The 111,311-nt window shown below is 60.8% G+C and carries 106 protein-coding genes (2 of these 106 only partly in view); 62 read left to right on the top strand and 44 right to left on the bottom strand.

Annotated elements, in window-relative coordinates:
• Together amn and ACKLNA_RS24300 are read left to right on the top strand one after the other, a co-directional pair.
• Positions 1 to 1,054: the 3' portion of an AMP nucleosidase gene (gene amn / locus ACKLNA_RS24305; protein ID WP_162130486.1), read on the top strand. It extends 446 nt beyond the left edge of the window; 1,054 of the gene's 1,500 nt are visible here — the last part of the coding sequence; the start codon falls outside the window, past its left edge; it ends in the stop codon at positions 1,052 to 1,054.
• Positions 1,055 to 1,126: 72 nt separating this feature from the next.
• Entirely contained in the window at positions 1,127 to 1,762 is a 636-nt protein-coding gene (locus ACKLNA_RS24300) for a pseudouridine synthase (RefSeq protein WP_085712264.1), read from the top strand.
• Here the strand turns inward: ACKLNA_RS24300 and ACKLNA_RS24295 are convergent.
• Together ACKLNA_RS24295 and ACKLNA_RS24290 are read right to left on the bottom strand one after the other, a co-directional pair.
• Positions 1,757 to 1,966, bottom strand: a complete 210-nt coding sequence (locus ACKLNA_RS24295) for a DUF2788 domain-containing protein (protein ID WP_003228500.1) — start codon at positions 1,964 to 1,966, stop codon at positions 1,757 to 1,759. The two genes, ACKLNA_RS24300 and ACKLNA_RS24295, sit on opposite strands and share 6 nt — an antisense overlap.
• Before the next feature lie 106 nt (positions 1,967 to 2,072).
• A complete protein-coding gene (locus ACKLNA_RS24290) occupies positions 2,073 to 2,552 on the bottom strand; it encodes an Lrp/AsnC family transcriptional regulator (RefSeq protein ID WP_007909658.1) in 480 nt (159 codons plus the stop codon).
• Positions 2,553 to 3,008: 456 nt separating this feature from the next.
• On the opposite strand from ACKLNA_RS24290, the gene ACKLNA_RS24285 reads away from it, so the two are divergent.
• Complete coding sequence (locus ACKLNA_RS24285; protein WP_408987332.1) at positions 3,009 to 4,043, top strand: DUF6515 family protein; 1,035 nt, start codon at positions 3,009 to 3,011, stop codon at positions 4,041 to 4,043.
• Here the strand turns inward: ACKLNA_RS24285 and ACKLNA_RS24280 are convergent.
• Together ACKLNA_RS24280 and ACKLNA_RS24275 are read right to left on the bottom strand one after the other, a co-directional pair.
• Entirely contained in the window at positions 4,037 to 4,933 is an 897-nt protein-coding gene (locus ACKLNA_RS24280) for a cation diffusion facilitator family transporter (protein WP_408987331.1), read from the bottom strand. The two genes, ACKLNA_RS24285 and ACKLNA_RS24280, sit on opposite strands and share 7 nt — an antisense overlap.
• A 15-nt stretch (positions 4,934 to 4,948) precedes the next feature.
• Positions 4,949 to 5,368, bottom strand: coding sequence for a polyribonucleotide nucleotidyltransferase (locus ACKLNA_RS24275; protein WP_192552408.1), 420 nt, complete (start codon positions 5,366 to 5,368; stop codon positions 4,949 to 4,951).
• A gap of 108 nt (positions 5,369 to 5,476) precedes the next feature.
• Here ACKLNA_RS24275 and hrpB point away from each other — a divergent pair, with 108 nt between their 5' ends.
• Positions 5,477 to 7,996 (top strand): ATP-dependent helicase HrpB, encoded by a 2,520-nt coding sequence (gene hrpB / locus ACKLNA_RS24270; protein ID WP_408987330.1) that lies wholly within the window; start codon positions 5,477 to 5,479, stop codon positions 7,994 to 7,996.
• A gap of 3 nt (positions 7,997 to 7,999) precedes the next feature.
• On the opposite strand, the gene ACKLNA_RS24265 is transcribed toward hrpB, so the two are convergent.
• The gene (locus ACKLNA_RS24265; protein ID WP_007958716.1) at positions 8,000 to 8,914 is read right to left on the bottom strand and encodes a LysR family transcriptional regulator; all 915 of its coding nucleotides are present in this window, start codon (positions 8,912 to 8,914) and stop codon (positions 8,000 to 8,002) included.
• Between the two features lie 238 nt (positions 8,915 to 9,152).
• On the opposite strand from ACKLNA_RS24265, the gene ACKLNA_RS24260 reads away from it, so the two are divergent.
• From ACKLNA_RS24260 to ACKLNA_RS24240, 5 genes are all read left to right on the top strand, one after another.
• Entirely contained in the window at positions 9,153 to 10,646 is a 1,494-nt protein-coding gene (locus ACKLNA_RS24260; protein WP_408987329.1) for an aldehyde dehydrogenase, read from the top strand.
• Positions 10,647 to 10,678: 32 nt separating this feature from the next.
• Complete coding sequence (locus ACKLNA_RS24255; RefSeq protein WP_408987328.1) at positions 10,679 to 12,049, top strand: aspartate aminotransferase family protein; 1,371 nt, start codon at positions 10,679 to 10,681, stop codon at positions 12,047 to 12,049.
• A gap of 297 nt (positions 12,050 to 12,346) precedes the next feature.
• On the top strand, positions 12,347 to 13,324 hold the full coding sequence (locus ACKLNA_RS24250; protein WP_085712255.1) for an ABC transporter substrate-binding protein: 978 nt from the start codon (positions 12,347 to 12,349) through the stop codon (positions 13,322 to 13,324).
• Positions 13,325 to 13,334: 10 nt separating this feature from the next.
• On the top strand, positions 13,335 to 14,138 hold the full coding sequence (locus ACKLNA_RS24245) for an ABC transporter permease (protein WP_119430100.1): 804 nt from the start codon (positions 13,335 to 13,337) through the stop codon (positions 14,136 to 14,138).
• Positions 14,126 to 14,962: an ABC transporter ATP-binding protein gene (locus tag ACKLNA_RS24240; protein WP_085697584.1), complete on the top strand. Its 837-nt coding sequence runs from the start codon at positions 14,126 to 14,128 to the stop codon at positions 14,960 to 14,962. Before ACKLNA_RS24245 ends, ACKLNA_RS24240 begins: the two co-directional genes overlap by 13 nt.
• 2 nt (positions 14,963 to 14,964) lie before the next feature.
• Here the strand turns inward: ACKLNA_RS24240 and ACKLNA_RS24235 are convergent, their stop codons facing one another.
• Both ACKLNA_RS24235 and ACKLNA_RS24230 read right to left on the bottom strand, forming a co-directional pair.
• On the bottom strand, positions 14,965 to 16,041 hold the full coding sequence (locus ACKLNA_RS24235) for an endonuclease/exonuclease/phosphatase family protein (protein WP_408987327.1): 1,077 nt from the start codon (positions 16,039 to 16,041) through the stop codon (positions 14,965 to 14,967).
• A 73-nt stretch (positions 16,042 to 16,114) separates the two neighbouring features.
• The gene (locus ACKLNA_RS24230; protein ID WP_248740488.1) at positions 16,115 to 16,789 is read right to left on the bottom strand and encodes a YciC family protein; all 675 of its coding nucleotides are present in this window, start codon (positions 16,787 to 16,789) and stop codon (positions 16,115 to 16,117) included.
• Between the two features lie 178 nt (positions 16,790 to 16,967).
• On the opposite strand from ACKLNA_RS24230, the gene ACKLNA_RS24225 reads away from it, so the two are divergent.
• The 3 genes from ACKLNA_RS24225 to ACKLNA_RS24215 all read left to right on the top strand — a co-directional run bounded on the left by ACKLNA_RS24225 (position 16,968) and on the right by ACKLNA_RS24215 (position 18,977).
• A complete protein-coding gene (locus ACKLNA_RS24225; RefSeq protein ID WP_408987326.1) occupies positions 16,968 to 17,726 on the top strand; it encodes a DUF2076 domain-containing protein in 759 nt (252 codons plus the stop codon).
• A 137-nt stretch (positions 17,727 to 17,863) separates the two neighbouring features.
• On the top strand, positions 17,864 to 18,343 hold the full coding sequence (locus ACKLNA_RS24220) for an NYN domain-containing protein (protein ID WP_007958730.1): 480 nt from the start codon (positions 17,864 to 17,866) through the stop codon (positions 18,341 to 18,343).
• Between the two features lie 22 nt (positions 18,344 to 18,365).
• Complete coding sequence (locus ACKLNA_RS24215) at positions 18,366 to 18,977, top strand: PolC-type DNA polymerase III (RefSeq protein WP_408987325.1); 612 nt, start codon at positions 18,366 to 18,368, stop codon at positions 18,975 to 18,977.
• Between the two features lie 16 nt (positions 18,978 to 18,993).
• Here ACKLNA_RS24215 and ACKLNA_RS24210 read toward each other — a convergent pair whose 3' ends face one another.
• Together ACKLNA_RS24210 and ACKLNA_RS24205 are read right to left on the bottom strand one after the other, a co-directional pair.
• A complete protein-coding gene (locus ACKLNA_RS24210; protein WP_408987324.1) occupies positions 18,994 to 21,930 on the bottom strand; it encodes a P-loop NTPase fold protein in 2,937 nt (978 codons plus the stop codon).
• A 146-nt stretch (positions 21,931 to 22,076) separates the two neighbouring features.
• A complete protein-coding gene (locus ACKLNA_RS24205; RefSeq protein WP_408987323.1) occupies positions 22,077 to 22,529 on the bottom strand; it encodes an Lrp/AsnC family transcriptional regulator in 453 nt (150 codons plus the stop codon).
• A gap of 163 nt (positions 22,530 to 22,692) precedes the next feature.
• Here ACKLNA_RS24205 and yedA point away from each other — a divergent pair, with 163 nt between their 5' ends.
• Both yedA and ACKLNA_RS24195 read left to right on the top strand, forming a co-directional pair.
• Positions 22,693 to 23,643, top strand: coding sequence for a drug/metabolite exporter YedA (gene yedA, locus ACKLNA_RS24200; RefSeq protein ID WP_408987322.1), 951 nt, complete (start codon positions 22,693 to 22,695; stop codon positions 23,641 to 23,643).
• 53 nt (positions 23,644 to 23,696) lie between these two features.
• A complete protein-coding gene (locus ACKLNA_RS24195) occupies positions 23,697 to 25,037 on the top strand; it encodes a DEAD/DEAH box helicase (protein WP_085712245.1) in 1,341 nt (446 codons plus the stop codon).
• A gap of 38 nt (positions 25,038 to 25,075) precedes the next feature.
• Here ACKLNA_RS24195 and ACKLNA_RS24190 read toward each other — a convergent pair whose 3' ends face one another.
• Entirely contained in the window at positions 25,076 to 26,317 is a 1,242-nt protein-coding gene (locus tag ACKLNA_RS24190; protein WP_408987321.1) for a TIGR03862 family flavoprotein, read from the bottom strand.
• 175 nt (positions 26,318 to 26,492) lie between these two features.
• The gene (locus ACKLNA_RS24185) at positions 26,493 to 27,413 is read right to left on the bottom strand and encodes a histone deacetylase (protein ID WP_408987320.1); all 921 of its coding nucleotides are present in this window, start codon (positions 27,411 to 27,413) and stop codon (positions 26,493 to 26,495) included.
• Between the two features lie 83 nt (positions 27,414 to 27,496).
• Between ACKLNA_RS24185 and ACKLNA_RS24180 the strand changes: the two genes are divergently transcribed.
• The 3 genes from ACKLNA_RS24180 (at position 27,497) to ACKLNA_RS24170 (ending at position 29,631) form a co-directional block, all read left to right on the top strand.
• A complete protein-coding gene (locus tag ACKLNA_RS24180; RefSeq protein ID WP_085712242.1) occupies positions 27,497 to 28,066 on the top strand; it encodes a GNAT family N-acetyltransferase in 570 nt (189 codons plus the stop codon).
• A gap of 105 nt (positions 28,067 to 28,171) precedes the next feature.
• On the top strand, positions 28,172 to 29,041 hold the full coding sequence (gene tesB, locus ACKLNA_RS24175; RefSeq protein ID WP_085712241.1) for an acyl-CoA thioesterase II: 870 nt from the start codon (positions 28,172 to 28,174) through the stop codon (positions 29,039 to 29,041).
• Positions 29,038 to 29,631 (top strand): HAD family hydrolase, encoded by a 594-nt coding sequence (locus tag ACKLNA_RS24170; RefSeq protein WP_408987319.1) that lies wholly within the window; start codon positions 29,038 to 29,040, stop codon positions 29,629 to 29,631. Before tesB ends, ACKLNA_RS24170 begins: the two co-directional genes overlap by 4 nt.
• 29 nt (positions 29,632 to 29,660) lie before the next feature.
• Here the strand turns inward: ACKLNA_RS24170 and ACKLNA_RS24165 are convergent, their stop codons facing one another.
• From ACKLNA_RS24165 to ACKLNA_RS24155, 3 genes are all read right to left on the bottom strand, one after another.
• Positions 29,661 to 30,614, bottom strand: a complete 954-nt coding sequence (locus ACKLNA_RS24165) for an alpha/beta hydrolase (RefSeq protein WP_408987318.1) — start codon at positions 30,612 to 30,614, stop codon at positions 29,661 to 29,663.
• On the bottom strand, positions 30,615 to 31,502 hold the full coding sequence (locus tag ACKLNA_RS24160) for a neutral zinc metallopeptidase (RefSeq protein ID WP_408987317.1): 888 nt from the start codon (positions 31,500 to 31,502) through the stop codon (positions 30,615 to 30,617).
• A gap of 182 nt (positions 31,503 to 31,684) precedes the next feature.
• Positions 31,685 to 32,518 (bottom strand): aldo/keto reductase, encoded by an 834-nt coding sequence (locus ACKLNA_RS24155; RefSeq protein ID WP_408987316.1) that lies wholly within the window; start codon positions 32,516 to 32,518, stop codon positions 31,685 to 31,687.
• A gap of 176 nt (positions 32,519 to 32,694) precedes the next feature.
• On the opposite strand from ACKLNA_RS24155, the gene ACKLNA_RS24150 reads away from it, so the two are divergent.
• Positions 32,695 to 33,471: an IclR family transcriptional regulator gene (locus tag ACKLNA_RS24150; protein WP_408987315.1), complete on the top strand. Its 777-nt coding sequence runs from the start codon at positions 32,695 to 32,697 to the stop codon at positions 33,469 to 33,471.
• Positions 33,472 to 33,616: 145 nt separating this feature from the next.
• Positions 33,617 to 34,495, top strand: a complete 879-nt coding sequence (locus tag ACKLNA_RS24145) for a DMT family transporter (RefSeq protein ID WP_408987314.1) — start codon at positions 33,617 to 33,619, stop codon at positions 34,493 to 34,495.
• 42 nt (positions 34,496 to 34,537) lie between these two features.
• On the opposite strand, the gene ACKLNA_RS24140 is transcribed toward ACKLNA_RS24145, so the two are convergent.
• On the bottom strand, positions 34,538 to 35,875 hold the full coding sequence (locus tag ACKLNA_RS24140) for an MFS transporter (protein WP_114885678.1): 1,338 nt from the start codon (positions 35,873 to 35,875) through the stop codon (positions 34,538 to 34,540).
• A gap of 272 nt (positions 35,876 to 36,147) precedes the next feature.
• Here ACKLNA_RS24140 and quiC point away from each other — a divergent pair, with 272 nt between their 5' ends.
• The gene (gene quiC / locus ACKLNA_RS24135; protein ID WP_408987313.1) at positions 36,148 to 38,049 is read left to right on the top strand and encodes a 3-dehydroshikimate dehydratase QuiC; all 1,902 of its coding nucleotides are present in this window, start codon (positions 36,148 to 36,150) and stop codon (positions 38,047 to 38,049) included.
• A gap of 102 nt (positions 38,050 to 38,151) precedes the next feature.
• The gene (locus ACKLNA_RS24130; protein ID WP_114885674.1) at positions 38,152 to 38,829 is read left to right on the top strand and encodes a TetR family transcriptional regulator; all 678 of its coding nucleotides are present in this window, start codon (positions 38,152 to 38,154) and stop codon (positions 38,827 to 38,829) included.
• Positions 38,830 to 38,862: 33 nt separating this feature from the next.
• Here ACKLNA_RS24130 and ACKLNA_RS24125 read toward each other — a convergent pair whose 3' ends face one another.
• The 3 genes from ACKLNA_RS24125 to ACKLNA_RS24115 all read right to left on the bottom strand — a co-directional run bounded on the left by ACKLNA_RS24125 (position 38,863) and on the right by ACKLNA_RS24115 (position 41,206).
• The gene (locus ACKLNA_RS24125) at positions 38,863 to 39,717 is read right to left on the bottom strand and encodes a shikimate dehydrogenase (protein ID WP_408987312.1); all 855 of its coding nucleotides are present in this window, start codon (positions 39,715 to 39,717) and stop codon (positions 38,863 to 38,865) included.
• Positions 39,718 to 39,722: 5 nt separating this feature from the next.
• Positions 39,723 to 40,163 (bottom strand): type II 3-dehydroquinate dehydratase, encoded by a 441-nt coding sequence (aroQ, locus tag ACKLNA_RS24120; protein ID WP_011336043.1) that lies wholly within the window; start codon positions 40,161 to 40,163, stop codon positions 39,723 to 39,725.
• A gap of 131 nt (positions 40,164 to 40,294) precedes the next feature.
• A complete protein-coding gene (locus ACKLNA_RS24115; protein ID WP_408987311.1) occupies positions 40,295 to 41,206 on the bottom strand; it encodes a LysR substrate-binding domain-containing protein in 912 nt (303 codons plus the stop codon).
• Between the two features lie 203 nt (positions 41,207 to 41,409).
• On the opposite strand from ACKLNA_RS24115, the gene ACKLNA_RS24110 reads away from it, so the two are divergent.
• Both ACKLNA_RS24110 and ACKLNA_RS24105 read left to right on the top strand, forming a co-directional pair.
• Positions 41,410 to 41,838 carry a DUF4160 domain-containing protein gene (locus ACKLNA_RS24110; RefSeq protein ID WP_408987310.1) on the top strand — a complete coding sequence of 143 codons (429 nt, stop codon included), beginning with the start codon at positions 41,410 to 41,412 and terminating at the stop codon, positions 41,836 to 41,838.
• Positions 41,835 to 42,281, top strand: coding sequence for a hypothetical protein (locus tag ACKLNA_RS24105; protein WP_408987309.1), 447 nt, complete (start codon positions 41,835 to 41,837; stop codon positions 42,279 to 42,281). Before ACKLNA_RS24110 ends, ACKLNA_RS24105 begins: the two co-directional genes overlap by 4 nt.
• 55 nt (positions 42,282 to 42,336) lie before the next feature.
• On the opposite strand, the gene trmA is transcribed toward ACKLNA_RS24105, so the two are convergent.
• A complete protein-coding gene (gene trmA / locus ACKLNA_RS24100; protein WP_085712227.1) occupies positions 42,337 to 43,416 on the bottom strand; it encodes a tRNA (uridine(54)-C5)-methyltransferase TrmA in 1,080 nt (359 codons plus the stop codon).
• Positions 43,413 to 44,708, bottom strand: coding sequence for an NCS2 family permease (locus ACKLNA_RS24095; protein WP_064599583.1), 1,296 nt, complete (start codon positions 44,706 to 44,708; stop codon positions 43,413 to 43,415). The genes trmA and ACKLNA_RS24095 overlap by 4 nt, the downstream gene beginning before the upstream one ends.
• 220 nt (positions 44,709 to 44,928) lie before the next feature.
• Between ACKLNA_RS24095 and ACKLNA_RS24090 the strand changes: the two genes are divergently transcribed.
• Together ACKLNA_RS24090 and ACKLNA_RS24085 are read left to right on the top strand one after the other, a co-directional pair.
• On the top strand, positions 44,929 to 45,378 hold the full coding sequence (locus ACKLNA_RS24090; RefSeq protein WP_408987308.1) for a DUF4879 domain-containing protein: 450 nt from the start codon (positions 44,929 to 44,931) through the stop codon (positions 45,376 to 45,378).
• A gap of 66 nt (positions 45,379 to 45,444) precedes the next feature.
• Positions 45,445 to 45,996 (top strand): DJ-1 family glyoxalase III, encoded by a 552-nt coding sequence (locus ACKLNA_RS24085; RefSeq protein WP_408987307.1) that lies wholly within the window; start codon positions 45,445 to 45,447, stop codon positions 45,994 to 45,996.
• 5 nt (positions 45,997 to 46,001) lie between these two features.
• Here ACKLNA_RS24085 and ACKLNA_RS24080 read toward each other — a convergent pair whose 3' ends face one another.
• The gene (locus ACKLNA_RS24080; RefSeq protein ID WP_408987306.1) at positions 46,002 to 47,240 is read right to left on the bottom strand and encodes an MFS transporter; all 1,239 of its coding nucleotides are present in this window, start codon (positions 47,238 to 47,240) and stop codon (positions 46,002 to 46,004) included.
• A 400-nt stretch (positions 47,241 to 47,640) separates the two neighbouring features.
• Here ACKLNA_RS24080 and ACKLNA_RS24075 point away from each other — a divergent pair, with 400 nt between their 5' ends.
• From ACKLNA_RS24075 to ACKLNA_RS24065, 3 genes are read left to right on the top strand one after another with little or no spacing between them, the layout of a single operon-like run.
• Positions 47,641 to 49,077 (top strand): cytochrome ubiquinol oxidase subunit I, encoded by a 1,437-nt coding sequence (locus tag ACKLNA_RS24075; protein ID WP_085712222.1) that lies wholly within the window; start codon positions 47,641 to 47,643, stop codon positions 49,075 to 49,077.
• Between the two features lie 3 nt (positions 49,078 to 49,080).
• Entirely contained in the window at positions 49,081 to 50,088 is a 1,008-nt protein-coding gene (gene cydB, locus ACKLNA_RS24070) for a cytochrome d ubiquinol oxidase subunit II (protein WP_408987305.1), read from the top strand.
• A gap of 57 nt (positions 50,089 to 50,145) precedes the next feature.
• On the top strand, positions 50,146 to 50,313 hold the full coding sequence (locus ACKLNA_RS24065; RefSeq protein ID WP_134828172.1) for a DUF2474 domain-containing protein: 168 nt from the start codon (positions 50,146 to 50,148) through the stop codon (positions 50,311 to 50,313).
• Positions 50,314 to 50,382: 69 nt separating this feature from the next.
• Here ACKLNA_RS24065 and ACKLNA_RS24060 read toward each other — a convergent pair whose 3' ends face one another.
• Together ACKLNA_RS24060 and ACKLNA_RS24055 are read right to left on the bottom strand one after the other, a co-directional pair.
• Complete coding sequence (locus ACKLNA_RS24060) at positions 50,383 to 51,507, bottom strand: methyltransferase (RefSeq protein ID WP_408987304.1); 1,125 nt, start codon at positions 51,505 to 51,507, stop codon at positions 50,383 to 50,385.
• Between the two features lie 164 nt (positions 51,508 to 51,671).
• Positions 51,672 to 52,385 (bottom strand): autoinducer binding domain-containing protein, encoded by a 714-nt coding sequence (locus tag ACKLNA_RS24055; protein ID WP_408987303.1) that lies wholly within the window; start codon positions 52,383 to 52,385, stop codon positions 51,672 to 51,674.
• 321 nt (positions 52,386 to 52,706) lie between these two features.
• Here ACKLNA_RS24055 and ACKLNA_RS24050 point away from each other — a divergent pair, with 321 nt between their 5' ends.
• Complete coding sequence (locus ACKLNA_RS24050) at positions 52,707 to 53,483, top strand: ferredoxin--NADP reductase (protein ID WP_408987302.1); 777 nt, start codon at positions 52,707 to 52,709, stop codon at positions 53,481 to 53,483.
• Positions 53,484 to 53,515: 32 nt separating this feature from the next.
• Here ACKLNA_RS24050 and mscL read toward each other — a convergent pair whose 3' ends face one another.
• Positions 53,516 to 53,929, bottom strand: a complete 414-nt coding sequence (mscL, locus tag ACKLNA_RS24045) for a large-conductance mechanosensitive channel protein MscL (protein ID WP_119430125.1) — start codon at positions 53,927 to 53,929, stop codon at positions 53,516 to 53,518.
• Positions 53,930 to 54,213: 284 nt separating this feature from the next.
• Between mscL and katB the strand changes: the two genes are divergently transcribed.
• Together katB and radA are read left to right on the top strand one after the other, a co-directional pair.
• Positions 54,214 to 55,755, top strand: coding sequence for a catalase KatB (gene katB / locus ACKLNA_RS24040; RefSeq protein ID WP_408987301.1), 1,542 nt, complete (start codon positions 54,214 to 54,216; stop codon positions 55,753 to 55,755).
• 143 nt (positions 55,756 to 55,898) lie between these two features.
• Entirely contained in the window at positions 55,899 to 57,266 is a 1,368-nt protein-coding gene (radA, locus tag ACKLNA_RS24035) for a DNA repair protein RadA (protein WP_114885656.1), read from the top strand.
• Here the strand turns inward: radA and ACKLNA_RS24030 are convergent, their stop codons facing one another.
• Positions 57,267 to 57,635 carry a PilZ domain-containing protein gene (locus ACKLNA_RS24030; RefSeq protein WP_248743707.1) on the bottom strand — a complete coding sequence of 123 codons (369 nt, stop codon included), beginning with the start codon at positions 57,633 to 57,635 and terminating at the stop codon, positions 57,267 to 57,269. It lies immediately after the preceding gene.
• 159 nt (positions 57,636 to 57,794) lie between these two features.
• On the opposite strand from ACKLNA_RS24030, the gene ACKLNA_RS24025 reads away from it, so the two are divergent.
• From ACKLNA_RS24025 to yjiA, 3 genes are all read left to right on the top strand, one after another.
• Entirely contained in the window at positions 57,795 to 59,861 is a 2,067-nt protein-coding gene (locus ACKLNA_RS24025; RefSeq protein ID WP_408987300.1) for a carbon starvation CstA family protein, read from the top strand.
• A 15-nt stretch (positions 59,862 to 59,876) separates the two neighbouring features.
• Positions 59,877 to 60,074 (top strand): YbdD/YjiX family protein, encoded by a 198-nt coding sequence (locus ACKLNA_RS24020; RefSeq protein ID WP_003228401.1) that lies wholly within the window; start codon positions 59,877 to 59,879, stop codon positions 60,072 to 60,074.
• An 89-nt stretch (positions 60,075 to 60,163) separates the two neighbouring features.
• Entirely contained in the window at positions 60,164 to 61,135 is a 972-nt protein-coding gene (gene yjiA / locus ACKLNA_RS24015) for a GTPase (RefSeq protein ID WP_408987299.1), read from the top strand.
• 13 nt (positions 61,136 to 61,148) lie between these two features.
• On the opposite strand, the gene ACKLNA_RS24010 is transcribed toward yjiA, so the two are convergent.
• The 5 genes from ACKLNA_RS24010 to morA all read right to left on the bottom strand — a co-directional run bounded on the left by ACKLNA_RS24010 (position 61,149) and on the right by morA (position 69,554).
• On the bottom strand, positions 61,149 to 61,844 hold the full coding sequence (locus tag ACKLNA_RS24010; RefSeq protein ID WP_408987298.1) for a GntR family transcriptional regulator: 696 nt from the start codon (positions 61,842 to 61,844) through the stop codon (positions 61,149 to 61,151).
• A 24-nt stretch (positions 61,845 to 61,868) separates the two neighbouring features.
• Entirely contained in the window at positions 61,869 to 62,573 is a 705-nt protein-coding gene (locus tag ACKLNA_RS24005) for a FadR/GntR family transcriptional regulator (protein ID WP_085712210.1), read from the bottom strand.
• A gap of 49 nt (positions 62,574 to 62,622) precedes the next feature.
• Positions 62,623 to 63,936 (bottom strand): C4-dicarboxylate transporter DctA, encoded by a 1,314-nt coding sequence (locus ACKLNA_RS24000; protein ID WP_085732867.1) that lies wholly within the window; start codon positions 63,934 to 63,936, stop codon positions 62,623 to 62,625.
• Positions 63,937 to 64,212: 276 nt separating this feature from the next.
• Entirely contained in the window at positions 64,213 to 65,466 is a 1,254-nt protein-coding gene (gene glyA, locus ACKLNA_RS23995) for a serine hydroxymethyltransferase (protein ID WP_085655048.1), read from the bottom strand.
• Between the two features lie 239 nt (positions 65,467 to 65,705).
• Positions 65,706 to 69,554 carry a cyclic di-GMP receptor MorA gene (morA, locus tag ACKLNA_RS23990; protein WP_248743711.1) on the bottom strand — a complete coding sequence of 1,283 codons (3,849 nt, stop codon included), beginning with the start codon at positions 69,552 to 69,554 and terminating at the stop codon, positions 65,706 to 65,708.
• 276 nt (positions 69,555 to 69,830) lie between these two features.
• Here morA and ettA point away from each other — a divergent pair, with 276 nt between their 5' ends.
• Together ettA and gdhA are read left to right on the top strand one after the other, a co-directional pair.
• Positions 69,831 to 71,495, top strand: coding sequence for an energy-dependent translational throttle protein EttA (gene ettA / locus ACKLNA_RS23985; protein WP_007950976.1), 1,665 nt, complete (start codon positions 69,831 to 69,833; stop codon positions 71,493 to 71,495).
• 194 nt (positions 71,496 to 71,689) lie between these two features.
• Positions 71,690 to 73,027, top strand: coding sequence for an NADP-specific glutamate dehydrogenase (gene gdhA, locus ACKLNA_RS23980; protein WP_305835577.1), 1,338 nt, complete (start codon positions 71,690 to 71,692; stop codon positions 73,025 to 73,027).
• Between the two features lie 10 nt (positions 73,028 to 73,037).
• On the opposite strand, the gene ACKLNA_RS23975 is transcribed toward gdhA, so the two are convergent.
• From ACKLNA_RS23975 to ACKLNA_RS23960, 4 genes are all read right to left on the bottom strand, one after another.
• Positions 73,038 to 73,532 (bottom strand): GreA/GreB family elongation factor, encoded by a 495-nt coding sequence (locus ACKLNA_RS23975; RefSeq protein WP_408987297.1) that lies wholly within the window; start codon positions 73,530 to 73,532, stop codon positions 73,038 to 73,040.
• 70 nt (positions 73,533 to 73,602) lie between these two features.
• A complete protein-coding gene (locus ACKLNA_RS23970; RefSeq protein WP_085712204.1) occupies positions 73,603 to 73,959 on the bottom strand; it encodes a hypothetical protein in 357 nt (118 codons plus the stop codon).
• An 84-nt stretch (positions 73,960 to 74,043) separates the two neighbouring features.
• Positions 74,044 to 75,897, bottom strand: a complete 1,854-nt coding sequence (locus tag ACKLNA_RS23965; RefSeq protein ID WP_408987296.1) for a DUF4105 domain-containing protein — start codon at positions 75,895 to 75,897, stop codon at positions 74,044 to 74,046.
• A gap of 94 nt (positions 75,898 to 75,991) precedes the next feature.
• Entirely contained in the window at positions 75,992 to 76,480 is a 489-nt protein-coding gene (locus tag ACKLNA_RS23960; RefSeq protein ID WP_007950971.1) for a DUF3015 domain-containing protein, read from the bottom strand.
• Between the two features lie 322 nt (positions 76,481 to 76,802).
• Between ACKLNA_RS23960 and ACKLNA_RS23955 the strand changes: the two genes are divergently transcribed.
• Positions 76,803 to 79,241 (top strand): Lon protease family protein, encoded by a 2,439-nt coding sequence (locus ACKLNA_RS23955; protein ID WP_119430135.1) that lies wholly within the window; start codon positions 76,803 to 76,805, stop codon positions 79,239 to 79,241.
• A 244-nt stretch (positions 79,242 to 79,485) separates the two neighbouring features.
• The gene (locus ACKLNA_RS23950) at positions 79,486 to 79,815 is read left to right on the top strand and encodes a hypothetical protein (RefSeq protein ID WP_085712201.1); all 330 of its coding nucleotides are present in this window, start codon (positions 79,486 to 79,488) and stop codon (positions 79,813 to 79,815) included.
• Positions 79,816 to 79,821: 6 nt separating this feature from the next.
• Here ACKLNA_RS23950 and ACKLNA_RS23945 read toward each other — a convergent pair whose 3' ends face one another.
• Complete coding sequence (locus ACKLNA_RS23945; RefSeq protein ID WP_408987295.1) at positions 79,822 to 81,654, bottom strand: hypothetical protein; 1,833 nt, start codon at positions 81,652 to 81,654, stop codon at positions 79,822 to 79,824.
• A 162-nt stretch (positions 81,655 to 81,816) separates the two neighbouring features.
• On the opposite strand from ACKLNA_RS23945, the gene ACKLNA_RS23940 reads away from it, so the two are divergent.
• The 3 genes from ACKLNA_RS23940 to ACKLNA_RS23930 all read left to right on the top strand — a co-directional run bounded on the left by ACKLNA_RS23940 (position 81,817) and on the right by ACKLNA_RS23930 (position 83,490).
• Positions 81,817 to 82,305 (top strand): TIGR00645 family protein, encoded by a 489-nt coding sequence (locus tag ACKLNA_RS23940; RefSeq protein WP_065257512.1) that lies wholly within the window; start codon positions 81,817 to 81,819, stop codon positions 82,303 to 82,305.
• Positions 82,306 to 82,440: 135 nt separating this feature from the next.
• Complete coding sequence (locus ACKLNA_RS23935; RefSeq protein ID WP_114885633.1) at positions 82,441 to 82,746, top strand: DUF6482 family protein; 306 nt, start codon at positions 82,441 to 82,443, stop codon at positions 82,744 to 82,746.
• Between the two features lie 126 nt (positions 82,747 to 82,872).
• Positions 82,873 to 83,490 carry an FKBP-type peptidyl-prolyl cis-trans isomerase gene (locus tag ACKLNA_RS23930; RefSeq protein ID WP_085712198.1) on the top strand — a complete coding sequence of 206 codons (618 nt, stop codon included), beginning with the start codon at positions 82,873 to 82,875 and terminating at the stop codon, positions 83,488 to 83,490.
• A 49-nt stretch (positions 83,491 to 83,539) separates the two neighbouring features.
• On the opposite strand, the gene ACKLNA_RS23925 is transcribed toward ACKLNA_RS23930, so the two are convergent.
• The 3 genes from ACKLNA_RS23925 to ACKLNA_RS23915 form a co-directional block, all read right to left on the bottom strand.
• Complete coding sequence (locus tag ACKLNA_RS23925) at positions 83,540 to 83,797, bottom strand: hypothetical protein (protein WP_085712197.1); 258 nt, start codon at positions 83,795 to 83,797, stop codon at positions 83,540 to 83,542.
• A 207-nt stretch (positions 83,798 to 84,004) separates the two neighbouring features.
• Positions 84,005 to 84,346 (bottom strand): zinc ribbon domain-containing protein YjdM, encoded by a 342-nt coding sequence (locus ACKLNA_RS23920; protein ID WP_007950963.1) that lies wholly within the window; start codon positions 84,344 to 84,346, stop codon positions 84,005 to 84,007.
• A 125-nt stretch (positions 84,347 to 84,471) separates the two neighbouring features.
• A complete protein-coding gene (locus ACKLNA_RS23915) occupies positions 84,472 to 85,440 on the bottom strand; it encodes a polyprenyl synthetase family protein (protein WP_085712196.1) in 969 nt (322 codons plus the stop codon).
• A 241-nt stretch (positions 85,441 to 85,681) separates the two neighbouring features.
• On the opposite strand from ACKLNA_RS23915, the gene rplU reads away from it, so the two are divergent.
• The 5 genes from rplU to ACKLNA_RS23890 all read left to right on the top strand — a co-directional run bounded on the left by rplU (position 85,682) and on the right by ACKLNA_RS23890 (position 89,435).
• Positions 85,682 to 85,993 (top strand): 50S ribosomal protein L21, encoded by a 312-nt coding sequence (rplU, locus tag ACKLNA_RS23910; RefSeq protein WP_003228361.1) that lies wholly within the window; start codon positions 85,682 to 85,684, stop codon positions 85,991 to 85,993.
• 35 nt (positions 85,994 to 86,028) lie between these two features.
• The gene (gene rpmA, locus ACKLNA_RS23905; RefSeq protein ID WP_003228360.1) at positions 86,029 to 86,286 is read left to right on the top strand and encodes a 50S ribosomal protein L27; all 258 of its coding nucleotides are present in this window, start codon (positions 86,029 to 86,031) and stop codon (positions 86,284 to 86,286) included.
• A gap of 193 nt (positions 86,287 to 86,479) precedes the next feature.
• On the top strand, positions 86,480 to 87,703 hold the full coding sequence (gene cgtA, locus ACKLNA_RS23900) for an Obg family GTPase CgtA (RefSeq protein WP_085712195.1): 1,224 nt from the start codon (positions 86,480 to 86,482) through the stop codon (positions 87,701 to 87,703).
• A gap of 137 nt (positions 87,704 to 87,840) precedes the next feature.
• Positions 87,841 to 88,959 (top strand): glutamate 5-kinase, encoded by a 1,119-nt coding sequence (gene proB, locus ACKLNA_RS23895; RefSeq protein WP_408987388.1) that lies wholly within the window; start codon positions 87,841 to 87,843, stop codon positions 88,957 to 88,959.
• 11 nt (positions 88,960 to 88,970) lie between these two features.
• Positions 88,971 to 89,435, top strand: coding sequence for a CreA family protein (locus ACKLNA_RS23890; protein ID WP_408987294.1), 465 nt, complete (start codon positions 88,971 to 88,973; stop codon positions 89,433 to 89,435).
• A 115-nt stretch (positions 89,436 to 89,550) separates the two neighbouring features.
• On the opposite strand, the gene rpsT is transcribed toward ACKLNA_RS23890, so the two are convergent.
• On the bottom strand, positions 89,551 to 89,823 hold the full coding sequence (gene rpsT, locus ACKLNA_RS23885) for a 30S ribosomal protein S20 (RefSeq protein WP_003228351.1): 273 nt from the start codon (positions 89,821 to 89,823) through the stop codon (positions 89,551 to 89,553).
• A gap of 252 nt (positions 89,824 to 90,075) precedes the next feature.
• Between rpsT and murJ the strand changes: the two genes are divergently transcribed.
• The 6 genes from murJ (at position 90,076) to ispH (ending at position 97,496) form a co-directional block, all read left to right on the top strand.
• Positions 90,076 to 91,614: a murein biosynthesis integral membrane protein MurJ gene (gene murJ, locus ACKLNA_RS23880; RefSeq protein WP_408987293.1), complete on the top strand. Its 1,539-nt coding sequence runs from the start codon at positions 90,076 to 90,078 to the stop codon at positions 91,612 to 91,614.
• A gap of 129 nt (positions 91,615 to 91,743) precedes the next feature.
• Positions 91,744 to 92,682: a bifunctional riboflavin kinase/FAD synthetase gene (ribF, locus tag ACKLNA_RS23875; protein WP_007959537.1), complete on the top strand. Its 939-nt coding sequence runs from the start codon at positions 91,744 to 91,746 to the stop codon at positions 92,680 to 92,682.
• A gap of 13 nt (positions 92,683 to 92,695) precedes the next feature.
• Complete coding sequence (ileS, locus tag ACKLNA_RS23870) at positions 92,696 to 95,527, top strand: isoleucine--tRNA ligase (RefSeq protein WP_408987292.1); 2,832 nt, start codon at positions 92,696 to 92,698, stop codon at positions 95,525 to 95,527.
• Positions 95,520 to 96,032, top strand: coding sequence for a signal peptidase II (gene lspA / locus ACKLNA_RS23865; RefSeq protein WP_085732853.1), 513 nt, complete (start codon positions 95,520 to 95,522; stop codon positions 96,030 to 96,032). The genes ileS and lspA overlap by 8 nt, the downstream gene beginning before the upstream one ends.
• 7 nt (positions 96,033 to 96,039) lie before the next feature.
• Positions 96,040 to 96,477, top strand: coding sequence for an FKBP-type peptidyl-prolyl cis-trans isomerase (gene fkpB / locus ACKLNA_RS23860; protein WP_170931652.1), 438 nt, complete (start codon positions 96,040 to 96,042; stop codon positions 96,475 to 96,477).
• A gap of 74 nt (positions 96,478 to 96,551) precedes the next feature.
• Complete coding sequence (gene ispH, locus ACKLNA_RS23855; protein WP_408987291.1) at positions 96,552 to 97,496, top strand: 4-hydroxy-3-methylbut-2-enyl diphosphate reductase; 945 nt, start codon at positions 96,552 to 96,554, stop codon at positions 97,494 to 97,496.
• Here the strand turns inward: ispH and ACKLNA_RS23850 are convergent.
• Positions 97,468 to 98,022 (bottom strand): GspH/FimT family pseudopilin, encoded by a 555-nt coding sequence (locus ACKLNA_RS23850; RefSeq protein ID WP_408987290.1) that lies wholly within the window; start codon positions 98,020 to 98,022, stop codon positions 97,468 to 97,470. The two genes, ispH and ACKLNA_RS23850, sit on opposite strands and share 29 nt — an antisense overlap.
• Before the next feature lie 130 nt (positions 98,023 to 98,152).
• Between ACKLNA_RS23850 and ACKLNA_RS23845 the strand changes: the two genes are divergently transcribed.
• Genes ACKLNA_RS23845 through thiO form a run of 7 tightly spaced genes read left to right on the top strand, consistent with a single transcriptional unit; the run spans position 98,153 to position 104,925 of the window.
• Positions 98,153 to 98,626, top strand: coding sequence for a GspH/FimT family protein (locus ACKLNA_RS23845; protein ID WP_114885624.1), 474 nt, complete (start codon positions 98,153 to 98,155; stop codon positions 98,624 to 98,626).
• Positions 98,623 to 99,072 carry a type IV pilus modification protein PilV gene (gene pilV, locus ACKLNA_RS23840; protein ID WP_408987289.1) on the top strand — a complete coding sequence of 150 codons (450 nt, stop codon included), beginning with the start codon at positions 98,623 to 98,625 and terminating at the stop codon, positions 99,070 to 99,072. Before ACKLNA_RS23845 ends, pilV begins: the two co-directional genes overlap by 4 nt.
• Positions 99,069 to 99,782 (top strand): PilW family protein, encoded by a 714-nt coding sequence (locus ACKLNA_RS23835; protein WP_408987288.1) that lies wholly within the window; start codon positions 99,069 to 99,071, stop codon positions 99,780 to 99,782. Before pilV ends, ACKLNA_RS23835 begins: the two co-directional genes overlap by 4 nt.
• Before the next feature lie 10 nt (positions 99,783 to 99,792).
• Positions 99,793 to 100,272 (top strand): PilX N-terminal domain-containing pilus assembly protein, encoded by a 480-nt coding sequence (locus tag ACKLNA_RS23830; protein WP_408987287.1) that lies wholly within the window; start codon positions 99,793 to 99,795, stop codon positions 100,270 to 100,272.
• Complete coding sequence (locus ACKLNA_RS23825; RefSeq protein WP_408987286.1) at positions 100,259 to 103,351, top strand: pilus assembly protein; 3,093 nt, start codon at positions 100,259 to 100,261, stop codon at positions 103,349 to 103,351. The genes ACKLNA_RS23830 and ACKLNA_RS23825 overlap by 14 nt, the downstream gene beginning before the upstream one ends.
• 14 nt (positions 103,352 to 103,365) lie before the next feature.
• A complete protein-coding gene (locus tag ACKLNA_RS23820; protein WP_085712180.1) occupies positions 103,366 to 103,767 on the top strand; it encodes a type IV pilin protein in 402 nt (133 codons plus the stop codon).
• Positions 103,768 to 103,824: 57 nt separating this feature from the next.
• Positions 103,825 to 104,925 carry a glycine oxidase ThiO gene (gene thiO / locus ACKLNA_RS23815; protein WP_408987285.1) on the top strand — a complete coding sequence of 367 codons (1,101 nt, stop codon included), beginning with the start codon at positions 103,825 to 103,827 and terminating at the stop codon, positions 104,923 to 104,925.
• On the opposite strand, the gene ACKLNA_RS23810 is transcribed toward thiO, so the two are convergent.
• From ACKLNA_RS23810 to ACKLNA_RS23795, 4 genes are all read right to left on the bottom strand, one after another.
• Positions 104,922 to 106,268 carry a sigma-54-dependent transcriptional regulator gene (locus tag ACKLNA_RS23810; protein ID WP_408987284.1) on the bottom strand — a complete coding sequence of 449 codons (1,347 nt, stop codon included), beginning with the start codon at positions 106,266 to 106,268 and terminating at the stop codon, positions 104,922 to 104,924. The genes thiO and ACKLNA_RS23810 overlap by 4 nt on opposite strands.
• Entirely contained in the window at positions 106,265 to 107,854 is a 1,590-nt protein-coding gene (locus ACKLNA_RS23805) for a sensor histidine kinase (protein ID WP_408987283.1), read from the bottom strand. The genes ACKLNA_RS23810 and ACKLNA_RS23805 overlap by 4 nt, the downstream gene beginning before the upstream one ends.
• Positions 107,844 to 108,077: a PP0621 family protein gene (locus ACKLNA_RS23800; RefSeq protein WP_408987282.1), complete on the bottom strand. Its 234-nt coding sequence runs from the start codon at positions 108,075 to 108,077 to the stop codon at positions 107,844 to 107,846. Before ACKLNA_RS23800 ends, ACKLNA_RS23805 begins: the two co-directional genes overlap by 11 nt.
• 126 nt (positions 108,078 to 108,203) lie before the next feature.
• On the bottom strand, positions 108,204 to 109,226 hold the full coding sequence (locus ACKLNA_RS23795) for an outer membrane protein assembly factor BamD (protein WP_248743729.1): 1,023 nt from the start codon (positions 109,224 to 109,226) through the stop codon (positions 108,204 to 108,206).
• A 152-nt stretch (positions 109,227 to 109,378) separates the two neighbouring features.
• Here ACKLNA_RS23795 and rluD point away from each other — a divergent pair, with 152 nt between their 5' ends.
• The 3 genes from rluD to clpB form a co-directional block, all read left to right on the top strand.
• Positions 109,379 to 110,341: a 23S rRNA pseudouridine(1911/1915/1917) synthase RluD gene (gene rluD / locus ACKLNA_RS23790; RefSeq protein WP_408987281.1), complete on the top strand. Its 963-nt coding sequence runs from the start codon at positions 109,379 to 109,381 to the stop codon at positions 110,339 to 110,341.
• Positions 110,338 to 111,060, top strand: coding sequence for a peptidoglycan editing factor PgeF (gene pgeF / locus ACKLNA_RS23785; RefSeq protein WP_408987280.1), 723 nt, complete (start codon positions 110,338 to 110,340; stop codon positions 111,058 to 111,060). Before rluD ends, pgeF begins: the two co-directional genes overlap by 4 nt.
• A 130-nt stretch (positions 111,061 to 111,190) precedes the next feature.
• A protein-coding gene (gene clpB, locus ACKLNA_RS23780) for an ATP-dependent chaperone ClpB (protein ID WP_114885605.1) crosses the window boundary here: on the top strand, positions 111,191 to 111,311 show its start. 2,444 nt of this gene lie beyond the right edge of the window; the window shows 121 of its 2,565 coding nt (coding positions 1-121); it begins with the start codon at positions 111,191 to 111,193; its stop codon lies beyond the right edge, outside the window.

Genomic DNA, 111,311 nt, shown 5'->3' with positions numbered 1-111,311 from the left:
CACCGCCGCCGTGCTGGCGCGAGTATTCCCGAGCACCGACCTGTCCGCCGCCACCGATGGCATCGCCGACGGTCTCTACGACTGGGAAAACACCGATCCGCTGCCGCTGGCACTGTTCGATGCGGCCCGCGTCGACTTCTCGCTGCGTCGTCTGGTGCACTACACCGGCAGCGACTGGCGCCATGTGCAGCCGTGGATTCTGCTGACCAACTACCACCGTTATGTCGATCAGTTCATCGTCCATGGTCTCGAGCAATTGCGCCGCGACCCGCGTTTCGTGCGCATGGTGTTGCCGGGCAACGTGATCATCGAAAAGGGCATGGATCACGGCGAAGCCTCGGCCATTGCCGCCGGTGTGGTCTGGCACCGCTACCAGATGCCGGCCTATCACCTGATCGCCAGCGATGGCCACGGCGTGACCCTGGTGAACATCGGTGTCGGCCCGTCCAACGCCAAGAACATCACCGATCACCTGGCGGTGCTGCGTCCGCATTGCTGGCTGATGATCGGTCACTGCGGCGGCCTGCGTCAGTCGCAGACCATCGGCGACTACGTGCTGGCTCACGCTTACATGCGTCGCGACGGGATTCTGGACCGGGTGGTACCGCCGAACATTCCGATCCCGGCCTTGGCCGAAGTGCAACTGGCGCTGCAGCAAGCGGCGGCCAACATCACCGGCGAAAAAGGCGAAGAACTGAAAAAACGCCTGCGCACCGGCACCGTTTTGACCTACGACGACCGCAACTGGGAATTGCGCTGGGCCCAGGAGCGACCGCTGATCAACCTGTCCCGCGCCGTGGCGGTGGACATGGAAAGCGGCACCATAGCTGCCCAGGGCTATCGCCTGCGGGTGCCGTATGGCACGTTGCTGTGTGTTTCGGACAAACCGCTGCACAGTGAAATCAAGCTGCCGGGTTCGGCCAACGCGTTCTACGAGCGCGCGGTCAGCCAGCACTTGAAGATCGGTATCGAAGCGGTGGACCTGCTGCGCACCGAACTCAACTCGCTGCACTCGCGCAAACTGCGCAGCTTCGACGAGCCGCCGTTCCGCTAACGGTTTGTCGTGGTCATTTGGCGGTCGGGGCACTAGCATTGTCAGCCCTGATCGCTAAATGTCTTCTCTCTTATGTCCCGTCCCCCGCGTCCACCTTCCCGCCGCCCCGGCGCGAAGCCGTCCTCTTCAGCCCCGCGCCGTGTCGCCAAGGCGCCACCGGCCGAGCCGAAGCTGATTCTCTTCAACAAACCGTTCGATGTGCTGACGCAATTCAGCGACGGCGAAGGGCGGGCGACGCTCAAGGATTACATCGACGTTCCGGGCATCTACCCGGCCGGGCGGCTGGATCGTGACAGCGAAGGTTTGCTGTTGCTGACCAACGACGGCCAGTTGCAGGCACGGATCGCCGACCCCAAGCACAAGCTGGCGAAGACGTATTGGGTGCAGGTCGAAGGCGTGCCGACGGCCGAGCAGTTGCAGCGCCTGCGTGACGGTGTCGAATTGAATGACGGCATGACCCTGCCCGCCGAAGCGCGGCAACTGGATGAGCCCGAGCTGTGGCCACGCAATCCGCCGGTACGCTTTCGCGCAACGATTCCGACCACCTGGCTGGAACTGGTGATTCGCGAAGGTCGCAACCGCCAGGTGCGGCGGATGACGGCGGCGGTGGGGTTGCCGACGTTGCGGCTGGTGCGGGTCAGGATTGGTGACTGGACGATCGAAGGGCTCGATCAGGGCCAGTGGAAGGAAGTGCCGGCGCGCTTATAAGGCGCCGGATTCGATCAGGCCGATCACCACACTCTTGATGATGAACGCGGCCACGCCCAGGCCCAGCACGAAGAACAGAATGAACGAGCCGAAGCGCCCGGCCTTGGACTTCTTCGCCAGATCCCAGACGATGAACCCCATGAAAATGATCAGGATGCTGACCAGGCCAGTCATCATCCACTCTTCAAATACTGCTGGATCCATCGGGCATCTCCGGCGCTGTGCGGCTGAAAGGGCGGGCGGGAGTATACGCCAGCGGCGAGCGACGCAGCATTGACCTGCGTCGGTGTGCCGCAGTCATTCGTCGATTTCAGCTACGCAGATGAGTCAGCGGCAGTTCGGTGCTGTTGAGCACCTGATTCAGCACAAAACTCGAGCGCACGCTGGTCACGCCTTCGATGCGGGTCAGGTGCCCCAGCAGCAGCTTCTGATAGTGATCCATGTCCGGCACCACGACCTTCAGTTGATAGTCGGCATCCACGCCAGTCACCAGGCTGCATTCAAGCACCTGCGGCAAGGTGCGGATCGCCGCTTCGAAGTTCTCGAAACGCTCCGGCGTGTGCCGGTCCATGCCGATCAGCACGTAGGCGGTCAGGCTCAGGCCGAGCATCTTGCGGTCCAGCAGCGCCACCTGGCGCGAGATGTAGCCGTCGTCCTCCAGTTGCTTGACCCGGCGCGAGCACGGGGAGGGCGACAGACCGATGCGCTCGGCCAGTTCCTGGTTTGAGATGCGGGCGTCGCGCTGCAATTCCGCCAAAATGCTCAGGTCGTAACGGTCGAGTTTGCTCATCAATCGGTCCTTGGTTCTAACTATTGCGGCGGATTATCTATCCAGGGTTAAAAATTGCGCAAGTGGTGTTTAATTGAGCAATCTTCGCAATCATCTGTCGCGGCCTCAGGCCTATTCTTATCACCAGAATCACTGCTCGGTAACACAGTCCACTGCGGCCCGCCCAATCAGGCCCGCCGCGGCCGCCGCCCCCACCGGGGACGTGCCGGCCCCCGAGCTGCACACTGTCCAGAAGACGGCGTGAGGTGAGCCGACGTCAAAAGCGTCGAGCCAGGACGAAGTTCTCTAGAAGGGAGGCCGACGGGTCTCCCTTTTTTCTTGCCCGCGATTTGGCCTCGTTCGCTCAATAAATAAATGGCGTGACTGATAACCTGTTGCAGAACCCGGTGTGCAACTTCCCGGTCTTAGCTACAAGCCCTTCTTAATTTCAGGGTTCGGCCCGCAGTGAGGAATTTCATGAAGTCGCGTATCTGGCGTCTGGCCAGTGTAGGTTTGTTGTGTGTAAGTGTCTGTGCGCAGGTGCTGGCCGATGAGCCGCAGAATCGCGGTCCCGAGGGTGGCGGTCGCGAGCGGGAACATCAGGGCCACAACGAAGGCCGTGAAGGCAACAACCAGCCACGTCCACAAAACCAGCCGCAGCAGAATCAGCCGCGGCCGCAGAACAACGAGATCATTCGCGGCGACAACAGCCGCCAGTTCGAGCACAACGGTCAGAAGCACAACAATGGGCAGTGGCAGAACCAGAATCGCCCACCTGTTCAACCTGCGCCGGTTCATCAGCCGCCGCCACCGGTCAACAATCTGCCGATCCAGCCACGGCCCGACACTGTGCGCCAGACCCAGGAACCGCGTCAGGGCTACTACCGCGACGAGCGTCCGCAGAATGGCTACCACCAGAACTGGCAGACCGGCAACCGGCCCGATGACCATCGCTGGCCGGGACGTCCGGACGGGCATGGCAACGGTTGGGGCCCCGGCCCGCAATACCGACCGGGCCATGTGATCGACCGCTTCCCGGATCGTGACTTCCGCGTTCCGTATCGTGGCCAGGATTATTTCTTCTCCGGCGGCTACTGGTATCGCCCGCAAGGTCCCCGATATGTCGTGGTTCAGCCGCCACGGGGGATCCGCATCCAGTACCTGCCGGATTACGCCCGCGAAGTGTGGATCGGCGGTTCGCTGTTGTTCCTGGCGGCAGGCTCGTATTACGCCTATCAGGAAGCGACCCAGGATTACGTAGTGGTCGAGCCGCCGGTGCAGCAGCCTCCGCAACCGACCAGCAACGGTTATGACGTGGAAGCCTATCCGGCCAACGGCCAGTCGCCGGAGCAGGTCCAGCAGGACGGCTACCAGTGCTACCAATACGCCGTGCAGCAAAGCGGTTTCGATCCGCGCACCGCGACCTACCAGCCCGCACCCGAAGTGGTGCAGGCCTACCGTCAGGCCCAGGGCAATTGCCTGAGCAGTCGCGGATATCAGGTCAACTACTGAGTCCGGGCGGCTTTCACCACTTCCTGCGGGTCGGCGTGCACCAGCACTTCGGCCCGCGGGTAGGCAGCGTGGATCGCATCGGCGGCCTGATCGCTGATGCCGTGGGCGACTGACAGCGTCAGCTCCCCCGGCAATTCCAGGTGCAACTGCACGAACCAGTGATTGCCGGAAATCCGCGTGCGCAGATCATGGGCGCCCAGCACTCCCGGCACACCACAGGCCAGTTCGAGCATGTGCTGACTGACATCCACCGGCAGCTCTTCATCCATCAACACCGAAAAACTTTCCCGGGCGATCTGGATGGCGCTCCAGAGGATGTACACGGCAATCCCCAGACCGAACCACGCATCCAGTTGATGAAAGCCCAGACCTGCCAGGATCAGGGCGATCAGGATGCTGCCGTTGAGCAACATGTCCGAACGGTAATGCAGCGAGTCCGCCCGCACCGCGTTGGAGCCGGTCTGCTTGATCACCCGGTGCTGCAACATCAACAGCGCCGCCGTCAGCAGCAGGGAAAACACGATCACGCCGATGCTGATCCAGGGCGCGTTGAGCGGTTCCGGTTGCTGGATGCGCTCATAAGCCTGAAACGCGATCAGCACCGCGCTGCCACCAATGAACAGCGCCTGCGCCATGCCCGCCAGGGATTCGGCCTTGCCGTGGCCATAACGGTGATCGTCATCCGCCGGGCGCAGCGCGTAGTGCACCGCCAGCAGATTGAGCAACGAAGTGACGCCATCGAGGGCCGAGTCGGTGAGGCCGGCGAGCATGCTCACCGAACCGCTCAGCCACCAGGCGATGGCTTTGGCGATGATCAGCGTACAGGCCACCGCCACCGAGGCGCGGGTCGCCAGCCGCAGCAGGCGGGCGTGTTCGGGGCTGGAGGTCATGGGTGCGTCGATTCCTTATGCGGCAGGTTGCAGGCCGAACATCGCCAGTTGCTGGGTGCTGCCCTTGTGCTGGATCAGACGTGGGTCGTCCAGTGGCAGGTTGCGGCCCAGTTCTGTTTCGAGAATAGCCTGCAACTTGAGGTTATCGACCTGGCCGTCCGGGCCGATGGCTTGCTTGAGCTTGGCCGGATCGACCTGCGCCGTACGGCCCGGTTCGAAATAGATCGCGCCGGTGGTGAAGTCCACGGCAAACGCGATCACGCCGGGAAGGATATAGAACAACAGGCCCACGGCATCGAGCACGGCAATCGCCGGGTCGATCTTGCCGTCGATCTGGCCGCGCCGGTCGGGATAGAAAATCGAACCGCACGCAGTGATCTGAGTGAGCAGGGTGGCAACCAGAACACCGCCGATCAGGCGAAAAGGTAAGCGCATGGGAATCTCCTGAGTCATCTGTTAACGAAGCGTCATCGTGTGAAGTTAAGACCCTGACGAACGCCTGGCAGTTCGCCGTTATACTCGGCCCTCTGTTTTGGAGCCAGCATGATTTCTTTGCCGATCGATGACGTTTTACCCGCCCTGCGTGAAGCCCTCGCGACACGCCACGAAGCCGTGCTTGAAGCACCGCCCGGCGCCGGTAAAACCACCCGCGTGCCCTTGGCCTTGCTCAATGAAGCGTGGCTGAACGGGCAGACCATTCTCATGCTCGAACCCCGTCGGCTGGCCGCGCGCGCAGCAGCGGAACGGCTGGCCAGCGAGCTGGGCGAGAAGGTCGGTGAAACCGTCGGTTATCGCATCCGCCTCGACAGCAAGGTCGGCCCGAACACGCGCATCGAAGTGGTCACCGAAGGCATTCTCACCCGGCGTTTGCAGGACGACCCGGCGCTGGAGGGCGTGGGCCTGCTGATCTTCGACGAATTTCACGAACGCAGCCTCGACGCCGATCTGGCGCTGGCCCTCAGTCTGAACGGTCGCGAACTGTTTCGAGCTGAACAACCGCTGAAGATTCTGCTGATGTCCGCCACCCTCGAAGGCGAACGTCTGGCCGGTTTGCTCGACGATGCGCCGATCCTGCGCAGCGAAGGCCGGATGTTCCCGGTGACGATGCGCTGGGGCCGGCCGTTCCAGCCCGGCGAATACATCGATCAGCGCGTCACGCAAACGGTGCTCGAAGCCCTGCACGATGAAACCGGCAGCCTCTTGGTGTTCCTGCCGGGGCAAGCGGAAATCCGCCGTGTGCATCAGCAACTGGCGGACGCCATCGGTGAGCGCAGCGACGTGTTGCTCTGCCCGTTGCACGGCGAACTCGACCTGAACGCCCAACGCGCTGCCATCGATCCGGCCCCGGCGGGCCAGCGCAAAGTGGTGCTGGCCACCAACATCGCCGAGACCAGCCTGACCATCAACGGTGTGCGCGTGGTGATCGACGCTGGACTGGCGCGGGTGCCGCGTTTCGATCCGGGCAGCGGCATGACTCGCCTCGACACTCAACGGATCTCCAAAGCCAGCGCCACCCAGCGCGCGGGTCGGGCCGGGCGTCTGGAGCCGGGCGTGTGTTATCGCCTGTGGTCGCAGGATCAGCACGAACAACTCGCGGCCTATGGCAGTGCGGAAATTCTGTCGGCGGATCTTGCGGGCCTGGCCTTGCAACTCGGACGCTGGGGCGTAGCGCCGAGTGATCTGATCTGGCTGGACGTGCCGCCAGCGGCCGCTTATGCACAGGCTCAAGACTTGTTGCAACGCCTCGGTGCGCTGGACGGCGAAAGCCTCAACCGTCACGGTCAGGCCATGGCCGAATTGCCGGCGCACCCGCGCATCGCTCATTTGCTGTTGCGCGGTCAGGCGTTGGGGCTGGCGAACATGGCGTGCGATGTCGCCGCACTGCTCGGCGAGCGGGATATCTTGCGCGGCGCCGGGGCGGATCTGCACAGTCGTCTGGTGCTGCTATCCGGCGAAGAGCGTGCGGCGCGTGGTGCCCAGGGCGGCGTGCAGCGCGCCCGGCAACTGGCGCGGCAATATCGCGGTTATCTGCGTGGGCAGCCGACTGATCCGGTCAGCGATCCCGGTCACCCGCGCTGGCTCGGCGCTCTGCTGGCGCTGGCCTACCCGGATCGCGTCGCCCAGCAGCGGCGTGTCGGTGGTGCCGAATATCGTCTGGCCAATGGCCGAGCGGCGTTGTTCGCCGAAGCCGACAGCCTGATGAAGGAACCGTGGATCGTGATCGCCGACCTCGGCAGCCGCCAAGGTCAGCGTGAAGAACGGATCTATCTAGCGGCGGATTTCGATCCAGCGCTGTTCGACTCAGTGCTGGCCGAGCAGGTGCACAACGTCGATCAACTGGACTGGGACGAACGCGAAGGCGTGCTGCGCGCCGAGCGTCAGCGCAAGGTCGGCGAACTGATCCTCAGCCGCGAACCGCTGACCGGTCTCGACGAAAACGCCCGCAGTCAGGCACTGGTCAATCTGGTGCGGCGCAAAGGTCTGGAGCTGCTGCCGTGGACCCCGGAACTGCGCCAGTGGCAGGCGCGAGTCGCCTTATTGCGCCAGCTCGATCTGGACGCCAAGGGCGACAGCCAATGGCCGGATGTCAGCGACGCGACGCTGCTGAAAACCCTCGAAGACTGGCTGATGCCTTATCTGGGCAAGGTCTCGCGCCTCAGCCATTTCGCCAACCTCGACCTGTCGAGCATCGTCCGTAATCTGCTGCCGTGGCCGCTGCCACAGCAACTCGATGAACAGGCACCGCATCACTTGAGCGTGCCGTCAGGCTCGTCGATTCGCCTCGACTACAGCGAGCAGCCACCGATTCTCGCCGTGCGCTTGCAGGAGTTGTTCGGCCTGGCTGACACGCCGCGAATCGCCGGTGGCCGGCAAGTGGTCAAGCTGCACCTGCTGTCCCCCGCGCGGCGGCCGGTGCAGGTGACGCAGGATCTGGCCAACTTCTGGCGCAGCACCTATGCCGAGGTGAAGAAGGATTTGAAGGGGCGGTATCCGAAGCATTACTGGCCGGATGATCCGCTGGTGGCTGAAGCCACTGCCCGGGCCAAGCCACGCGGTACGTAAGGGTCAGCGGCTGGCCTTCGCAGTCAGCTGCTCCCGACAATAATCGGCAAACAACTGCGCCGGTTTGGTCAGTTGTCCGCGCTTGAGCCACGCCGCCACCAGGCCTGAGCCGGTGACGTCTTCGACGATGTCCACGCACACGACTTTTTTGCCGTCGTAGGTGCATTCCGAATGCGGGCGGGTGACCAGGATCGAGAAGCCGAAACCCTGGCCGACCATGCCGCGCACCATTTCGATCGACGGCGAGCTGAATTCGATGCGCGGCGACAGGCCGAGTTCTTCAAACAGGCTGACGAAGTAGGTGCGGCTCGGTTGCACGTCGAGCAGGATCATCGGCTCCAGACACAAGTCCCGCAGCGACACTTGCTTGAGCTGGGCGAAGCGGTGGTCCGCCGGCAGAAGTGCGTAAGGCCGTTGCGCCGGCATCAGCGGCTCGGTTTCGATGGTGGCGTCGAGGTCGTGCTTGTACAGGATCGCCAGGTCGAAAGTGCCCGAGGTCAGGCCTTGCACCAGTTCCTGTTGTTCGCCGTCGCGGATGCGGATCTTCACCCCCGGATACAGCGCCGAGAAGCCTGCAATCAGTTGCGGCAGGTACAGTGGCGCTACCGTTTCGAAACAGCCGATATCGATCTGCCCGGCCACCACGTCGTTGTCGGCGAGGGCGTTCTGTTCGAACTCCTTGGCCATGCGCAGCAGTTCCTGGGCCTTGCGGAAAAAGCGCGCGCCGCTCGGGGTCAGGGACACGCCCTGGGCGTGATGGCGGATCAGCAGTTGCACGCCGAAGCTGTCTTCCAGCCCCTTGATCGCCGTGGAAATCGCCGGTTGCGCGATGTACAGCTTGCGCGAGGCTTCGGCGACGCTGCCGCATTCGACGGTGGTGATGAAGTATTTCAACTGACGCAGGTTGTAAGCAGCCACGGTGAACCTCAAAGCGAACGGATTCCACATCCAAGCAATTTGTACGCCGCCGGCCTCCGTTCTGTCGGCGGTTTTTTTGTCCCTGAACAATAGCCCCATACGCGCGCGAGGGGGCCATCGGCTGGTTACCTTTTTTATTGTCTGCGAAGACATTTTTACTGGTTTTGGCTCGCGCCAGCCTGAGCGACTATCGACTGCAGCTGTTTATAAAAGAATAAAAGTCCAAGGAGCATCCACCGTGTTCGAACTTGCAGACTGGCAGCGCAAGGCCGCTGAAATGAGCTATCCGTACCAGGCCGTGATCGACGGCAAACTGCGTGCGGCGCAGTCGGGGCAGACCTTTGCTGCGATCAACCCGGCCACCGGCCAGCTGCTGGCCAACGTCGCCGCGTGCGGTGAAGAAGACGTCGACGCGGCGGTGAAGAATGCGCGGCAGGTGTTCGAGGCCGGCATCTGGGCCGGGCGTTCACCGACCGAGCGCAAGCAAGTGCTGCTGCGTCTGGCGGATCTGATTCTGGCCAATCGCGAAGAACTGGCGCTGCTCGATTCGCTGAACATGGGCAAACCGGTGATGGATGCTTACAACATCGACGTGCCGGGCGCCGCCGGGGTGTTCCGCTGGTACGCCGAAAGCCTCGACAAACTCTACGATCAGGTCGCACCGAGCGCCTCGAATGTGCTGGCAACCATCACCCGCGAAGCGCTGGGCGTGGTCGCCGCCGTGGTGCCGTGGAATTTCCCACTGGACATGGCCGCGTGGAAACTCGCGCCGGCGTTGGCGGCGGGCAATTCGGTCATTCTCAAACCCGCCGAGCAATCGCCGTTCTCTGCATTGCGTCTGGCCGAGCTGGCGCTGGAAGCCGGATTGCCGGCCGGCGTGCTGAACGTGCTGCCGGGGCTCGGCGAACAGGCCGGCAAAGCCTTGGGCCTGCACCCGGATGTCGATTGTCTGGTGTTCACCGGCTCGACCCAGGTCGGCAAATATTTCATGCAGTACTCCGCGCAGTCGAACCTCAAACAGGTGTGGCTGGAGTGCGGCGGCAAGAGCGCCAATCTGGTGTTCGCCGACTGCAAGGATCTGGACCTGGCGGCGCAGAAAGCCGCGTTCGGGATCTTCTTCAATCAGGGCGAAGTCTGCTCGGCCAACTCGCGGTTGCTGGTGGAGCGCTCGATTCATGACGAGTTCGTCGAGCGACTGAAGTCTCAGGCCGAACGCTGGCAGCCGGGCGATCCGCTGGACCCGGCAAGTGCCGCCGGGGCGATCGTCGACACCCGTCAGACCGAAAGCATCTTGCGCTTCATCCATCAGGCCGAACGCGAAGGCGCGACCCGCGTCTGCGGCGGGCGACAGCTGAGCTTTAACGGTTCGGACAACTTCATTCAGCCGACGATTTTCACCGACGTGCAGCCGCACATGACCCTGTTTCGCGAAGAAGTGTTCGGCCCGGTGCTGGCGGTGATTCCGTTCGATGATGAAGCCCACGCCTTGCAACTGGCCAACGACAGCGTCTACGGTCTGGCGGCGTCGCTGTGGACTGACGATTTGCACCGCGCCCATCGGGTGGCGCGGCAATTGCGAGCCGGTACGGTGTCGGTCAACAGCGTCGATGCGCTGGATGTGACCGTACCGTTCGGCGGTCGCAAGCAATCCGGTTTCGGTCGCGATCTGTCGCTGCACTCGTTCGACAAATACACCCAGTTGAAAACCACCTGGTTTCAACTGCGCTCATGACAGCCGCTCACAACAAGAAAGGAGATCCGGCGATGACCACCTCACGTGAAACCCGCGACTACCAGGCCGCCGATGCAGCGCACCACATTCATGCGTTCGTCGACCAGAAGGCCCTCAACGACGAAGGCCCACGGGTGATGGTGCGCGGCGAACGCCTGCACTTGTGGGACAACGACGGTCGGCGCTACCTCGACGGCATGTCCGGGCTGTGGTGCACCAACCTCGGTTACGGGCGCAAGGATCTGAACGCCGCCGCGAGCCGGCAACTGGAGCAGTTGCCGTACTACAACATGTTTTTCCACACCACCCACCCGCAGGTGATCGAGCTCTCCGAGCTGCTGTTCAGCCTGCTGCCGGGGCACTACAGCCATGCGATCTACACCAACTCCGGCTCCGAGGCCAACGAGGTGCTGATCCGTACCGTGCGCCGTTACTGGCAGGTGCTGGGCAAGCCCGAGAAGAAGATCATGATCGGCCGCTGGAACGGCTACCACGGTTCGACGCTCGCGGCGACGGCCCTCGGCGGCATGAAGTTCATGCACGAAATGGGCGGGATGATTCCCGACATCGCGCACATCGACGAGCCGTACTTCTTCGCCCACGAAGGCAACCTGACGCCGGCTGAATTTGGCATGCGGGCGGCGCAGCAACTGGAAGCGAAGATCCTCGAGCTGGGCGCCGACAAGGTCGCCGGCTTCATCGCCGAACCATTCCAGGGCGCGGGCGGGATGATCTTCCCGCCGGAAAGCTACTGGCCGGAAATCCAGCGCATCTGCCGCAAATACGACGTGCTGTTGTGTGCCGATGAAGTGATCGGCGGCTTCGGTCGCACCGGCGAATGGTTCGCCCACGAATACTTCGGTTTCGAGCCGGACACCCTGTCCATCGCCAAGGGTCTGACCTCCGGTTACATCCCGATGGGCGGCTTGATCCTGTCGAAGAAAATGGCTGACGTGCTGGTGGAGCAGGGCGGTGTGTTCGCTCACGGCCTGACCTATTCCGGGCACCCGGTGGCGGCGGCTGTGGCGATTGCCAACCTCAAGGCATTGCGCGATGAAGGCGTGGTGACGCGGGTCAAGGATGACATCGGCCCGTATCTGCAACAGTGCCTGCGCGAGGTGTTCGGCAATCACCCGCTGGTGGGCGACATTCAAGGCACGGGCATGGTCGCGGCGTTGCAACTGGCCGAGGACAAGGCCACCCGCAAGCGCTTCGCCAATGAGAACGACATGGCCTGGCGCTGCCGCACGATCGGTTTTGAGGAGGGGGTGATCATTCGCTCGACCCTGGGGCGGATGATCATGGCGCCGGCGTTGATTGCCAGTCGTGAAGAGATTGACGAGCTGGTGGGCAAGACCTTGAAAGCGGTTGATCGTACGGCGCAGGAATACGGCCGGCTCTGATCAAAACCCAGCATGAACCGCTAAAAACCGCAGCCTTTGGCTGCGGTTTTTTTGGCTTTGCACCCACCTCGGGCACCCCCGCCCGGCGCGCCCTTTCGCGGTGCGCACTACCCAGTTTTTTCATCGTTCGCGTCTAACTATTTCCTCGTTTTCCTGACGCCGGGCCTGGGTCAACATCGATTTCGCCAGCCAAGGCATTGCCCGCCAGAGTCCGACAGAGACCGCAGTGTGCAATCGCGAGACCCCGGCTGGCCGTACTGCCCATGACAACTAAATCAACAGCGTTGGGAGTGCTCCATGAACAAGTCCTTGTTTACCCGTCTTGCTTGTCCTCTGGCGATTTCCGCCCTTTCAGTCACCGCCGCCCAGGCCGGCACCTTGTCGATCGGCCACACCACGTGGGTCGGTTACGGCACCCTGTACCTGGCCCAGGATCTGGGCTACTTCAAGGAAAACGGCCTGACCGTCGAATTGCCGGTGGTCGAAGAAGCGTCGATGTACATGGCCGCCCAGGCGTCCGGGCAATTGTCCGGCTCGGCCTCGACCATCGACGAAGTGCTCAAGTACCGCCCGCAGTTCTGCTTCAAGGCCGTGGCTGCACTGGATGACAGCCATGGCGGCGACGGCGTGCTGGTCGGTAAAAACGTGAAGAGCCTGCAAGAACTCAAGGGCCAGGCCGTGGCCGTCAATGAAGGTTCGACCTCGCAGTTCTGGCTGTCGTACCTGCTGAAAAAGAACGGCATGCGCATGAGCGACATCACCGTGCAGAACATGACCGCCGACGATGCCGCCACCGCGTTCATCGCCGGTCGCGTGCCGGCCGCCGTGACCTGGGAGCCGCATCTGTCGATGGTGCGCGACAAGCAGCAAGGCAAAGTGCTGATCGACAGCAGCAGTACGCCGGGCGTGATCGTCGATGTGGTGGCGCTCAACTGCACGGTGATCGAGAAGCAGCCGGAAGACGTCAAGGCGCTGGTCGCCGGTCTCTACAAAGCGGTGCAGTACACCAAGGATCATCCACAGAAAGCCTATGAAATCATGGCCAAGGGCGTCGGCGGTTACCTGTCCGATCCGAAGGAACTGGCCGCCGCCGCGCAAGGCGTGCGCTTCTACGATCAGGCCATGAGCGAGAAGCTGCTGGGTAAACCGGGCGCGCCGGGTGACAGCGAGCCGCTGATCAAACTGGCCAACGAAACCGCCAGCGAATTGCAGGGCAAGCCCTACAACGTCAGCAACGACGATCTGGTCGATAACCGTTTCGTCAGCCCGCTCTAGGAGACTGGTCATGTTCAAGCGCAATTCATGGCTGAGCCGCTGCATCACGCCGAAAACCGGATTGCCGGTGCCGGTGGTGTGGAGCGCCAGCGGTCTGGCCTGGGTGTTGCTGGTCGGCCTGTGGGCCGGGTTGTCCTACGGCGGCATCGTGCCGGGGATGTTCCTGCCCACACCGGGCGCGGTGGTTGAAGCCGCCGTGCGCCTGAGCCGCGACGGCACCCTTGGCCAGCATGTCTGGGCCAGTGTTGAAGTGGTGATGGTCGGTTTCATTGTGTCGTCGCTGGTGGCGGTGCCGCTGGGCTTGCTGATGGGCAGCTTCCGCATCGTCCAGGCGTTCCTCGAGCCGATGGTCAATTTCATCCGTTACCTGCCGGTAACCTCGTTCGTGCCGCTGTTCATCCTGTGGATAGGTATCGGTCTGGAGCAGCGGGTGTCGGTGATCATTTTCGGCGTGTTCTTCCAGCAACTGGTGATGGTCGCGGACGTGTCCAAAGGCATCTCCAAGGACTTGATCAACGCCTCCTACACCCTCGGTTCCAACCGGCGTGACGCGGTGCTGCACGTGATCGCCCCGGCGTCGTTGCCCGGTGTGCTCGATACCTTGCGGGTGACCATGGGCTGGGCCTGGACCTATCTGGTGGTCGCCGAACTGGTCGCCGCTTCCAGTGGCCTCGGTTACTTGAGCCTCAAGGCCATGCGCGGCTTTCAGGTCGACGTGATTTTTCTCGCCATCGCGATCATCGGCCTGCTGGGCCTGGTCACCGATCAACTGTTCCGCTTCTTGCGTTTGAGGATTGCCGCATGGGCTCAGTAACCGCTGCCAACCGTCGTTTCATCGAGCCGGTCGCCGTACCGGCACACGCTGCGCCAAGGCTGCAGGTGGACAAGGTCAGCCTGCGTTACACCAAGCCCGGCGGCGGTACATTCACCGCGCTGGAAGAAGTGTCGTTCGAAGTGCCGGACCAGCAATTCGCGGTGCTGGTCGGGCCGTCGGGCTGTGGCAAGTCGAGCCTGCTGTACCTCACCGCCGGTCTGGCCGAGCCGACGTCCGGCGAGATCTACGTCGGCGGCCAGCAGGTGCAGGGCCCCGGCGCGGATCGCGGGATGGTGTTCCAGAGCTACACGCTGTTCCCGTGGCTGACGGTGCGGCAGAACGTCGAGTTCGGCCTCAAACGCCGGGGCATGCCGGCGGCCAAACGCAAGGAAATCGTCGATCACTATGTCCACGAAGTCGGCCTGTCCGGGTTCGCCGACAACTACGCCAAGCAGTTGTCCGGCGGCATGATGCAGCGGGTGGCGATTGCCCGGGCGCTGGCCAACGATCCACAGATCCTGCTGATGGACGAACCCTTCGGCGCCCTCGACAGCCAGACCCGCCTGCAAATGCAGCAGTTGTTATTGCGGGTGTGGGGCAACAGCAAGAAGACTGTGTTGTTCGTCACCCACGACATCGACGAAGCGATCCTGCTCGGCGACCGGGTGTATGTGATGGGCGCCAGGCCTGGGCGGATCAAGCAGATTCTCGATGTGCCGATCGAACGCCCACGCACCCTGGATATGGTGATGGAGCGCTCGTTCATCGACATGAAGCGGCAGATTTTCGGGCTGTTGCACGACGATCTTGAAGAGGCTCACTGAGATCAGTTGGGTGGCAGGAGGAACTTCGCAATCACCGGCAAATGATCGGAAATGCGCAACGTATCGTCCTGCCGCACCGTGGCTTCGACCCGTTTGATCTTCGGGCTGTAGAACAGGTAATCGACCGTGCGGTCCGGGCCGTTGAGGCCGGGGTCGTTGGGATAGTGGGTCAGCCACTTGGCGCGGTCGATGCCGCTGGCTTCGTTGTTGGTCGGGATCATCGGGTACTTGTCCCACAACAGGTGCAGCGCACTGTCCACGGAGTAGGGCGTGCGCTGTTCGACCGGCAGGCGCCGGTACTGGCCGAGCGGCAACAGATTGAAGTCGCCCCCGATCAGCCACGGCGTGCCGTGGCTTTCGTGTTTGTCGAGCACCTTGGCCACCGCCGTCACCTGCGCCTGCAAGGTTTCGTCCGGTTGCATGGCACGATCCAGATGGGTGTTGAACACCACCAGTTGTCCGCCATCGCTGAACGGCAGGGTGGTGGCGAGCAGGGCGTTTTTCGGCTGGAACTGGCGGCTGATGATATTCAGCGGCTGCACCGGCAATTGCAGGCGTTCGGCGTGTTCGATGCGGAAGCGGCTGAGGGTCGCGAGTTGCCGGCCGACGCTGCCGAAAATGTGCGGATCCGGGACGAAATCGGCCTTCCAGTCGAAGGCGTGGGCGCTGCACGGGTAGAGGTCGGTGAGGCGTTCCTGCAGCAGCTTGAGCTGGTTCTGATAGTCGCTGGCCTTGGCGCCATCATCCAGTTCCTGAATCAGCACCACATCGGGCTGCTCGTCGCGGATCACCCGGGCTACTTCGTCGAGGCTGAAGGCCATGTCTTCCGGGGTCGGGGCTTCGTCGTCGCCTTGCGCCAGGTCATTCCAGAACACGTAGCGCTTGCCGGCCAGGTATTGCACGTTCCAGGTCATGACCTTCAGCGCCTGGCCGGGCACCAGCGTCGGCGGTTGCCCGCTGCAACTGACCGGCAGGGTCTCCCGGGCGTCGGGGCGCCAGGTCAGGCTGAAAATCATCGCGCCGATCAGGGCGACGGCCAGCAGCATGCAAAGCAGGATGTAGCGCAGTAGACGGGTCATGGCTCGGCTTATAGCGATACGGAAGTGGTCCCGAGCATATACGAGACCCCCGCATCACCCAAGCGCAGAGCGGTCAGACTATCCCGTCACGTTTGTCGGGCAATTCGCTGATCAACATGAACAGGCGGAACAGCACCACGCTGGTGAACAGCTGCAGGAAGCTGTGGCCACTGTCGATCAAAATGGCGATCAGCGGATTCTGCGGATCGGGGTAGACCTGCAGGGTCAGGCCCTTGAGCAGCCACAACGGCCCCATCACACAGAGGATGCACACCAGAATCCGCAGGAAATGCCCACGGCTCAGGCGCAGGCTTTCCTTCATGGCCTGCAACGGGCCGTAGCCGCGTAGCACCAGCAGGTATTCACCGAAGGCCAGGGTGACCATCAGCCACAGGCCTGGCAGGAAATACAGGGACAGACCGAGCAAAATCAGCAAGGTGTTCAGCGCAGTGAGCACGGCAAAACGCGGCCACAGGCGCGCCGCCATCGCCAGCAAATCTAGGGTTTGCGGGGATTCGCCACGGGTGCGGGCGTCGAGAAACAGGATCAGCGCAGCGGTGTAAAGCGGGTAGACCAGCAGGCCGACGATCACGCTGATGGCCGAATAACCGTCCGGGTCGCTTGTGTGATCGACCACCTGTTGCAACGCGGCTTCGAAGATCACCAGCGGCAGGCACAGCTGGACGATCCGCGCCAGATTGCGTTTAAAGAAATACAGCGAGTCACGCAGCACATCGAAGGCATTCATCAGTCGGTATCGCAGGTCAAAAACAGTGGCTCACTTTAACCGATGATGTGCTGCCGGGCGCAAACGTAAACGTTCGGTAAAGACCATTGAAACATTCTGTCGCTGCCTCCATTACGTAGGTGCGCCTCCTCCACTGTGGACGAGGGCAACGTTATCCCCGGCAGTCTACGAGGTCGCCATGAACAGCGAAGAGCAAACCCTGATCGATGGACTGTTTTCCCGGCTGCAACAGGCCGAAACGGAGGCAGCCCCGCGTGACGCCCTGGCTGAAGCGCGGATCAAGGAACACCTGACGCGCCAGCCGGCCGCAGGCTATTTCATGACCCAGGCGATTCTGGTGCAGGAGGCCGCGATCAAGAGCCTCGACGAACAGAACAAACAACTGACTCAACAGGTTCAGCAACTGCAGGCCGAACTGCAATCGGCCAAGGCGCAAAGCGCCGCCCCGGCGTCGAGTGGCGGCGGTTTCCTGTCGAGCATCTTCGGTAGCAGCAGCCCGCGCCCGGCGCCGGCCCAGAGCGCCCCGGCCTCCACCGGCGGCTGGCGTGAACCGGCTCCGCAGCAGAACTTCGGTGCCCCTGCGCCACAACAGAACTTCGGCGCGCCACCACCGGGTTATGGCCAGCAGCAAGCGGCCCCGGCGGCCGGCAGCAGCTTCCTCGGCGGCGCCCTGAAAACCGCCGCCGGTGTGGCGGGCGGCGTGATGCTGGCACAAGGCATCAGCAGCCTGTTCCATCAAAACCAGCAGCCGCAGGAAATCGTTGAGGTGATCAAGGAAGAGCCGGCCCAGGTCAACGATCAGGGTAACAACGGTTGGGGCGATGACCAGCGCATGGCCAACAACGATTCCTGGGGCAACAACCAGGGTGGCTTCAGCGACACCGACTACAGCGATGACAACTCATCGTTCTTCGATGACGACGATTCCTTCGTCTGATTCACCATTCGTCCGGGGCGCCTGAGCGCCCCGGGCCGATTATTCGCGGAACCTTCCTTCGGGCTGGCATACTGAGCGCCTTTTTCGGGCCTGGTGCCTGATCCGGCTCATGCGCGTCAGCGCTCACAGGAACTCCGGTGAAAAAAATCGCAGTGTTCGCCGATGTGCAGAACCTCTACTACACCGTCCGCCAGGCCTACGGTTGCCACTTCAACTACGCGGCGCTGTGGGCGGATGTCAGCCAGCACGGGCAGATCGTCGAGGCCTACGCCTATGCGATCGACCGGGGCGACAGCAAGCAGCAGCAGTTCCAGCAGATCCTGCGCAACCTCGGTTTCACCGTGAAACTCAAACCCTACATCCAGCGCAGCGACGGCTCGGCCAAGGGCGACTGGGACGTGGGCATCACCCTCGACATCATGGACGCCGCCGATCACGTCGACGAAATCGTCCTGGCCTCCGGTGATGGCGACTTCGACATGCTGCTCGAACGCATCATCAACAAGCACGGCGTACAAGCGGTGGCCTACGGCGTTCCCGGCCTGACCGCCAACTCGTTGATCCGCGCCGCCAGCCGTTACGTGCCGATCGAAGGCGCACTTTTGCTGAAGAATTGATTTGAACGGAGTTGAACCCGGTTTGGAACGCATTGCAGTCATCGACTTTGAAACCACCGGCATCTCGCCGAGCAGCAGTTGCCGGGCCACGGAAATCGCCGTGGTCATGCTGGAAAACGGCCGCATCGTCGAGCGTTACCAGAGCCTGATGAACGCCGGCGTCCGCGTCCCGGCCTTCATCGAACAACTCACCGGCATCAGCAACGCCATGCTGCGCACTGCGCCTTCGGCCGAACAGGTGATGAACGAAGTCAACGAATTCGTCGGCTGCACGCCGCTGCTGGCGCACAACGCCGCATTCGACCAGAAGTTCTGGGACTTCGAACTGGGCCGGATCAAACGCACCCGCCTGCAAAATTTTGCCTGCTCGCTGCTGCTGGCCCGCCGCCTGATGCCGGCGGCGCCGAACCACAAGCTCGGTACGCTCACTACCTTCGCCCAACTTCCGCATACCGGTCAGGCGCACAGGGCGATGGCGGATGCGGAAATGGCGGCGAATTTGATGGTGCACTTGGCGGGTGAGCTGCGGGACAAACACGGTGTGAGCGAGTTGTCCCATGAATTGTTGTGTAAGTTACAGAAGGTGCCGGCTGCGAAGGTGGGTGACCATCTTCAGCGCTATAGGGTGCGGTAGCGCAGCGGAAGTTCGATTAGGTTACAGGGTTTCCCCTCCCGGTGATTTTCTCGGGCAGGAACAGGCTGTCCAGCGCGCGGAAGGCAAGTCGCAGATCGCTATGGAAGGTCGGTTGCGAGTAGGTCTTGTAGATCACCCTGTCTTTCTCTTCGGCCGCTTTGGCTTTTATGGCCTCATGGTTGTTTTTCCAATACTTTCCAAGCTGTTCATTGTCGAGGTTGTTTAAGAGAGCCGAGAGACCGGACTTATCCTCTGGATTGTTGATGTCTTGGAGCGTGTTGTTTGCGAAGTTCAATAGATATTCGGCGAAATGAAGTAGGCCGTCGGGGCTTTTCGGGTCGAAGCAAATCGAAAACAGATACTCCGAAAAGGCTTTGGAGATGCCATGTTTGTCTTCAAGGCCGTTTTCGTCGAAGCCCCCAAAATCTTCAATGTTTACGTTCCCAAGTTTGGATGTGATGGTGTCTTTTATTTCGTGCTTCTTGCGCTTGGCTTTTTCCTGCCAGGTTTGAGTGTCTTTTGAATCGGTGAGGATGTTTTTATAACGCCCGACGAGGGCGAGTGGGTCTATGGAGCCGATCTCGTCGAGTATGTTTCTGCCGCTTTCTATGTATTGTCGCTTGAACAGGCCGAATATGAACTGGCTAATCTCTCGGGCTTGGTCCTTCGTCTCTTCGACACGACCTGAGTACGAAGGCCTTTCATTGCCGTGCAACATAAGGGCTTGCCAAAGTCGTTCGCGTTTTAACTTGATTGTGCAGTAGTGTCTGAATGTCATCAGGTCATGCAGGCCCAAGGCACCGCGCTCTGGAGAGGCCAGCTTCGCGATGATCCCGATGCTTCCATTGTCGTCCCCATACACGAGTTTGATGATGGCGTACTCCGCCGGGGAAAGATGTGAAACGGAGCTTTTTTCCAGGCTAGTGATGTTTTCGTCTAGGAACTTCGCGATATACCGGACGGCGGTGCTGCGAAAATCATTGAGTTCATCAACGTTGAGCAGGGAGTGGTTGGGCAACGTATCGATCAGGTACTCAATGATCATAACGGCTTTGTCTGTCTCAAGAGCGCCGCTATGGCTTGTCACGATTCGCCAGAATTCATGTAGCCCTGACTCATTGTCCAAAGGCGGAAGCTTTGATATTTGATCGAGATAGGGCTTGATGGGGTCGGCCTCGAACAGTTCGTTTTTCTTGTTCAAGAGAAAATGATGGGATTCCCATGAAATAGGTTTGGAAAGCTTGGCGATGAGATGGAGGTGCTTTTCCAGAGGGCGGTACTTGTCCTGAAATACTGCCCTGGAGCGTTTCTCGGATTCTGGAAAATGGTCGGCGCTCTCTGGTGGTGCGTCGAACAGTCTGGATAGTAGGAACTCTATGTTCGGGGTCTCGGAAAGCTTCGCTTTGAAGGAGTCGTAAAACTTAGAGTTTTTCAGACTGTTGCCTTGTTGAATCCAGCTGAACGCGCCGGACTTTCCGCTGGTCTCGCTCTCATAGATCTTCCGGAATGTTGATGGCGAGTAGATGAGGATCAAGATCAGATGAACGAGGTCACGTTTGTTGAAGTCATTGTTGTGGAAGTCGACTTTGTCGATGTCCAGCAGTACCAATGTGTTGATGAGTCGCTTGATTTTTCGAATATCACCGATGAAAGGCGTGTACTGAGGAAAATCCTTGTCGTTGAACAGATTGATCAGCTCAAGGGATAGCAGTTTGAGTTCTTCAGCGCCGTCACTGGAAACGTTCAGTGTTTTGCTCAGTACGCTATCAAAATAGCGTGTCACAAAGGCCGTGAGGTCTTGGGCGCCGAGGAAGATACTTGTTTTGATGTTAATGAATTTTTCGAGGAATTCCTGGGTCTTTTCGGAGTCTGGGTTTTCCGGTGTGATGTTTATTTTTGAGGTGTCATAGCAGATAACGTAGCTGATGTTGGGAAGTCTGAAACTGCGTTTTATTGAAAACAAAATGCTTTTTGCCGATGACCAATGCATTCGGTCAAGATCGTCAACGATGACAATAATTCTGGTGTTGATATTGTTTAAGACATACTCCATTTCCTCAAGGGTAGAGTCGATCGAGTCATTGTTGAGAGAGAGTGTTGTTTTTATGTCAAGCAAAGAAGTTTTCTTCTTGTCCTTGACCAGATTTTCGTAACGCTTGAACAGCGGGCGTAACGACGGCGCGAAAACATGTTGTTGAATGGTGCTGATGAGATCGTCGACGAATTTCTCTGTGAGGTCTGTGCCGTCTTCGTAGCGCAAGGGCTCAAAGTGATGAACGATGATGCTTTGTCCCTCCTTCTTTTCCCAGTAGTTACAACAGAGCTTCACGAAACTCGACTTTCCCGCACCCCAAGGTGCATCGATGCCGAACACCAGACTTTCGGATGAGCCTCCATTGAGCACTCGCTCGGCAAAGATGTCGGCCTGCTCCTTTACGTTCAGCAAATCCTCTTCAGACTCCTCAATCACACGATCGCTGATGAAATAGGGGTGAGCTTCGCCTTTCTTGAACGTCTGAAGGAAGGCTCTGATCATTGCCATCCACGCGATGAGCACAGGAGAAGCAGACATGCAGGCGAGTTGAGAGAAATTCAGTTTTTCCAGGTGCTTTGCATAGAATTCGTTGCCGAACCCGTCGCTGCTGAACGAAAGGTAAAAACCGAGCAGCGTGACGAGCAGCAAGTCGAGCCGGCAGCTTTTGATCAGTTTGCACGATGTCTCGAGGGCGCCTCGGCTGGCGGCATAGATCAGACAAGAGGCGACGACAGTCAATGTCGCAAGCATGAGGATCCAGAAATTCAGCTGCAACGAAACGAGATGTTTGTTTAACAGAACCCCTATGATCCGACCGATGGCCCAGGCCTCGCCGGCGAGGATACCTGAGAGGAAGAACTGCAGGAGGGGGGTAATTTCGCTGGCACGCAGTCCCTTACTGTATTGCGAAAGGCGCATTCTCTTTCCTTGTGAATTGGCGGTCGTTGCGGGCCGTGAACCGAGTCGCTCCGCAGGGTAAAGGGCTGCATGTTATCCATGCCGTCACATTTACCCAAGCTGCGGACGGCCATTTGCGGGGCGGTCAGCAAAGTGGGCGCCTGCCGTTATAGATTGCTACCTTCGATATGCCCCAACGGCACCCGCTTCTCTATCGCACTCGACAACACGATCGACGTCTTGCTGAACCCGAATTTCGCCACCCGGTTGATCAAGTCCTCCAGCTCCGGCATCGAACCCACCGCGGCCTTCATGATCACGCACGGATCGCCCGTCACTCGAAAGCACTCGGTCAGTTGCGGAATTTTCACCAGTTCGTCGTAGACCTTTTGACTGCCGTTCTGGTGGAGGCGCAATTCGATCACGCACTGGATCGGCAAGCCGATTTTCGACAGGTCGATGTTCGCCTGATACCCGGTGATGACTCCGGCCGCCTCGAGTTTGGCCACGCGCTCGGCGACGGCGGGGGCGGAGAGGTTCACTTTGCGGGCGAGGTCGGCGTAGGACGCGCGACCGTTTTCGAGCAGGGCGCTGAGCAGCATGCGGTCGTATTTGTCCAAGGTCGGACTCCTGAAAATGCCAGACTTTCGAAATCGCGGTTTTGGCCGTCGATCTCCGTGTTTTCAAAAGTGTACCGGCGCTATAAACAGGTTTTGTAACTTATTTTTAGCGGTTGGCCTTTCTAGAATAACCAATCCCCTGAGTCTGACTTTCGAGCTGCCCATGTCTGCCTTGCGCCGTTTTTCCTTGCCATTGATCGCTGCGTTTTTTGCGTTGTACGTGATTTGGGGATCGACCTATCTGGTGATCCGTATCGGCGTCGAATACTGGCCGCCGCTGATGCTCGGCGGCGTGCGCTTCGTGATTGCCGGCACTCTGATGTACGCGTTCCTGCGCTGGCGCGGGGCACCGGCGCCGACCTGGGCGCAGTGGAAAGCGGCGGGGATCATCGGGATTCTGTTGCTCAGTTTCGGCAATGGCGCGGTGACGCTGGCCGAGCACAGCGGCGTGGCGTCGGGTGTTGCCGCGCTGGCGGTGGCGACGGTGCCGTTGTTCACTTTGCTCTGCGGTTATTTCTGGGGCGCACGTAATACGCGGCTGGAATGGGCCGGGGTGGCGATGGGGATTATCGGCATTGCGATGCTCAACATGGGGTCCAACCTGCAATCGAGTCCGCTGGGCGCGGCGTTGCTGATTTTCGCGGCGGCGAGCTGGGCGTTTGGTTCGGTGTGGAGCAAACACTTGCCGCTGCCTCAGGGCGCAATGGCCAGTGCCGTGGAGATGTTGGTTGGCGGCGTGGTGCTGTTGATCGGCAGCGCGGCCAGCGGTGAACACCTGCAAGCCATGCCGCCACTGGAAGGCTGGCTGGCGCTGGCGTACCTGATCTTCTTCGGCTCGATCATCGCCTTCAACGCTTACATGTACCTGTTGAAAAACGTTCGCCCAGCGGCGGCCACCAGTTATGCCTATGTGAACCCGGCGGTGGCGGTGTTGCTGGGGATCGTGTTTGTCGGCGAGACCATCGGCATCGAAGAGGCGCTGGCGATGCTGGTGATCATCGGCGCGGTGGTGCTGATCGGCCTGCCGCAGTGGCGCCGCCCTCGGCAGCCGCCGGTGGTCAGCGAGCCTGCCGCCGCAACGACGGCCATTCCGACGGAGCAGCGTGCGAATTAGGGTAAACTGCGCGCCATCGCACACGTGCACTGATTTTTTCCTACGGTACTCCCATGACTTTCGCCACCCTTGGCCTGATCGAACCCTTGCTGCGCTCCCTCGAGAAGCTCGGCTACCAGACCCCGACGCCGGTGCAGGCGCAGGCCATTCCGGCCGTGCTGGCCGGTCGCGACCTGATGGCCGCGGCCCAGACCGGCACCGGCAAGACCGCCGGTTTCGCTTTGCCGCTGCTGCAACTGCTGGCGATGGAAGGGCCGAAAGTCACCGCCAACTCGGTGCGTGCGCTGATTCTGGTGCCGACCCGCGAGCTGGCCGAGCAAGTCCACGAAGCCGTGCGCCAGTACGCCGAAAACCTGCCATTGCGCACTTACGCGGTGTACGGCGGCGTCAGCATCAACCCGCAGATGATGAAGCTGCGCGGCGGCGTCGATCTGCTGGTCGCGACGCCGGGCCGTCTGCTTGACCTGTTCCGCCAGAACGCGCTGAAGTTCAACCAGCTGCAAACCCTGGTGCTGGACGAAGCCGACCGCATGCTCGACCTGGGCTTTTCCGAGGAACTGGCGAACATTTACCGCGCGCTGCCGAAGAAACGTCAGACGCTGCTGTTCTCCGCAACCTTCTCCGATGACATCCGCCTGCTGGCCGGGCAGATGCTCAATGATCCGCAGAGCATCGAAGTCAGCCCGCGCAACGTCGCCGCCAACACCGTCAAGCAGTGGGTGGTGACGGTGGACAAGAAGCGCAAGCCGGAACTGTTCGTGCACCTGATGCGCAAGAACAAGTGGAAGCAGGTGCTGGTGTTTGCCAAGACCCGTAACGGTGTGGACGCGCTGGTCGAGAAGCTCCAGGGCCTGGGCGTGAACGCCGACGGCATCCACGGCGACAAGCCGCAGGCGACCCGTCAGCGGGCGCTGGACCGTTTCAAACTGAGCGAAGTGCAGATTCTCGTGGCCACCGATGTTGCTGCCCGTGGTCTGGATATCGAAGACCTGCCGCTGGTGGTCAACTTCGATCTGCCGATCGTCGCTGAGGATTACATTCACCGTATCGGCCGGACTGGCCGCGCGGGTTCGACCGGTGAGGCGATCTCGCTGGTGTGCGCTGATGAAGTGAACATGTTGTCGGCGATTGAAATGTTGACCCGCAGCACCTTGAAGCGCGAGGTTGAGCCGGACTTCGTGCCGGAGCATCGCGTGCCGGACACTGATGCCAGTGGTCAGGTGATCAAGAAGCCGAAGAAACCTAAGAAGCCGAAGGTTTCCGGTGGCGGCGGTGGCAAGCGCAATCTGGGCAAGTGGGTGGACAGCGGGGATACCCCGGCGCCGGAGGTGGCGATCAAGCCTGTGCGCAAGGTGCCGGTCTTCAATACCGGGCCGCGCAAGCGTAAGCCTTAAGCGTCAGATCGGATCGTTCCCGCGCAATGCGGGAACGATCAGTGGCGCTGTTTCAACCAATCCAGCATTCCAGCTCCCGCCGCCCGGCCACTGGCAAAACACCCCGTCAGCAAATACCCGCCAGTTGGCGCTTCCCAATCCAGCATTTCCCCCGCACAGAACACCCCCGGCAATGCCTTGAGCATCAATCGCTCATCCATCGCCTCGAACGTCACGCCACCGGCGCTGCTGATCGCTTCATCCAAAGGACGGGTTTTCACCAGCGTCAGCGGCAAGGCCTTGATCGCCCGGGCCAGCAGCGCGGGATCGGCAAAGGTAGCGGCATCAGTGAGTTCACGCAGCAACGCCGCTTTCACCCCATCAATCCCGACCTGACTGTGCAGATGCTTGGCCATCGAGCGTGAACCTCGTGGTTTGCTCAACGCCGCCTGCAATTTATCCACAGGTCGGCCGGGCAGCAGGTCGATGTGAACAGTCGCGGCGCCGTGCACATTGATCGCTTCGCGAATCGGCGCCGACAGGGCGTAGATCAGACTGCCCTCGATCCCGGTCGCGGTAATCACGCATTCACCCAGACGCGGAACATCGTCGTTCAAACCGATGGCGATATTTTTCAGCGGCGCGCCGGCGAATTTGCTGACCATTACTTCGCTCCAGGCCTGCACCTCGAAGCCGCAATTGCTTGGCTGCAACGGCGCCAGTCCTACACCGCGTTGCTCCAGCGGCAACATCCACGCGCCGTCGGAACCCAGCCGCGACCAGCTGCCGCCGCCGAGGGCCAGCAGGGTGGCGTCGGGGCTGAGGGTTTTCTCGCCTTCCGGGCTGTCGATGCGCAACGCGCCGATTTCATCCCAGCCGAGCCAGCGGTGGCGGGTGTGGATAACCACGCCGCTGTCCCGCAGGCGCTTGAGCCAGGCGCGCAGCAATGGCGCGGCTTTCATGTCGGTGGGGAACACCCGGCCGGAGCTGCCGATAAAGGTCTCGATGCCCAGTTTGTGAATCCACCGGCACAGTGCGTCGGCGTCGAATGCGCGCAGCAGCGGGGCGATGTTCGGGGCGCGCTCGGCGTAGCGCGAGAGGAACGCCGGGTAGGCTTCGGAGTGAGTGATGTTCATGCCGCCGACCCCGGCCAGCAGGAACTTGCGGCCCACCGAAGGCATGCCATCGTACAGATCGACGCGGACTCCGGCCTGGCTCAGCACTTCGGCGGCCATCAGGCCGGCGGGGCCACCGCCGATGATGGCGACGTGAGCGGGAAGGGCGGCGGAAGTCTGGGTCATGGCAGCGGCAATAGCGTGGCGGAATAAGCCGCGCATTCTAGCAGCAGCGGCCGGCGTCAGGCCTGATCAAAAAACAACCAGTGCGCTGCAGGCCATGTTTAGCGTGGGCTGTAGTCCCTTTCGCTCAGGTTATCCACAGGCCGTTCCACAGCCATTGTGGGTAACGCAGCACAACTCAATGACAACCGGATGACTGCCAGACGCGCTGCGCACTGTGATGCAGGATGCCGTGGCGACGGGCGAGGGCCTGGCGATCCTTGCTGTAGCCACCGCCGATTACGCCGACCACCGGAATATCGCGGCCCAGGCAATGGCGCATGACGCTTTCATCGCGGGCGGCAACGCCTTCGTCGGTCAGTTGCAGATAACCGAGGGCGTCGTCCTTGTGCACATCGACGCCGGCGTCGTACAGCACCAGATCCGGCTGATACAGCGGCAGCAGGTAGTTAAGCGCATCGTCGATCACTTTCAGGTAATCGGCGTCGCCCATGCCGTTGGGCAGCGGAATGTCCCAGTCGCTTTCGGCCTTGCGTGCAGGAAAGTTCTTTTCGCAGTGCAGGGAAACGGTGATCGCTTCCGGGGTGTTGTGCAGAATCCGTGCAGTGCCGTCGCCCTGATGCACGTCGCAATCGAAGATCAGCACCCGGTTCACCCGGCCGCTTTGCAGCAGGTAGTGGCTGATGATCGCCAGGTCATTGAAGATGCAGAACCCGGCGGGGTAGTCGTAGTGCGCGTGATGGGTGCCACCGGCCAAGTGACAGGCCAGACCATGTTCCAGCGCTTTCTCTGCCGCCAGAATCGAACCGCCGACCGCCCGCACCGTGCGCCGGGCCAGCGCTTCGTTCCACGGCAGACCCAGACGCCGCTGGTCCTCGCGGGACAACTCGCCACTCATGTAGCGTTCGATATAACCGCGGTCATGGGCCAGGGCGAGAATGTCGGCAGGGCACAGTTCAGGGCGCAGCAGGTCTTCGTCGCGGGTCAGGCCGCTGTCCACCAGGTGATCGCGCAGCAGGCGGAACTTGTCCATGGGAAAGCGGTGATCCGCCGGAAACTCGGGGCTGTAGTCTTCGTGGTAGATCAACGGCAATGGCATGGCGGACTATTCATAAAGGCTGTAGGAAAGAGTGCAAAGCCTACCAGCGATGTAGACTGGCGGCATGGAAACGGAGGGGCACGATGGAGCCGATACTGCAGCTGGAAAGCGCGCGACTGCTGATGCGTCAATGGCAGGACGCGGATTTGCCGGCATTTGCGGCGATGTGCGCCGATCCGCAGGTGATGCGCTATTTTCCCGGGCTGTTGAGCCGGCTGGAAAGTGCCGCAATGATCGGCCGTGTGCGCGGCCATTTCGCCGAACACGGCTTCGGCCTGTGGGCGCTGGAGCGCAAGGACACTGGCGAATTCATCGGTTTTACCGGGCTCGGCGTGGTCGGTTTCGAGGCGCCGTTCACTCCGGCGGTGGAAATCGGCTGGCGTCTGGCGAAGGAGCACTGGGGCCTGGGATATGCCAGCGAGGCGGCGTGGACCGCGCTGCGTTGCGGCTTTGACCGATTGGCGCTCAAAGAGATCGTGTCCTTCACGGCGCAGAGCAATCTGCCGTCGGAAAAGGTCATGCAGGCCATCGGCATGCATCACGACCCGGCCCATGATTTCGATCACCCGAAACTGGCTGTCGATCACCCGTTGCGTCGACATCTGTTGTACCGAATCACCAGGGAGCAATGGCTGCAGACCCTGCATGGCTAAGCCGACACGGACGTTTACAATGGCGCGATCATGGCTCGCGCCAGAACCTGAATTGGCCGCCGCAGCCGAGACTGCGCGGCATAGCGTTGTGTGAGGAGAGTCTGAATGAGCCAAGTGTTGGAAGATCTGGTGGATCTGCTGACCCTCGAACCGATCGAGGAAAACCTGTTCCGTGGTCGCAGTCAGGATCTGGGCTTTCGCCAGTTGTTCGGCGGCCAGGTACTCGGCCAGTCGCTGTCGGCGGCCAGTCAGACCGTTGAAGAGACGCGTCATGTGCATTCGATGCACGGCTACTTCTTGCGTCCGGGTGATGCCAAGTTGCCGGTGGTCTACTCGGTTGACCGCGTGCGTGACGGCGGTAGCTTCAGCACCCGTCGCGTGACCGCGATCCAGAAGGGCCACCCGATTTTCACCTGCAGCGCTTCGTTCCAGTACGACGAAGAAGGCTTCGAACACCAGAGCCAGATGCCGCAAGTGGTCGGTCCGGAAAACCTGCCTTCGGAGCTGGAACTGACCCAGCAACGCGCGCACCTGATCCCGGAACACATGCGTGAAAAGCTGCTGTGCCCGAAACCGATCGAAGTACGCCCGGTCACTGAAAAAGACCCGTACAACCCGCAACCGGCGGATCCGATCAAGTACGTGTGGTTCCGTGCCGACGGTGCATTGGCCGACATTCCGGCGCTGCATAAATACCTGCTGGCCTACGCCTCGGATTTCGGTCTGCTGACCACCTCGATGCTGCCCCATGGCAAATCGGTCTGGCAGAAAGACATGCAGGTCGCCAGCCTCGATCACGCGTTGTGGTTCCACAACGACCTGCGCGCCGATGACTGGTTGCTCTACGCCATGGACAGCCCGTGGGCCGGCAACTCTCGCGGTTTCTCCCGTGGCAGCGTGTTCAACCGCGCCGGGCAACTCGTAGCGTCGGTGACTCAGGAAGGCCTGATTCGTCATCGCAAGGACTGGGCATGAGTCTCGCGGACGTGCGGCACTGGGTGTTCGACATGGACGGCACCCTGACCGTCGCCGTGCATGATTTCGCGGCGATCCGCGTGGCGCTGTCGATCCCGCCGGAGGACGACATCCTCACGCACCTCGCGGCGTTGCCCGCCGAGGAAGCGGCGGCGAAACACGCTTGGCTGCTGGAGCATGAGCGGGATCTGGCGCTTGGCTCGACCCCGGCAGTCGGCGCGGTGGAACTGGTGCGCGAGCTGCACGCCCGGGGTTATCGGCTCGGCATCCTGACCCGTAATGCGCGGGAACTGGCCCATGTGACGCTGGAGGCCATCGGCCTGGCGGACTGCTTCGCGGTGGAGGATGTGCTGGGCCGCGATGAAGCACCGCCGAAACCGCACCCGGGCGGTTTGCTGAAATTGGCCGATGCCTGGCAAGTGCCGGCGAGCGAGATGGTGATGGTCGGTGATTACCGATTCGACCTCGATTGCGGCCGGGCCGCGGGGGCGCACACGGTGCTGGTGAACCTGCCGGATAATCCCTGGCCCGAGCTGACCGACTGGCATGCGAAGGATTGTGTAGAGTTGCGGCGAATGTTGTTCGCTTGAAAAAAAACGGGGGCTTTGGCCCCCGTTTTTTATTGGTCGAAGATTGCTTTCTGACCTTCCGGCGAGGTCAACATGCCGTCGCCGTTATGCCCGACGCCGGGCACTTCCACCAGCCGCTGATTCACCCCTTCCGGATGCCGACGCAGCAGATAGCTGAAAAACATCTTCCCACGCTCCAATCGATAAGCCCCTTGGGCTTCGGCGGCGCAGCTCTTGTCCAGCGCCGGGTGTTGCGGGTCGGTGTCCTGCTGGCCCAGCAGATAAATCACCTCGCGTTTGACGTAACTGCCTTCAAGCTGTGCGGGCGTTTGCCCACCGGAGTAAATCGGCGGATCCACCAGACCGTACTTCCAGCGATTGAAGCCCGGGCACTGCGCATGATCGAACGCCACCGGTCGTTGCTCGTTGAAGTAGGCGTAGGACGACGGGTTGGCCACCACATACCGCAAGCGAATGCCTTCAGCCTTGAGCGCCGGTTGTTCGCGGGCGAGCAGGGCATAGCGCTGCACCACCTGACCGCCGCCGGAGTGGCCGAAGATCACGATCTGCTTCACGTCCGGAAACTGCTTGCGATCACTCAGTCGACCAATGATCTCGTCGAGGGCGGCATAGGAGCTGAGTGGGTTTGGCCCTGTGGATAATCCGCCGCCCATCCACTCATTGCCCTTCCAGCGCAGCACGCTGGCGGGCAACGAGTAGAGGGCGACATCGCTTTCGTTGAGAAACTGGGGAGCGATCACCAGGGTATTGGCGGTTTGCCCGGCCAGTTCGGCGGCGCTCTCGCCACTCTTGCGATAGGTCTCGGCGTTGCGCAGCTTGCCATGAATGACGATCAGCACCCGCTCGATTTTCGCCGGCGCCGGGCCGATGCCCACCGCCATTTCGCCGGCCTGCAGTTGCAGGCGTCCGGGACTGATCGCGTCGACGCCGGCTGCTTGCGCGGTGCCACCGATGAACAGTAAAGCCAACAGCCATTTATGCATTTACAGGTTTTTCGCCGCAAAGGTATCGCACTGGCCGACCTGGCCCTGGGCGAATCCGGTTTTGAACCAGCGCACCCTTTGCGCCGACGTACCGTGGGTGAACGAGTCCGGCACCACACGGCCCTGACCCTGTTGTTGCAAGCGATCGTCACCGATGGCGTTTGCCGCGTTCAAGGCTTCTTCGATGTCGCCCGGCTCCAGCCAGTTCAGGCGTTTCTGCGCATGGTAGGCCCAGACACCGGCCAGGCAGTCGGCCTGCAGTTCCTGACGCACCAGCAAACCACCGTCACCTTGCATCTGCCGACCTTGCTGGCGGGCGGCCTGAATTTTCGCCGAGACACCCAGAAGCGTCTGTACATGGTGTCCGACTTCGTGAGCGATCACGTAGGCCTGGGCGAAGTCGCCGGCGGCCTTGAAGCGTTGGGCCATTTCCTGGAAGAACGCCATGTCCAGATAGACCTTCTGGTCTGCCGGGCAATAGAACGGGCCGGTGGCCGAGGTGGCCATGCCGCAGGCGGAGTTGACCCGGTTGCTGAACAGCACCAGGGTCGGATCCTTATATTGGCGGCCGGCCTGCTGGAAGATCGCGCCCCAGGTGTCTTCGGTGTCGCCGAGGATCGAGCGCACGAATTCGGCCTGTTCATCGTTGGCCGGCGGTGCCTGACGGGTTTGCGAAGCAGGGGCCGATTGCTCGGTCATCTGCCCGGTGAGCTGGCCGAGGATCTGCAACGGGTCCTGCCCGGTGATCCAGCCGATGCCGACGATCAGCAGAATCGCGCCGAGGCTCAGGCCCTTGCCGCCGCCGAAACGCATGCCGCCACCACCGCCTGCGTCATCACCACGGGCATCGACGACGTTGTCACTGCGTCGGCCTTTTCTCCATAGCATGCGGGAATCCTCTGGTTGAACCTGGTGATGAGTGTTGCTGGTGTGTGAGTGTGGCGCCAGTCCGGTCGTCCGTCCATTCGTACACAGGCAAACAGGCCCGATCTCGGGGGACGAGGTCGGGCCTGTAATTGACGAGCATGAGCGCCGGGAATTCAATCCGTCGGCGGATTTCTTTCGCCGGGTCAGCGGTCGAAGGCGTCCCACACCGGCGCGAAGTCCGGGCTGACCTGACGCTCGCGCTTCGACAACGCGGCAATCAGTGCGCGGTCGTCATCGTCCAGATCCACATTCAGTGAAGCGAGGTTGGCCAGTTGATTGGTCTTGCTGCTGGCCTTGGGAATCGCCGCGACATTGTCCTGATCCAGCAACCACTTCAGTGCGACCTGAGTCGGCAGCACGCCGTGTTTTTCGGCGATCTGTTGAATCTGCTCAACCTCAGAGACCTTGTTGCGTGCCAGCGGCGTGTAGGCCGTCAGTGCCAGGTCGTGTTGACGGGCGTAGTCGAGCAGGGCGTTTTGTCCGAGCAGGACGTGGTACTCGACCTGAATGGCTGACAGAGGAATGCCATAGTCCTCGACGACTTTGCGCAGCAACGGCAGCGGAAAATTCGCCACGCCGATGTTACGAGCCAGTCCTTGCTCCTTGAACGAGGCGAGGGTCTCGAGAGTGCGCGGCAAGTCCCAGTCGGTGGTCGGCCAATGGATCATGAACAGATCGATGTACTCGCTGCGCAACGCCTTGAGGCTGCGCTCCAGCGAGTGACGCATGGCATCCGGTTGCAACTGGTCCCACCAGACCTTGGTGGTCACGTGGATCTGCTCGCGGGGTGTCGGTGTATTCGCCAGTGCCTGTCCGACGGCGTCTTCGTTGTTGTAGGCCGCTGCCGTGTCGATGTGTCGGTAACCGAGTTCCAGTGCCTGCTCCACGGCGCGGGTGCATTCGTCGCCGAGCATCGGCCAGGTGCCGAGGCCGAGTTTCGGCAGGTTCAGTCCGTGTTGGTTGACGATGTGCTGCATGGTCGGCGCTTCCTGCATTGATGGGTTTCAGAATGGGATTCCGAAAACTAAACAACGCCGGCCTGCATCAGCAACTCGTCAGCCGAGAAAGGGGGCGATTATCGAGCGATCGGTTCCAGATTTCGCAATCAGTGATATGTATTTTAGAATCGGCAAAATTTCACTGGGATCGCACCATGGCCGGCAGTCAGATCGAACGGGTTTTCAGCGTGCTCGAAAGCCTTACCCACGAGCCGCGCGGACTGCCGCTGCAAACTCTCGCGGAACAAATCGAGATTCCGAAAAGTGCGACCCACCGCTTGCTCGCCGAATTGTCCCGGCTGGGTTATGTGCGGCAGAACCCGGAAACCCTGCGTTATCACTTGTCGACCAAATTGGTGGCGATGGGTTTTCGTTATTTGTCGAGTAGCGGTGCCGATATCGTGCAGCCGGTGCTTGATCGACTGGCGCAGGAAACCGGCGAACTGGTGCGGCTGGGCGTCACTGATGGCGAGCGCCAGACCTGGATCGCCAAGTCACAGGGCGCGCGCAGCGGTTTGCGCTACGACCCGGACATGGGCCGCGACGCACCGCTGTTCTACACCGCGTCCGGCCATGCGTGGCTGGCGAGCATGAGTGATGCCGAGGCCCTGTCGCTGGTTGAACGTCAGGCCGCCGAAATGCCGGCGGATATCGGACCGAATGCACCGCGAACCAACATTGAATTGCTCGAACATCTGCGGGTGGCGCGGGAACAGGGTTACGCCTGTGTTGAAGAAAGCTCGGCGGTGGGCACATCGGCCATTGCTGCCGTGGTGCGGCATCCTGCCGATGGCCGGGTGATTGGGGTGTTGAGCATTGCCGGGCCGAGTGCGCGGCTGCCGAGGGCGAGGTTGCACGAACTGGCGCCGCTGTTGTTGAGGTTTACCGAAGAGTTATCGGCGGCGAGCCTGGCTTCGGAGTTGTTCGTTTAGCCGTGCAACGGCAAGCGAGATCGGGTTGTCTGTAAAGCTGTGCGTTGATCGCACAGAATTTGGCTTGAAGGGTGTGAGAATTTGGAACCGGGTTCTAAATTATCGCTGGAGGCTCTTTCCTCATTTTGAATTCCAGAGATCGCCAATGACCGTCAGCACACCGCTTTCCGGCGTCAACCAACCCTTCAAGGGGATTTTGCTGATTGTCGTGGCGACGTTCCTGTTCTCCAGCCACGATGCGCTGTCGAAATACCTCTCGGGTTTTTATCCGATCGTCATGGTGGTGTGGGCGCGGTATCTGGTGCACACGCTGTTGATGGCGGGGATTTTCCTGCCGCAGTCCGGGTTGCGTGTGCTGCGCACCAAACGCCCGTTATGGCAATTGGCGCGGGCGTTGTGCCTGCTGGGCACCAGTCTGTTTTTCACTACGGCGCTGCTGTACATCCCGTTGGCCGAAGCCACTTCGGTCAACTTTCTCGCGCCGGTGCTTGTGACGGCGCTGTCGGTGCCGTTGCTCAAGGAGCGGGTGACGCGCGGCCAGTGGATCGCGGTGATCTGCGGGTTTGTCGGCGTGCTGATCATCGTCCATCCCGGTGGCGAATTGTTCACCCCGGCGATTCTGTTGCCGTTCTGCTCGGCGCTGTTTTTCTGCTTCTATCAACTGCTCACCCGCAAGCTCAGCGAGGTGGACAGCCCGACCACCAGCAACTTTTTCGCCGGGTTGTGCAACACGCTGGTGATGAGTGCGCTGGTGCCGTTCTTCTGGCAGGTGCCGAGCCTTGGGCACGCTTTTTTGATGTTGGCGCTGGGCACGTGCGGGATGACGGCACACCTATTTCTGACCCAGGCGTTCCGCCACGCGGCGCCGGCGTTGCTGGCGCCGTTCGGTTATTGCCAGATCGTTTTTGCGGGGCTTTTGGGCTGGTTGCTGTTCGCGCACACGCCGACCCTGATGACGGTGATCGGGATCGCGGTGATCTGTTGCAGCGGACTGGCGGCGGCGTGGCAGCAAAGCCGACGCTGAAGGCGTGACCGGCCTGAAATCAGGCCGGTCAGTGCAGGAAGGTTATTCGGTGACCGTAGGAATCTTGCGCGGTGCCATGAAGTACATCCAGGTCAGCGCAATGAAGTACATCGCCGGGATCAGGGTGAACAGCACGGTGTAGTTGTTGTTGGTGACGGTCAGGATATGGCCGACGATCTGGGTCATGAACATCCCGCCGATCGCCGCGCACATGCCGCCGAAACCGAACACCGTGCTCATCATGTGCTTGGGCGTGTAGTCCATCACCAGGCTCCAGATGTTGGCGGTCCAGGCCTGGTGCGCGCCGATGGCCAGGGAGATGGCGGCCACTGCGATCCACAGATTGGCGGAGCCGGCGGCCATGACCACGCCGATGATGCAGCAGGCGAACAGGAACATCGACAACAGCCGCGCCTTGATCGAGTTCATGCCGCGACCGATCAGGAACGAAGACAGAATCCCGCCGCCCACGCTGCCGAAGTCGGCGGTGACGTAAATGATGATCAGCGGAATGCCCATCTGGGTGACGTTGATGCCCAGGTTGTATTGCTGATTGAGAAACGGCGGCAGCCAGTACAGGTAGAACCAGAACACCGGTGCGGTCAGCGAGTAGGCGAGGGCGAAGGCCCAGGTGCCGCGCATGCGCAGGATTCGCGAGAACGGCACGCGGGCCTGTTCCGGTTCGACTTCTTTCTGGATGTAGTCCAGCTCCGACTGTTTCACGCTCGGGTGATCTTCCGGGTTGAAATACTTCAGGCCCCAGAACAGCAGCCAGATCCCGCCCAGTGCCGACATGCACAGGAACGCGGCCTGCCAACCCCACACATGCAGGATCAACGGCAGCAGCATCGGGGTGAACATCGCACCGACGTTGGTGCCGGCGTTGAAGATGCCGGTGGCCACTGCACGCTCGCCGGCCGGGAACCACAGGCGCGTGGTCTTCACGCAGGCCGGGTAGTTGGCCGCTTCGGTCAGACCGAGGATGAACCGGCAGACCATGAAGCCCACCGCCGAGGTCGCCAGGCCGTGGGCGCCGGTGGCCAGGCTCCAGAGCAGCACCGCGCAGAAGAACACGCGTTTCACGCCCACCCGGTCGATCAGCCGTCCTTGCAGCACGAAGCCGATGGCGTAGCCGACCTGAAACCAGAAGTTGATGTTGGCGTAGTCCATCGCCGTCCAGCTCATTTCCTTGGCGAGGATCGGCTGCATGACGCCGAGGGCGGCGCGGTCGATGTAATTCAGGGTGGTGGCAAAAAACACCAGTGCCAGCATGCCCCAACGGGTCTTGCCGACGGCCATGGCGCCGCGGATCTTGTCGCCGATGCCACCCGTGGCAGTGCTCATGGCAGGGGCCATGCGGGAAGTCTGTGAAGGAATCATGTGTTCCACCCGTTTTTGGATTTGTTATTTGGTGTGCTTTCTTGTGCACGCTGCGACCGGTGGTTCAGATCCGGACTCAAGGTGAAAGGGATGTTGGGCAGTGGGCGAAAAATCGTCAATTCGCCAAACCGGCATTGTGTTCGATAATCGCACGAAAAACTAACCGGGTAGTACAGTTTAAATTGCTCAAAGAAAAACCGGGACCAATAATTCGCTCACCTTATAAAAGCGGCGCAATCCCCGTAGCCGACGTCTCCACCGGGAGTTGAAACATGCAGCGATCCATTGCCACCGTTTCCTTGAGCGGAACCCTGCCGGAAAAGCTCGAAGCCATTGCCGCCGCCGGGTTCGACGGGGTGGAGATTTTCGAGAACGATCTTCTGTATTACGACGGCAGCCCCCGGGAAATCCGGCAGATGTGCGCCGACCTCGGGATTGCCATCACCCTGTTCCAGCCGTTCCGCGATTTCGAAGGCTGCCGCCGCGATCGGCTGGAGCGCAATCTGGAGCGGGCCGAACGCAAGTTCGATCTGATGCAGGAACTGGGCACCGACCTGGTGCTGGTCTGCAGCAATGCTTCTCCCGACAGTGTCGGCGATCAGCAGATTTTGATCGACGACCTGCGTCTGCTGGCCGAGCGCGCCGGTGCCCGAAGCTTGCGCATTGGTTACGAGGCTCTGGCCTGGGGCCGTCACGTCAATACTTATCAACAGGTCTGGGACATCGTGCGTCAGGCCGATCACCCAAGCCTCGGCGTGTTGCTCGACAGCTTTCACACCCTGTCGCTCAAGGGAGATCCATGGGCGATTGCCGAGATTCCCGGCGACAAGATCTTCTTCGTGCAAATGGCCGACGCGCCGATCCTGGCCATGGACGTGCTGGAGTGGAGCCGGCATTTCCGCTGCTTCCCGGGGCAGGGCGAATTCGATTTGCCGGGTTTCCTCGCGCCGATCATCCAGAGTGGCTACACCGGGCCGCTGTCGCTGGAAATCTTCAACGATGGCTTCCGTGCCGCGCCGCCTCGGGCCAATGCCGCCGACGGTTTGCGTTCGCTGCTGTATCTGGAGGAGAAAACCCGCCAGCGTCTGGAGCAGGAAATCCGCCCTGTGGATAACCGCGAAATCCTCTTCGAAACGCCGAAGGCCAGCGAGTACAACGGCGTCGAGTTTCTGGAGTTCGCCGTCGACGAAGCCCTCGGTGCCAAGCTGTCGAACTGGCTGGAGCGGCTGGGTTTCGTCAAGGCCGGGCAGCACCGTTCGAAAAGTGTAAGTCTGCTGCGGCAGGGCGATATCAACCTGATCCTCAACTCCGAGCCTTATTCGTTCGGCCACAGTTTCTTCGAGGCCCACGGCCCGTCGCTGTGTGCCACCGCCGTGCGAGTCAAGGACAGCGCCAGTGCGCTGGCCCGCGCCGTTGCCTATAAAGGTCAGCCGTATCGCGGACTGGTCGGCCCCAATGAACTGGAGCTGGCAGCAGTGCGTGCGCCGGATGGCAGCCTGATCTATCTGGTGGATGAAGAGGCGGATGTCTACGGCACCGACTTCAATCTGCTGCCGGGCGCGGTGACAAGTGGCGGGCTCAAACGCATCGATCACATGGCCATGGCGTTGCCGGCGGACAGCCTCGACAGTTGGGTGCTGTTCTACAAGAGCCTGCTGGATTTCGAGGCTGACGACGAAGTGGTGCTGCCCGATCCGTACGGTCTGGTGAAGAGTCGTGCGCTGCGCAGTCGCGACAGTTCGATCCGTCTGCCGCTGAACATTTCCGAGAACCGCAACACCGCGATCTCACACGCGCTGTCGAGTTATCGCGGTTCCGGGGTGCATCACATCGCGTTCGATTGCGACGACATCTTTGCGCAGGTCAGTCGTGCGAAAGAGGCGGGCGTGCCACTGCTGGATATTCCGCTCAACTATTACGATGACCTCGCGGCGCGTTTCGATTTCGATGACGAGTTCCTCAGCGAGCTGGCGTACTACAACGTGCTCTACGACCGCGATGCTCAGGGCGGCGAGTTGTTTCACGTCTACACCGAACCGTTCGAAGGGCGCTTCTTCTTCGAGATCATCCAGCGCAAGAACAGTTACGCCGGTTATGGCGCGGCCAACGTCGCGGTTCGACTGGCGGCGATGGCCAAAGCACGCAGTGGCGCTGTTCGCCAGGCGAAGTTGTAGGAAATTCGTAAACGCGGGATTAAACACGGGCCTCGCGGCTTCCTTCACTGTGCCGCGCGGCCCATAATCGCCAGCCTGTGCAGTGATGGCCGTGAGCCCGCAATGACAATGACTTCAGAACTTTCCGCAGCCCCCGTTTCATCAGCGGTAGAGCCGCGCAAGAGTCGCAAGAACAACCCGGAAAAAACCCGCGAGAACATCCTGCAGGAAGCGATCGTCGAGTTCGTCCAGCAGGGCCTGTCCGGTGCCCGCGTCGATGCGATTGCCGAGCGTATCCACACCTCCAAGCGCATGATCTATTACTACTTCGGCAGCAAGGAGCAGTTGTACGTCGAGGTACTGGAGAAGCTCTACGGCGATATCCGCAGCACCGAAAACCGTCTGCACCTGGCCGAGCTGCCACCGGTAGAGGCGATCCGCCGTCTGGTGGAATTCACCTTTGACCACCATGACCGCAACGTCGATTTCGTGCGCATCGTCTGCATCGAAAACATCCACAACGCCGAGTACGTGAAGCGTTCCGATGCGATCAAGGCGATGAACAATACGATTCTTGATTCGTTGGGTGAGATTCTGGCGCGGGGCGCTGCTGAAGGCCTGTTCCGGGCCGGGCTCGATGCGCTGGATGTGCATCTGCTGATCAGTTCGTTCTGCTTCTATCGCGTGTCGAACCGCCACACCTTTGGTGAGATCTTTCAGATCGACCTGCCGGACGAAACCATCAAACAGCGTCATCGCGAGATGATTTGCGAATCGGTGCTGCGCTACCTGCAGGCCTGACCGGCGTCGAGGGGGCGCTGCCCCCTCACGGTTTTATCCTTTCATGCTTTGAAAGTGCGCCAGCATTCGTTGCGCATCCGGCGCCACGCCGCTGAACAGTTCAAACGCTTTCACCGCCTGAAACACCGCCATGATGCCACCATCCAGGGTTCGGCAACCCAGGGCGCGGGCGTTGCGCAGCAGTTCGGTTTCCAGCGGGAAATACACGATCTCCGCCACCCACAGCTCCGCCCGCAGCAATGCTGCCGGCACGGGCATGCCCGGCAGTTTGGCCATGCCCATCGGCGTGGTGTTTACCAGCCCGTCAGCGTGGCTCAGCGTGCTAGTCAGATCGTGTCCGGCCAAGGCCCGACCAGCGCCGAAATGCTGGTTGAGGTTGTTGGCCAGGCTTTCGGCCCGCTCGAAATCCACATCAAAAATGCTCAGTTGCTGTACGTCTTCGCTCAACAAGGCGTGAGCTACCGCTGCACCGGCGCCACCGGCACCCATCTGGACTACACGCTCGCGGGCGACGTCTGGCAGGCCGCGACGAAAACCTTCGGCGAAACCCAGGCAATCGGTGTTGTGGCCGACGCGTATGCCGTCTTTCAACACCACCGTGTTCACGGCGCCGATGCCCCGCGCTTCGGGAGATAACTCATCGAGCAACGGGATGATTGCCTGCTTGCACGGGAAAGTGATGTTCAGCCCGGTGTAGTTCATGCGCTCGGCGGCCAGCAGCAGGTCGGGCAGGGCGTTGCTGTCCAGTTGCAGTTGATCGAGATCGATCAGTCGATACAGGTAACGCAGGCCCTGTTCATCACCTTCATGTTCATGCAGCGCCGGAGTGCGGGAGGCCTGAATGCCGGCGCCGATCAGCCCGGCGAGTATCACGTTGTTGCGGTTCATGCGGATCACCCCTTCAACCGCTGGCTGAAATGCTCCAGGGCCAGCCGATAGCCGTGGCTGCCGAAGCCACACATCACGGCGGTGGCGATGGCCGAGACGAATGAGTGATGACGGAATGGCTCACGGGCGTGGACGTTGGACAGGTGGACTTCGATCACCGGCAATTCGCTGGCGACCAGGGCATCGCGGATCGCTACCGAGGTGTGTGTCCAGGCAGCCGGGTTGATGACGATGCCGGCGCAGCGCTGGCGGGCGCCGTGAATCCAGTCGAGCAACTCGCCTTCGTGGTTGGTCTGGCGAAACTCCACGGCCAGGCCGAATTCTTCGGCGGCGCGCCCGCACAAGGCAGAGATGTCGGCCAGGGTTTCGTGACCGTAGGTCGCCGGTTCACGGGTGCCGAGCAGGTTCAGGTTCGGGCCGTTGAGCACCAGAACGATAGGGGGCATGAGGGCAAACTCCACTTATTGTTTTTGGCTTGGGCCGAGGGTTTCGACCTGTGGAGTTAAATTGTACTAGATGGTTACTTTAATCAATTGATCAACGGTCGCTGCGCCGTTTTGTGTTCGGTCATCGGACATTAACGCGGCAATTGCTCGACCAGAAAATCGATGAAGGCCCTGACGCGCAGTGGCATATGGCGATTCTGCGGGTACAGCAGAGTGAACGGTCGCGAGCGCCCGCTGTAGGGTTTGAGCACTTCCACCAGCGAGCCGTCGGCCAGTTCTTTTTCGACGATGAAGCGATACGTCTGGAACAACCCGGCGCCGTGTCTGGCCAGGGTCACGCCACCGAGCACGTCATCGGAACAGCAGAAATTACCCTCGCCGAGGACTTCCCTTGGCGCGTCCTCTTCGTAAAACAGCCAGGTAATCCGCCGCCCGCTGCTGGGCAATTCGTACTGGATGCACTCGTGCTGTTCGAGGTCTTCGAGGGTCTGCGGCGAGCCGGCGCGTTTCAGGTAATCGGGGCTGGCGACCATCACCAGCGCCGCATCTTCCAGGTGTCGGGCGATCAGACCCGAATCGGGAATCGCCCGCACGCGGATCGCCATGTCGTAACCCTCGCCGACGAAGTCGATGTTGCGATTGCTGATGTGCATCTCGACCTTCACTTGCGGAAAGCGCGCGCGAAAGGCCGGCAGCAGCGGCAGGATCCGGTGATGGGCGTAAGTTGTAGGAATACTGATACGCAGGGTGCCGGACGGTTCCTGCTGCTGGCCCATGACTTCCCGTTGCGCCTCCACCAGTTGCGCCAGTGCCTGACGGCATTCTTCGTAATAGCGCCGGCCGCTGTCGGTCAGTTTCACGCTGCGGGTAGTGCGCGCGAACAACCGCACACCCAGGCGTTCCTCCATGCGCGAAACCGAGCGACTCACCGCCGCCGGCGTCACCGAAGCCGCCTGCGCCGCAGCGGTGAAACTGCCGCATTCGGCCGCCAGACAAAACAACTCGATGCTGCCCAGCTGAAGATCGTCGAAGTGTCGCTGCATGATTGATTACACCGGGGAATGAGTCTTCGTATGTAGCAAATGCGCGGCCTCTGCGAAAGAACTGCTTACCATTTTGCCCGCGGCTTTTGCGGCTCCCGCACTAGTCTCGAAAGGTAACGGCCACAGCAGGCGTTGGCACCGGTGGTCGGATTTGCCAGGGAATGGCAAATGTTGAAACTCTTAAACCTAACGGATGGGTTAGCATGAAGGTATGCAGTTACAAAGGGCTGTCTGTGGTGATCATGTTGCGTGACGAACATTGTCCGCCTCATGCGCACGTAGATTCAGGTGCATGGAGTGCCCGCTTCAAATTCAGCTTCTGGCACAACGGCGTGGAGTTATGGGATGTAGTGCCCCTGTCGCGACGGCCACCGATTGCATTGCTTGAGGGGCTGCGTCAGTCGCTGCGTGAAACGGATCATCTGCGGCGGGCCCGCCGAATCTGGTGGTCTCGTTTGCAGACGGCGTGTCTCGATAACCAATGGTGGGACGGGGACTCGAACGAAGTGGCCGTCATGCGTGAAGTCACCGGTGCGACTTTCAGAATCGGATCGGCGTATTACGAACCAGAAGAAAACAAAACCCTGCTGGCCCTGGTCGGTGCTCGGGAAGGTGTGGAGATCGAACTATGAAAACAGTCAAAGCCGGCTTGCACGCGGATCGCCCCGTCACGGAAAAACGTCTGGACGAGGCCGTCGACCGTGGCGGCGTGCGTCGTCGCAGCAGCCTGCAAGCCGTGTCGGTGGTCTTTCAGAAACCGTGTCTGGTGATTCACTTCGAGGACGACAGCGGCGTGCTGCTGCCGGTGAATCTCTACCGCGAATTCGATGATTTCGAACCGGAAGACTTCACCGGATTGAACATCGGCTTTGCCGGTACCGCGCTGTGCCATGACGGCAAGGACCTGCAGGTTTCTATCGCCGGCATGATCTCGGCCAGCCAGCCATTGATGGCCATGGCAGCCTCGGTGATCGCTTCCCGAAATGGCCGCCAGAGCAGCACCGCGAAAGCTGAAGCCGCACGGGCCAACGGCAGGAAGGGCGGGCGCCCGCGCAAAGTCGATCCCGTGCCATGAACAGGCACAAAAAAGCCGTCGGTCAGGACGGCTTTCTTGTTTCTGGCACCTGCGATCAACGTCGGGTCAACAGCACGCCGGATTCCATGTGGTGGGTCCACGGGAACTGGTCGAACAACGCGCAGCGGGTGATGCGGTGCGTGTCGTGCAGTTGGGCGATGTTGGCCGCCAGGGTCTCCGGGTTGCAGGAGATGTACAGGATGTTGTCGAAGCGACGGGTCAGCTCGCAGGTGTCCGGGTCCATGCCGGCCCGTGGCGGATCGACGAACACGCTGCCGAACTCGTAGCTCTTCAGGTCGATGCCGTGCAGGCGACGGAACGGGCGAACTTCGTTCAGGGCTTCGGTCAGCTCTTCGGCGGACAGGCGCACCAGGGTGACGTTATCCACAGCGTTTTCGGCCAGGTTGCTCAACGCGGCGTTGACCGAGGTCTTGCTGATTTCGGTGGCCAGCACTTTGCGCACGCGGGTCGCCAGCGGCAGGGTGAAGTTGCCGTTGCCGCAGTACAGCTCCAGCAGATCGTCGCTGCGATCGCCCAGTGCTTCATATGCCCAGTTGAGCATCTTCTGGTTCACGGTGCCGTTGGGCTGAGTGAACGCGCCTTCCGGTTGGCGATAGCTGAAGGTGCGACCGCCGACTTCCAGCTTCTCGACCACGTAATCAAGGCCGAGCACTTCACGCTTGCCCTTGGAGCGACCGATGATGCTGACGCCCAGGTCCGCCGACAGCTTGGTGGCCGCCGCGTGCCAGTGCTCGTCCAGCGGGCGGTGATAGCACAGGGTGATCATCGCGTCGCCGGCCAGGGTGGTCAGAAACTCCACCTGAAACAGCTTGTGGCTCAGCGCCGCACTGGCCTGCCAGGCCGCCTTCAATTGCGGCATCAACTGGTTGATGCGCAGGCTGGCGATCGGGAACTCTTCGATCAGGATCGGCGTGCGTTTGTCATCCTGCGAGAACATCGCGTAATGCCGCTCACCACCTTCGCGCCACAGGCGGAATTCGGCGCGCAGGCGGAAGTTCTGCAAAGGCGAGTCGAACACCGTTGGCTCCGGTGCGTCGAACGGGGCCAGCAGATCACGCAGGCGCGTGACCTTGTCTTCGAGTTGTGCGGCGTAGGCCTGGGAATCGAAAGTCATGCGTTGAACCAACCCAGCTTGATCACGAACAGAATCGACAGGATCACCAGCGCCGGGTTCAGCTCACGGGCGCGGCCGGACAGCAGTTTGATCGCAGTCCAGGCGATGAAGCCGAAGGCGATACCGTTGGCGATGGAATAGGTGAAAGGCATCGCCAGGGCGGTGACCACGACCGGCGCGGCAACGGTGATGTCTTCCCAGTCTATTTCCGCCAGGCCCGAAGTCATCAGCACGGCGACGAACAGCAGGGCAGGCGCGGTGGCGAAGGCCGGCACGCTGGCAGCCAGTGGCGAGAAGAACAGCGCCAGCAGGAACAGGATCGCGACGACGATAGCGGTCAGGCCGGTGCGGCCGCCGGCACTCACGCCTGCAGCGGATTCGATGTAGCTGGTGGTGGTCGAGGTGCCCAGCAGCGAGCCGGCCATTGCCGCCGTACTGTCGGCGATCAGCGCACGACCCATTTTCGGCATGTGGCCGTCCTTGCCCATCAGGCCGGCGCGCTTGGCGACGCCGATCAGGGTGCCGGAGTTGTCGAACAGATCGACGAACAGGAAGGCGAAGATCACGCTGACCAGACCGATGTCCAGTGCGCCCTTGATATCCAGTTGCAGGAAGGTCGGGGCCAGCGAAGGTGGCATCGAGGTCACGCCGCCGAACGGGGTGAAGCCCATCACGATCGAGACGATGGTCACCGCGAGAATGCCGATCAGCACCGCGCCGCGCACTTTCAGGGCTTCAAGGGCAACGATCAGGGCAAAACCGAGGGTGGCGAGGATCGGAGCCGGTTGCTTCAGGTCACCGAGGCCGACCATGGTCGCCGGGTTGCTGACCACGATACCGGCGTTGTGCAGGGCGATCAGCGCCAGGAACAGGCCGATACCGGCGGCAATCGCCGAACGCAGCGGCAGCGGAATGCTGTTGATGATCCATTCACGGATGCGGAAGATCGACAGCAGGAAGAAGCACACGGCCGAGATGAACACCGCGCCCAGCGCCACTTGCCAGGTGTGGCCCATATGCAGCACGACGGTGTAGGTGAAGAAGGCGTTCAGGCCCATGCCCGGCGCGAGGGCGATCGGGTAGTTAGCGATCAGGCCCATCACCGTGGAGCCGATGGCAGCCGCAAGGCACGTGGCGACAAACACCGCGCCTTTGTCCATGCCGGTCTCGCCGAGGATGCTCGGGTTGACGAACAGAATGTAGGCCATGGCCAGGAAGGTCGTGACGCCCGCCAGAATCTCGGTCCGCACGTTGGTGTTGTGTGCCTTGAGTTGAAACAGCCTTTCCAGCATGTCTGCTCCCCGTGGCGCGCGTGGCGCCGTGAATGTATCGACCTCAACAGCAAAGCACAGACCGTCGCAAGCGCCTGGAAAATTGTGGTGGGCCGGAAAAAGCCGCGCATCATACCAGCAGCGTGAGGAATATGGCGGATGTTGGGCTCGATCGTCGGCGAAGTTTTGTGTCGCGGCCAAACCCGCCATACTGCGCGCTGATTTTTGGGGAATGGATCGCATGAACAAGCATTGGATGAAGGCTGGCGGATTGATCGTACTGTTGCTGGCCGGGGCTCCCGCAGCGCTCGCGGCATCGGCGGCGCCACTGAGCGAAGTGAAAGTCATCAAGGTGCAGTCAGCGTCTTGCGGGCTCGAAGACATTACCGATGGTCAGGTGCAGACCCGTTGCGATCACAGCGGCCCGGGCATCAAGGTCTATGTGCTGGAAATCGGCTACGGCCAGAGCCAGCCCCAGGCTGCACTGGACGGCTTTGAAGTAAACGGCACGCGAAGCCCGGTATGCGCCTTTGATAACGGCAATCTGACCGAGTGCACGCCCGGCAGCAAAACCGTCGGCTCTCTCTATACCTTCGATCTGGCCGGTCGGCAGGAGGGCACTTTCACGTTCAGCAATACCTCGATCAACGCTCCGCGCAACACCATGTCGACCCAGCTTTACATCAAGTAACGGCTGCCGCGAACAGGGCAGGGCAAAGCTGACTACGCTTTAAAGATCACCCAGCGGATGGCGCCCATGACCTTTAGAGCCCTGATTACCTTCGCCGAGGGCATCGATGATCTGCAAAGCGTGACCTTGATCGACGTGCTGCGTCGGGCCGGTATCGAAGTGATGGCGGCCAGCATCGAGGGACGGCGCATGCTGACCTGCGCCCGAGGCACTCGACTGACCGCCGACGGCATGCTCATTGATGTGCTGGCCCAGACCTTCGACCTGATCGTCCTGCCCGGCGGAGCGGTCGGCGCACAACACCTTGCCGCGCACCAGCCTCTACAACAATTGCTCAAAGACCAGGCCAGCGCTGGACGCCTGTTCGCCGCCATTGCCGAATCCCCGGCGGTCGCCCTGCAAAGCTTCGGTGTATTACGCCAACGCCGCATGACCTGCCTGCCCACAACCAGCCATCAATTGTCCGGTTGCACCTTTGTTGATCAACCGGTGGTGGTCGACGGCAATTGCATCACCGCCCAGGGTTCCGGCGCCGCGCTGGCATTTGCCTTGACGCTGGTCGAGCAACTGGCGGGCAAGGCCGCCAGATCGAAGGTAGCGGGAGAGTTGCTGGCCTGAGAGGGTCAGGCCTTCACCTCTTCCACCGGCACATGCATCCGGTCGCGGTTGGCCAGGGTCGGGAACAGTTTGATCCACGTCCCGGTCACCACCAGCGTACCGATCCCGCCCATCACCACCGCCGGCACGGTGCCGAACCAGTGGGCGGTGAGGCCGGATTCGAATTCACCCAACTGGTTCGAGGCGCCGATGAACAGGCCGTTCACCGCGCTGACCCGGCCGCGCATTTCGTCCGGGGTTTCCAGTTGCACGAACGAGGCGCGGATCACCATGCTGATCATGTCCGCCGCGCCGAGCACCACCAGCACCGCCAGCGAGAACCAGAACGACGTCGACAGACCGAAGGCAATGGTGGCCACACCGAATACGCCGACAGCGGTGAACATCACCCGGCCGACGTTGCGTTCGACGGCGAAGCGCGCCAGGAACAGCGACATCATCAACGCCCCCACCGCCGGCGCCGAACGCAGCAACCCGAGGCCCCACGGACCGGTCAGCAGAACATCCTTGGCGAACACCGGCAACAACGCCGTGGCGCCGCCGAGCAGCACGGCGAACAGATCCAGCGAGATCGCGCCGAGGATGTCCGGGCGGCTGCGGATAAAGCGAATCCCCGCCAGCAATGAGTCCAGCGTCGCCTTGCCCTTGTTCAACGGGGTCTGTCGTGCGGGCAGGTTGAGCATCAACGTGCAGGCAATCACGTACAGAACGACGGTCGGGCCATACACCCAGACGCTGCCGAAGGCATAAAGCAGACCGCCAAGCGCCGGGGCGACGATGGTTGCCGATTGCTGCGCCGACTGCGCGGCGGCGACCGCCCGTGGGAACAATGCGCTGGGTACGATACTTGGCAACAGGGCCTGAGTCGTTGGCATCTCGAACGAGCGCGCGGCGCCGAGCAGGAACGCCAGGATAAAGATCATTTCCCGGGTGACGTGATCGGTAGCGCTGCCGATGGCCAGTGCCAGGGCGATCAACGCCTGCAACGACTGACAGATTGCTGCGACCTTGCGCCGGTCGTAACGGTCGGCAACGTGGCCGGTGTGCAGCATGAACAGCACCCGTGGGGCGAATTCCACCAAACCGACCAGGCCAAGGTCGAGCACGTTGCCGGTCAGTTGATAGAGGTTCCAGCCGATGGCTACGGTGAGCATCTGGAAACCGCTGGCGGTGAAGATCCGGGCAAACCAGAACGCAAGGAAAGGACGATGGTGGCGTAACAGCAAGGGCTCTTGGCTGGGCATCTGCGGGCCGGTCTTGATCGAGGGGAATCGCGAGATTATCACCAGTTTGTAACAGGAAGTTGCTATGACAAAAAAATTAGTTAGCCAGACATCGATTTTTCCGGACCCGGATACCTGACCCGGCCAGGGATGTATTTCAGGGCGTTGCCAGAACTGTGAGGCAACTTGTCACGCGGCAAAAGACCACGCGGTTCCCCGTCGGAAATGGGACTACTCTTTCTACGTTGATTGATCCAGATCAAGACCCTTCGCGGAACCGATCCCGGACCCGTCGGCAGACTCCCTGCGTCGCGATGCCTGTAAAAAGAAGAACGAATCCGAGTTCGCCGCACTCCATACCCGTGGGGGCAGTGGTTCAAGGCCGCCAGCCTTGGAACCGTTATCTGATAGAGGAAAGCTTATGTTCGGTTTAGAGGCACTAGATCTCGCCCGAATCCAGTTCGCGTTCACCATCTCGTTCCACATCCTGTTCCCGGCAATCACCATCGGTCTTGCGAGCTATCTCGCGGTTCTGGAAGGCCTGTGGCTGAAAACCGGCAACGACACCTACCGCGATCTCTACCATTTCTGGTCGAAGATCTTTGCCGTCAACTTCGGCATGGGCGTGGTCTCGGGGCTGGTCATGGCCTACCAGTTCGGCACCAACTGGAGCCGCTTCTCGGACTTCGCCGGTTCCGTCACCGGACCATTGCTGACCTACGAGGTGCTCACGGCGTTCTTCCTCGAAGCCGGTTTCCTCGGAGTGATGCTGTTCGGCTGGAACAAGGTCGGACGCAAACTGCACTTCTTCGCCACGGTGATGGTTGCCATCGGCACTCTGATTTCGACGTTCTGGATTCTTGCCTCCAACAGCTGGATGCAAACGCCTCAGGGCTTCGAGATCGTCAACGGTCAGGTGATCCCGACCGACTGGCTGGCAATCGTGTTCAACCCGTCGTTCCCGTATCGCCTGATGCACATGGCAACTGCCGCGTTCGTCGCAACGGCGTTCTTCGTCGGCTCGTCGGCGGCCTGGCATCTGTTGCGCGGCAAGGACAACCCGGCGATCCGTACCATGCTGTCGATGGCGATGTGGATGGCGTTGATCGTTGCGCCGATCCAGGCAGTCATCGGCGACTTCCACGGCCTCAATACCCTCAAGCATCAGCCGGCGAAAATCGCCGCGATCGAAGGCCACTGGGAAAACGTCGGTAACGAAGCGACGCCGCTGATCCTGTTCGGCTGGCCGGACATGAAAGAAGAGAAAACCAAATATGCCGTCGAGATCCCGTACCTCGGCAGCCTGATCCTGACCCACTCGCTGGACAAGCAAGTCCCGGCGCTCAAGGAATTCCCGCCTGAAGACCGGCCTAACTCGACCATCGTGTTCTGGTCGTTCCGGATCATGGTCGGCCTCGGTTTCCTGATGATCTTCACCGGCCTCTGGAGCCTGTGGCTGCGCAAGCGCGACACGCTCTATACGTCGCGGCCGTTCCTGTACCTGGCGTTGTGGATGGGGCCGTCCGGCCTGATCGCGATCCTGGCGGGCTGGTTCACCACGGAAATCGGTCGTCAGCCGTGGGTGGTCTACGGCTTGATGCGCACGGCGGATGCGTCCTCCAATCACAGCTTCATGCAGATGAGCATCACGCTGATCATGTTCGTGGTGGTGTATTTCGCGCTGTTCGGTGCGGGTCTGGGCTACATGATGCGCCTGGTGCGCAAAGGGCCGAAGACCGACGAAGGCAAGGAAACCAACGACGGTGGTCCTGGCCAGAAACGCACACCGGCCCGTCCGTTGTCCGCTGCCGACGATGATGGCGCCGAACACGACCGCAGCCTGACCAAGGAGATTTGAATCATGGGTATTGATCTTCCGCTGATCTGGGCCGTGATCATCATCTTCGGGATCATGATGTACGTGGTCATGGACGGCTTCGATCTGGGCATCGGGATTCTCTTCCCGTTCATCCCCGGCAAGACCGACCGCGACGTGATGATGAACACCGTCGCCCCCGTATGGGACGGCAATGAAACCTGGCTGGTACTGGGCGGTGCGGCGTTGTTTGGCGCGTTCCCGCTGGCCTATTCGGTGGTGTTGTCGGCGCTCTACCTGCCGCTGATTTTCATGCTGATCGGGCTGATTTTCCGTGGCGTGGCGTTCGAGTTCCGCTTCAAGGCCAAAGACGCCAAGCGCCACTTGTGGGACAAGGCCTTCATCGGTGGTTCGGTGGCGGCAACGTTCTTCCAGGGCGTGGCGCTTGGCGCGTTCATCGACGGCTTGCCCGTGGTCAACCGGCAATATGCCGGTGGTTCACTGGACTGGCTGACGCCGTTCACGCTGTTCTGCGGCGCTGCGTTGGTGGTCGCGTATGCCTTGCTCGGTTGCACCTGGCTGATCATGAAGACCGAAGGCAAGCTGCAGGAGCAGATGCATGACCTGGCGCGCCCGCTGGCCTTCGTGCTGTTGGCAGTGATCGGCATCGTCAGCCTCTGGACGCCACTGGCCCACCCGGAAATCGCGACACGCTGGTTCAGCATGCCGAACCTGTTCTGGTTCATGCCGGTGCCGATCCTGGTGCTGGTGACGATGTACGGACTGACTCGCGCCGTGGCACGCAATGCCAACTACATGCCGTTCCTGCTGACCCTGGTGCTGATCTTCCTCGGCTACAGCGGTCTGGGCATCAGCCTGTGGCCGAACATCGTGCCGCCGTCGATCTCGATCTGGGACGCTGCCGCACCGCCGCAGAGCCAGGGCTTCATGCTGGTGGGCACGTTGTTCATCATCCCGTTCATCCTGGGTTACACCTTCTGGAGCTACTACGTGTTCCGCGGCAAGGTCACCCATGAAGACGGCTATCACTAGGGCTGATCACGATGGCGCCGACCGCGGCGCCATCTCCCTCAACCGGAGGATGCAAGCATGAGCGGCAAACACTCCCTGCACGACATTGAAGAAGCCGAAAAAAAGCCGCTGTGGCAGCGGCTCGGCTGGCTGGCCATGATCTGGGTCGGCAGCGTCGGTGCCTTGTTCATCGTCGCCAGCCTGATGCGCATGTTCATGAACGCCGCAGGCCTGACCACGCACTGAAATTTCCCATCCCGTCGCCTTGCGGCACGGATTTTTGACCCTCCGGCTGGAGGGTTTTTTTTGCCCGGATTATTTGCGTGCCTTGAGAATCACGAATTTCGGCGTGGCTGCGACCTGCTCCACACCCCGGAACAACCGCGCCAGTTTGCTGTGATAACCCAGGTGACGGTTGCCGACAATGTACAGCGCACCGCCAACGACCAACGCTTCGCGGGCCTGCTGGAACATGCGCCAGGCGAGGAAGTCGCCGACCACCTGTTGCTGGTGGAACGGCGGGTTGCACAGCACCACGTCCAGCGACTGCGCTTCCTGCCCGGCCAGACCGTCGCCGGCGCGCACGGTTACGTCACGTTCGCCCAACGCCGCGCGCCAGTTTTCGGCGGCGGATTGCACGGCCATGAACGATTCGTCCACCAGCGTGTAATGCGCGTCGGGGTTTTGCAAGGCGCTGGCAATGGCCAGCACGCCGTTACCGCAGCCAAGATCCGCGACTCGCGCTGAGCCGAGGTTTTTCGGCAGGTGTGGAAGGAAGGCGCGGGTGCCGATGTCCAGCCCTTCACGGCAGAACACGTTGGCGTGGTTGAGCAGTTCGATGGCCGGTTCGTCGAGGCGATAACGGGTCGGATAAGGCGAGACAGCCGGTGCCTTGGCCTCGGGCGTGGCGATCAGCAAGCGTGCCTTCTTCACCGCCAGCGAAGCCTGAACCGGGCCGATGTAGCGTTCCAGCAGATCACCGGCGGCACGGGGCAAGTGTTTGACCATCGCTGCCGCCACAACTTGTGCACCGGGCGCCAGTTGACCTTGCAGGCGGATCAGTTGTTCTTCCAGCAGCGCGAGGGTTTTCGGTACACGGATCAGCACCCGGTCGAATGGCCCGATCAACGGCTCACTGGCGGGAATGCCGTGCAGAGCATCGAACGCCTGGCCATTGCGCAACAGGTTCTTTTCCAGGCCCTGAAACGCCAGGAACGAATCACCGCTGGTGCTGACCTGCACTTTGCCCAAGAGGCTGATGGCCAGCGCGCCGAAACTGTCGTTGAGTACCAGAACCCGTGTCTCGACCGGCAGATTCTGTTCAGCCAGATGATTGAGCAGGTATTCGTCAGCCGCATCGAAGGCTTGCAGCGGTTCGTTCTGCTGTTCGGGCTGGCGGATCAGATCAAGCTGGGCGAAGGGCGTATCGAGCAAAGGCATGGGGCGGGGACTCTGGGTAATCGACGGGTGTCCCGCGGCCCAGGGTATCGTGCGGCGGAACCGTCCGAGTGGACAGCGGCGCGAAGATACGCGTCATCACTCAGGAAGGTCGCAAATGGTACTTTTTTTTCGACGGCAATACTTGTTTGATTTAAGGGGGGCGACTAGATGATCCCGGCCTTGGCGGCAGCAATGACTGCGGAAATCTTGTTGCAGACGTTCAGTTTTTCTGCTGCTTGAGTAATATGAAAGTAAGCGGTCCGCGGGCTAATGCTCAGGATTTTCCCGACTTCTTCGGCTGTCTTGCCGAGCGCACAGAGCTTCAGCACTTCGATCTCCCGCGCAGACAGACGAGGCTGCTTGGCTTTCTCGGGTCGCGAAGGAAGCGTACGGGCGAACAATTCGCTCAGATGACTGGTGACGTAAAACATATAGCCAAAATGTTCGTACAACTCGATCGACGTGATCGGACAGTGAGGCCGGGCCAGGCTGAGAATGCTGCACAGACCGCTTTCTTCGTGATGAAAGGATTGCGACCAGCCGTGTTCCAGTCCCTGTTCTTTTAACGACTCCCACAACTCTGGTGTTTTTGAGAATAGTTCTTTGCTCCATGTAATGGGCAGCATTGAATGGTTGCAGTGTGCTACTACCGGATCAAATTCGTAGTGCTTTTCTTCTTCATATTGCTTATTCCAGGCTTGAGGGTAGTTATTGATACGCAAGGGCTTTGGCAGTGTGTTTCGATCAGGCGAGCTGACTGAAACTCCACAAAACTGGAAGCCTATGTTTTTGGCAAATGTCAGCAGAATCGGGTAAGCAGTGTCGACTCTCGTGGCGAAAGTCAGCTGCTTGATCTGCGACTCCTTCCAAATTTCCATTTGAAGATTCTCCGAGATTTTCCGCAGGGGTGCGATCTTGGATCCAAGAGTCGTGCACGAAAACGAGTGTAGGACGTTTCCTATCCAGGCGTTTGGAACTTTTTGCTCTTACAGTGGGCTTAAATTAATCGTTTGTGATTAGCCGTATATATTTATTAAATGCAATTCATCATTTAAAGATCTGAATTGTGTCAGTGTGCCAGTAATTTTTTGCGTTAGTTTCTCATTGGGAACTTGAATGAGCGTTTAATCACTACAGTTTGTAGGTTTTTTATCAAACACCATTGCGTGACACTATGGTCATAGCCCAAGGAGTTGCCGATGACCGCCAGCGCAGAAAAATTCAGTCGCCAGACCTTGCTTGATGTACAGCCGTTGACTCCGAGCCTGTTCACATTGCGTACGACCCGAGACGCTGGCTTTCGCTTTCGCGCCGGGCAGTTTGCCAGGCTGGGAGTGACCAAGGATGACGGTACTACGGTATGGCGGGCCTATTCCATGGTGTCTTCGCCGTTCGATGAGTTCCTCGAGTTCTTTTCCATCGTGGTGCCCGGCGGGGAGTTCACCAGTGAGCTGAGCCGGCTCAAGGCAGGCGATACGTTGCTGGTGGACCGCCAGGCCTTCGGCTATCTGACGCTGGATCGTTTTGTGGACGGCCGGGATCTCTGGCTGTTATCCACAGGTACCGGGGTGGCGCCGTTTCTGTCGATCCTGCAGGACTTTGAAGTGTGGGAGAAATTCGAACGGATCATCCTCGTCTACAGCGTGCGGGAGGCGCGGGAGCTGGCTTATCAGCAGCTGATCGCCGAACTCATGCAGCGTGACTACCTGGCCGAGTACGCTCACAAGTTCCAGTTCATCCCCGTGGTGACGCGCCAGTCACATGCCGGAGCCCTGAACGGGCGCATTACCACCCTCATCGAAAACGGGGAGCTGGAGCAGGCGGCAGGTGTGGCACTGGATCCAGCCCATTCGCGGGTCATGCTCTGCGGCAATCCACAGATGATCGATGACACCCGGGCACTGCTCAAAGAGCGGGGCATGAGCCTCAGCCTGACGCGGCGGCCAGGGCAGGTGGCGGTGGAAAACTACTGGTAAGGAAACGGCGCCTCCAGGCGCCGTTTCAGTCTTCAAGGCCGGTTGTTCTGGGCCTTGAGCAGATCGCGGATCTCACCCAGCAGCTCTTCTTCCTTGGTTGGCACTGGCGGCAGGGTCGGAGCGACGGCCTCTTCGCGTTTCAGGCGGTTGATGGCTTTGACGCCCATGAAAATCGCGAAGGCGACGATGATGAAATCCAGAATGCTCTGGATGAACTTGCCGTATGCCAGCACTACCGCAGGGGCTGTGCCTTCAGCCGCCTTGAGGGTGATGGCCAGGTCACTGAAGTCCACCCCGCCGATCAGCAGGCCGATTGGCGGCATGATCACATCACCGACAAACGACGACACGATTTTGCCGAAGGCCGCACCGATGATGATACCGACGGCCATGTCGACCACATTGCCTTTGACCGCGAAGGCCTTGAACTCGCTGAGCACGCCCATAGTTATTTCCTTGTTACAGATGAGTTTGGTGTACGCAGTGTAAATCAGCAAAACGCGTCCTGCGCGCAACACCTTCTTACAAAGCCCGTTTTTATCGACACATCAATTCGCAATTAGTTTGCAAAGTGCCACTAATCGCGCGCGGAATACGCCTCAAGCCGCTGATTCCGAAGAAAAAATATTCAATCACGGCGTTGTGATCTTTCTATTTAGGTTTGGCGAATCGAGCTTCTAGCCTCTGTCTGGCGCACCTGGATGCGCCTCAAAAAACAGAGGAACCTGAAATGAATTCCACACTTGGTTCAGGGATTATTCCCTATCGCCGTACTGTCGGCGTATTGGCCGCCGGTCTGTTGACCCTTTCCGTGAATGCCGCACCGCTGACCCGTGACAACGGTGCGGCGGTTGGCGACAACCAGAACTCGCAAACTGCCGGCGCCAACGGCCCGGTACTGTTGCAGGACGTGCAACTGATCCAGAAGCTGCAACGCTTCGACCGCGAACGCATTCCCGAACGCGTCGTGCATGCCCGGGGTACCGGTGCTCATGGCACGTTCACCGCGACCAACGACTTGAGTGATTTGAGCAAGGCCAGGGTGTTCTCTGTCGGCCAGGTCACTCCGGTGTTCGTGCGTTTCTCTGCGGTGGTTCACGGCAACCACTCCCCGGAAACCCTGCGTGACCCACGGGGGTTCGCGACCAAGTTCTACACTGCCGATGGCAATTGGGATCTGGTGGGTAACAACTTCCCGACGTTTTTCATCCGCGATGCGATCAAATTCCCGGACATGGTGCATGCCTTCAAGCCCGATCCGCGCACCAACCTGGACGATGACTCGCGCCGCTTCGATTTCTTCTCCCATGTACCGGAAGCTACCCGCACCTTGACCGAGTTGTATTCCAACTCCGGAACCCCGGCCAGTTATCGGGAGATGGACGGTAACAGTGTGCACGCCTACAAGCTGATCAATGCCAAAGGCGATGTGCATTACGTGAAGTTTCATTGGAAAAGTTTGCAGGGGATAAAAAACCTCGATCCAAAGCAGGTCGCGAAAGTTCAGGGTCGTGATTACAGTCATATGACCAATGATTTGGTAACAAATATTTACAATGGCAACTTTCCGAAGTGGGACTTGTACATTCAGGTTCTGAAACCGCAAGACTTGTCAAAGTTTGATTTCGATCCTCTTGATGCAACCAAGATCTGGCCCGGTATTCCGGAGCGAAAAGTTGGACAAATGGTCTTGAACCGTAATCCTTCGAACGTCTTCCAGGAAACTGAACAAGTGGCCATGGCACCCTCGAATGTTGTGCCGGGAATCGAGCCATCTGAAGACCGTCTGCTGCAAGGCCGGATATTTGCCTATGCCGACACCCAGATGTATCGCCTTGGCGCCAATGCCCTGCAATTGCCGATCAATGCTGCCAAAACCGCCGTCAATAATGGCAATCAGGATGGCGCGATGAACACCGGCGCGAGCCATTCGGGTGTCAACTACCAGCCAAGCCGTCTGCACCCGCGTGAAGAAACGCCAGGTGCGCGATACAGCCAGACCGCTCTGCAGGGCAGCACACAACAGGCGAAGATCCAGCGCGAACAGAACTTCAGGCAGGCCGGTGATCTGTATCGCTCGTTCAGCAAGAAGGAGCGCCAGGATCTGATCGAGAGTTTCGGCGGTTCGCTGGCAAGCGCCGATGACGAGAGCAAGCACATCATGCTTTCCTTCCTCTACAAGGCCGATCCGGAGTACGGCGCCGGTGTGACCAAAGTGGCCAAGGGTGACCTGGATCGGGTCAAGGCGCTGGCGGCCAAACTGGTCGATTGACAGTGCCCCTTTCAAACCCCGGCAATCGCCGGGATTTGATCGACAACAGCGCCGCGCGTCTGGCCAGCGGGGAAATCCGTACCGCTGCGCCGCGCTGATCGGTGAAGGCTGCGTTATCATCGCGGTTTTTGCCGGGGGTTCAGATGGCCAAGGCCAAGCGCATGTACGGCTGCACCGAGTGCGGCGCAACCTTTCCCAAGTGGGCCGGGCAGTGCGGCGAATGCGGCGCCTGGAACACCCTGACCGAAACCATGGTCGAGAGCGGCGGTGCCGCCGCCCCGAGCGGGCGCACCGGCTGGGCCGGGCAGCAGGCCCAGATCAAGACCCTGGCCGAAGTCAGCATCGAAGAGATTCCGCGTTTTTCCACAGCCTCCGGCGAGCTCGACCGAGTGCTCGGCGGTGGTCTGGTGGACGGTTCGGTGGTGCTGATCGGCGGCGATCCCGGCATCGGCAAATCGACGATTCTGCTGCAGACCCTGTGTAACCTCGCCAAGAGCATGCCGGCGCTGTACGTCACCGGCGAGGAATCCCAGCAACAAGTCGCCATGCGCGCACGTCGACTTGGGCTGCCGCAGGATCAACTGCGGGTCATGACCGAAACCTGCATCGAAACCATCATCGCCACCGCCCGCCAGGAAAAACCCAAGGTGATGGTGATCGACTCGATCCAGACGATCTTCACCGAACAACTGCAATCTGCACCGGGCGGCGTGTCCCAGGTGCGCGAAAGTGCGGCGTTGCTGGTGCGCTACGCCAAGCAAAGCGGCACGGCGATTTTCCTCGTTGGCCACGTAACCAAGGAAGGCGCACTGGCGGGCCCGCGCGTTCTGGAACACATGGTCGACACCGTGCTGTATTTCGAAGGCGAGTCCGATGGCCGGTTGCGCCTGCTGCGGGCGGTGAAAAACCGTTTCGGCGCGGTCAACGAATTGGGCGTGTTCGGCATGACCGACAAGGGCCTGAAAGAAGTCTCCAATCCTTCGGCGATTTTTCTCACCCGCGCTCAGGAGGAAGTCCCGGGTAGCGTGGTGATGGCAACGTGGGAAGGCACCCGACCGATGCTGGTGGAAGTCCAGGCGCTGGTGGATGACAGTCACTTGGCCAATCCGCGTCGGGTGACGCTGGGTCTGGATCAGAACCGTCTGGCGATGTTGCTGGCGGTGTTGCATCGGCATGGCGGCATTCCGACCCACGATCAGGATGTGTTCCTCAATGTGGTCGGCGGGGTGAAAGTGCTGGAGACCGCGTCCGACCTGGCGTTGATGGCCGCCGTCATGTCGAGCCTGCGCAACCGTCCGTTGCCCCACGATCTGCTGGTGTTCGGTGAAGTCGGCCTGTCTGGCGAAGTGCGCCCGGTGCCGAGTGGTCAGGAGCGTTTGAAGGAGGCCGCCAAGCACGGCTTCAAGCGCGCGATCGTGCCCAAGGGCAACGCGCCGAAGGAAGCGCCGGCAGGGTTGCAGATCATTGCGGTGACGCGCCTGGAGCAGGCGCTGGATTCACTCTTCGAGTGATCAAAGCTCCATCAATGCCCCAAGCTCCCGTTCGAGCTCGGCCTCATCCCCGAGGTTGAGCTCGATCAGGCGACGCAGGCGCTGGATCGATTCCAGGCTGATGTGCCGGCACTGGAAGCCCAACTGGCCGTGATTGTCGTGCGCCAGTTGCACATCCATCTGGATGTCGGTGTCGTCGCTCAGGTGAATGTCGACGTTGAAGTCCTGCGTTTCATCCCCCAGCCACGGCTCCGGCCGTTCGATCAGCAGCCCTTTGAGCGAGAGGTCGATCAGCTTCACCGGCCAGATGTACTCGCCCTGGCTCAATTCGGTTCTGGCATCGAACGCGATACGTTTGAAGCGGCGACGCTCGGACGGGTGCTCGCTCATGGCGCAATCCTCTGGACGGTTCGCTGACTATAGACCCGCCACGTCGAGTGTTGCCAGTCAGGCAGGGCGTCCGACCAATGTCGGGGTATGGCCTTTGCCGCCAGTAGCGCTAAACTCGGGGTGGCTGTCTTTCTTGTCCACCCTGGCTGGAATAATAAAATGAAAAATAATAATAGCCCGCTGCGCCACTTACCCTGGCTAGTGCTGGCAATCGTAGGAGCGTGCGCCCTGGGCGTAGTGGCATTGCGCCGAGGCGAGGCGATCAACGCCTTGTGGATCGTGGTCGCCGCGGTGGCCATTTATCTGGTTGCGTACCGTTACTACAGTCTGTTCATCGCTAACAATGTGATGCAACTCGATCCACGCCGGGCCACCCCCGCCGTGCTCAACAACGACGGTCTGGACTACGTGCCGACCAACAAACACATTCTCTTCGGACACCACTTCGCGGCCATCGCCGGCGCGGGACCACTGGTCGGCCCGGTACTGGCGGCGCAGATGGGTTACCTGCCCGGCACGCTGTGGCTGATCGCCGGCGTGGTGTTGGCGGGCGCGGTGCAGGACTTCATGGTCCTGTTCATGTCCACCCGTCGCAACGGTCGTTCTTTGGGCGACATGGTGCGTGAAGAAATGGGCCGCATCCCCGGCACCATTGCCCTGTTCGGCTGCTTCCTGATCATGATCATCATCCTCGCGGTGCTGGCGCTGATCGTCGTAAAAGCCCTGGCCGAGAGCCCGTGGGGCATCTTCACCGTGATGGCGACCATCCCGATCGCGATGTTCATGGGCATCTATATGCGCTACATCCGCCCGGGCCGCATCGGCGAGATCTCGGTGATCGGCGTGATTCTGCTGCTCGGCTCGATCTGGCTCGGTGGGCAGATTGCCGCTGACCCGGTGTGGGCCAAGGCTTTCAGCTTCACCGGCGTGCAAATCACCTGGATGCTGATCGGTTACGGCTTCGTTGCCGCTGTGTTGCCGGTCTGGCTGATCCTCGCCCCGCGTGACTATCTGTCCACGTTCCTGAAGATCGGTACCATTATCGCCCTGGCGATCGGCATCCTGGTCACCATGCCCGAGCTGAAAATGCCGGCGCTGACCCAGTTCGTCGACGGCACCGGCCCGGTATGGAAGGGTGGTCTGTTCCCGTTCCTGTTCATCACCATCGCGTGCGGTGCGGTATCGGGCTTCCACGCACTGATCTCGTCCGGCACCACGCCGAAGCTGCTGGATAACGAAACCAACGCCCGTTACATCGGTTACGGCGGCATGCTGATGGAGTCGTTTGTGGCGATCATGGCCATGGTTGCCGCTTCGGTGATCGAGCCGGGCGTGTACTTCGCCATGAACAGCCCGGCTGCCGTGGTCGGCGGTGATGTGGTGGCCGTGGCGACCGCTGTCAGCAACTGGGGTTTTGCAATTACCCCGGATGCGCTGCAAGCGGTAGCGCACGACATCGGCGAAACCACCATTCTGGCCCGTGCCGGTGGTGCCCCGACCCTGGCGGTCGGTATCGCGCAGATACTGCACAGTGTCCTGCCGGGTGAAAACACCATGGCGTTCTGGTACCACTTCGCGATCCTGTTCGAAGCGCTGTTCATCCTGACCGCAGTAGACGCCGGCACCCGTGCCGGGCGCTTCATGCTGCAGGATCTGCTCGGCTCCTTCGTACCGGCACTGAAACGTACCGAATCCTGGACCGCCAACCTGATCGCCACCGCCGGTTGTGTGGCGATGTGGGGCTGGTTGCTGTATCAGGGCGTGATCGATCCGCTGGGCGGCATCAACACCTTGTGGCCGCTGTTCGGTATCTCCAACCAGATGCTGGCCGGTATCGCGCTGATGCTCGGCACCGTGGTCCTGATCAAGATGAAGCGCCAGCGCTACATCTGGGTCACCCTGCTGCCAGCCGCCTGGCTGCTGATCTGCACCACGACCGCAGGCTTCATCAAGCTGTTCGACGCCAACCCGGCCGTGGGCTTCCTGTCGCTGGCCAAGAAGTACAGCGATGCACTGGCCGCAGGGCAAGTGATAGCACCGGCCAAGAGCGTCGAGCAGATGCAGCACGTGATCTTCAACGCTTACACCAACGCAACGCTGACCGCGCTGTTCCTGTTCGTGGTATTCGGCATCCTGTTCTATGCGCTCAAGGTCGGCATCGCTGCCTGGGGCAAAAAAGAGCGTACGGATAAAGAATCGCCATTCCAGGCCCTGCCGGACGCGTAACCAGAGGATTGCACCATGTTCAATGACCTGAGTCGCCTCGGTAAATACCTCGGTCAGGCCGCGCGCCTGATGGTCGGCATGCCCGACTACGACACGTACGTCGAGCATATGCAAACCAAGCACCCGGACAAACCGGTGATGAGCTACGAGATGTTCTTTCGCGAACGTCAGGAAGCCCGTTACGGTGGCAAGGGTGGGCCGAAGTGCTGTTGAGCCGCTGATCGCGGTTCACCAGAAGTGAGGTGGGAGCAGGTCTTTCGGCCTGCTCCCATTTTTATTTGTGCAATTGAAGGAGATCGAGTTTGTCTTCTCCCATCCCGGTCACGGTGCTCAGCGGTTTCCTCGGCGCCGGCAAGACCACCTTGCTGCGTCATCTGTTGAAAGCCGAGCACGGTCTGAAAATCGCCGTGATCGAAAACGAATTCAGCGACGCCGGCATCGACACCCAACTGCTGGGCGACGAGCCGGTGCAGGTCATGACCCTGGCCAACGGCTGCGTCTGCTGCACCATCCACACTGACCTGACCAAAGCCCTGTACCTGTTGCTCGAACGGCTGGACAGCGGCGAAATCGCCTTTGATCGCTTGGTCATCGAGTGCACCGGCCTGGCCGACCCGGCCCCGGTGGCGCAGACGTTTTTCATCGACGAAGAACTGCGCGAGCGTTACCTGCTCGACGGCATCATTACCCTGGTGGATGCCGCTCACGCCGAGCTGCACCTGACCCAGACCATCGCCCAGGCGCAGATCGGTTTCGCCGACCGCTTGCTGGTGAGCAAGACCGATCTGGTGGACGAGGCCGCATTCACCGCGCTCAGCGAGCGCCTGACGCGCATCAACCGTCGTGCGCCGATCCGCGTGGTCGAACACGGCAATATCGATCTGTCCGAATTGCTCGATGTGCGCGGTTTCAACCTGAATGCCGATCTGGGCGGCGGGGTGAGTCTGCGGCCGGTCAGCAAGGCGCCGTCCATCGACCGGATTTCCAGCCTGGTGCTGCGTACCGATCAGCCGCTGGATATCGATCAGCTCAGCGAGTTCATGAACGAATTGCTGGAAGAACACGGCAAGCAACTGCTGCGCTACAAGGGCGTGCTGAACATCGCCGGGGAAGATCGGCGGTTGGTGTTCCAGGGTGTACTGAAGTTGTATGGCTTCGACTGGGACACCGAGTGGGCGGAAGGCGAGGCGCGGGAAAGCGTGATCGTGTTTATCGCCGACGATTTGCCGGAAGAGAAAATCCGGGCGGGGTTTGCCAGGGTAGCGGCGAACTGAGTCCGCCGCTGTCTCAGTGCATGGAACCGCTGAGAATCGTCTGTTCCAGATGATCCAGATGACGGTTCATCAGCGACACCGCCTCGGCGGCGTCATCACGCTCGATCGCCTCGACGATCCGGGCGTGATCCTGCCAGCCGCAACAGCTGTGCGTGGTTTCAGTGCATCGCGCAATCGCCAGTGAGGTCAACGGCACCAGAGTGCCGAGAAAATGCGCCAACGGTGCATTCCCCGCCATGTTCGCCAACTGCAAATGAAACTCCCCGGACAGGCGAATCGCCGCCCCGCGTCGGTCTTTATCCACAGCCTGGCGCTCGCGTTCGATCAAGGTTCGCAGGCGCTTCAGATCTTCAGCCTGCGCATGCTGGCAAGCCAGTCGCACCAGCGTGTTCTCGGCCAGACGCCGGGCGTGCAAGGCCTGACGGGTCTGCTCGGCGTCCGGTGCGGCAACCCGTGGTCGATGGTTGGCCCGCAGCACGATGATCTGCTCATGGGACAGTTGGGTCAGCACCCGACGCACATCGGCGCGGCTGACACCGAACATGTGCTTCAGGCTCTCTTCGGTAAAACGGCTGGCGGCATCGAGGCGCTGTTCGAGGATTGCGTCGAACAGTCGCGGATACAGATCCTCCACCGGCGCTTGCAGGCGGGAGAAGGGCAGGGCCGCCGAGGTCTGGCGAGGGTGCGACGGCGTGGCAAGACTGTTCATGGCCGGTCTCCAGTGTGAGGCGTTTCAGGTGTTCAGGTTGTCATCCGGAATATTCAGTTCGATGCCCATGCGCTGGCCTTCACGCAGGATGTGCCGGCGCATTTCGGCGCTGGCCTGAGCGCTGTTCTTGCTGCGGATCGCGCGCACCACGGCTTCGTTTTCCTCTAGGCGTTCGGCCAGATGTTCAGGCGAGTTGCGCAGCACTTCGGCGCTTTGTTTGAGGGCGTTGCTGGTCTGTTGCACCACGCTCTGGAAAATCGGGTTAGAGGTCAGGGTGAACAGTTCTTCGTGGAAGGCGATGTAGGCGCTGACCCCGGCCTCGCTGTCGCCGGCTTCGAGGGCCTCGCGCATGTCCATCAAAGTCAGGCGCAGTTGCCCGACTTCCTTGCTGCTGATCGACTGCGCCACCAGACCGACGATGAACGGTTCGAGGGTGTAGCGCAGTTGCAGCACGTCTTCGAGGCTGGCACCGGCCACGGCGCTGTCGTGGCTTTGGCTGTCACTGGCCTGGGCGTCGAGCACCACCACGCCTTTGCCCGGCATCGAACGCACCAGGCCGAGGGTTTCCAGCACGATCACCGCTTCGCGCAGGCTCGGGCGGCTGATGCCCAGTTGTTCGGCCAGTTCGCGCTGGCCCGGCAGCATCTCGCCGGAGCGCCACTGGCCACGGGCGAGGGCGGCCCGGAGTTTTTCGACCACTGAGTTGACGACGGTTGATGTAGTAATCACGTGTTCGCTCCATGAGCCGTGCCTGCATTTGCGCAGGCACGGCGGTCATTCAGAATTCTTTGGCCGCCGCTTGAGCGGCCGTTTTTCTCGGCTGAAAGTTATAGCCCTGCTCGCCGTTGAGCACCTTGTTCGCCCGTTGCACATCGATGTCCTTTTCCCAGCGGGCGATGGCCACGGTGGCGACGCAGTTGCCGATCAGGTTGGTCAGCGCCCGGCCGATGCCCATGAACCAGTCCACCGCCAGCACCAGCACCAGACCGACCACCGGAATCGCCGGGATGGCCGTCAGCGTCGCGGCGAGAATCACCAGCGCCGAACCGGGAATACCGTGGGCGCCTTTCGAGGTAATCAGCGACACCAGCAGAATCGTCAGCAGATCGGTCATGGCCAGCGGCGTGCCGGTGGCGTTGGCGATGAACACGATGGCCAGGGTCAGGTAGATCGAAAAACCGTCGAGGTTGAACGAGTAACCGGTCGGAATCACCAGCCCGACGGTGGAGCTGCCGATGCCCAGGTGTTCCAGTTTGCGCATGATCTGCGGCAGCACGGCGTCGGAGGATGCGGTGCCCATGACGATCAGCAGTTCTTCGCGCAGGTACTTGAGCAGCGGCCACATGCGCAGGCCGGAGGCGCGCATCACCAGACCGAGAATCACGCTGACGAAAGCGATGCACGTCAGATAAAACAGGCCGACCAGACTGCCCAGATGTTGCAGGGAGTCGAGGCCGTATTTGCTGGTGGTGAAGGCGATGGCACCGAACACACCGATCGGTGCCAGACGCACGATCATGCCCATGATGCGGAAGATCACATGGCTCAGCTCGTTGATCAGCCGCGAGATTCCGGATGCCGCCTCGCCCACCAGATTCAACGCGCTGCCGAACAGTACAGAAAACAACAGCACTTGCAGGATGTTGTTGTCAGCGAAGGCGCCGAGTACCGAGGTCGGGATCAGGTCCATCAGGAACTGGGTGGTGGTGTGCATGTGCTGGCCGCGTTCGGCGATGTCGCCCATGTCAGCGGCGGACAGCTGCTCCAGATGGATGTTGGCGCCGCTGCCGATCCCGGTGCTGAACGCGAACACCAGACCGATCACCAGCGCGATGGTGGTCAGCACTTCGAAGTAGATCACCGACTTGAGGCCGATGCGTCCGACCTTCTTCAGGTCGCCGGCGCCGCTGATGCCGCTGACCACCACGCAGAACACGATCAGGCCGATGAGCATCTTGATCAGTTTGATGAAACCGTCGCCGAGCGGTTTGAGCTGGGCCGAATATTCAGGAAGGGTCAGCCCGCAGACGATGCCGAGCACCAGTCCGAGAACCACTTGGAGGAAGATTGAACGCGAGCACCATCTGAGCATGGGAGGAATCCTGGTCGGTGTCCTGGCTGCCGTGCGCGGGGCGCATCAGATTCAGGACTTAATTATTGTGGTCTTACCGGTATGTCCAGTGCGGGTGCAGTCTAGGCGCTGTTTTTTACGGATCGCAAGTGAAAAATGACGAATTGGCATGACCGGTCTGACCAGTTGGGCGTAATGCCCCGACCTTGAGCCATTCGCAGTCCGAAACTTTTTTGCGGGCGAAAAAAAACCGGCCATCACTGGCCGGTTTTTCATGCTGCGGTTTTAACGTCGCAATTAAGCGCCGTATACCGGCAGTTTCTTGCAGATGGCTTTGACTTTCTCACGAACGGCGTCGATCACCGCTTCGTTGTTCAGGTCAGCCAGGATGTCGCAGATCCAGCCGGCCAGCTCTTTGCACTCTGCTTCCTTGAAGCCGCGAGTGGTCACAGCCGGAGTACCGAAGCGCAGGCCGGAAGTGACGAACGGGGAGCGTGGATCGTTTGGCACGGAGTTCTTGTTCACGGTGATGAACGCTTTGCCCAGAGCGGCGTCGGCGTCTTTACCGGAGATTTCCTGCTTGATCAGCGACAGCAGGAACAGGTGGTTTTCAGTACCGCCGGAAACCACGTCGAAACCGCGCTCGATGAACACGCCGGCCATGGCCTGGGCGTTTTTCACCACTTGTTGCTGGTAAGCCTTGAACTCAGGCTGCAGTGCTTCCTTGAAGCAGATCGCCTTGGCGGCGATCACGTGCTCCAGCGGGCCACCCTGGGCGCCCGGGAATACCGCAGAGTTCAGCTTCTTCTCGATGTCGGCGTTGGCGCGAGCCAGGATCAGGCCGCCACGTGGACCGCGCAGGGTCTTGTGGGTGGTGGTGGTCACGACGTCAGCGAAAGGAACCGGGTTCGGGTAGACGCCAGCGGCGACCAGACCGGCCACGTGAGCCATGTCGACGAACAGGTATGCGCCAACCTTGTCGGCAATGGCGCGGAAGCGCGGGAAGTCGAGGATCTGCGAGTAGGCAGAGAAACCGGCCACGATCATTTTCGGCTTGTGTTCAACAGCCAGGCGCTCGACTTCGTCGTAGTCGATCAGGCCGTTGGCGTCGATGCCGTACTGGATGGCGTTGTACAGCTTGCCGGAGGAGGAAACGCTGGCGCCGTGGGTCAGGTGACCGCCGTGAGCCAGGCTCATGCCCAGGATGGTGTCACCGGCCGACAGCAGGGCCAGGTAAACAGCGGCATTGGCCTGGGAACCGGCGTGCGGCTGAACGTTGGCGTAGTCGGCGCCGAACAGTTCCTTGGCGCGGTCGATGGCCAGTTGCTCGACAACGTCGACGTACTCGCAACCGCCGTAGTAGCGCTTGCCCGGGTAGCCTTCGGCGTATTTGTTGGTCAGTACCGAGCCTTGAGCTTCCATCACCGCTGGGCTGGTGTAGTTCTCCGAAGCGATCAGCTCGATGTGTTCTTCCTGGCGCTGGGCTTCTTGCTCCATGGCGGCAAAAAGATCGGCGTCGTACTTGGCAATAGTCAAATCACGGCTGAACATGGCGGTCCTCAAGGATCGGGGGCAGAAAAGGGGGGCATTCTAACCCAACGGGTTTTGGATGGCATATGAAACGACATCATGTCGCAGACAAGTGGCGTTCATGACCAGATATGTGGCGTCCGTGCCGGCCTTTTCCTGGCCAGCCGGTTCGCACAATAGCCGGGTTGGCGGCAGGATTCCGTGATCGACATCAATCCCTGTGGGAGCGAGCCTGCTCGCGAAGGCCGCCCCGCCGATTTTCAGTCGAACATGAACAGCGCGTCATTGCTGAACTGCGCCTCGAAGCGGGTGGCCGGCATCGGTCGCCCGAACAGATAACCCTGAACCTCGTCGCAACCGTGCTCGCGCAGGAAGTCCAGTTGTTCATGGGTTTCCACGCCTTCGGCGATTACCGCCAGGTTGAGGCTGTGAGCCATGGCGATGATCGCCCGGGCAATCTGCGCGTCCTGCTCGCCGGACGGCAGGCCGTCGACGAAGGTGCGGTCGATCTTCAGCACATCGATCGGGAATTGCTTGAGGTAGTTCAGCGACGAGTAACCGGTGCCGAAGTCGTCGACCGCGATGCTCAGGCCGAGGTTCTTCAGGCCGGCAAGGATCTGCATCGCTTCGCTGACTTCGCGCATCAGGATACTTTCGGTCAGTTCCAGTTCCAGGCACGCCGGCGGAAGGCCGGTTTCCTTGAGAATGGTAGCGATCCGCGTGCCGAGCTGGCCGTCGGAGAACTGCCGGGCGGAAATGTTCACCGAGACCTTCGGCACGCGCACGCGGCTCTGGTGCCAGGTCTTGAGCTGACGACAGGCCTCGCTGATGACCCAGTCGCCGACGTCCACCACCAGTCCGAGTTCTTCGAGCACCGGAATGAAATCCCCCGGCGGCACCAGCCCGCGACGCGGATGACGCCAACGCAGCAGGGCTTCGGCGCCGGTCAGGCGTTTGCCGTCGCCGCTGAACTGCGGCTGGTAATACAGCACGAATTCGTTCTGCTCGAGGGCGTGGCGCAGGTCGCTTTCCAGTTCCAGGCGTTCCAGCGCACTGGCGTTCATGTCGGCCTGATAGAACTGGAAGTTGTTCTTGCCGCGCTCCTTGGCGTGGTACATCGCGGTGTCGGCGTTCTTCATCAACTGACTGAGTTCGTTGCCGTCCTGCGGGCTCAGGGCGATGCCGATACTGGCCGTGACGAAGAACTCGCGACCCTCCAGTACGAACGGCCGCACCAGGCTGCCAAGAATCTGCTCGGCCACGTGGATCGCACGGTTCAGTGCCATTTCGCGGCTGGAACGGTGTTGCAGGAGCAACGTGAATTCGTCGCCGCCCATCCGCGCCACGGTGTCGTCATCGTCGACGCAGGCTAGCAGCCGGGTGGCCATGTCCTTGAGCATGCGGTCGCCGGCGGCGTGGCCGAGGGAGTCGTTGATCGGTTTGAAACGGTCGAGGTCGAGGAACATCAGCACCACCCACGACTTCTGCCGGTCGGCCGATTGCAGCGCGGTGTGCAGGCGATCCTGGAACAGCGTGCGGTTCGGCAGGTGGGTCAGGGCGTCGTAGTAGGCGAGGCGGTGAATCCGTTGTTCGCTGGCCTTGCGCTCGCTGATGTCGCTGAAGAAGCACACATAACTGGCCAGATCGCCTTCGTCATCGAGCACCGCAGTGATGCCTACCCACGCCGGGTAGTGCTCGCCGTTGCGCCGCTTGAGCCAGACCTCACCTTCCCAGGTGCTGTGCTGATGCAATTGCTTGAGCACGTAGCGCAGGTGCGCATCCTGCTGTTCGTCGACGGTGAGCATGTTCGGCAACTGGTCGAGCACTTCGCTCACCGCGTAGCCGCTGACGCGACTGAACGCTTCGTTGGCCTGCACGATGTAGCCGGCCGGGTCGGTGATCAGGATCGCCGAAGTCGAATGCTCGAATACCGTGGCCGCCATGCGCAGGTCTTTTTCGGCGCGGCGCTGCTGGCTGATGTCGCGACCGACACCGAGCACGCCTTCGAACGCACCGTGCTCATCCCACACCAGTACCAGGCGCAGTTCGATCGGGATCTTGCGGCCATCGGCGCGCAGGCAGTCGAACAGGAACATCTGGGTCTGCACCTGACTGCGCAGGATTGCCAGTTGCTCGGGCTTGTCCAGGGCTTTGCTGACCCGGTCCATCAGGTGATAGATACCGTTGAGTTGCTGCGGGTTGGCGATGGTCGACTGCCAGCCGTTCTGGAAAATCCACTCGGCGTCGTAGCCCAGCACCGCTTGCACCGACGGGCTGACGTAGTTGAGCGACAGCTTGCTGTCGGTGGAGAAGATCACGTCGCTGATGCTTTCGGCGAGCATCCGGTAGCGTTGTTCACTGTCACGCAGGGATTCGCTGGCTTCGATCTGCTCGGTGATGTCCTTGGCCACACCGATGATCCGCGTAACCTGATCGTGTTTGTCCCGGGCCAGCGCCTGTTCGCGGATATCGAAACGCCGCCACTTGCCGTCGCGATGACGGAAGCGCAACTGGCATTGCAGCAACTGGCTGTAACCGGCGTGACGCTGCATCTGCCGCGAGCGGTGGTAATAGTCGGCGTCTTCGGGGTGCAGGAGGATTTCCCAGAAATACTCGCCCATCTGGTGCAGTTCGCTGCGGTTGTAACCGAGGGTCTGGCCCAGGTGGTGGTTGCTGAAAATCATCCGCTGGCTGATCACATCCTGCACGTACAGGTGATCCGGCACGGTACGCACCACGTCCGACCAGAAGCCCTCGCGCTCCAGCAGCGACAGTTCGATCAGCTTGCGGCTGGTGATGTCGTTGATGCTCAGAATCACGGCTTTGTAGTCGTGTTGCTCATGAGGCAGGCGCAGCACCAGCCACAGGTGCTGGTCGCGGCCGTTGATGTCCGGCAGTTTGATTTCCAGTTCCAGCTGCTTTTGTTGCTGGAGCACGGCGTCGAGCACCTGATTGCCGATGGCGCACTGACTGTGCGGGTGACCGTCGATCAGCAGCTGCCAGGCGTGGTCGCAGGAATTGACGTTGAGCAGTTGCAACGCCACCTGGTTGACCTCGGTGACTCGCAGTTCCTGCAGCAATTGCTGACGCTGTTGCGGCTGGTCGAGCCAGGCCTTGAGCTGGTCGCTGGTCTGGATCTGGGCCTTTTCGAAAACCTGTTTCAGTCCCGAAAGATCCAGCACGCACAGGGCCACACCGGTGCCTTCGAAAATGTCCTGATAACGGCGGCGTCCTTCATGCACCTGGCGCTGGCGGCGGCGCATGTTCAGCAAGGCAATGAACGGCAGCAGGGACAGCGCCAGGCCCAGCAGGCATTTGCCGATGAACGCCGGCAGAAGTTCCTCGAGTACGTGTTGCCGGTCGAACAACCCGCGCAGTTGCCAGTCGCTGCTGCTCAGGGGCACGGTCAGCACGCTGTTGGCCAGATCTTCGGGTGTCAGGGTGCTGGCCTTGGTGGAAGGAAGGCCTTCGTCGCGGCTGATGATCTGGTGATTGATGCGGTTTTCCACCAGCCACAACGGGCGGATGCCGGTCTCGCCCTGTTTGGTCAGCGAGGCAAAGAAGGTCGGGGTCAGGCGCAGCGCCCAGTAGCCGCGCGTGCTGCCGCTGGCCTGATGCAGCAACAGATGAACCACCGAGCCGTCATCGGCGTTGCTGAAATAATGTGCCTGGGCGTGGCTGCGGCGCACCAGATCGCTGAGGTAGTCGGCGTCCTTGCTGTCGGTGGCGCTGTCGCTGAGGATTTTTCCCGACGGGCTGAGCAAAGCCATGCTCTGCAGGTCAGGCAGGGATTTCTGCAGCTTGCGCAGCAGCGCCTGCTGTTCGTCGGCAGACTGCGGCTGTTCGACGATCGGTAGCAGATTGAGCGCGATCTGCGCATTCAGCGACATGTTCAGGCTGACTTGCGAGGCGAGATCGGCGGTGTAATCGATGGTGTACTGACGCTGGTTTTTCTGGGTTTCGCGCAGTTGATCGAGCAGTTGCCAGAACAGCAACGCCAGCAGCATCAGCACCAGCGTCGCCAGCGCGCCTTTCAATGTTCCGCGCAGGGACGAGCCGGGCGCCGGTTGGGTGCTGCTCACAGAGGCTGGCGGAGTGACATTGGACAAGCTGTAATCCTGCGGTTTGGCTGGACTGGCGCGACGTGCACTATAAGCCGGACGCCCAAAGGGCGGCTAGCATGCCTTGAGTTGTGGCGAAGTGCCAGCCCCGCTCGGCTGGACTGCCTTCTGTCATTAAGGTAGCTTTGCCGGTTACGCGGGAGCGTTCCAGCTCCTAGACTTTCCGCGCGCACGCATTGATATCTTCTAGTGAACGACGCGCACGGTCTGGCCGGGCATTGCCTGTGTCCCAATCATTCATCAGTCACTGACCCAAGGTTCTCCATGGCTCAATACGTCTTCACCATGCATCGGCTGGGCAAAGTTGTTCCGCCGAAGCGGGAAATCCTGAAAAACATTTCTCTGTCCTTCTTCCCGGGCGCCAAGATCGGCGTACTCGGCCTCAACGGTTCGGGTAAGTCCACGCTGCTGAAAATCATGGCCGGCGTCGACACCGAATTCGAAGGCGAAGCGCGCCCGATGCCGGAACTGAACATCGGTTATCTGCCGCAAGAGCCGCAACTTGATCCGACCAAGACCGTGCGTGAAGTGGTCGAGGAAGCGGTCAGCGTGATCAAGGATGCGCAAGCGCGTCTGGACGAGGTCTACGCCGCCTACGCCGACCCGGACGCCGACTTCGACAAGCTGGCCGCCGAACAGGCCAAGCTCGAAGCGATCCTGCAGGCCAGCGACGGTCACAACCTGGAGCGTCAACTGGAAGTCGCCGCCGATGCGCTGCGTCTGCCGGCCTGGGACGCCAAGGTCGAACACCTGTCCGGTGGTGAAAAGCGTCGTGTGGCCCTGTGCCGTCTGCTGCTGTCCGCCCCGGACATGCTGCTGCTCGACGAACCGACCAACCACCTGGACGCCGACTCCGTTGCGTGGCTCGAACACTTCCTGCACGACTTCCCGGGCACTGTGGTAGCGATCACGCACGACCGTTACTTCCTGGACAACGTCGCCGGCTGGATTCTGGAACTCGACCGCGGCGCGGGCATTCCTTACGAGGGCAACTACTCGGGTTGGCTGGAAGCCAAGTCCGATCGTCTGGCCCAGGAATCCAAGCAGCAATCGGCCCACGAAAAAGCCATGAAAGAAGAACTGGAGTGGGTGCGCAAAGGCGCCAAGGCCCGCCAGTCGAAATCCAAGGCACGTCTGCAGCGCTTCGAAGAAATGCAGTCGCAGGAATTCCAGAAGCGTTCGGAAACCAACGAGATCTACATCCCGGCCGGTCCGCGCCTGGGCGACAAGGTCATCGAATTCAAGAACGTCACCAAGGGCTACGGCGATCGCGTGTTGATCGACAACCTGTCGTTCTCCATGCCGAAAGGCGCCATCGTCGGCGTGATCGGCGGTAACGGTGCCGGTAAGTCGACCCTGTTCCGCATGCTGATGGGCAAGGAAACCCCGGACTCCGGCAGCATCGAGATCGGCGAAACCGTGCAACTGGCCTGTGTGGACCAGAGCCGCGAAGACCTGGACGGCAGCAAGACTGTGTTCCAGCAGATCTCCGACGGTTCCGATCAGATCCGCATCGGCAACTACGAGATCCCGTCGCGTACCTACGTCGGTCGCTTCAACTTCAAGGGCGGCGATCAGCAGAAGTTCGTCAAGGACCTGTCCGGTGGTGAACGCGGTCGTCTGCACCTGGCGCTGACCCTGAAGGAGGGCGGCAACGTCCTGCTGCTCGACGAACCGTCCAACGACCTCGACGTTGAAACCCTGCGTTCCCTGGAAGAAGCCCTGCTGGACTTCCCGGGCGCCGCCATTGTGATCTCTCACGACCGGTGGTTCCTTGACCGCGTCGCGACGCACATCCTGGCGTACGAAGACGACTCGCAGGCGGTGTTCTTCGAAGGCAACTACACCGAGTACGAAGCCGATCGCAAAAAGCGCCTCGGCGAAGCAGCGGCCCAGCCACACCGGGTACGCCACAAGAAACTGGCCTGATTTCAGGTTGGTTGCATGAAAGAGCGGAGCCTTCGGGCTCCGCTTTTTTTTTGCCTGCAATCCGCCGTGATTTATAGCGTGTGTACTATTTGTTTTCATAAATGCGACATTTTTGTCTGTTGCTGTGTACAGATCGTTTGTTACAGTCCGGCTCAATCTCTTCCAACGACAACAAATTTGCCGAGACTTTTCCCATGATCGAATCCGTCGAATCCTTCCTCGCCCGTCTGAAAAAACGCGATCCGGATCAACCCGAATTCCACCAGGCCGTCGAAGAAGTCCTGCGCAGCCTGTGGCCGTTTCTCGAAGCCAATCCGCACTATCTGACCTCGGGCATTCTGGAGCGCATCTGCGAGCCGGAGCGGGCGGTGGTGTTCCGGGTGTCGTGGGTCGACGATCAGGGCAAGGTGCAGGTCAATCGCGGCTTTCGCATCCAGATGAACAGCGCCATCGGCCCGTACAAGGGCGGCTTGCGTTTCCATCCTTCGGTGAATCTGGGCGTGCTGAAATTCCTCGCCTTCGAGCAGACCTTCAAGAACTCCCTGACCTCGCTGCCCATGGGCGGCGGCAAGGGTGGTTCGGACTTCGATCCGAAGGGCAAGAGCGACGCTGAAGTCATGCGTTTCTGCCAGGCGTTCATGAGTGAGCTGTACCGCCACATCGGCGCCGACGTTGACGTGCCGGCAGGTGATATCGGTGTTGGTGCACGGGAGATCGGTTTCCTGTTCGGCCAATACAAGCGCCTGAGCAACCAGTTCACCAGCGTGCTGACCGGCAAGGGCATGACCTACGGCGGCAGCCTGATCCGCCCGGAAGCCACCGGTTTCGGCTGCGTGTATTTCGCCGAGGAAATGCTCAAGCGCCGCGAGCAGACCGTCGAAGGCAAGCGCGTGGCGATTTCCGGATCCGGCAACGTCGCGCAATACGCGGCCCGCAAAGTGATGGACCTGGGCGGCAAGGTGATTTCCCTGTCCGATTCCGAAGGCACGCTGTATTGCGAGGCCGGCCTGAGTGAAGAGCAGTGGCTGGCGCTGCTGGAGCTGAAAAACGTCAAGCGTGGGCGGATCAGCGAGTTGGCGGCCGCGTTCGGCCTGGAGTTCCGCGCCGGTCAATTGCCATGGTCGTTGCCGTGCGATATCGCACTGCCATGCGCCACCCAAAACGAACTCGACGCCGAAGCTGCCCGCACCCTGCTGCGCAACGGCTGCATCTGTGTGGCCGAGGGCGCGAACATGCCGACCACCCTCGAGGCTGTGGATATCTTTATCGAGGCGGGCATTCTGTTCGCGCCGGGCAAGGCATCGAATGCCGGCGGCGTGGCGGTCAGCGGTCTGGAAATGTCGCAGAACGCCATGCGTCTGCTGTGGACGGCGGGTGAGGTGGACAGCAAGCTGCACGGGATCATGCAGTCGATCCACCACGCCTGTGTGCATTACGGTGAGGAAAACGGCCGGATCAACTACGTCAAAGGCGCGAACATCGCCGGTTTCGTCAAAGTCGCCGACGCGATGCTGGCGCAGGGCGTGGTTTAAGCACTGTGGTTCAAGAGCGATCGATGCGGATCACTTCAATCAGTTGATTGCCGGCCGGACGCTGCCACAGCACTTCGTCGTTGAGTCGCGCGCCAAGCAGCGCGCGGCCCAATGGTGACGCCCAGTTGATCAGGCTGTTGGCGGCATCGGCCTGGTCTTCGCCGACCAATTGCACCCGGCGCTCGGTGTTGTGTTCGTCGGCGTAGGTGACCCAACTGCCGATCTGCACCTTTTCGTTGGAAGTCGGGGCTGGCGCAACCTGAGCGCTGCCGACCCGCTGATTGAAATAGCGCAAATCCCGTTCGAGATCGGCCAGCCGCTGTTTGTCAGCCTGTTCGCCCATGGCCGTCTGTTCGGCGTGCAGCGTCTGCAGCTCGGCGACTTTCGCCTGCAACTGGGCAAGCCCCTGCGGCGTGACGTAATTGGGCTGCGTGCTGACCTGCCGTTCGACCGGCTGATCGGCTTGCGCAGCGGCGTTGTCTTCGTTGACGAAAGCACGGCTCATGGTGACCTCCTGTGACAACCGTTGGGCCATGGTCGCAGGCTAAAGGTTTCGCCGGATGTCTGGAAACGACCTACTGCGAACGATAAGCCCGCGCGGCGCCCTGATCTTTCTGTTGCTGCCAGGCCCGCTCGCGCTCGTCCCAGTGTTCGTTGCGATACTCCTCGCGATCCTTGTTTTCCAGCATCGCCTGACACTGGCGGAAACCGTCGCTCCAGCCCTCGGCGTATTGCGGATCCTTGAGATAGCGCGGCACGTTCTTGCGAAACTCGCCGCTGATCGAACCGGCCGCCTGACGACCGCTGATGCAACCGTCATCGAAACCGTCGGCGAACGCCGGTGGATAACCCTTGGCGATCAGATCTTCGTGGGTGCTTTGACAGCCACCCAGCAACAGCAACACACCCAGCAAACCCGCACACCGCCACATCTGACTCTCCCGCGCCGTTCTCCGGCTTACAGGGAAAGTCTAGAAGCGGATTCGTCGACGGGGTGTGAAAGGAAGATCAAAACCTCAGTAGTGATACCACTTCACTTCCAGCATCACCTCGGTTTCCGGTGTTGCCAGATGGCTGAATTCACGCTGGGCACTCAGGCGCAAACCCAGGTTGCGGGACAATTCCCACTGTTGATTCAGGCTCAGGCTGCGGCGCACTTCGCCGTTGAAGAAGTAATCGCCCTTGGCCTCCACGCTGAGATTGCCCAATGGGTTTTTCCACAACACGCCGGTATTGAAACCACCTGCGGGGGAAACGAATTCGGCGAAATCATTGTTGTGTTCAACGCGCACGGTGCCGAGGGCAAATCCCAGTACATCATCTCCCAGCGCCCAGGTTCCACCGCCGCCACCGTTGACATGGCTGACCAGCGTTTCGTCATCATGCTTGCCCGGCACCCGCTCCAGACCGCCGGTGACTTGCCACGACAACGGGTGCAGCAGCGCATTGCGTGGCGTCAGTGAGCGGATGGTCGCCAGATCCAGTTGCTGGAACTGCCAGTGATTGCCTTCGTACTGGCGAAGTTTCATCTGCAGGATTTCGATCTGCGCGCCGAGGGGGAAACTTTCGGCGTTGTCGTTTAGGTCGTGATAGGCCATGCGCAAGCCGTACTCGCCGAATGCGCGGTCGCCACGGGTGCCGAGACCGGCCTGCCAGGTGCGGGACTCGTGGCCGTCCTCAGGAAGCCCCGGTTGCGGGATTTGCAGCTCCGGCGCCGGGTTCTTGTTGATCGCCCGCAGCAATTCGAAACTGCGCTGCGCTCGCTGCGGATCGCGCTCCTGGCCGTTGGCGCGGTAGCGTTCCAGTCGATACGCCGCGTCGACGATCAGTGCTTGCCGGTCCCGGGGCAGGGCCTTGAAGGCCGGGTCCTGCAATTGCTGCTGGTCGGCGCTGACTTTCAGCACCCAGTCCTGTTCCTCGCCGGTCAGTGGCTCGGCGCGGCTGAGCAATTCACGCTCGCGGGACGGGCGGTATTCGATGTGCTCGACCAGTCCGGCTTCTTTCACCGCTTTGACGGTGTCGGTGGGAATCGCGGTCAGCGGGAATTGTTCGGTCAGACGCAGGCTCGGACGCGCGACCTGCAACAGTTCGAGCAGGCGATAGGAGCAGTTTTCGTCGAAGAAGAAATAGTCGAACTGAATCTGCTTGAGCTCCCACACATGCTCGACCATGCGTGCGGTTTCGGCTTGTGTCAGGTTGAGCCGGTATTCCCACAAATCGCGGTTTTCCAGGCTGCGGTATTCCGAGAGTTTTTCCTGATACGGCACCAGAGCGAACAGCCCCGGATAACCGCCCATCAGGCCTTTCCAGGCATACAGGATGCTGTTGTCCGAGCCTTCTATGTAGGCGCCGAAGTTGATCGCGTAGCTGAGCAGCGAGGTCTTGTCGCTCTGCACATCGGCTTGATCGATGCGCAGCAGGGTGTGGCCGAACATCGACGACGGGCTGTTGAGATAGGCCGCCGGAAAAATCATCACCGCACTGTGGGGCGAAACATCCTTGAACCATTTCTTGAATTCGGCGCAGTCCGGCGTCGGCAGGTCGGTCAGGTTGAGCTGATCTTTCAGCCAGCGGGTGCGGGCCGGGTAGACGCATTGGGCGTGTTGCTCACCAAGACTGGCTGGGGCGTACAGCGCCTGGACCGTGGCCGCCAGTTCATGGTCGGGGTGTTCGTTGCCGTCGGCGGCGAGGAAGAACTTTTTGTCGCTGACGTAGCTGCGCCAGCCGCCGAGCTTGGCGGTCTCGTAATGGCCGAGGGAAATCCAGAAGCGGTCGTTGGCCAGTTGCTGCAAACGTTGAGGGTCGATGTGGGGCGCGGCGGACAGCGGGGCGCAGACACACAGCGCCAGCCAGGCAAGGCGTTTGAGCATAGGTGGCAACTTAAGTCGAAAGAAACAAAAGACCCAGGGAGGGCGGGCCGAAAAAACAAAACCCGCTTCCCGAAAGAAGCGGGTGGGGTCGAGCTTAAGCCTGAGTCGCGTACTTGGCCAGACGAGGGTCTGCTTTCAGCACGGCCAGGGTGTTGGTATGCACGTCTTCGGCGGTCACGTCAGCCTTGCTGAAGATCTGCTGGAAGTGCTCGTGAGTGACGGCGGCGAAGTGCGCACGGTCTTCCGGCGCAACGCCCAGTACCACGGCATAGGTCGTCAGCGCTTCGCCGTTGCCTTTTGCCATGTCTTCGGACAGCTCGTTCATCATGCCATTCATGGCAAACCAGGATTTGCCGCCGTAGGTCAGCGAGGCGTTGGTGGAGCAACCGTTGGTGCCGGACGTCATGCCGAACGTGGCGTTGCCCGAGGTGCCGTTGGTGGTGGATGCCAGGAAGTGAGCCGGGGTGCCACGCTGACCTTCGAACAGCATGTTGCCCCAGCCGCAATCCGGACCGCCTGGCGCCTGAGCCATGGCGTTGATGGATACAGCGGTGAAGAGAGTACCGAGAAGAATCCGTTTCATAGCTTTGTTCTCTTTTATGTGCGTACCAATGGACAGGGTTCTGGCCCCGCTCTCTACATCAAAACGCCACTTGGCGAGTTTTCGTACAGACCTTCTGGCGCCAGTGGGCCGGTATTAGTTCCAGCCGCGCATTTTGGAGTTTAGGCAGGTTCCCGTGGTTCCGTGATTTTTTGCAGCATATTCGTGATCCGGCCCGGTTTTGCGGGGCCGGCCGCGGGGTTGGCCGGTTGTCTATGCTTTGTCGTGTGGCGCGCCTTGCCAGTGGGGCACGGGCAGCGCCAGAATGCCGCTATCTGCCCCGCCTGATTGTTAAGGAAGCCCGATGCCTGATCCTGTTGCTGCCAGCTTGCGTCTAGCGCCCGAAGCGCTGACCCGTCCGTTTTCCGCTGAACAGTTCAGCTTCACTACCACCAATGATCTGGAGCCCTTTCGCGGTGTGCTTGGCCAGGAACGTGCGGTCGAAGCCTTGCAGTTCGGTGTGGCCATGCCACGCCCCGGTTACAACGTATTCGTCATGGGCGAGCCCGGCACCGGCCGTTTCTCGTTCGTCAAACGCTACCTGAAGGCCGAAGGCAAGCGCCTGCAGACCCCGGCGGACTGGGTCTATGTCAATAATTTCGACGAGCCGCGCGAACCCCGCGCCCTGGAACTGCCATCGGGCAGCGCCGCGGCGTTCATCGGTGACATCAACGGCTTGATCGACAACCTGCTGTCGACATTTCCCGCGGTGTTCGAACACCCGTCCTACCAGCAAAAGAAGAGCGCCATCGACCGCGCCTTCAACCAGCGCTATGACAAGGCACTGGACGTCATCGAGCGTCTGGCCCTGGAAAAAGACGTCGCCCTGTACCGCGACAGCAGCAACATCGCGTTCACCCCGATGCTCGAAGGCAAGGCGCTGGACGAGGCTGAATTCGCCCAGTTGCCGGAGTCCGAGCGCGAGCGTTTCCACGAGGACATTTCCGGCCTCGAAGAACGCCTGAACGAAGAACTCGCCAGCCTGCCGCAGTGGAAGCGCGAGTCGAGCAACCAGTTGCGTCAGCTCAACGAAGAAACCATTACTCTGGCGTTGCAGCCTTTGCTCGCACCGCTGTCGGAGAAGTACGCGGAAAACGCCGCGGTTTGCGGTTATCTGCAAGCGGTGCAGGTCTATCTGCTGAAAACCGTGGTCGAGCAACTGGTGGACGACAGCAAGACCGACGCCGTTGCACGCAAGCTGCTGGAAGAACAATACGCGCCGAGCCTGGTGGTCGGCCATCCGGCCAGCGGCGGTGCGCCGGTAGTGTTCGAGCCGCATCCGACCTATGAAAACCTGTTCGGCCGAATCGAATACACCACCGATCAGGGCGCGCTCTACACCACGTATCGCCAGTTGCGCCCGGGTGCGCTGCACCGCGCCAACGGTGGTTTCCTGATCCTCGAAGCGGAAAAGATGCTCGGCGAGCCATTCGTATGGGATGCGCTCAAGCGCGCCCTGCAATCGCGCAAGCTGAAAATGGAATCGCCACTGGGCGAGATGGGCCGTTTCGCGACCGTGACGCTCAACCCGCAGTTCATTCCGTTGAATGTCAAAGTCATCATCATCGGTGCGCGTCAGCTGTATTACACGCTGCAGGACCTCGATCCGGACTTCCAGGAGATGTTCCGCGTCCTGGTGGATTTCGACGAAGACATCCCGATGGTCGACGAAAGCCTGGAGCAGTTTGCCCAGCTGCTGAAAACCCGCACTTCGGAAGAAGGCATGGCGCCGTTGACCGCCGACGCGGTGGCGCGTCTGGCGACTTACAGCGCACGTCTGGCCGAGCACCAGGGGCGTTTGTCGGCGCGGATCGGCGATCTGTTCCAGTTGGTCAGCGAGGCGGATTTCATCCGCCACCTGGCCAACGATGAAATGACCGACGCCGGCCACATCGAGCGCGCTCTGAAAGCCAAGGCCACCCGTACCGGACGTGTATCGGCGCGGATTCTCGACGACATGCTGGCGGGGATCATCCTGATCGACACCGACGGCGCGGCGGTCGGCAAGTGCAACGGCCTGACGGTGCTGGAAGTGGGCGATTCGGCGTTCGGTGTGCCGGCGCGGATTTCCGCCACGGTGTACCCGGGCGGCAGCGGTATCGTCGACATCGAGCGCGAGGTCAACCTCGGCCAGCCGATTCACTCCAAGGGCGTGATGATTCTCACCGGGTATCTGGGCAGCCGTTACGCCCAGGAATTCCCGCTGGCGATTTCCGCGAGCATCGCTCTGGAGCAATCCTACGGTTATGTCGATGGTGACAGTGCGTCGCTGGGCGAGGCCTGCACGCTGATTTCGGCCTTGTCGAAAACCCCGCTCAAGCAGTGCTTCGCGATCACCGGTTCCATCAACCAGTTCGGTGAAGTGCAGGCGGTGGGCGGGGTCAACGAGAAGATCGAAGGCTTCTTCCGCCTCTGTGAAGCGCGCGGGCTGACCGGCGAGCAGGGCGCAATCATTCCGCACGCCAACGTCGCCACGCTGATGCTCGACGAGAAAGTGCTGGCGGCGGTGCGTGCCGGGCAGTTCCACGTTTACGCGGTGCGTCAGGCGGATGAAGCGCTGAGCCTGCTGGTGGGCGAGCCTGCCGGTGAGCCGAACGAGGAGGGCGAGTTCCCGGAAGGCAGCGTCAACGCGCGCGTAGTGGAACGTCTGCGAGTGATTGCCGAAATGATCAGCGAAGAAGACCTGAAAGAAGCCGAGAAGGAACTGGCGCAGGAGGCACTGGCCGAGGCCAAGCCGGCGTAAGCCTGGGCCATCGTCAGACAAATGGGAGCCTTGTGCTCCCATTTTGTTTTGTCGCGAACGTCGGCAAAAGTGCCATCACTCTGGCGTCAATATCCACACAATGACCATTCGGCGCCTTCTGGTTCTGCACGGTTGGCGCGGCGGACTTTTCTTCTATTCTCAGCTCAAGGACATCGACAGTATCACGGGATCGAAACAGTCCTTCAGCAAGGGCTGAACACCGGCTTTACCGAGGGTCGCCGCCATGTCGCGCAACCTCTGCCTCACCCGTCAGTGCCTGGGTCTCGTGACCCGAATCGAATGCGCCATCAAGCCGTTGGCCGGCGATACCGGCATGTGGACTTTACTCTTCGCCGCCGGCATGGCCGGTGAACAACCTTCCGCCATCAAGGCCCAGGGCCCGTTCCACGGGCCGGTCGCCGCCGAATCGATCCTCGATACCATCGTCGAAAGCCTGACGATGCACGGCTACGAACTGGCCAATGATCCGCAGATCTGGTCCTTGCACCTGCAAGCCCAGCTGCGGCAGATCAACGGTGGGCGCGGACGCAATCTCGGCGTTTTCGATCATTAGCACCGATCAAGGCGCAGCGCCCTGGGTCTGCGCCTTCTCGAGCTTGACCTCAAAGCCGTACTGCACGGTGGCGAGGTCGGTTCGCTGATAGGTTTCCACCTGCGTCGGGCGGCCGTAGAAATAGTGCACGCCGAACAACGCCGGGCCTTCTGCGCCCGCGTCGTGGCTGACCGAAAGGATCTGCTTCAGGTAGTTGCCGCTGTCGTCCTTGACGAAGAATCGCCATTCGCTGGCCGGAAACAGTTTCAGGTCCACCACCAGTTCGTTGTTCCTGATTTCCAGGCCTTTGGGCAAAGCCCTGGCTTCGTAGGACTGCTTCGCCACGGTGGCGAGGAACAGGGGCATCGAACCGACGGCCACTGCCGGGGTTTCCGGAAACAGGTTCAAGTCATACGTGATGGTCGCTTGCAGCGGATCCACCTGATACGCCTCGGCCGGCAGTTCGATCGGCTCGTCGAGTTTGCCGTTGTGTCTTTCGGTGAAGAACGTCACCGGGCTTTCGCCGGGAGCCAGGTCGTCGCCCAGCAGTTCGTCATTGAAGGTCTTGCGGTGATCGAACTCGATGCGCGCGGCGCTGGGTTCTTCCACTGACTGGCGGATATGGATGCTTTTCTTCAGGTCGTCCTCGGTCAATGACGCACCCTTGAGCCAGTTGGGGGCCTGGTCGTCGTAGACGGTGATCGCCAGATCCAGCGGCTGCACGGTTTTCGCCGTGGTGTGCGAATCGAATTCGCGGATCGGCAGGTCCAGTGGCTTGCGGGTGACGGTCGCCTCGGAGAAGTCCAGCACGCTGACTTCAAGGGTGTCGATCGGGCCGTTGAAGTAAACCTTGTTGTAGCGGCGCGTATGCTGCTGTTCGAAGGTGCGCTGGTCGTCGTTCAGCTGTTTCTCGAGATCCTCGCTCCAGGCCTTTTGCTGTTGCAGGTGCGCCAGTTGCTTCTGGTAAAAGCCGACCTGCTCGGGGCTCTCGTTGATGGCGCCGGCGCGCACCAGATATTGCCCGGTCGTATCGCGGGCCTGGACAATCAGCGGATTGAGCGGCGTGCTGGCGACTTCCGGGGCAAGCGGCAGGCTGTTGCTGAATTCGACTTCGGCGTAGTTCTTTTCCAGCTTCAGCAATTTCACGCTGAGATTGGCTTCGGTCCGGGTCTGGCCGACATCTTTTTGGCCCAGATCGAAACTGTGCAGGCGTTTCGGGGCGATGACTTCCACCTGACCTTGAAGGCTTACGGGACGCGGCCGGGTTTTCTTGTCGACGTCCAGACCTTCGATGAACGGGTAGGTCACGGTCAGGTCATCGGGGTTGGTGACGTTGGAGCTGGACGGGCTCAGCTGGATGCCCGGATCGGTTTCCGACCATTCCGGCTGGTAGGCGATGACCCGTTTGTTGCTCAGGGTTACCGATTGCCATTCCACGCCATGGGGGAAGAGGAACCCGCCCGGAATGTTGAGGTTGAAGGGGAACACCGGCTGCAGGTCGGTCAGATAGTCGGAGCTGGCGTCCTTGTGCAGCACGAACAGACCGTTGATGAAGGTGTCGACCAGCGCTTGAGGCGTCGGGTAATGCTTGAGGACGCCGAGGGCGTCTTCACCGTATTCGGTCCTTGGCGGTTTGTTGTCGAGACGTTGCTGCGCGCGCTCCAGCAGCAGTAGCGAGCCGCCGAGTTCGGTCACGGCATCCTTGAGCTTGGGGTCGGTAATGGCGTCCAGCGACTGTTCGAACTGCGCGGTCTTCTGTTCGAGGCTGAGCGGGTGTTTTTTTTCTTCACCGGGTGAGCAGCCTCCGACCGATAAGGCGAGGCAAATTCCGGCAGTCATTAACGGCAATCGCACATCCATTTCCAGTCGTCCTGTCCACTGTCGCTGGGCTGTCAATGGTTTGGACACTAGCAGAAAAACTTTGACACACACACGCAGGTGGCGGATTTTCGGGCGGTTTCTGGCTGTCATGGGGGGCTGGTATACTCGCCGCCGATTACAACCCCCCTTGTGTGAGAGTCAATGGAACGCTTTATCGAAAATGCAATGTACGCCACGCGCTGGCTGCTGGCGCCGATCTACATCGGGCTGTCCCTCGGGCTGCTGGCGCTGGCATTGAAATTCTTCCAGGAAGTGTTTCATGTCATTCCCAACGTGTTCTCCATGGCCGAGTCCGAGCTGATTCTGGTGCTGCTGTCGCTGATCGACATGGCGCTGGTCGGCGGCTTGCTGGTGATGGTGATGATTTCCGGCTACGAGAACTTCGTGTCCGAGCTGAACATCGACGAAGGCAAAGAGAAACTCAGCTGGCTGGGCACCATGGACTCCTCGTCGCTGAAGATGAAAGTGGCGGCGTCGATCGTGGCGATTTCTTCGATCCACCTGCTGCGGATCTTCATGGACGCCAAGAACGTCGATCCCCAGCATCTGATGTGGTACGTGATTATCCACATGACCTTCGTGGTCTCGGCGTTTGCCATGGGTTACCTGGACAAGCTCACCAAGCACTGATGAGTTGTCGAAAGCTGTAACAAAACCGCCCGTCTGTTGCGAAACAGACGGGCGGTGTCGTTTGTGGCTTGTGCTTTGGTGCGCCGAGGCATATCCCTGTAGGCGTCCCGGCTCGCCACAGCGTGAGGTGCGTTCATGAACCTGCAAGAGTTGAATGCGTTTGCCATCGCCAGGAAGGTCGATGAGCTGAACCTGATCTCCATGGAGGGCGGAATCTACCTGCTCGAGGCGCGGATGCACGGCGCGGCGTACCCGTTGAGCGATCCCCAGGGCAAGATGCTGATGCTGCGTTCGGTGGAGCATGCCCGGGATGTCCTGCACAACTTTCCGGTGCTGCCGTTCAACCTGGTCCACACCTCGGTACACGACGAAATGTGCGGACTTGGTGCCAGTGCGGAAGAAAGCCTGAAAGTCCCGCTGGCCTGGCGCTCGGCACTGTAGGCCCGAGGGCCTGATCAATGGCGGAACATCTGTGCTAGTCTGCTCGCCCTTTTGGTTCCGGGCGCGCCGGGACGCGCTGTGCACGCACGGCATGTCCTGAGGCCGTCCGCACAGCGGAGCAGTGTCATGTCCGAAGTAAATCTGTCCACCGACGAAACCCGCGTCAGCTACGGTATCGGCCGTCAGCTGGGTGACCAGCTGCGCGACAACCCGCCACCGGGTGTCAGCCTGGACGCCATCCTGGCCGGTCTGACCGACGCATTCGCCGGCAAGCCAAGCCGTGTGGGTCAGGAAGAGCTGTCCGCCAGCTTCAAAGTGATCCGCGAGATCATGCAAGCCGAAGCCGCTGCCAAGGCTGAAGCCGCCGCTGGCGAAGGTCGTGCGTTCCTGGCTGAAAACGCCAAGAAAGACGGCATCACCACCCTGGCTTCCGGTCTGCAATTCGAAGTGCTGACTCAGGGCGAAGGCGCCAAGCCATCCCGTGAAGACAACGTGCGTACTCACTACCACGGTACACTGATCGACGGCACTGTGTTCGACAGCTCCTACGAGCGCGGCCAGCCTGCAGAATTCCCGGTTGGCGGCGTGATCGCCGGCTGGACCGAAGCCCTGCAACTGATGAATGCCGGCAGCAAATGGCGTCTGTACGTGCCGAGCGAACTGGCTTACGGCGCTCAAGGCGTTGGCAGCATCCCGCCGCACAGCGTTCTGGTGTTCGACGTCGAGCTGCTCGACGTTCTGTAATCCCGTTACCCTGCACAAGCGTGGCTTGTGCAGGGTTTCTCCGCCGTTCTCATACTTCGATCTTGTGATGCAGCTCACTGGTCGGGCGCAACGCCCGGGCATAGCAGAACAGGAACAGATTGCGTACCAGCTCCTTGAGCACCATCGGTTCGCTGGAACTCAGGCCGCTGACGTCCAGATCCCCTTGATCCTGCAATTCATGCAGGGCTTCTTCTTCCAGTACCGCGCAGACTTCACCGGTTTCCCGATGCAGGATCCTGAGGTACGGGTGCGGGCGATCCAGCCAGGCGTCGATCAAATAAGTCATGGTTCTCATCTCCATTGAAAGGGTTTCAATGAGAATAATTCTTATTAGTCAAATAGCAAGCGCCTATTGGCGGTTCGCGATTTTTTATGGGTAAAGATTGCGTAAGGTCAAAACGGCTGGCGTTTGGCTACTGCGTGGTTTTGCTGGGGATAGCGGGGGAGGGCGAAGCTCCATCCCACGGCGGGCGCGGGATGGATGGCAGCAGACTCAGACTTTTCTGACGAACTCGGATTTGAGCTTCATCGGGCCGATGCCGTCGATCTTGCAGTCGATGTCGTGGTCGCCGTCGCACAGGCGGATGTTCTTCACCTTGGTGCCGACCTTGACCACCAGCGAGGTGCCCTTGACCTTCAGGTCCTTGATCACGGTGATGGTGTCGCCGTCCTGCAGGACGTTGCCGACCGAATCTTTCTTCACGGCATCATCGGACGCCACTTCGGCTTCGCCGCCGGCAGACCACTCGTGGGCGCACTCCGGGCACACCAGTTGGGTGCCGTCTTCGTAGGTGTATTCGGAATTGCATTTCGGGCAGGGTGGCAACGTGCTCACTAAGGCTCCTTGGAGAGGGGATCGCTAAAAGTCGCACATTGTATAGGGTTTTAACCGTGGATGGCAGGCAACAAAAAACCGCAGGCTCCGAGAGAGGCTGCGGCTTCTTGATTGTGCGATGTTGATCAGTGCGTGCGGGCGACCGCGAACTCGCTCAGTTCAACCAGCGCATCGCGGTATTCGCTGGCCGGCAGCGCTTCGAGGCACTTGATCGCACGGGCCACGTAGTCGCGAGCCAGTTGCGCGGTGTATTCCAGCGAGCCGGACGCTTCCACGGCAATGCGGATGCTTTCCAGGTCTTCGATCCCGCCTTTCTGGATCGCCTGGCGTACCAGTGCGGCCTGCTCTGGCGTGCCTTCGCGCATGGTGTAGATCAACGGCAGGGTCGGCTTGCCTTCAGCCAGATCGTCACCGACGTTCTTGCCCAGGGTTTCGGCGTCGCCCTTGTAGTCGAGCAGGTCGTCGACCAGTTGGAATGCCACGCCGAGGTGATCGCCGAAGGTACGCAGGGCTTCGCTCTGCTCGGCGGTAGCACCGGCCAGCGCTGCGGCGCTATGGGTCGAGGCCTCGAAAAGCATCGCGGTCTTGCCGCGGATGACTTCCATGTAGGTTTCTTCGGTGGTGCTGGCGTCACGGACCTTGGACAGCTGCAGCACTTCGCCTTCGGCGATGATGCGCGTGGCCTGGGAAAGGATCTTCATCACCGGCATCGAACCCAGTTCGACCATCATTTCGAACGAGCGCGAGTACAGGAAGTCGCCGACCAGCACGCTCGGGGCGTTGCCCCACATGGCGTTGGCGGTCGAGCGGCCACGGCGCATGCCGGACATGTCGACCACGTCGTCATGCAGCAGGGTGGCGGTGTGCAGGAATTCGATGGTGGCGGCCAGCAGGCGCAAGTCGTCGCCTTCGCGACCGAGGGCCTTGCCGCACAGCAGCACTAATAAAGGACGCAGGCGTTTACCGCCGGCCGACGTGATGTAATCGCCGATTTTCGATACCAGCGGCACTCGGGAAGTCAGCTGCTTCTTGATGATGCCGTCGACGGCGCTAAAATCGTCCGCCACCGCGCGGTAGAAAGCTTGGGGTTGCATCAGCGACAGGTGCTCCAGAAGGGTTGCGCGGCATGCTAGGACCCACGTCCGGGCCTGTCAAGGCGCGATGGACGGCCCCTTGCATGACTCTTGTAGCTTGCGTACAATCGCGCACCCTGAACTTCCTGGGCAGCACCTGCCTTACGCAATTGCACTTGGGCCGTTCCAGCCCCATGCAGCCATGCCAGCCAATACCTCTTCTTATAAAGAGCTGGGTGAGCAGGATTATCGGAGAAATACCATGTACGCAGTAATCGTTACCGGCGGTAAGCAATACAAGGTCGCTGAAGGTGAATACCTGAAGATCGAAAAACTGGAAGTCGCTACTGGCGAATCCGTGACTTTTGACCGCGTTCTGTTGGTCGCCAATGGCGACGACGTGAACATCGGCGCACCTGTTGTTGCTGGCGCAACCGTCAAGGCTGAAGTGATCTCCCAAGGTCGTCACGATAAAGTCCGCATCATCAAGTTCCGTCGCCGTAAGCACCACATGAAGCGTATGGGCCACCGCCAGTGGTTCACCGAGATCAAAATCACCGGTATTCAGGCTTAATTACAGCCTAATTCCTCACTAGGAGAATTGAACTCATGGCACACAAAAAAGCTGGTGGTAGTACCCGTAACGGTCGCGACTCAGAAGCCAAACGCCTTGGCGTGAAGATGTATGGCGGCCAGGTCATCAAGGCCGGCAACATCATCGTGCGTCAGCGCGGCACCCAATTCCACGCTGGCTACGGCGTTGGCATGGGTAAAGATCACACCCTCTTCGCGAAAATCGAAGGCGTGATCAAGTTTGAAGTAAAAGGCGCCTTCGGTCGTCGTTACGTGAGCGTTGTCGCAGCCTAACTGCGAGAGTGCTGGAGAAGCCCTGTCTTGCGACGGGGCTTTTTCGTTTGTGGGGTGAGTCTCTTGCAAAGCTGTTTGTATGGGCTGCCGGCGTGCGATGCAGGTCGTGGATTGGGGTCGCTGCGCTCATTTTTGCAAGAGTCTTATGTCTTGATTGTTTTTCGGCTCGTCCGTACGGCGAGAGGCGTTGGTTATGAAGTTTGTTGATGAAGTATCGATCCGCGTAAAGGCTGGCGACGGCGGCAATGGCTGCATGAGTTTCCGTCGGGAAAAATTCATTGAAAACGGCGGTCCGAACGGTGGTGACGGCGGCGACGGCGGTTCCATCTTCATGATGGCCGACGAAAACCTGAACACCCTGGTGGACTACCGCTACACCCGGCACTTCGATGCCGAGCGTGGCTCCAACGGTGGCAGCACCGACTGCACCGGCAAGAAGGGTGAAGACCTGGTTCTGCGCGTGCCGGTTGGCACCACGATCATTGACTCTGCTACCCAGGAAGTCATCGGCGACCTGACCAAGTCCGGTCAGAAACTGATGGTGGTGCAGGGCGGCTGGCATGGTCTGGGCAACACCCGTTTCAAATCCAGTACCAACCGTGCGCCGCGTCAGACGACGCCGGGCAAGCCGGGTGAGCAGCGTGATCTGAAACTGGAAATGAAGGTTCTGGCTGACGTCGGTCTGCTGGGTCTGCCGAACGCCGGTAAAAGTACCTTTATCCGTTCCGTTTCGGCCGCCAAGCCGAAAGTCGCCGATTACCCGTTCACTACCCTGGTGCCAAACCTGGGTGTGGTCAGTGTCGACCGCTGGAAAAGCTTCGTCATCGCCGACATCCCGGGTCTGATCGAAGGTGCTTCCGACGGTGCGGGTCTCGGTATCCGTTTCCTCAAGCACCTGGCGCGTACCCGTCTGCTGCTGCACCTCGTGGACATGGCGCCGCTGGACGAAAGCAGTGCGCCGGACGCTGCTGAAGTGATCGTCAACGAGCTGATCAAGTTCAGCCCGTCCCTGGCGGAACGTGATCGCTGGCTGGTGCTGAACAAGTGCGACCAGATCCTTGAGGAAGAGCACGAAGAGCGCGTCAAGGAAATCGTTGAGCGTCTGCAGTGGGAAGGTCCGGTCTACGTGATCTCGGCCATTGCCAAAGAAGGCACCGAGCGCCTGACCCGCGACATCATGCGTTACCTGGAAGATCGTGCCGATCGCCTGGCCAATGACCCGGCCTACAAGGAAGAGCTGGCCGATCTCGATCAGCGCATCGAAGACGAAGCCCGTGCCCAGTTGCAGGCTCTGGATGACAAGCGTGCCCTGCGTCGCAGCGGCGTGAAGTCGGTCCACGACATCGGCGACGATGACTGGGACGAAGAAGATGTGGATGACGAAGACGGTCCGGAAATCATTTACGTGCGTGACTGATTCGTTGAAGTAAACTTAAGCGCCGCTCAATCGAGCGGCGTTTTGGTATCTGGAAATCGATTGTTGGTCACGAGTAATCACGAATAACGTCACGGGCAGCGCTGGGTCGCGCTGTCCTCAAGCTAAGGTTGAAGATGATGCGGAGCAAGGTGACAGGTGCGCAGCGTTGGGTCGTGAAGATCGGCAGCGCTTTGCTGACAGCGGATGGCAAGGGTCTTGATCGCAAGGCGATGGGCGTCTGGGTTGAGCAGATGGTGGCTTTGCATGAGGCTGGCGTCGAGTTGGTGCTGGTGTCCTCCGGGGCAGTGGCGGCCGGCATGAGCCGTTTGGGCTGGACCGCACGACCCAGTGCGATGCACGAGCTCCAGGCTGCCGCGGCAATCGGTCAGATGGGGCTGGTGCAGGCCTGGGAATCGAGCTTTGCCGAGCATGGCCGGCACACGGCGCAGATTCTCCTGACTCACGACGACCTGTCCGACCGCAAGCGCTACCTGAACGCCCGCAGCACCTTGCGTGCGCTGGTCGAGCTGAAAGTCATTCCGGTGATCAACGAAAACGACACTGTGGTTACCGACGAGATCCGTTTCGGCGACAACGACACGCTCGCTGCGTTGGTGGCCAATCTGGTCGAGGCCGATCTGCTGGTGATCCTGACGGATCGCGACGGTATGTTCGACGCTGATCCGCGTAACAACCCCAATGCGCAGCTGATTTACGAAGCGCGTGCCGATGATCCGGCTCTGGATGCGGTGGCGGGCGGTACTGGTGGTGCGCTGGGTCGTGGCGGTATGCAGACCAAGCTGCGTGCGGCGCGTCTGGCGGCGCGTTCCGGTGCGCACACCATTATTGTCGGTGGGCGTCTGGAGCGGGTGCTGGATCGTCTGAAGGCGGGCGAGCGCATCGGTACGCTGCTGTCGCCTGAGCGCGGCATGCTGGCGGCGCGCAAGCAGTGGCTGGCAGGGCATCTACAGACCCGTGGCACGCTGGTGCTGGATGATGGCGCGGTTTCTGCGTTGTCGGAAGGTCACAAGAGTTTGCTGCCGGTCGGCGTCAAACTGGTTCAGGGCAGCTTCCGTCGCGGTGAAATGGTGGTTTGCGTGGCGCCGGACGGTCGTGAGATTGCCCGTGGCCTGGCCAACTACAGCGCGCTGGAGGCACAAAAAATCATCGGTCAGTCGTCGGATGCGATTGTCGGTTTGCTGGGTTACATGGCTGAGCCGGAGCTGGTTCACCGTGACAACCTGATTCTGGTCTGAGGAAAAGCGCAATGCTCATGGCAAAAGGATTGTTGGGCTTGCTGATGGCGTTGCCATTGCTGGCCTCGGCCGAGGAAATCGGCCAGGTGTCGACGGTGTTCAAATTTGTCGGGCCGAATGACCGGATCGTGGTCGAGGCCTTCGACGATCCAAAGGTCGAGGGTGTGACCTGCTATCTGTCGCGCGCCAAGACGGGTGGCGTGAAAGGTGGCTTGGGTCTGGCCGAGGATCGTGCCGAGGCGTCCATTGCTTGTCGTCAGGTCGGTCCCATCAACTTCAAGGGTGAGTTGAAGGATGGCGAAGAGGTGTTCAAGGAGCGCACTTCGCTGGTGTTCAAGACCATGCAGGTTGTGCGTTTCCTCGACAAGAAGCGCAATACCCTGGTGTATCTGGTCTACAGCGACCGCCTGATCGAGGGCAGTCCGCAGAATGCGGTGACGGCGATCCCGATTCTGCCGTGGGCGCCAGTCCATTGATTTGGGCGTAAATAAAAAAAGGAGCCGGTTGGCTCCTCTTTTTTTGCGTTGCTTTCGGCAAATCGCAGGCAATAAAAAACCGACCCGGAGGTCGGTTTTTTAATGACTACGTCGCTTAGGCAGCTTCTTTCAGTGCCTTGACGTGGCCATTCAGGCGGCTCTTATGACGAGCAGCCTTGTTCTTGTGGATGATGCCTTTATCGGCCATGCGGTCGATAACTGGCACAGCCAGAACGTATGCAGCTTGAGCTTTTTCAGCGTCTTTTGCGTCGATGGCTTTAACTACATTCTTGATGTAGGTACGAACCATGGAACGCAGGCTGGCGTTGTGGCTGCGACGCTTCTCAGCCTGTTTTGCACGTTTTTTGGCGGAAGGTGAGTTGGCCACCGTCGAGCTCCTCGAAAGACTTTTTAGGAAATAGCAAACAAAATAGGCCGCGAATCATGCCGATGAAGAGATGTCTTGTCAAGGGCGCTTGAGACGTTCCGCTAAGTGGTAGGTATAAAGAGGCGGGATATTTATTTCCGGCGCTTGACCTGTAAACTCGCGAGCTTTGGCTCTGTGCTGTTGCGGCGCGGAGTATCGCACAAGTGGGCGCATTGTTCGCCTGCTGTTTATCGACAGGCACAAATTCCTTCAATGAATCTGCTCAAATCGTTGGCCGCCGTCAGCTCTATCACGATGCTTTCCCGGATTCTCGGGTTTGTCCGCGACACGCTCATTGCCCGCACCTTCGGCGCCGGAATGGCGACCGATGCCTTCTTCATCGCCTTCAAACTGCCCAATCTGCTGCGGCGAATCTTTGCCGAGGGCGCGTTTTCACAGGCGTTCGTGCCGATTCTTGCCGAATACAAAAGTCAGAAGGGCGAGGAGGCGACCCGTACCTTTATTGCTTATGTGACAGGGCTGCTGACGCTGGTTCTGGCGCTGGTCACCGCGCTGGGCATGATCGCCGCGCCCTGGGTGATCTGGGCCACGGCTCCCGGTTTTACCGATACGCCGGAAAAATTCCAGCTGACCTCCGATCTGCTGCGAGTGACCTTCTCCTATATATTGCTGATCTCCCTGTCTTCCTTGGCGGGTGCGATCCTCAATACCTGGAACCGCTTCTCGGTACCGGCGTTCGTGCCGACCCTGCTGAACGTCAGCATGATCGTGTTCGCGCTGTTCCTGACGCCGTACTTCGATCCACCGGTCATGGCCCTTGGCTGGGCGGTGCTGGTCGGTGGCCTGGCGCAGTTGCTCTACCAACTGCCGCACCTGAAAAAGATCGGCATGCTGGTGCTGCCCCGCCTGAACCTGCGTGACACGGGTGTCTGGCGGGTGATGAAGCAGATGCTGCCAGCGATCATCGGTGTCTCGGTCAGCCAGATTTCCCTGATCATCAACACCATTTTCGCCTCGTTTCTGGTGGCGGGTTCGGTGTCGTGGATGTACTACGCCGACCGCCTGATGGAACTGCCATCCGGCGTGCTGGGCGTGGCACTGGGCACGATCCTGCTGCCGACCCTGGCCAAGACCTACGCCAGCAAGGACCGTCACGAATACTCGCGGATTCTCGACTGGGGCCTGCGCCTTTGCTTTGTGTTGGTGCTGCCGTGCGCGCTGGCGTTGGGGATTCTGGCGGAGCCGTTGACGGTTTCGCTGTTCCAGTACGGCCAGTTCAGCGGCTTTGACGCGGCCATGACCCAGCGGGCGTTGATTGCCTATTCTGTCGGTCTGCTCGGGATTATCGTGATCAAAGTGCTGGCGCCAGGCTTCTATGCGCAACAGAACATCCGCACACCGGTAAAAATCGCAATCTTCACCCTGGTGGTCACGCAATTGTTCAACCTGATGCTGATCGGTCCGCTGGCCCATGCCGGTCTGGCCCTGGCAATCAGTGCCGGTGCGTGCCTGAACGCCGGGCTGCTGTTCTATCAACTGCGCAAGCAGCAGATGTATCAGCCGCAGCCGGGCTGGCTGAAATTCGGTTTGAAGCTGCTGCTCGCGGTGGCGGTGATGTCGGCCGTGCTGTTGGTCGGCATGCATTTCATGCCGGCGTGGGATCAGGGCCACATGCTGGAGCGCTTCCTGCGCCTGGGCGTGCTGGTGGTTGCCGGCGTGGTCGCTTATTTCGGCATGTTGCTGTTGCTCGGTTTCCGCCTGCGTGACTTCAATCGCAAGGCGTTGAGCTGAGGTTTCACCCTTGAAAGACGGGCGCGGGCCGGCAGTTTTGTCGGCTCGTTCACTTTGGGTTACGGTGTTGCCTGTCGTCTGCCGCCGGGTGTGGTTATAATCGGCCACTTTATGAGCAAGAAGCGCGTTATGCAGCTGGTTCGAGGCCTTCACAACTTGCGCCCCCAGCATCGGGGCTGCGTCGCCACTATTGGCAACTTTGACGGTGTTCACCGTGGTCACCAGGCCATCCTGGCCCGACTGCGTGAGCGTGCGCTCGAGTTGGGCGTACCCAGCTGCGTGGTGATTTTCGAGCCGCAGCCACGGGAATTCTTTGCTCCGGAGACCGCGCCGGCGCGTCTGGCCCGGTTGCGCGACAAGCTGCAACTGCTGGCCGCCGAAGGCGTCGATCGGGTCTTGTGCCTTGCCTTCAACCAGCGCCTGAGCAAGCTCAGCGCCAGTGAATTCGTCGATACGATTCTGGTGGATGGCCTGGGCGTGCAGCATCTGGAAGTCGGTGACGATTTCCGCTTCGGTTGCGACCGCCTCGGCGATTTCGATTTTCTGCTGCAGGCCGGGCAGGTTCACGGTTTTACCGTGGAAGCCGCGCAAACCGTCGAGCTGGACGGCATTCGTGTCAGCAGCACCCAGGTGCGCAACGCGTTGGCCGCCGCCGATTTTGCCCTGGCTGAACGCTTGCTTGGCCGCCCGTACCGGATAGCCGGTCGCGTGCTGCATGGCCAGAAACTGGCCCGCCAGTTGGGTACGCCCACGGCGAACATTCAACTCAAGCGCCGTCGCGTGCCGTTCACCGGGGTTTACCTGGTCGACGTCGACATCGACGGCAAGACCTGGCCCGGCGTCGCCAACATCGGCGTGCGGCCCACGGTGCAAGGTGATGGCAAGGCCCACCTTGAAGTACATCTTTTGGATTTTGCCGGCGATCTGTATGACCGGCGTTTGACGGTGGTTTTCCACCAGAAGCTGCGTGAAGAGCAGCGTTTCGCCTCCCTGGAGGCATTGAAAACGGCGATCAGCGCGGATGTCGCCGCCGCCCGTGCACTAGCCGCACCTAGCGCCCATCGCTAATGAAGAGCCTTAAATGACCGACTATAAAGCCACGCTAAACCTTCCGGACACCGCCTTCCCAATGAAGGCCGGCCTGCCACAGCGCGAACCGCAGATCCTGCAGCGCTGGGACAGTATTGGCCTGTACGGAAAGTTGCGCGAGATTGGCAAGGATCGTCCGAAGTTCGTCCTGCACGACGGCCCTCCGTACGCCAACGGTACGATCCACATCGGTCACGCACTGAACAAGATTCTCAAGGACATGATCATCCGCTCGAAGACCCTGTCGGGCTTCGACGCACCGTATGTTCCGGGTTGGGACTGCCACGGCCTGCCGATCGAGCACAAGGTTGAAGTGACCCACGGCAAGAACCTGGGCGCGGACAAGACCCGCGAGCTGTGCCGTGCCTACGCCACCGAGCAGATCGAAGGGCAGAAGACCGAATTCATCCGTCTCGGCGTGCTGGGCGACTTCGCCAACCCGTACAAGACCATGGACTTCAAGAACGAGGCCGGTGAAATCCGTGCTCTCGCCGAAATCGTCAAGGGCGGTTTCGTGTTCAAGGGCCTGAAGCCTGTGAACTGGTGCTTCGATTGCGGTTCGGCCCTGGCCGAAGCGGAAGTCGAGTACGAGAACAAGAAGTCCTCGACCATCGACGTCGCGTTCCCGATCGCTGACGAAGCCAAACTGGCTGCCGCATTCGGTCTGCCATCGCTGGCCAAACCTGCTGCCATCGTGATCTGGACCACCACCCCGTGGACCATCCCGGCCAACCAGGCGCTGAACGTCCACCCCGAATTCAACTACGCACTGGTCGATATCGGCGACAAACTACTGGTTCTGGCCGAAGAACTGGTCGAGTCCTGCCTGACCCGTTACGGCGTTGAAGGCACCGTTCTGGCCACCGCGCCGGGTTCGGCGCTGGAACTGATCAATTTCCGTCACCCGTTCTATGACCGTCTGTCGCCGGTATACCTGGCCGACTACGTGGAGCTGGGCGCCGGCACCGGCGTGGTTCACTCCGCCCCGGCCTACGGCGTGGACGACTTCGTGACCTGCAAGAAGTACGGCATGGTCAACGACGACATCCTCAACCCGGTACAAAGCAACGGCGTTTACGTGCCGTCGCTGGAATTCTTCGGCGGCCTGTTTATCTGGAAGGCCAACCCGGCCATCGTCGACAAACTGACCGAAGTCGGTGCGTTGATGCACACCACCGTCATCGAACACAGCTACATGCACTGCTGGCGTCACAAGACCCCGCTGATCTATCGCGCCACCGCGCAGTGGTTCATCGGCATGGACAAAGAGCCGGTATCCGGCGACACCCTGCGTCAGCGCTCGCTCAAAGCCATTGAAGACACCAAGTTTGTTCCGGCCTGGGGCCAGGCGCGCCTGCACTCGATGATCGCCAACCGTCCGGACTGGTGCATCTCCCGTCAGCGCAACTGGGGCGTGCCGATCCCGTTCTTCCTGAACAAGGAAAGCGGTGAACTGCACCCACGTACCGTCGAACTGATGGAAGAAGTCGCCAAGCGCGTCGAAGTCGAAGGCATCGAAGCCTGGTTCAAGCTGGACGCTGCCGAACTGCTGGGCGATGAAGCGCCGCAATACGACAAGATCAGCGACACCCTCGACGTCTGGTTCGACTCGGGCACCACGCACTGGCACGTCCTGCGCGGTTCGCACCCGATGGGTCACGAGACCGGCCCGCGCGCCGATCTGTACCTGGAAGGTTCCGACCAGCACCGTGGCTGGTTCCACTCGTCCCTGCTGACCGGTTGCGCCATCGACAACCACGCGCCGTACCGCGAGCTGCTGACCCACGGCTTCACCGTGGACGAGTCCGGCCGCAAGATGTCCAAGTCCCTGGGCAACGTGATCGCGCCGCAGAAAGTCAACGACACCCTGGGCGCCGACATCATGCGTCTGTGGGTCGCGTCGACCGACTACTCCGGCGAAATGGCGGTGTCCGAGCAGATCCTGCAGCGCAGCGCGGATGCCTATCGTCGTATCCGTAACACCGCGCGCTTCCTGCTTTCCAACCTGACCGGTTTCAACCCGGCCACCGACCTGCTGCCGGCCGAAGACATGCTGGCGCTGGATCGCTGGGCAGTGGACCGTACCCTGCTGCTGCAACGCGAGCTGCAAGAGCACTACGGCGAATACCGTTTCTGGAACGTCTACTCGAAAATCCACAACTTCTGCGTGCAGGAGCTGGGTGGTTTCTACCTCGACATCATCAAGGACCGCCAGTACACCACCGGCGCCGACAGCAAGGCCCGTCGTTCGTGCCAGACCGCGCTGTTCCATATCTCCGAAGCGCTGGTGCGCTGGATCGCACCGATCCTGGCCTTCACCGCCGACGAGTTGTGGCAGTACCTGCCGGGCGAGCGCAATGAATCGGTGATGCTCAACACCTGGTACGAAGGCCTGACCGAGTTGCCGGAAGGCTTCGAGCTGGGTCGCGAGTACTGGGATCGCATCATGGAAGTGAAGGTGGCGGTCAACAAAGAGATGGAAATCCAGCGTGCGGCCAAGGCCGTCGGTGGCAACCTGCAAGCCGAAGTGACGCTGTACGCCGAAGACGCCCTGAGCGCCGACCTGGCCAAGCTGAGCAACGAGCTGCGCTTTGTACTGATCACCTCGACGGCCAGCGTTGCGCCGTTCGTGCAGGCTCCGGCCGAAGCTGTTGCCACCGAAGTCAGCGGCCTGAAGCTGAAGATCGTCAAGTCCGCCTTCCCGAAATGCGCCCGTTGCTGGCACTGCCGTGAAGACGTCGGCGTGAACCCGGAGCATCCGGAAATCTGCGGCCGTTGCGTGGACAACATCGATGGCGCCGGCGAGGTTCGTCATTATGCCTAACGCCGTTGGCCGTTTCGGACGGCTGAGCTGGCTCTGGTTGAGCTTGCTGGTCCTGGTCATCGACCAGGCCAGCAAGTTCTACTTCGAAGGCAAGCTCGAGATGTACCAGCAGATCGTGATCATTCCCGATTACTTCAGCTGGACCCTGGCCTACAACACCGGCGCGGCATTCAGCTTCCTGGCTGACAGCTCCGGCTGGCAGCGCTGGCTGTTCGCCCTGATCGCGGTGGTGGTCAGTGCGGTGCTGGTGGTCTGGCTCAAGCGCCTGGGCCGCAACGAAACCTGGCTGGCCATCGCGCTGGCGCTGGTGCTGGGCGGTGCACTGGGCAATCTGTATGACCGCATTGCCCTGGGCCATGTGATCGACTTCATTCTGGTGCACTGGCAGAACCGCTGGTACTTCCCGGCGTTCAACTTCGCCGACAGCGCCATCACCGTTGGCGCGGTGATGCTGGCCCTGGACATGTTCAAAAGTAAAAAAACCGGAGAAACCGTTCATGACTGAACAGGTATTGGCTGAGCAACGCATCGGCCAGAACACGGAAGTCACTTTGCATTTTGCATTGCGCCTGGAGAACGGCGACACGGTCGACAGCACTTTCGACAAGGCCCCGGCGACCTTCAAGGTCGGCGACGGCAACCTGCTTCCGGGGTTCGAAGCGGCGCTGTTCGGCTTCAAGGCGGGTGACAAGCGCACCCTGACCATCGAGCCGGAAAACGCATTCGGCCAGCCGAACCCGCAGAACGTGCAGGTCATTCCACGTTCGCAGTTTGCGGACATGGAGCTGTCGCCGGGTCTGCTGGTGATCTTCAACGATGCGGCCAATACTGAGCTGCCGGGTGTGGTGAAAGAGTTCGACGACGCGCAAGTGACCGTCGACTTCAACCACCCGCTGGCCGGCAAGACGCTGACCTTTGACGTGGAAATCTTCTCCGTCAAAGCGCTGTAAACGCTGTTCTGCGAGGGGCCGGACCGGCCCCCGCATTGATCTGAATTTTTCGCGCGCAAGACACGAGGCACAGCATGCAAATCAAACTCGCCAACCCCCGTGGCTTCTGCGCCGGCGTGGACCGGGCGATCGAAATCGTCAACCGCGCCCTGGAAGTCTTCGGGCCGCCGATCTATGTGCGTCATGAAGTGGTGCACAACAAGTTCGTCGTCGAGGATCTGCGCAGTCGTGGCGCGATCTTCGTCGAAGAACTGGATCAGGTGCCGGACGACGTCATCGTGATCTTCAGTGCCCATGGCGTCTCGCAAGCCGTGCGCACCGAAGCCGCCGGTCGTGGCCTGAAAGTGTTCGACGCCACTTGCCCGCTGGTGACCAAGGTGCACATCGAAGTCGCCAAATACAGCCGCGACGGCCGTGAATGCATCCTGATCGGCCACGCCGGTCACCCGGAAGTCGAAGGCACCATGGGTCAGTACGACGCCAGCAACGGCGGTGCGATCTACCTCGTCGAAGACGAGAATGATGTCGCCGAACTGCAGGTGCACAACCCTGAAAAACTGGCCTTCGTCACCCAGACCACCTTGTCGATGGACGATACCAGCCGGGTCATCGATGCTTTGCGCTCGCGTTTCCCGGCCATTGGCGGGCCGCGCAAGGACGACATCTGCTACGCCACGCAAAACCGCCAGGACGCGGTCAAGCAACTGGCCGACGAGTGCGACGTGGTCCTGGTGGTCGGCAGCCCGAACAGCTCCAACTCCAACCGCCTGCGCGAGCTGGCCGAACGCATGGCCACGCCGGCGTACCTGATTGACGGTGCCGAGGACCTGCAAAAGAGCTGGTTCGATGGCGTCGAGCGCATCGGCATCACCGCCGGTGCTTCTGCGCCGGAAGTGCTGGTGCGTGGCGTGATCCAGCAATTGCAGGCCTGGGGCGCCACCGGTGCCGACGAACTGGCCGGTCGTGAAGAGAACATCACGTTCTCGATGCCTAAAGAGCTGCGCGTCCGCTCGATCTGATCGCTTTATCCTTTCGACACAGCGCCTGTTCAGCCTTTTCGCTGGCCAGGCGCACGCGACCGGTCGCTGCCAGCACCAGTTGAAGCTGGCTGACCGGTTCGCGGGTCGAACAGATGTGTAGTTTTCCTGCCTGAAACGCCCGCCCGGGCATCAGCGGTTGCCCCAGACTGCTGAACCGTATGTACCGACTGACAAACCAGTTGCCGACAATGGGCACTTGCCCATCACTGGCGTGCTCGACCAGCAGCGGATTGCTGCTGTCCTCCGCGCCCTTGCCACTGACATCCAGAATGATCCGCCAGCCCTGGCTCCAGTCCCCGTCGATGCCGTGAATCACTACGCTCTGATTGCGCGTGATCGCCTGGCTGCGGGCATTGCGGATTCCGCTGATCAGCGATTCCGCGGCCTGTTGCCGCTGGTTCGACTCCTTCAGCGTAGCGAGCGCCGGACTGACCAGCGACAGAACAATTGCGCCGATCGCCAGTCCCATTAGCAGTTCGACCAGACTGAATCCCTGTTGCGGCATGAGCATTTCCTCCTTGAAGCAGGGGGCTCGACGCGATCCGTGCGCCGGGCAGGGCAAATCAACCGACGCAAGCCGGCCGAATGTTCTAGGTTTACAGAGCAGGTATAGCCGACGGCAACGGAGGGCATCGATGGATCATCGTACAAAAGGTTTCACGCTGATCGAGGTGCTGGTGGCGGTCGCATTGGTTGTGATCCTGATCACGATGGCCGTCCCGGCGTTTACCCGATCGATACAGGGCAGCAAGGCCGACACCGAAGTCGGCGACCTGCAGCGGGCGCTCAACTATGCGCGACTGGAAGCCATCGATCGCGGGACCACCATCCGGTTGCGGCCGACTGCCGGGGGCAGCGTCTGGACGGGCGAGTTGTCGGTCTACGACAGTACTGGCACTTCGGCCAATGTATTGCGGGTTGTTCCAGCGATGAGCAGTGGCGCGACTCTGACGCTAACCTCAGGAGTGACCACGCTGGATTTCAATAATCTGGGTGGTCTGGCGGCACCGTCCACGGCGGTGGTGTTCAGTTATACGCTGGGAACGCAAAGCAGGACGCTGAACGTGTGTCTGAACGGACGAATTCAATCGGGTGGAAGCTGCGGATGAGGGCAGGGAGCAGAGTTGCACAGGAAGGCATGTCGCTGATCGAAATCCTCGTCGCGTTGCTGGTGCTGACGGTCGGGTTGCTGGGGGCGGCGGCGGTTCAGCTCAATGCGCTGAAGTACACCGACAGCTCGCGGATGACCAGTCAGGCAAGTTTCATCGCCTACGACATGATGGACCGCATCCGCGCCAATTCCGGCGCCGACTACACCGTCACGCCGCCGACCTCGGGCAACCTGAGCGTTACCCGGGACCAGGATCTCTACGATTTCACCACCAACATCGTCAATTTCGGCGGGCCGAGCGCCACCGGCAGCATCACCCTCAATCAGCGGGTGTACACCATCACCATCAACTGGAGTGACGCGCGAGCCGCCAACACCGCGAGCGCCCCGCGCAGTTTTGTCCTGACCAGTCGCGCCACGGTCGATCCGGTGGCCACGCCATGAAGCAGCATAACCAGGGTTTCGGCCTGATCGAAATGCTCATCGCCCTGGCACTGGGGCTGATCATCGTACTGGGCGTCGTGCAGACTTTTCTCGCGGCGAAGAATACCTACGTCAGCCAGAACACCTCGGCGGCCATGCAGGAAGATGCGCGGTTTGTGTTGAGCAAGATGATCCAGGAAATTCGCATGGTCGGGATGTTCGGCTGCCTCGGGACCATTGCCGACGCCAGTACCAGCGGCGATTTCAACGCCGCACAGATCACACCGATCAGTTGGGACAACACCAATCTCAAACTGACGCTGGTCACTGCCGATGTCGGCAGCGGCGGTGGAACACCGACCTGGACGGTGGTCTCCGATTGCCGCAACAGTGCAACGGCCTACAGCAACCTGCAGACTCCGGCGGCCGGGCAAATCGCCTTCCCCATCCGCCGTCTGGTCTACAGCTTCAGCAACAACCAGATTCTGATGGGTACCGGTGGCGGAACGCCGACCCAGCAGGTACTGGTGAACAACGTCAATGCGTTTACGGTGATGTTCGGGCTCGCCACTTCGGCGACGGATGTCTCTGCCTCGACCTACAGCAGCAACCCCGGCGATCCGGCGCGCATCCGCAGCGTACGCCTGACCCTGACCCTCACCGACCCGAACAACCGGGTCGCCAACCAGACCTTCAACGTGGTTGCCGCTCTGCGCAACCGCTTGCAGTGAGGGCCGGCCGATGAATGTTTCTCTCCATCAAAGAAGAACCCAACGTGGCATGGTGCTGCTGGTCAGCCTGGTGTTTCTGTTGCTCCTGACGGTGATCGGCCTGTCATCGATGCAGAGTGCCAACCTGCAGGAAAAGATGGCCGGCAGCGTGAGCCTGCGCAATCAGTCGTTCCAGACTGCCGAGGCGGCGCTGCGTATCGGCGAGAGTGCCGTGCAACTAAGCACGTATTCGCTGGCGGTGTGCGCCAATACCACTCAGTGCGCACCGCCGGCTGAGTCCACGGTCGTGACTGCTGCTGGGCTCAACTCGACATCCGGAGTTACATGGATCGCTGCCGGCAACGGTTTCTACGGGGTACAGAACATCGGCACCACGCTCACCGCAGTGAACGTTCCGAGCAACACCTCGGCGACGCTGTACCGGGTCACGGCCGTCGGCATTGTCGGCAGCTCACGCAGTGTGGTGGAGAGTGTCTATGCGAAGTACTGAACGACGCTCTGGCTGGCGGCCGTGGCTGGCGGGGTTTCTTGCGGGGTTGTATCTGGCCGCGCCGGCGTATGCGTTTACGCCGTCTGATTCGCCATTGCTCAGTGCCGCCGCCGTGCCGCCGAATGTCATCTTGCTGATCGACGACTCGGGCAGCATGAACAGCATCATTTACGCTGCGGGTTTCGATCCTACGGTCACTCGCACACCGGCCCGGCAGTGCAACGCGGTGCTCGGGTTGTGCCTGTCTTCGACGGCTATCACCGGCGATCCGGTGTTTCTGTCGAGCCTGCCGACCTCCGGCTGCTCCGGCGGTGCCTATGCGTTCTACAACAACAGCCTGGCGCCGCTGTGCCTTAAACTGCCGGACCCGGTCGGCGGCGGCAATACCCGGTATTACGGGGATTACATCGCTTACGTGGTCGGCCTCGCCATCAGCAACGGCACCCGTGATTTCACCACCGGGGCGATTCCCAACGACTACCGGATCAACGTCGCCCGCAACGTTTCCACCGCACTGGTGACCAGCAACCGTAACCTGCGTTTCGGCCTGTCGACATTCAACCCGGCCACCAGCAACAACCCGGGCAACGGCGGTTATATCGCGCGGTCCGTCAGCGACCTGGCACCGGTCAGCGGCAGCGTGACCCAGGCCCAGGCCGACAGTAACTACAACGCACTGATCTCGGCGATCAGCGGCCTGAGCGCCGTGGCCAATACACCCTTGGCGGAAACCTATTACGAAATCACCCGCTACATGCGCGGCATGACGCCGTACTACAACACCACGCCGAGCACCTACACCAGTCCGATCCAGTACCGCTGCCAGAAAAACTACGGGGTGGTGATCACCGACGGTCTGCCGACCTACGACCGCACGTTCCCCACCAACGACCCGCTGGGCGGCAGCCGATTGCCGAACTGGGACGGCATCAACAATGACGGCAACAATCTCAACGGCGATAACGAGGGCGACACGCTGTACCTGGACGACATCGCCAAGTTCGCCTTCGATATCGACATGCGTTCGACCGGAGTCGATGCGGCCGGCAAGAGCTGGAGCTCTCCGGACTTTCCCAAGCAGAACATGAATACCTATACCGTCGGTTTCACCGCCGCCAATGACATGCTGTCGGACGCGGCGAGCTATGGCCAGGGCAAGTATTACCAGGCCACCGACAGTGCCGGCCTCAACACGGCGTTGTCATCGGCATTGAGCGACATCACCTCCAAGGCCGGCTCCGGCGGCAGCGGGGTGACCAGCGCTACGACGCTGGTGAGCGGCAGCAGCTATTTCCAGACCAGTTACGACCCCCGGGACTGGCGCGGCACCATCAAGTCCTTCGGCTTCACCTCGAGCGGGACAGTCAACACCTCGACGGTGCTGTGGACGACCGACACCGCCATCGTCCCCGGTGCCACGGCACCGACCTATCAATCGTGGAATACCTTGAGCAACGCGGCAGTGACACTGGCTTACGGCAATTTCTCTGCAGCGCAGCAGACAACGCTCGGTCAGAGCCTGCCCAGCGGCATCAGTGGCAGCGACCTGGTGGAGTGGAGCAAGGGCACCAACAAGACCGGGCTCAAGGTTCGCAGCGTATTGCTGGGCGACATCATCAACTCGCCGCTGGTGCTGGCCTCGCCCACGGACAAGACCGCCTCCGACCTGTCGGGCGACACCACTTACACCAGTTACCTGACCACCAAGGCCGCGAACATGAATGCCAACCTGGTGGTGAACGGCAACGATGGTTTCGTCAGCGTCATCAACCCGGCCAACGGCACGCGCCGTTACGCCTATATGCCATCGAGCGTGCTGCCGTCGTTGCGATTGATCGCCGACCCCAACTACATCAACGGCGTCAGCCACAAGTTTCTGGTGGACGGGCAGGTCGGTGTCTATGACGCGCAGTTCGGCACGGCCTGGAAAACCCTGGCCATCGGCGGCACCGGGGCCGGCGGCAAGACGTTCTATGCCTTGCAGTTGTTCGACGCCTCGGCGGGTAACATTCTCAATGCGTTGTGGGAAGTGAGTGCACCGGCCACTGCCAGCACCGCGAACGCTTTCAATGATCTGGGTTATGCCTACGCCCGTCCGGAAGTGGCACGCTTGGCCGATGGTCGCTGGGCGGCTTTCATCGCCAATGGCTATGGCAGCAACTCGGGGGTGGCTGCGTTATATGTGCTGGATGTGCGCGACGGTTCGCTGATCAAAAAAATAGTTATCGACAGTACCGAAACCACCAACGGACTGTCGTCAGTGAAGCTCAAGGTCAATTCGCAGAATGTGGTGCAGGCTGCGTACGGCGGGGATTTGAAGGGGCGCCTTTGGAAGTTCGACCTGAGTGCGACCACCACCGACGGTTGGGGTGTGGCATTCTCCGGCAAGCCACTGTTCACGACGGCGGGCGGGGCGACTCAACCGATCACTGCGCAACCGCTGCTGGCGGATAATTCATTGGGCGGCAAACAGATATTCGTCGGCACCGGCAAGTTCAACGAAACCGCCGACAAGACCAACAAGGATCTGCAGGCGTTCTATTCGGTGTGGGATGCCGATGGCGGTTCGGGGCAACTGACGGTCAGCAGTTTGCAGGCGCAGGCCATCACCGGTGTGTTCTCGGGCAGTTCAGGGCAGTTCATTACCACCACCCAGAACGACACCACTTATCCTGCAGAGAAGGGCTGGTATCTGCCGCTGGTGTACAACAACGTATTGACCGGCGAGCGGGTGATCAATCAGGCCAGTCTGGTGCTGGGGCGTATCGTGTTCACCACGGCCAGTGTCGATACCACCGACCCGTGCTCCAGCTTCGGTACCGGCAAACTGGTCGAACTCGATGCGTTCAGCGGTAAGATGCTCAACTATGCGGTGCTCGATACCAACGCCGACGGCGTGGTCGACACCAATGACACGATATCCAGCGGTGTGGTGTTCAGTGGCGGCATTCCCACCCTGAACGCCATCGTCAACGGCGCATCGCGCAAGATCGTGAACGATTCCAGTGGCGGGATCACCACCCTGGTGGAAAAATCCGGCGGCGGCAGCCGTCGTATCATGTGGCGACAAATACAGTAAGCGAGAGTTGAGGCATGCGCAGATCCATCCGCGGGTTCACCCTGATCGAAATCATGATCGTGATTGCGATCATCGGGATCATCATCACCATTGCCGCACCGAGCTATACCGAATACCTGAAGAAGGGCCGCCGCGCCGAAGTGGCCTCGCTGCTGAACGAGCAGGCGCAGACCCTCGAACGCTTCTACACCCGCAACAATGTTTACACCGGTGTCACCGGGCTCAGCACGGGCAATGATTTCTACACCATCACCCCGACCATCGCTGACCAGACTTACCTGCTGACCGCGACCCGCAAGGCCGGCACGACCATGGCCGGCGACAAGTGCGGGGACTTCACCCTCACCAACACCGGTGTGCGCAGCATGATCAACGCGACTGCCGGGCTTGCCACCAAGGATTGCTGGGGCCGCTGAGCCGCTTTCATTCGGGTGCCTTTTGCGCCCACTGTCTTTTTTACGGTTGGAAAAAACATGACCAGGCAACAGCAAGTGGTGATTGTCGGTGGCGGGGTGATTGGCCTGCTGACCGCGTACAACCTCGCCTCCGAAGTGCGCAGCGTGGTGCTGCTGGATCGCTCGAACGTCGGCCAGGAGTCGTCCTGGGCCGGCGGCGGCATCGTTTCTCCGCTGTATCCATGGCGTTATAGCCCGGCAGTCACGGCACTGGCGCACTGGTCGCAGGACTTTTATCCACAGCTGGGCGAGCGCCTGTTCGCCGACACCGGCGTCGATCCTGAAGTCCATACCACCGGCCTGTACTGGCTGGATCTGGATGATGAGGCCGAAGCGCTGGCCTGGGCCGAGCGGGAAAACCGTCCGCTGCGCGCTGTGGATATCTCGGCGGCCCATGATGCGGTGCCGGTACTTGGCGGTGGTTTTTCCCGGGCGATCTACATGGCCGACGTGGCCAACGTACGCAACCCGCGGCTGGTGAAGTCGTTGAAAGCCGCGTTGCAGGCATTGCCGAACGTGACGATTCACGAGCAGTGCGAGGTCAGCGGGTTTGTCCGTGAGGGCGAGAAGGTTGTCAGTGTGCAAACGTCGAAAGGCGTGATCAACGGCGACCAGGTGGTGCTGACGGCGGGGGCGTGGAGCGGCGAGCTGCTCAAGACGCTGAATCTGTCGCTGCCGGTGGAGCCGGTCAAAGGCCAGATGATTCTCTACAAGTGTGCGGCGGATTTCCTGCCGAGCATGGTGCTGGCCAAGGGACGTTATGCGATTCCGCGTCGCGACGGGCACATCCTGATCGGCAGTACGCTGGAGCATGAAGGTTTCGACAAGACTCCGACCGACAACGCTCTGGAAAGCCTGAAAGCGTCGGCTGTGGAGTTGCTTCCGGCGCTGGCGGATGCCGAAGTGGTGGGGCACTGGGCCGGGTTGCGTCCCGGTTCGCCGGAGGGCATTCCCTATATTGGCCGGGTGCCAGGCTTCGATGGTTTGTGGCTCAACTGCGGGCATTACCGCAACGGACTGGTGCTGGCACCTGCCTCCTGTCAATTGTTTGCCGATGTGATGTTGGGGCGAGCGCCGATCATCGATCCGGCGCCGTATGCCCCGACCGGGCGCATTTAATCCAGGCCGAGCTTCTTGAGCCTGTAGCGCATCGAACGGAATGACAGATTCAACCGCTGGGCCGCAGCCGTACGGTTCCAGCGGGTTTCCTCCAGCGCCTGCAGGATCAGTTTGCGCTCGACGTTTTCCAGATAGTCTTCGAGGTTGTCGATCTGCGTGAGATCGGCAATACCGCCCTCGGCTGCGCAGTTGCCTTCGCTCAGGCGCAGGTCGTCGGCCTCGATCATGCGGTTTTCGCAAAGGGTGTGCGCGCGCTCGAGGACGTTCTCCAACTCCCGCACATTCCCCGGAAAGCGGTAATTCTTCAAGGCCTCCAGCGCTTGTGGATGCAGGCGCGCCGCCGGCTGGCCAGTGCCATGGGCCAGACGCTTGAGCACATGGCTGGCCAATGCCTCGATATCGTCACGACGTTCACGCAGGGACGGAACCCGCAGTTCGATTACGTTGAGCCGGTAATACAGATCCTGCCGAAAGCGTTCGGCGGCGACTTCTGCGTCCAGATCTTTGTGGGTGGCACACAGAATGCGCACATCGACCACGGTTTCCTGCTGGCCGCCGATGCTGCGCACGGCTTTTTCCTGAATCGCCCGTAGCAACTTGACCTGCATCGACAGCGGCAAGTCCGCCACTTCATCGAGAAACAGCGTCCCACCATGGGCAGCCTGGAACAGGCCCGGCTTATCGTCCACCGCCCCCGTGAAACTGCCTTTGCGGTGACCGAAGAACTCGCTCTCCATCAGTTCCGAAGGAATCGCCCCGCAATTCACCGGTACGAACGGTTGGCTGGCGCGCGGGCCCTGCTCGTGAATCAGGCGGGCGACCAGTTCCTTGCCGCTGCCGGACTCGCCGCTGATATAAACCGGCGCCTGACTGCGGGCCAGTTTGTCGATCTGCTTGCGCAGGTTGCGCATCGGCAACGAGTCACCGAGCAGGCGCCGGTCAATCGAGGTACAGACACCGCCGGTCGCCGGCATGCGCAACGCGGTGGCGACCAGTTCGCGCAGTCGGGTGAGGTCCACCGGTTTGGTCAGGAAGTCGAAAGCCCCGGCTTTCAGGGCGTTGATCGCAGTTTCCAGGCTGCCATAGGCCGTGATCATCGCCACCGGCAATTGCGGGTAGCGTTGCTGGATGTGCTGCACCAGTTCCAGCCCGGTGCCGTCCGGCAGGCGCATGTCGGTCAGGCACAGGTCGAAGGTGTCGCGGTTCAGCAGCGCCTGGGCTTCGCCGAGGTTGCGTGCGCTGAAGGTGTCGAGTTTCATCCGTCCCAGGGTGATTTCCAGGAGTTCGCGGATATCCGGTTCGTCGTCGACGATGAGGATTTTTTGCCGTGGGCTCGTGTTCAACTTTGTTTCCGTCCGTGAGCAAAGGTGATGCGAAAGCAGCCGCCGCCTTGGCGTGGTTTGAAGTCTAGGCGGGCCTGGTTGCTTTCGCACAGCTCACGGGACAGATAAAGCCCAAGGCCGGTGCCCTGGCTGCTGGTGGTGAAGAAGGGTTCGAACAGATGCGCCTGCTGATCCAGCGCCACGCCGGGGCCGTTGTCCTGGACTTCGAGCACGGCCAGCTGGCTCTCGGGGTCGATGAACAGCCGCAGCCAGACCTGCGCCGGATCGTGTAGCAGGGCGCTGTGTCGCCAACCGTTGCGCAACAGATTGTCGAGAATTTGCGTCAGTTGCCCCGGGTCCATCAGGGTCCGGAAATCCCCGGATTCGATGTTCAGATGAATCCGTTGGTGATCGCTGGCCTGTTCGCGGCTTTCCTCGACGAAGTGCTCGAGCCATGGCTCGAGATCCAGCCGTTGCGGCGCGCTCTGCTGGCGGCGGGACAGTTGCAGGACGTTTTCAATGACTCGGTTCATGCGCTGGGAGTGATCCTGGATGATCTGCGTCAGACGCCGGTCCGCGCCGTCGAGTTCCTCGGATTCCCGCAGCAACTGTGCGGCATGACTGATGGCGCCCAGCGGGTTGCGGATCTCGTGGGCGATGCCGGCGGTCAGGCGCCCGAGCGCGGCGAGCTTCAGTTGCTGAGCCTGCTGGGCGATTTGCGCGAGGTCTTCGAGAAACACCAGGGTCTGGCGGTTCGGGCTCTGCTCCAGAGCGATGAAGCTCGGTTGCAGTTCCAGGCCGTTGGTGGCGATTTTCAGGCTCTGCGGGCGCAGGGTCGGGTTGTTCAGCCACAGATTCAGGCGCTCGACCAGCGCGATCGAATAGTCATCGATCAAATGACCTTCAAGGGGCGACTGCGCCAGCAGCGTCCGGGCGCTGTGGTTGACCAGTTGTACCCGGCGTTGTTCGTCGAGGACCAAAATGCCGGTGCGCATGCGTTGCAGGATCAAGGCGTTGAGAGCTTCGAGGCTGACCACCTCGCTGGCCCGTTGCTCGGCGAGGGTTTCGCTGACTTCGAGACGGCGGATCAAGCCTTGCACCAGCAGCGCTCCGGCAAAACACAGGGCGCCGAGGGTGCCCGCCTGCAGGTATTCGTTGGCGCTCAGGGGATGACTGAAGCTCAGCAGGAAGCTGAGACCGACAATGCCGAGTGCACCGATGGCCGCGATCAGCACGCCGATACGGCGTTTCAGTAATGTGTTGCTGATGGCTACCGAGACGATCAGCAGATTACCGACCGGGCTGGCCACGCCGCCGGCGGCGTAGAACAGGCCGCACAGCAGCAGGATGTCGACCAGGGCCAGGCCGAACAACTGGGCCGGACGGCGGATGTTCTCCAGGAACACCACCAGCAGGATATTCAGCACCAGGTACAACCAGCTGCCATTGCGCAGCAGCTCGTCATCGGCCGACGTCAGCAGGCGGTTGTCCATGTTGCTGGAGATCAGCAGCACCAGGGTGATGCCGACGCTCAGGCGGTAGAGGTGATAGAGGCGCAGCAGTCGCTGGGCCTGTTTGCGAGTGGCGTCGGTCGCCTCAGCGATCACTGGAACCGGGGCCTTGCTCGAGATGAGCCTGGCTGCAATACCACTGTTGACGAAGGCTCAGCGCGCGGTCGCGTGGCAGGTGCACACCGCAGTGGGCGCAACGCACCATGGGTGCAGCATCCTGTTCGCGAGGGGATTGCGTGGGTGCAACAGGCGCCTTGAATTTGCGCCAGAGCCAGACGGCGGCGCCGATCAGGGCGATCCAGAAAAGTAGACGAAGCATGATGGGCGGCTTTTTGACTGATGATCCGGCAGTTTAGCCAAGGACTCGACAGGCGCACAGCTCAATAAAACGCGGCAATAAAAAAGGGAGATCCGAAGATCTCCCTTTCTCGTACTTGCGTTGTGATCAGTCGAACACGCCGAAAGTCATGTAGCTGAACCAGGAGCGGTCGTCATTGTTGCCAGCGGCGCCGTGCTCTTCTTCTTCGATCACTGCACCGTTTTCGTCTTTAGGCTTGAGCTCGTTCGGGATCGCGTCTTTCGCGTCCTGGAACTGCTTCTGTACGTCCTGGTTGGCGCGGGTCTCTCCCGGCGGCAGCGGCGGACGGGATTCGATCAGGCCCAGAGTGGCCTTGCTCAGCCACGAACGGTTGTCGGCTTCGGCGACCGACGGTACGAACTGACCGTCTTTCAGGCTCGGATGATTCGGGTAGTTGAGCTTCAGGGTTTCCAGGCTGGTGGCCGCCAGCTCGTCCAGGTGCAGACGCTGGTAGGCTTCGGTCATTACCGCCAGGCCGTCGCCGACCGATGGGGTTTCCTGGAAGTTTTCCACTACATAACGGCCACGGTTGGCGGCGGCTACGTAGGCCTGACGGGTCAGGTAGTAGTCGGCCACGTGGATTTCGTAGGCTGCCAGCAGGTTGCGCAGGTAGATCATGCGCTGCTTGGCGTCCGGCGCGTAGCGGCTGTTCGGGTAGCGGCTGGTCAGCTGGGCGAACTCGTTGTAGGAGTCGCGGGCAGCACCCGGGTCACGCTTGGTCATGTCCAGCGGCAGGAAGCGCGCCAGCAGGCCGACGTCCTGGTCGAACGAGGTCAGGCCCTTGAGGTAGTAGGCGTAATCGACGTTCGGGTGCTGAGGGTGCAGACGAATGAAGCGCTCGGCGGCGGATTTTGCAGCTTCCGGCTCCGAGTTCTTGTAGTTCGCATAAATCAGCTCAAGTTGTGCCTGATCTGCGTAGCGACCGAACGGATAGCGCGACTCCAGAGCCTTCAGCTTGGCGGTGGCACTGGTGTAACTGTTGTTGTCCAGGTCCTTTTGAGCCTGCTGGTACAGCTCGGTTTCGCTCAGGTTTTCGTCTACGACTTCCTTCGATGAGCAAGCAGCGGTCAATGCGAGGATGGCGATCAGCAGCAGGTGTTTCACTTGCATGGCGGCTTGCGTCCCTATGACGGCCGCTGTCTTGGGCGGGGCCGTCCTGTTATGATGAGCGCCCCGTTGAAAAGCCCCGGGGCAAAAGACGCCGTATTTAACCACAAGCGCGCAGCCGAAACCAAAGGCTGTAGCCGACGCCCAGTCCGAGCATGTCCGATAAAATTGAACTTCGCGCAGAGGTGCCGTCCGAATTGGGCGGCCAACGCCTCGATCAAGTCGCCGCCCAACTCTTCGCAGAGCACTCCCGCTCGCGCCTTTCCGCCTGGATCAAAGAAGGTCGCCTGACTGTGGACGGGGCGGTCATCCGCCCGCGCGACATCGTTCATGGCGGTGCCGTCCTTGAGCTGACCGCCGAGCAGGAGGCCCAGGGTGAATGGGTCGCCCAGGACATCGAGCTCGATATCGTCTATGAAGACGACGACATCCTGGTGATCAACAAGCCTGCTGGCCTGGTGGTGCACCCGGCTGCCGGTCACGCCGATGGCACCTTGCTCAACGCCTTGCTGCACCACCTGCCGGACATCATCAATGTCCCGCGTGCCGGCATCGTGCATCGTCTGGACAAGGACACCACCGGTCTGATGGTGGTGGCCAAGACCATCCAGGCGCAGACCAAACTGGTTGCCCAACTGCAAAGCCGCAGCGTGAGCCGGATCTACGAGTGCATCGTGATCGGCGTGGTGACGGCCGGTGGCAAGATCAACGCCCCGATCGGTCGTCATGGCCAGCAGCGCCAGCGCATGGCGGTGATGGAAGGCGGCAAGCCTGCCGTCAGCCACTATCGTGTGCTGGAGCGTTTCCGTTCTCACACCCACGTTCGGGTGAAGCTGGAAACCGGTCGTACCCACCAGATCCGCGTACACATGGCGCACATCAACTTTCCGTTGGTCGGCGACCCTGCTTACGGCGGTCGTTTCCGCATTCCGCCGGCGGCGAGCCAGACCATGGTCGAATCGCTGAAACACTTCCCGCGTCAGGCCCTGCACGCACGGTTCCTCGAGCTGGATCACCCGACCACCGGTGAGCGCATGAGCTGGGAGTCGCCATTGCCGGAAGATCTGGTCTGGCTGCTGACCCTGCTCAAGCAGGATCGCGAGGCATTCGTCGGATGAACTGGCTGACGCCGGACTGGCCCGCGCCGGCCAGCGTCAAGGCCTGTGTCACCACCCGCGAGGGCGGCGTCAGCGAGGCGCCGTTCGACAGCCTCAATCTGGGCGATCATGTCGATGATCGTCCCGAGGCCGTCGCTGAAAACCGTCGGCGACTGACCGATCACTTCTCTATCAAGCCTGCCTGGTTGCAGCAAGTGCACGGGATTGCCGTGGCGCATGCGGATCCGTCCGTGGTGGCCATGGCGGATGCCAGCTGGACGGCAACACCGGGTATCGCTTGTGCGGCAATGACCGCCGATTGCCTGCCGGCGCTCTTCTGCGACCGTGCCGGTACGCGCGTGGCAGCAGCGCATGCCGGTTGGCGTGGGCTGGCGGCCGGGGTGCTGGAAGCGACCCTCGACAGCCTGGATGTGCCTGCCGAAGACATTCTGGTCTGGCTCGGCCCCGCCATCGGTCCGCAAGCCTTCGAAGTCGGCCCGGAAGTCCGGGAAGTCTTCATCAATCAATTGCCCGAAGCCGCGACAGCCTTTGTCCCGAGCCATAACGCGGGCAAGTTCATGGCCGACATCTATAAGCTGGCGCGCCTGCGTTTGGCGGTCCGGGGTGTCACGGCTGTTTATGGTGGCGGTTTCTGTACTGTGACCGATCCGCGCTTTTTCTCTTATCGCCGTGCATCGCGCACTGGCCGCTTCGCCTCCCTCGTTTGGCTCACCCGCTAGACTGTCTGATCTGCATCAACTGTCCCACGCTTGAATCTTCCAGAATCGACCGCATCTATAGCGGTATCTGGCAGGTTTCTTTATTCAGGATGGTTTTTTAGGTCCGGCCTGCTCAAAAGGAAGGTGACCCATGCGTATAGACCGTTTAACCAGCAAATTACAGTTGGCGTTGTCCGATGCCCAATCCCTGGCTGTCGGCCACGATCATCCGGCCATCGAGCCGGCGCATTTGATGCAAGCCATGCTTGAAC

Source organism: Pseudomonas sp. UV AK001 (assembly GCF_046097675.1).
Lineage (GTDB): Bacteria > Pseudomonadota > Gammaproteobacteria > Pseudomonadales > Pseudomonadaceae > Aquipseudomonas > Aquipseudomonas kribbensis.
The sequence above is the reverse complement of the archived record's forward strand: the minus strand, read 5'-3'. Positions and strand labels throughout refer to the sequence as shown.

What these genes read in the sequence shown, in the direction of transcription:
- ACKLNA_RS24255 (WP_408987328.1), top strand. Translation starts at nt 10,679, where the DNA reads ATGACCACCTCACGTGAAACCCGCGACTACCAGGCCGCCGATGCAGCG.
- ACKLNA_RS24085 (WP_408987307.1), top strand. Translation starts at nt 45,445, where the DNA reads ATGACCTTTAGAGCCCTGATTACCTTCGCCGAGGGCATCGATGATCTG.
- ACKLNA_RS24285 (WP_408987332.1), top strand. Translation starts at nt 3,009, where the DNA reads ATGAAGTCGCGTATCTGGCGTCTGGCCAGTGTAGGTTTGTTGTGTGTA.
- ACKLNA_RS24235 (WP_408987327.1), bottom strand. Translation starts at nt 16,041, where the DNA reads ATGACCCGTCTACTGCGCTACATCCTGCTTTGCATGCTGCTGGCCGTC.
- ACKLNA_RS23950 (WP_085712201.1), top strand. Translation starts at nt 79,486, where the DNA reads ATGTCGCGCAACCTCTGCCTCACCCGTCAGTGCCTGGGTCTCGTGACC.
- ACKLNA_RS24290 (WP_007909658.1), bottom strand. Translation starts at nt 2,552, where the DNA reads ATGAGCAAACTCGACCGTTACGACCTGAGCATTTTGGCGGAATTGCAG.
- ACKLNA_RS23845 (WP_114885624.1), top strand. Translation starts at nt 98,153, where the DNA reads ATGGATCATCGTACAAAAGGTTTCACGCTGATCGAGGTGCTGGTGGCG.
- ACKLNA_RS23935 (WP_114885633.1), top strand. Translation starts at nt 82,441, where the DNA reads ATGAACCTGCAAGAGTTGAATGCGTTTGCCATCGCCAGGAAGGTCGAT.
- thiO (WP_408987285.1), top strand. Translation starts at nt 103,825, where the DNA reads ATGACCAGGCAACAGCAAGTGGTGATTGTCGGTGGCGGGGTGATTGGC.
- ACKLNA_RS23890 (WP_408987294.1), top strand. Translation starts at nt 88,971, where the DNA reads ATGCTCATGGCAAAAGGATTGTTGGGCTTGCTGATGGCGTTGCCATTG.
- rluD (WP_408987281.1), top strand. Translation starts at nt 109,379, where the DNA reads ATGTCCGATAAAATTGAACTTCGCGCAGAGGTGCCGTCCGAATTGGGC.
- ACKLNA_RS23820 (WP_085712180.1), top strand. Translation starts at nt 103,366, where the DNA reads ATGCGCAGATCCATCCGCGGGTTCACCCTGATCGAAATCATGATCGTG.
- ACKLNA_RS24125 (WP_408987312.1), bottom strand. Translation starts at nt 39,717, where the DNA reads ATGAACCGCAACAACGTGATACTCGCCGGGCTGATCGGCGCCGGCATT.
- ACKLNA_RS24075 (WP_085712222.1), top strand. Translation starts at nt 47,641, where the DNA reads ATGTTCGGTTTAGAGGCACTAGATCTCGCCCGAATCCAGTTCGCGTTC.
- ACKLNA_RS23825 (WP_408987286.1), top strand. Translation starts at nt 100,259, where the DNA reads ATGCGAAGTACTGAACGACGCTCTGGCTGGCGGCCGTGGCTGGCGGGG.
- ACKLNA_RS24065 (WP_134828172.1), top strand. Translation starts at nt 50,146, where the DNA reads ATGAGCGGCAAACACTCCCTGCACGACATTGAAGAAGCCGAAAAAAAG.
- ACKLNA_RS24150 (WP_408987315.1), top strand. Translation starts at nt 32,695, where the DNA reads ATGGCCGGCAGTCAGATCGAACGGGTTTTCAGCGTGCTCGAAAGCCTT.
- ACKLNA_RS23795 (WP_248743729.1), bottom strand. Translation starts at nt 109,226, where the DNA reads ATGCAAGTGAAACACCTGCTGCTGATCGCCATCCTCGCATTGACCGCT.
- katB (WP_408987301.1), top strand. Translation starts at nt 54,214, where the DNA reads ATGAATTCCACACTTGGTTCAGGGATTATTCCCTATCGCCGTACTGTC.
- ACKLNA_RS24240 (WP_085697584.1), top strand. Translation starts at nt 14,126, where the DNA reads ATGGGCTCAGTAACCGCTGCCAACCGTCGTTTCATCGAGCCGGTCGCC.
- ACKLNA_RS24050 (WP_408987302.1), top strand. Translation starts at nt 52,707, where the DNA reads ATGACCGCCAGCGCAGAAAAATTCAGTCGCCAGACCTTGCTTGATGTA.
- ACKLNA_RS23940 (WP_065257512.1), top strand. Translation starts at nt 81,817, where the DNA reads ATGGAACGCTTTATCGAAAATGCAATGTACGCCACGCGCTGGCTGCTG.
- ACKLNA_RS23800 (WP_408987282.1), bottom strand. Translation starts at nt 108,077, where the DNA reads ATGCTTCGTCTACTTTTCTGGATCGCCCTGATCGGCGCCGCCGTCTGG.
- ACKLNA_RS24165 (WP_408987318.1), bottom strand. Translation starts at nt 30,614, where the DNA reads ATGCATAAATGGCTGTTGGCTTTACTGTTCATCGGTGGCACCGCGCAA.
- ACKLNA_RS24130 (WP_114885674.1), top strand. Translation starts at nt 38,152, where the DNA reads ATGACAATGACTTCAGAACTTTCCGCAGCCCCCGTTTCATCAGCGGTA.
- ACKLNA_RS23960 (WP_007950971.1), bottom strand. Translation starts at nt 76,480, where the DNA reads ATGAAACGGATTCTTCTCGGTACTCTCTTCACCGCTGTATCCATCAAC.
- ACKLNA_RS24280 (WP_408987331.1), bottom strand. Translation starts at nt 4,933, where the DNA reads ATGACCTCCAGCCCCGAACACGCCCGCCTGCTGCGGCTGGCGACCCGC.
- ACKLNA_RS24000 (WP_085732867.1), bottom strand. Translation starts at nt 63,936, where the DNA reads ATGCTCAGATGGTGCTCGCGTTCAATCTTCCTCCAAGTGGTTCTCGGA.
- ACKLNA_RS24145 (WP_408987314.1), top strand. Translation starts at nt 33,617, where the DNA reads ATGACCGTCAGCACACCGCTTTCCGGCGTCAACCAACCCTTCAAGGGG.
- ACKLNA_RS24185 (WP_408987320.1), bottom strand. Translation starts at nt 27,413, where the DNA reads ATGCCATTGCCGTTGATCTACCACGAAGACTACAGCCCCGAGTTTCCG.
- ACKLNA_RS23965 (WP_408987296.1), bottom strand. Translation starts at nt 75,897, where the DNA reads ATGCTCAAACGCCTTGCCTGGCTGGCGCTGTGTGTCTGCGCCCCGCTG.
- ACKLNA_RS24080 (WP_408987306.1), bottom strand. Translation starts at nt 47,240, where the DNA reads ATGCCCAGCCAAGAGCCCTTGCTGTTACGCCACCATCGTCCTTTCCTT.
- ACKLNA_RS23850 (WP_408987290.1), bottom strand. Translation starts at nt 98,022, where the DNA reads ATGCCGCAACAGGGATTCAGTCTGGTCGAACTGCTAATGGGACTGGCG.
- ACKLNA_RS24295 (WP_003228500.1), bottom strand. Translation starts at nt 1,966, where the DNA reads ATGGATCCAGCAGTATTTGAAGAGTGGATGATGACTGGCCTGGTCAGC.
- tesB (WP_085712241.1), top strand. Translation starts at nt 28,172, where the DNA reads ATGAGCCAAGTGTTGGAAGATCTGGTGGATCTGCTGACCCTCGAACCG.
- ACKLNA_RS24105 (WP_408987309.1), top strand. Translation starts at nt 41,835, where the DNA reads ATGAAAACAGTCAAAGCCGGCTTGCACGCGGATCGCCCCGTCACGGAA.
- lspA (WP_085732853.1), top strand. Translation starts at nt 95,520, where the DNA reads ATGCCTAACGCCGTTGGCCGTTTCGGACGGCTGAGCTGGCTCTGGTTG.
- rplU (WP_003228361.1), top strand. Translation starts at nt 85,682, where the DNA reads ATGTACGCAGTAATCGTTACCGGCGGTAAGCAATACAAGGTCGCTGAA.
- quiC (WP_408987313.1), top strand. Translation starts at nt 36,148, where the DNA reads ATGCAGCGATCCATTGCCACCGTTTCCTTGAGCGGAACCCTGCCGGAA.
- ACKLNA_RS23925 (WP_085712197.1), bottom strand. Translation starts at nt 83,797, where the DNA reads ATGACTTATTTGATCGACGCCTGGCTGGATCGCCCGCACCCGTACCTC.
- ACKLNA_RS24160 (WP_408987317.1), bottom strand. Translation starts at nt 31,502, where the DNA reads ATGCTATGGAGAAAAGGCCGACGCAGTGACAACGTCGTCGATGCCCGT.
- ACKLNA_RS23835 (WP_408987288.1), top strand. Translation starts at nt 99,069, where the DNA reads ATGAAGCAGCATAACCAGGGTTTCGGCCTGATCGAAATGCTCATCGCC.
- aroQ (WP_011336043.1), bottom strand. Translation starts at nt 40,163, where the DNA reads ATGCCCCCTATCGTTCTGGTGCTCAACGGCCCGAACCTGAACCTGCTC.
- ACKLNA_RS23830 (WP_408987287.1), top strand. Translation starts at nt 99,793, where the DNA reads ATGAATGTTTCTCTCCATCAAAGAAGAACCCAACGTGGCATGGTGCTG.
- glyA (WP_085655048.1), bottom strand. Translation starts at nt 65,466, where the DNA reads ATGTTCAGCCGTGATTTGACTATTGCCAAGTACGACGCCGATCTTTTT.
- ACKLNA_RS24010 (WP_408987298.1), bottom strand. Translation starts at nt 61,844, where the DNA reads ATGAACAGTCTTGCCACGCCGTCGCACCCTCGCCAGACCTCGGCGGCC.
- ACKLNA_RS24245 (WP_119430100.1), top strand. Translation starts at nt 13,335, where the DNA reads ATGTTCAAGCGCAATTCATGGCTGAGCCGCTGCATCACGCCGAAAACC.
- ACKLNA_RS24090 (WP_408987308.1), top strand. Translation starts at nt 44,929, where the DNA reads ATGAACAAGCATTGGATGAAGGCTGGCGGATTGATCGTACTGTTGCTG.
- ribF (WP_007959537.1), top strand. Translation starts at nt 91,744, where the DNA reads ATGCAGCTGGTTCGAGGCCTTCACAACTTGCGCCCCCAGCATCGGGGC.
- ACKLNA_RS23930 (WP_085712198.1), top strand. Translation starts at nt 82,873, where the DNA reads ATGTCCGAAGTAAATCTGTCCACCGACGAAACCCGCGTCAGCTACGGT.
- ACKLNA_RS24210 (WP_408987324.1), bottom strand. Translation starts at nt 21,930, where the DNA reads ATGCGCCTTTCGCAATACAGTAAGGGACTGCGTGCCAGCGAAATTACC.
- rpmA (WP_003228360.1), top strand. Translation starts at nt 86,029, where the DNA reads ATGGCACACAAAAAAGCTGGTGGTAGTACCCGTAACGGTCGCGACTCA.
- ACKLNA_RS24025 (WP_408987300.1), top strand. Translation starts at nt 57,795, where the DNA reads ATGAAAAATAATAATAGCCCGCTGCGCCACTTACCCTGGCTAGTGCTG.
- mscL (WP_119430125.1), bottom strand. Translation starts at nt 53,929, where the DNA reads ATGGGCGTGCTCAGCGAGTTCAAGGCCTTCGCGGTCAAAGGCAATGTG.
- cgtA (WP_085712195.1), top strand. Translation starts at nt 86,480, where the DNA reads ATGAAGTTTGTTGATGAAGTATCGATCCGCGTAAAGGCTGGCGACGGC.
- ACKLNA_RS24195 (WP_085712245.1), top strand. Translation starts at nt 23,697, where the DNA reads ATGACTTTCGCCACCCTTGGCCTGATCGAACCCTTGCTGCGCTCCCTC.
- ACKLNA_RS24110 (WP_408987310.1), top strand. Translation starts at nt 41,410, where the DNA reads ATGAAGGTATGCAGTTACAAAGGGCTGTCTGTGGTGATCATGTTGCGT.
- ACKLNA_RS24230 (WP_248740488.1), bottom strand. Translation starts at nt 16,789, where the DNA reads ATGAATGCCTTCGATGTGCTGCGTGACTCGCTGTATTTCTTTAAACGC.
- ACKLNA_RS23955 (WP_119430135.1), top strand. Translation starts at nt 76,803, where the DNA reads ATGCCTGATCCTGTTGCTGCCAGCTTGCGTCTAGCGCCCGAAGCGCTG.
- gdhA (WP_305835577.1), top strand. Translation starts at nt 71,690, where the DNA reads ATGATCGAATCCGTCGAATCCTTCCTCGCCCGTCTGAAAAAACGCGAT.
- ACKLNA_RS24275 (WP_192552408.1), bottom strand. Translation starts at nt 5,368, where the DNA reads ATGCGCTTACCTTTTCGCCTGATCGGCGGTGTTCTGGTTGCCACCCTG.
- ACKLNA_RS23970 (WP_085712204.1), bottom strand. Translation starts at nt 73,959, where the DNA reads ATGTGGCGGTGTGCGGGTTTGCTGGGTGTGTTGCTGTTGCTGGGTGGC.
- radA (WP_114885656.1), top strand. Translation starts at nt 55,899, where the DNA reads ATGGCCAAGGCCAAGCGCATGTACGGCTGCACCGAGTGCGGCGCAACC.
- ACKLNA_RS24300 (WP_085712264.1), top strand. Translation starts at nt 1,127, where the DNA reads ATGTCCCGTCCCCCGCGTCCACCTTCCCGCCGCCCCGGCGCGAAGCCG.
- ACKLNA_RS24020 (WP_003228401.1), top strand. Translation starts at nt 59,877, where the DNA reads ATGTTCAATGACCTGAGTCGCCTCGGTAAATACCTCGGTCAGGCCGCG.
- ACKLNA_RS24060 (WP_408987304.1), bottom strand. Translation starts at nt 51,507, where the DNA reads ATGCCTTTGCTCGATACGCCCTTCGCCCAGCTTGATCTGATCCGCCAG.
- ettA (WP_007950976.1), top strand. Translation starts at nt 69,831, where the DNA reads ATGGCTCAATACGTCTTCACCATGCATCGGCTGGGCAAAGTTGTTCCG.
- ACKLNA_RS24225 (WP_408987326.1), top strand. Translation starts at nt 16,968, where the DNA reads ATGAACAGCGAAGAGCAAACCCTGATCGATGGACTGTTTTCCCGGCTG.
- ACKLNA_RS24180 (WP_085712242.1), top strand. Translation starts at nt 27,497, where the DNA reads ATGGAGCCGATACTGCAGCTGGAAAGCGCGCGACTGCTGATGCGTCAA.
- ileS (WP_408987292.1), top strand. Translation starts at nt 92,696, where the DNA reads ATGACCGACTATAAAGCCACGCTAAACCTTCCGGACACCGCCTTCCCA.
- ACKLNA_RS23975 (WP_408987297.1), bottom strand. Translation starts at nt 73,532, where the DNA reads ATGAGCCGTGCTTTCGTCAACGAAGACAACGCCGCTGCGCAAGCCGAT.
- hrpB (WP_408987330.1), top strand. Translation starts at nt 5,477, where the DNA reads ATGATTTCTTTGCCGATCGATGACGTTTTACCCGCCCTGCGTGAAGCC.
- pgeF (WP_408987280.1), top strand. Translation starts at nt 110,338, where the DNA reads ATGAACTGGCTGACGCCGGACTGGCCCGCGCCGGCCAGCGTCAAGGCC.
- ACKLNA_RS24170 (WP_408987319.1), top strand. Translation starts at nt 29,038, where the DNA reads ATGAGTCTCGCGGACGTGCGGCACTGGGTGTTCGACATGGACGGCACC.
- ispH (WP_408987291.1), top strand. Translation starts at nt 96,552, where the DNA reads ATGCAAATCAAACTCGCCAACCCCCGTGGCTTCTGCGCCGGCGTGGAC.
- ACKLNA_RS24030 (WP_248743707.1), bottom strand. Translation starts at nt 57,635, where the DNA reads ATGAGCGAGCACCCGTCCGAGCGTCGCCGCTTCAAACGTATCGCGTTC.
- cydB (WP_408987305.1), top strand. Translation starts at nt 49,081, where the DNA reads ATGGGTATTGATCTTCCGCTGATCTGGGCCGTGATCATCATCTTCGGG.
- proB (WP_408987388.1), top strand. Translation starts at nt 87,841, where the DNA reads ATGCGGAGCAAGGTGACAGGTGCGCAGCGTTGGGTCGTGAAGATCGGC.
- ACKLNA_RS24115 (WP_408987311.1), bottom strand. Translation starts at nt 41,206, where the DNA reads ATGCAGCGACACTTCGACGATCTTCAGCTGGGCAGCATCGAGTTGTTT.
- ACKLNA_RS23915 (WP_085712196.1), bottom strand. Translation starts at nt 85,440, where the DNA reads ATGCAACCCCAAGCTTTCTACCGCGCGGTGGCGGACGATTTTAGCGCC.
- yedA (WP_408987322.1), top strand. Translation starts at nt 22,693, where the DNA reads ATGTCTGCCTTGCGCCGTTTTTCCTTGCCATTGATCGCTGCGTTTTTT.
- ACKLNA_RS23945 (WP_408987295.1), bottom strand. Translation starts at nt 81,654, where the DNA reads ATGGATGTGCGATTGCCGTTAATGACTGCCGGAATTTGCCTCGCCTTA.
- ACKLNA_RS24155 (WP_408987316.1), bottom strand. Translation starts at nt 32,518, where the DNA reads ATGCAGCACATCGTCAACCAACACGGACTGAACCTGCCGAAACTCGGC.
- murJ (WP_408987293.1), top strand. Translation starts at nt 90,076, where the DNA reads ATGAATCTGCTCAAATCGTTGGCCGCCGTCAGCTCTATCACGATGCTT.
- ACKLNA_RS24055 (WP_408987303.1), bottom strand. Translation starts at nt 52,385, where the DNA reads ATGGAAATTTGGAAGGAGTCGCAGATCAAGCAGCTGACTTTCGCCACG.
- ACKLNA_RS24140 (WP_114885678.1), bottom strand. Translation starts at nt 35,875, where the DNA reads ATGATTCCTTCACAGACTTCCCGCATGGCCCCTGCCATGAGCACTGCC.
- ACKLNA_RS24190 (WP_408987321.1), bottom strand. Translation starts at nt 26,317, where the DNA reads ATGACCCAGACTTCCGCCGCCCTTCCCGCTCACGTCGCCATCATCGGC.
- trmA (WP_085712227.1), bottom strand. Translation starts at nt 43,416, where the DNA reads ATGACTTTCGATTCCCAGGCCTACGCCGCACAACTCGAAGACAAGGTC.
- pilV (WP_408987289.1), top strand. Translation starts at nt 98,623, where the DNA reads ATGAGGGCAGGGAGCAGAGTTGCACAGGAAGGCATGTCGCTGATCGAA.
- ACKLNA_RS24250 (WP_085712255.1), top strand. Translation starts at nt 12,347, where the DNA reads ATGAACAAGTCCTTGTTTACCCGTCTTGCTTGTCCTCTGGCGATTTCC.
- ACKLNA_RS24095 (WP_064599583.1), bottom strand. Translation starts at nt 44,708, where the DNA reads ATGCTGGAAAGGCTGTTTCAACTCAAGGCACACAACACCAACGTGCGG.